The 115343-nt window shown below is 72.2% G+C and carries 99 protein-coding genes and 1 pseudogene (2 of these 100 only partly in view); 54 read left to right on the top strand and 46 right to left on the bottom strand.

The genetic code is table 11. The features are described from left to right. From D1350_RS01480 to D1350_RS01495, 4 genes are all read right to left on the bottom strand, one after another. Nucleotides 1-455, bottom strand: partial view of an ATP-binding protein gene (locus D1350_RS01480; protein ID WP_206074382.1) — the beginning only. The gene continues 1156 nt to the left of window position 1, outside the view; 455 of the gene's 1611 nt are visible here — the first part of the coding sequence; the start codon lies at nt 453-455; the stop codon falls past the left edge of the window. 1 nt (nt 456) lies between these two features. Further along, entirely contained in the window at nt 457-876 is a 420-nt protein-coding gene (locus D1350_RS01485; RefSeq protein WP_125773141.1) for a plasmid replication, integration and excision activator, read from the bottom strand. A gap of 134 nt (nt 877-1010) precedes the next feature. Next, nucleotides 1011-1745 carry a GntR family transcriptional regulator gene (locus D1350_RS01490; protein ID WP_164544989.1) on the bottom strand — a complete coding sequence of 245 codons (735 nt, stop codon included), beginning with the start codon at nt 1743-1745 and terminating at the stop codon, nt 1011-1013. Nucleotides 1746-2869: 1124 nt separating this feature from the next. Then, on the bottom strand, nt 2870-3316 hold the full coding sequence (locus D1350_RS01495; RefSeq protein WP_125773145.1) for a GNAT family N-acetyltransferase: 447 nt from the start codon (nt 3314-3316) through the stop codon (nt 2870-2872). Between the two features lie 67 nt (nt 3317-3383). On the opposite strand from D1350_RS01495, the pseudogene D1350_RS01500 reads away from it, so the two are divergent. Continuing rightward, nucleotides 3384-3719: pseudogene (locus D1350_RS01500) on the top strand (ribosomal maturation YjgA family protein); the annotation flags it as partial. 137 nt (nt 3720-3856) lie between these two features. Here D1350_RS01500 and D1350_RS01505 read toward each other — a convergent pair. Then, complete coding sequence (locus D1350_RS01505; protein ID WP_240643811.1) at nt 3857-4528, bottom strand: UdgX family uracil-DNA binding protein; 672 nt, start codon at nt 4526-4528, stop codon at nt 3857-3859. A gap of 84 nt (nt 4529-4612) precedes the next feature. Between D1350_RS01505 and def the strand changes: the two genes are divergently transcribed. Further along, nucleotides 4613-5293: a peptide deformylase gene (gene def, locus D1350_RS01510; RefSeq protein ID WP_125773149.1), complete on the top strand. Its 681-nt coding sequence runs from the start codon at nt 4613-4615 to the stop codon at nt 5291-5293. 26 nt (nt 5294-5319) lie between these two features. On the opposite strand, the gene D1350_RS01515 is transcribed toward def, so the two are convergent. The 4 genes from D1350_RS01515 to D1350_RS01530 all read right to left on the bottom strand — a co-directional run bounded on the left by D1350_RS01515 (nt 5320) and on the right by D1350_RS01530 (nt 8594). Continuing rightward, on the bottom strand, nt 5320-5910 hold the full coding sequence (locus tag D1350_RS01515) for an alpha/beta hydrolase family protein (protein WP_125773151.1): 591 nt from the start codon (nt 5908-5910) through the stop codon (nt 5320-5322). A 26-nt stretch (nt 5911-5936) separates the two neighbouring features. After that, nucleotides 5937-6743 carry a hypothetical protein gene (locus tag D1350_RS23535; RefSeq protein ID WP_164544990.1) on the bottom strand — a complete coding sequence of 269 codons (807 nt, stop codon included), beginning with the start codon at nt 6741-6743 and terminating at the stop codon, nt 5937-5939. 137 nt (nt 6744-6880) lie between these two features. Beyond that, nucleotides 6881-7846 carry a universal stress protein gene (locus D1350_RS01525; protein ID WP_125773940.1) on the bottom strand — a complete coding sequence of 322 codons (966 nt, stop codon included), beginning with the start codon at nt 7844-7846 and terminating at the stop codon, nt 6881-6883. Between the two features lie 121 nt (nt 7847-7967). Continuing rightward, nucleotides 7968-8594 (bottom strand): hypothetical protein, encoded by a 627-nt coding sequence (locus D1350_RS01530; protein ID WP_240643812.1) that lies wholly within the window; start codon nt 8592-8594, stop codon nt 7968-7970. A gap of 216 nt (nt 8595-8810) precedes the next feature. Between D1350_RS01530 and D1350_RS01535 the strand changes: the two genes are divergently transcribed. Further along, nucleotides 8811-11363, top strand: a complete 2553-nt coding sequence (locus tag D1350_RS01535) for an ATP-dependent Clp protease ATP-binding subunit (protein ID WP_125773155.1) — start codon at nt 8811-8813, stop codon at nt 11361-11363. Nucleotides 11364-11480: 117 nt separating this feature from the next. Next, nucleotides 11481-12479: an NAD-dependent epimerase/dehydratase family protein gene (locus D1350_RS01540; protein WP_125773157.1), complete on the top strand. Its 999-nt coding sequence runs from the start codon at nt 11481-11483 to the stop codon at nt 12477-12479. Nucleotides 12480-12498: 19 nt separating this feature from the next. On the opposite strand, the gene D1350_RS01545 is transcribed toward D1350_RS01540, so the two are convergent. Next, nucleotides 12499-13623 carry a LacI family DNA-binding transcriptional regulator gene (locus tag D1350_RS01545; protein WP_125773159.1) on the bottom strand — a complete coding sequence of 375 codons (1125 nt, stop codon included), beginning with the start codon at nt 13621-13623 and terminating at the stop codon, nt 12499-12501. 278 nt (nt 13624-13901) lie between these two features. Between D1350_RS01545 and D1350_RS01550 the strand changes: the two genes are divergently transcribed. From D1350_RS01550 to D1350_RS01570, 5 genes are all read left to right on the top strand, one after another. Then, a complete protein-coding gene (locus D1350_RS01550; RefSeq protein ID WP_125773161.1) occupies nt 13902-14921 on the top strand; it encodes an ABC transporter permease in 1020 nt (339 codons plus the stop codon). Continuing rightward, nucleotides 14915-15835, top strand: a complete 921-nt coding sequence (locus D1350_RS01555; RefSeq protein ID WP_125773163.1) for a carbohydrate ABC transporter permease — start codon at nt 14915-14917, stop codon at nt 15833-15835. Before D1350_RS01550 ends, D1350_RS01555 begins: the two co-directional genes overlap by 7 nt. 94 nt (nt 15836-15929) lie before the next feature. Next, a complete protein-coding gene (locus D1350_RS01560; RefSeq protein ID WP_125773165.1) occupies nt 15930-17585 on the top strand; it encodes an ABC transporter substrate-binding protein in 1656 nt (551 codons plus the stop codon). Nucleotides 17586-17669: 84 nt separating this feature from the next. Continuing rightward, a complete protein-coding gene (locus D1350_RS01565) occupies nt 17670-19214 on the top strand; it encodes a GH39 family glycosyl hydrolase (protein WP_125773168.1) in 1545 nt (514 codons plus the stop codon). Between the two features lie 17 nt (nt 19215-19231). Beyond that, nucleotides 19232-19909: a DUF624 domain-containing protein gene (locus tag D1350_RS01570; RefSeq protein WP_164544991.1), complete on the top strand. Its 678-nt coding sequence runs from the start codon at nt 19232-19234 to the stop codon at nt 19907-19909. A 15-nt stretch (nt 19910-19924) separates the two neighbouring features. On the opposite strand, the gene D1350_RS01575 is transcribed toward D1350_RS01570, so the two are convergent. The 5 genes from D1350_RS01575 to uxaC form a co-directional block, all read right to left on the bottom strand. Further along, nucleotides 19925-20332 (bottom strand): type II toxin-antitoxin system death-on-curing family toxin, encoded by a 408-nt coding sequence (locus D1350_RS01575; RefSeq protein WP_125773172.1) that lies wholly within the window; start codon nt 20330-20332, stop codon nt 19925-19927. Further along, nucleotides 20329-20520 carry a ribbon-helix-helix protein, CopG family gene (locus D1350_RS01580; protein ID WP_125773174.1) on the bottom strand — a complete coding sequence of 64 codons (192 nt, stop codon included), beginning with the start codon at nt 20518-20520 and terminating at the stop codon, nt 20329-20331. Before D1350_RS01580 ends, D1350_RS01575 begins: the two co-directional genes overlap by 4 nt. Nucleotides 20521-20599: 79 nt before the next feature. Continuing rightward, complete coding sequence (locus D1350_RS01585) at nt 20600-22657, bottom strand: alpha-glucuronidase (RefSeq protein WP_420807789.1); 2058 nt, start codon at nt 22655-22657, stop codon at nt 20600-20602. Beyond that, nucleotides 22654-23895, bottom strand: coding sequence for a D-mannonate dehydratase ManD (manD, locus tag D1350_RS01590; protein WP_125773176.1), 1242 nt, complete (start codon nt 23893-23895; stop codon nt 22654-22656). The genes D1350_RS01585 and manD overlap by 4 nt, the downstream gene beginning before the upstream one ends. 14 nt (nt 23896-23909) lie before the next feature. Next, nucleotides 23910-25322, bottom strand: coding sequence for a glucuronate isomerase (gene uxaC / locus D1350_RS01595; protein ID WP_125773178.1), 1413 nt, complete (start codon nt 25320-25322; stop codon nt 23910-23912). Between the two features lie 152 nt (nt 25323-25474). On the opposite strand from uxaC, the gene D1350_RS01600 reads away from it, so the two are divergent. The 11 genes from D1350_RS01600 to D1350_RS01650 all read left to right on the top strand — a co-directional run bounded on the left by D1350_RS01600 (nt 25475) and on the right by D1350_RS01650 (nt 39502). Beyond that, on the top strand, nt 25475-26470 hold the full coding sequence (locus D1350_RS01600) for a LacI family DNA-binding transcriptional regulator (protein ID WP_125773180.1): 996 nt from the start codon (nt 25475-25477) through the stop codon (nt 26468-26470). Nucleotides 26471-26582: 112 nt separating this feature from the next. Next, entirely contained in the window at nt 26583-27809 is a 1227-nt protein-coding gene (locus D1350_RS01605) for an extracellular solute-binding protein (protein WP_125773182.1), read from the top strand. 7 nt (nt 27810-27816) lie between these two features. Beyond that, nucleotides 27817-28959, top strand: a complete 1143-nt coding sequence (locus D1350_RS01610) for an ABC transporter ATP-binding protein (protein ID WP_125773184.1) — start codon at nt 27817-27819, stop codon at nt 28957-28959. Beyond that, entirely contained in the window at nt 28956-29873 is a 918-nt protein-coding gene (locus tag D1350_RS01615; protein ID WP_125773186.1) for an ABC transporter permease, read from the top strand. Before D1350_RS01610 ends, D1350_RS01615 begins: the two co-directional genes overlap by 4 nt. Further along, the gene (locus D1350_RS01620; protein WP_125773188.1) at nt 29873-30730 is read left to right on the top strand and encodes an ABC transporter permease; all 858 of its coding nucleotides are present in this window, start codon (nt 29873-29875) and stop codon (nt 30728-30730) included. Before D1350_RS01615 ends, D1350_RS01620 begins: the two co-directional genes overlap by 1 nt. After that, entirely contained in the window at nt 30723-32288 is a 1566-nt protein-coding gene (locus tag D1350_RS01625) for a mannitol dehydrogenase family protein (RefSeq protein ID WP_125773189.1), read from the top strand. Before D1350_RS01620 ends, D1350_RS01625 begins: the two co-directional genes overlap by 8 nt. 207 nt (nt 32289-32495) lie before the next feature. Next, the gene (locus D1350_RS01630) at nt 32496-33197 is read left to right on the top strand and encodes a YesL family protein (RefSeq protein ID WP_125773191.1); all 702 of its coding nucleotides are present in this window, start codon (nt 32496-32498) and stop codon (nt 33195-33197) included. Nucleotides 33198-33247: 50 nt separating this feature from the next. After that, nucleotides 33248-34831 carry an extracellular solute-binding protein gene (locus D1350_RS01635; RefSeq protein ID WP_206074383.1) on the top strand — a complete coding sequence of 528 codons (1584 nt, stop codon included), beginning with the start codon at nt 33248-33250 and terminating at the stop codon, nt 34829-34831. 105 nt (nt 34832-34936) lie between these two features. Further along, complete coding sequence (locus D1350_RS01640) at nt 34937-35902, top strand: ABC transporter permease (RefSeq protein ID WP_240643813.1); 966 nt, start codon at nt 34937-34939, stop codon at nt 35900-35902. 7 nt (nt 35903-35909) lie between these two features. Continuing rightward, the gene (locus D1350_RS01645) at nt 35910-36788 is read left to right on the top strand and encodes a carbohydrate ABC transporter permease (RefSeq protein ID WP_125773194.1); all 879 of its coding nucleotides are present in this window, start codon (nt 35910-35912) and stop codon (nt 36786-36788) included. Nucleotides 36789-36802: 14 nt separating this feature from the next. After that, complete coding sequence (locus D1350_RS01650) at nt 36803-39502, top strand: exo-rhamnogalacturonan lyase family protein (protein ID WP_125773196.1); 2700 nt, start codon at nt 36803-36805, stop codon at nt 39500-39502. Here the strand turns inward: D1350_RS01650 and D1350_RS01655 are convergent. Further along, nucleotides 39486-40154: a DUF1961 family protein gene (locus D1350_RS01655; RefSeq protein ID WP_125773198.1), complete on the bottom strand. Its 669-nt coding sequence runs from the start codon at nt 40152-40154 to the stop codon at nt 39486-39488. The genes D1350_RS01650 and D1350_RS01655 overlap by 17 nt on opposite strands. Before the next feature lie 173 nt (nt 40155-40327). Between D1350_RS01655 and D1350_RS01660 the strand changes: the two genes are divergently transcribed. The 7 genes from D1350_RS01660 (at nt 40328) to D1350_RS01690 (ending at nt 49011) form a co-directional block, all read left to right on the top strand. Next, complete coding sequence (locus tag D1350_RS01660; RefSeq protein WP_125773200.1) at nt 40328-41653, top strand: ABC transporter substrate-binding protein; 1326 nt, start codon at nt 40328-40330, stop codon at nt 41651-41653. Nucleotides 41654-41726: 73 nt separating this feature from the next. Continuing rightward, nucleotides 41727-42740, top strand: coding sequence for a carbohydrate ABC transporter permease (locus tag D1350_RS01665; protein ID WP_240643814.1), 1014 nt, complete (start codon nt 41727-41729; stop codon nt 42738-42740). After that, on the top strand, nt 42737-43651 hold the full coding sequence (locus D1350_RS01670; protein ID WP_125773202.1) for a carbohydrate ABC transporter permease: 915 nt from the start codon (nt 42737-42739) through the stop codon (nt 43649-43651). Before D1350_RS01665 ends, D1350_RS01670 begins: the two co-directional genes overlap by 4 nt. Nucleotides 43652-43653: 2 nt before the next feature. Beyond that, the gene (locus D1350_RS01675; RefSeq protein ID WP_125773204.1) at nt 43654-44352 is read left to right on the top strand and encodes a hypothetical protein; all 699 of its coding nucleotides are present in this window, start codon (nt 43654-43656) and stop codon (nt 44350-44352) included. 58 nt (nt 44353-44410) lie between these two features. After that, nucleotides 44411-46738, top strand: coding sequence for a rhamnogalacturonan lyase (locus D1350_RS01680; RefSeq protein WP_125773206.1), 2328 nt, complete (start codon nt 44411-44413; stop codon nt 46736-46738). A 222-nt stretch (nt 46739-46960) separates the two neighbouring features. Next, nucleotides 46961-48094 carry a Gfo/Idh/MocA family protein gene (locus D1350_RS01685; protein WP_125773208.1) on the top strand — a complete coding sequence of 378 codons (1134 nt, stop codon included), beginning with the start codon at nt 46961-46963 and terminating at the stop codon, nt 48092-48094. After that, a complete protein-coding gene (locus D1350_RS01690; RefSeq protein WP_125773210.1) occupies nt 48091-49011 on the top strand; it encodes a DUF6807 domain-containing protein in 921 nt (306 codons plus the stop codon). The genes D1350_RS01685 and D1350_RS01690 overlap by 4 nt, the downstream gene beginning before the upstream one ends. Nucleotides 49012-49137: 126 nt before the next feature. On the opposite strand, the gene D1350_RS01695 is transcribed toward D1350_RS01690, so the two are convergent. The 3 genes from D1350_RS01695 to D1350_RS01705 all read right to left on the bottom strand — a co-directional run bounded on the left by D1350_RS01695 (nt 49138) and on the right by D1350_RS01705 (nt 52756). After that, nucleotides 49138-51192 (bottom strand): beta-galactosidase, encoded by a 2055-nt coding sequence (locus D1350_RS01695; protein ID WP_125773212.1) that lies wholly within the window; start codon nt 51190-51192, stop codon nt 49138-49140. Between the two features lie 71 nt (nt 51193-51263). Beyond that, entirely contained in the window at nt 51264-51668 is a 405-nt protein-coding gene (locus tag D1350_RS01700; protein ID WP_125773214.1) for a hypothetical protein, read from the bottom strand. A gap of 65 nt (nt 51669-51733) precedes the next feature. Then, nucleotides 51734-52756 carry a LacI family DNA-binding transcriptional regulator gene (locus tag D1350_RS01705; RefSeq protein ID WP_125773216.1) on the bottom strand — a complete coding sequence of 341 codons (1023 nt, stop codon included), beginning with the start codon at nt 52754-52756 and terminating at the stop codon, nt 51734-51736. A 94-nt stretch (nt 52757-52850) separates the two neighbouring features. Here D1350_RS01705 and D1350_RS01710 point away from each other — a divergent pair, with 94 nt between their 5' ends. The 5 genes from D1350_RS01710 (at nt 52851) to D1350_RS01730 (ending at nt 60627) form a co-directional block, all read left to right on the top strand. Further along, complete coding sequence (locus D1350_RS01710) at nt 52851-53222, top strand: L-rhamnose mutarotase (protein ID WP_125773218.1); 372 nt, start codon at nt 52851-52853, stop codon at nt 53220-53222. 137 nt (nt 53223-53359) lie between these two features. Further along, nucleotides 53360-54538: an L-rhamnose isomerase gene (gene rhaI, locus D1350_RS01715; protein WP_125773220.1), complete on the top strand. Its 1179-nt coding sequence runs from the start codon at nt 53360-53362 to the stop codon at nt 54536-54538. Between the two features lie 2 nt (nt 54539-54540). Then, nucleotides 54541-56637, top strand: coding sequence for a bifunctional aldolase/short-chain dehydrogenase (locus D1350_RS01720; protein WP_125773953.1), 2097 nt, complete (start codon nt 54541-54543; stop codon nt 56635-56637). Beyond that, nucleotides 56634-58199 carry a rhamnulokinase gene (locus tag D1350_RS01725; RefSeq protein WP_240643815.1) on the top strand — a complete coding sequence of 522 codons (1566 nt, stop codon included), beginning with the start codon at nt 56634-56636 and terminating at the stop codon, nt 58197-58199. The genes D1350_RS01720 and D1350_RS01725 overlap by 4 nt, the downstream gene beginning before the upstream one ends. Nucleotides 58200-58437: 238 nt before the next feature. After that, complete coding sequence (locus tag D1350_RS01730) at nt 58438-60627, top strand: SpoIIE family protein phosphatase (RefSeq protein ID WP_125773222.1); 2190 nt, start codon at nt 58438-58440, stop codon at nt 60625-60627. A 42-nt stretch (nt 60628-60669) separates the two neighbouring features. On the opposite strand, the gene D1350_RS01735 is transcribed toward D1350_RS01730, so the two are convergent. From D1350_RS01735 to D1350_RS01785, 11 genes are all read right to left on the bottom strand, one after another. Continuing rightward, the gene (locus D1350_RS01735) at nt 60670-61125 is read right to left on the bottom strand and encodes an ATP-binding protein (RefSeq protein ID WP_206074385.1); all 456 of its coding nucleotides are present in this window, start codon (nt 61123-61125) and stop codon (nt 60670-60672) included. Continuing rightward, the gene (locus D1350_RS01740; RefSeq protein WP_240643816.1) at nt 61122-61439 is read right to left on the bottom strand and encodes an STAS domain-containing protein; all 318 of its coding nucleotides are present in this window, start codon (nt 61437-61439) and stop codon (nt 61122-61124) included. The genes D1350_RS01735 and D1350_RS01740 overlap by 4 nt, the downstream gene beginning before the upstream one ends. Before the next feature lie 227 nt (nt 61440-61666). Further along, the gene (locus D1350_RS01745; RefSeq protein WP_125773224.1) at nt 61667-62551 is read right to left on the bottom strand and encodes a sugar phosphate isomerase/epimerase family protein; all 885 of its coding nucleotides are present in this window, start codon (nt 62549-62551) and stop codon (nt 61667-61669) included. Further along, nucleotides 62548-63744, bottom strand: a complete 1197-nt coding sequence (locus D1350_RS01750; RefSeq protein ID WP_164545008.1) for a dihydrodipicolinate synthase family protein — start codon at nt 63742-63744, stop codon at nt 62548-62550. The genes D1350_RS01745 and D1350_RS01750 overlap by 4 nt, the downstream gene beginning before the upstream one ends. A gap of 50 nt (nt 63745-63794) precedes the next feature. Then, on the bottom strand, nt 63795-64958 hold the full coding sequence (locus D1350_RS01755) for a Gfo/Idh/MocA family protein (RefSeq protein ID WP_125773228.1): 1164 nt from the start codon (nt 64956-64958) through the stop codon (nt 63795-63797). A 117-nt stretch (nt 64959-65075) separates the two neighbouring features. Further along, complete coding sequence (locus D1350_RS01760) at nt 65076-66161, bottom strand: LacI family DNA-binding transcriptional regulator (RefSeq protein ID WP_206074386.1); 1086 nt, start codon at nt 66159-66161, stop codon at nt 65076-65078. Between the two features lie 43 nt (nt 66162-66204). Beyond that, complete coding sequence (locus D1350_RS01765) at nt 66205-67410, bottom strand: glycosyltransferase (RefSeq protein WP_240643817.1); 1206 nt, start codon at nt 67408-67410, stop codon at nt 66205-66207. Nucleotides 67411-67481: 71 nt separating this feature from the next. Continuing rightward, on the bottom strand, nt 67482-68141 hold the full coding sequence (locus tag D1350_RS01770) for a uridine kinase family protein (RefSeq protein ID WP_240643818.1): 660 nt from the start codon (nt 68139-68141) through the stop codon (nt 67482-67484). A 67-nt stretch (nt 68142-68208) separates the two neighbouring features. Beyond that, complete coding sequence (locus tag D1350_RS01775) at nt 68209-68874, bottom strand: LutC/YkgG family protein (RefSeq protein WP_125773235.1); 666 nt, start codon at nt 68872-68874, stop codon at nt 68209-68211. After that, nucleotides 68871-70487, bottom strand: coding sequence for a LutB/LldF family L-lactate oxidation iron-sulfur protein (locus tag D1350_RS01780; protein WP_125773237.1), 1617 nt, complete (start codon nt 70485-70487; stop codon nt 68871-68873). Before D1350_RS01780 ends, D1350_RS01775 begins: the two co-directional genes overlap by 4 nt. After that, nucleotides 70484-71332, bottom strand: coding sequence for a (Fe-S)-binding protein (locus D1350_RS01785; protein WP_125773239.1), 849 nt, complete (start codon nt 71330-71332; stop codon nt 70484-70486). The genes D1350_RS01780 and D1350_RS01785 overlap by 4 nt, the downstream gene beginning before the upstream one ends. Before the next feature lie 109 nt (nt 71333-71441). Between D1350_RS01785 and D1350_RS01790 the strand changes: the two genes are divergently transcribed. The 5 genes from D1350_RS01790 (at nt 71442) to D1350_RS01810 (ending at nt 76042) form a co-directional block, all read left to right on the top strand. Further along, nucleotides 71442-72176 (top strand): FadR/GntR family transcriptional regulator, encoded by a 735-nt coding sequence (locus D1350_RS01790; protein WP_125773241.1) that lies wholly within the window; start codon nt 71442-71444, stop codon nt 72174-72176. A gap of 69 nt (nt 72177-72245) precedes the next feature. Further along, on the top strand, nt 72246-72695 hold the full coding sequence (locus tag D1350_RS01795; protein WP_125773243.1) for an SRPBCC family protein: 450 nt from the start codon (nt 72246-72248) through the stop codon (nt 72693-72695). A gap of 200 nt (nt 72696-72895) precedes the next feature. Continuing rightward, nucleotides 72896-73510, top strand: a complete 615-nt coding sequence (locus D1350_RS01800; protein WP_170180904.1) for a SprT-like domain-containing protein — start codon at nt 72896-72898, stop codon at nt 73508-73510. A 28-nt stretch (nt 73511-73538) separates the two neighbouring features. Beyond that, on the top strand, nt 73539-74573 hold the full coding sequence (locus tag D1350_RS01805; RefSeq protein ID WP_125773245.1) for a beta-ketoacyl-ACP synthase III: 1035 nt from the start codon (nt 73539-73541) through the stop codon (nt 74571-74573). Nucleotides 74574-74689: 116 nt separating this feature from the next. Then, nucleotides 74690-76042, top strand: a complete 1353-nt coding sequence (locus tag D1350_RS01810; RefSeq protein WP_125773247.1) for a Gfo/Idh/MocA family protein — start codon at nt 74690-74692, stop codon at nt 76040-76042. A gap of 65 nt (nt 76043-76107) precedes the next feature. On the opposite strand, the gene D1350_RS01815 is transcribed toward D1350_RS01810, so the two are convergent. Genes D1350_RS01815 through D1350_RS01825 form a run of 3 tightly spaced genes read right to left on the bottom strand, consistent with a single transcriptional unit; the run spans nt 76108 to nt 80415 of the window. Continuing rightward, nucleotides 76108-77184: an AEC family transporter gene (locus tag D1350_RS01815; protein WP_125773249.1), complete on the bottom strand. Its 1077-nt coding sequence runs from the start codon at nt 77182-77184 to the stop codon at nt 76108-76110. A gap of 28 nt (nt 77185-77212) precedes the next feature. Then, entirely contained in the window at nt 77213-78346 is a 1134-nt protein-coding gene (locus D1350_RS01820) for a Gfo/Idh/MocA family protein (protein WP_125773251.1), read from the bottom strand. Next, on the bottom strand, nt 78343-80415 hold the full coding sequence (locus D1350_RS01825; RefSeq protein ID WP_240643819.1) for a DUF6807 family protein: 2073 nt from the start codon (nt 80413-80415) through the stop codon (nt 78343-78345). Before D1350_RS01825 ends, D1350_RS01820 begins: the two co-directional genes overlap by 4 nt. Nucleotides 80416-80561: 146 nt before the next feature. On the opposite strand from D1350_RS01825, the gene D1350_RS01830 reads away from it, so the two are divergent. From D1350_RS01830 to D1350_RS01850, 5 genes are all read left to right on the top strand, one after another. After that, on the top strand, nt 80562-81506 hold the full coding sequence (locus D1350_RS01830; protein ID WP_125773255.1) for a carbohydrate ABC transporter permease: 945 nt from the start codon (nt 80562-80564) through the stop codon (nt 81504-81506). Further along, a complete protein-coding gene (locus tag D1350_RS01835) occupies nt 81499-82443 on the top strand; it encodes a carbohydrate ABC transporter permease (RefSeq protein ID WP_125773257.1) in 945 nt (314 codons plus the stop codon). Before D1350_RS01830 ends, D1350_RS01835 begins: the two co-directional genes overlap by 8 nt. 83 nt (nt 82444-82526) lie before the next feature. Further along, on the top strand, nt 82527-83858 hold the full coding sequence (locus D1350_RS01840) for an ABC transporter substrate-binding protein (protein WP_125773259.1): 1332 nt from the start codon (nt 82527-82529) through the stop codon (nt 83856-83858). Between the two features lie 142 nt (nt 83859-84000). Then, nucleotides 84001-85533 (top strand): UxaA family hydrolase, encoded by a 1533-nt coding sequence (locus D1350_RS01845; RefSeq protein ID WP_240643820.1) that lies wholly within the window; start codon nt 84001-84003, stop codon nt 85531-85533. Between the two features lie 142 nt (nt 85534-85675). Continuing rightward, the gene (locus D1350_RS01850) at nt 85676-86749 is read left to right on the top strand and encodes a Fic family protein (protein ID WP_125773263.1); all 1074 of its coding nucleotides are present in this window, start codon (nt 85676-85678) and stop codon (nt 86747-86749) included. A gap of 74 nt (nt 86750-86823) precedes the next feature. On the opposite strand, the gene D1350_RS01855 is transcribed toward D1350_RS01850, so the two are convergent. Beyond that, entirely contained in the window at nt 86824-88182 is a 1359-nt protein-coding gene (locus D1350_RS01855; protein WP_164544992.1) for a DUF1996 domain-containing protein, read from the bottom strand. A gap of 26 nt (nt 88183-88208) precedes the next feature. Beyond that, nucleotides 88209-90470, bottom strand: coding sequence for a discoidin domain-containing protein (locus tag D1350_RS01860; RefSeq protein ID WP_125773265.1), 2262 nt, complete (start codon nt 90468-90470; stop codon nt 88209-88211). Nucleotides 90471-90797: 327 nt separating this feature from the next. On the opposite strand from D1350_RS01860, the gene D1350_RS01865 reads away from it, so the two are divergent. From D1350_RS01865 to D1350_RS01885, 5 genes are all read left to right on the top strand, one after another. Continuing rightward, the gene (locus D1350_RS01865) at nt 90798-91844 is read left to right on the top strand and encodes a LacI family DNA-binding transcriptional regulator (protein ID WP_125773267.1); all 1047 of its coding nucleotides are present in this window, start codon (nt 90798-90800) and stop codon (nt 91842-91844) included. 103 nt (nt 91845-91947) lie between these two features. Continuing rightward, nucleotides 91948-93210: an inorganic phosphate transporter gene (locus tag D1350_RS01870; RefSeq protein WP_125773269.1), complete on the top strand. Its 1263-nt coding sequence runs from the start codon at nt 91948-91950 to the stop codon at nt 93208-93210. Continuing rightward, entirely contained in the window at nt 93207-93452 is a 246-nt protein-coding gene (locus D1350_RS01875; protein WP_125773271.1) for a hypothetical protein, read from the top strand. The genes D1350_RS01870 and D1350_RS01875 overlap by 4 nt, the downstream gene beginning before the upstream one ends. Nucleotides 93453-93539: 87 nt before the next feature. Then, nucleotides 93540-94592: an aldo/keto reductase gene (locus D1350_RS01880; protein WP_125773274.1), complete on the top strand. Its 1053-nt coding sequence runs from the start codon at nt 93540-93542 to the stop codon at nt 94590-94592. Next, on the top strand, nt 94589-95314 hold the full coding sequence (locus tag D1350_RS01885) for a ThuA domain-containing protein (protein WP_125773276.1): 726 nt from the start codon (nt 94589-94591) through the stop codon (nt 95312-95314). Before D1350_RS01880 ends, D1350_RS01885 begins: the two co-directional genes overlap by 4 nt. A 501-nt stretch (nt 95315-95815) precedes the next feature. Here D1350_RS01885 and D1350_RS01890 read toward each other — a convergent pair. The 3 genes from D1350_RS01890 to D1350_RS01900 all read right to left on the bottom strand — a co-directional run bounded on the left by D1350_RS01890 (nt 95816) and on the right by D1350_RS01900 (nt 98954). Beyond that, a complete protein-coding gene (locus D1350_RS01890; protein ID WP_240643850.1) occupies nt 95816-96277 on the bottom strand; it encodes a tRNA (cytidine(34)-2'-O)-methyltransferase in 462 nt (153 codons plus the stop codon). Nucleotides 96278-96371: 94 nt separating this feature from the next. Then, on the bottom strand, nt 96372-96860 hold the full coding sequence (locus D1350_RS01895) for a DinB family protein (protein WP_125773280.1): 489 nt from the start codon (nt 96858-96860) through the stop codon (nt 96372-96374). A 174-nt stretch (nt 96861-97034) separates the two neighbouring features. Then, nucleotides 97035-98954 (bottom strand): phosphoenolpyruvate carboxykinase (GTP), encoded by a 1920-nt coding sequence (locus D1350_RS01900; protein ID WP_125773282.1) that lies wholly within the window; start codon nt 98952-98954, stop codon nt 97035-97037. Between the two features lie 163 nt (nt 98955-99117). On the opposite strand from D1350_RS01900, the gene D1350_RS01905 reads away from it, so the two are divergent. Genes D1350_RS01905 through D1350_RS01915 form a run of 3 tightly spaced genes read left to right on the top strand, consistent with a single transcriptional unit; the run spans nt 99118 to nt 102112 of the window. Beyond that, complete coding sequence (locus D1350_RS01905; protein ID WP_125773284.1) at nt 99118-100665, top strand: XRE family transcriptional regulator; 1548 nt, start codon at nt 99118-99120, stop codon at nt 100663-100665. A 42-nt stretch (nt 100666-100707) separates the two neighbouring features. Then, complete coding sequence (locus tag D1350_RS01910; RefSeq protein ID WP_125773286.1) at nt 100708-101460, top strand: hypothetical protein; 753 nt, start codon at nt 100708-100710, stop codon at nt 101458-101460. Between the two features lie 46 nt (nt 101461-101506). After that, entirely contained in the window at nt 101507-102112 is a 606-nt protein-coding gene (locus D1350_RS01915; RefSeq protein ID WP_125773288.1) for a GrpB family protein, read from the top strand. Nucleotides 102113-102149: 37 nt separating this feature from the next. Here the strand turns inward: D1350_RS01915 and D1350_RS01920 are convergent, their stop codons facing one another. The 4 genes from D1350_RS01920 to D1350_RS01935 all read right to left on the bottom strand — a co-directional run bounded on the left by D1350_RS01920 (nt 102150) and on the right by D1350_RS01935 (nt 107784). Then, nucleotides 102150-103466, bottom strand: coding sequence for an alpha/beta fold hydrolase (locus tag D1350_RS01920; protein WP_125773290.1), 1317 nt, complete (start codon nt 103464-103466; stop codon nt 102150-102152). 129 nt (nt 103467-103595) lie between these two features. Then, a complete protein-coding gene (gene glpK / locus D1350_RS01925) occupies nt 103596-105110 on the bottom strand; it encodes a glycerol kinase GlpK (protein ID WP_125773292.1) in 1515 nt (504 codons plus the stop codon). 72 nt (nt 105111-105182) lie between these two features. Then, the gene (locus D1350_RS01930) at nt 105183-105914 is read right to left on the bottom strand and encodes an MIP/aquaporin family protein (protein ID WP_125773294.1); all 732 of its coding nucleotides are present in this window, start codon (nt 105912-105914) and stop codon (nt 105183-105185) included. A 124-nt stretch (nt 105915-106038) separates the two neighbouring features. Then, nucleotides 106039-107784, bottom strand: a complete 1746-nt coding sequence (locus D1350_RS01935) for a glycerol-3-phosphate dehydrogenase/oxidase (protein ID WP_125773296.1) — start codon at nt 107782-107784, stop codon at nt 106039-106041. A 94-nt stretch (nt 107785-107878) separates the two neighbouring features. Here D1350_RS01935 and D1350_RS01940 point away from each other — a divergent pair, with 94 nt between their 5' ends. Continuing rightward, nucleotides 107879-108424: an amino-acid N-acetyltransferase gene (locus D1350_RS01940; protein ID WP_125773298.1), complete on the top strand. Its 546-nt coding sequence runs from the start codon at nt 107879-107881 to the stop codon at nt 108422-108424. Nucleotides 108425-108513: 89 nt separating this feature from the next. Here D1350_RS01940 and D1350_RS01945 read toward each other — a convergent pair whose 3' ends face one another. After that, nucleotides 108514-109413, bottom strand: coding sequence for an HhH-GPD family protein (locus D1350_RS01945; protein WP_420807790.1), 900 nt, complete (start codon nt 109411-109413; stop codon nt 108514-108516). A gap of 280 nt (nt 109414-109693) precedes the next feature. Between D1350_RS01945 and D1350_RS01950 the strand changes: the two genes are divergently transcribed. Continuing rightward, nucleotides 109694-110443 (top strand): hypothetical protein, encoded by a 750-nt coding sequence (locus tag D1350_RS01950; protein ID WP_125773300.1) that lies wholly within the window; start codon nt 109694-109696, stop codon nt 110441-110443. A 42-nt stretch (nt 110444-110485) separates the two neighbouring features. On the opposite strand, the gene disA is transcribed toward D1350_RS01950, so the two are convergent. After that, nucleotides 110486-111571 carry a DNA integrity scanning diadenylate cyclase DisA gene (disA, locus tag D1350_RS01955; protein ID WP_125773302.1) on the bottom strand — a complete coding sequence of 362 codons (1086 nt, stop codon included), beginning with the start codon at nt 111569-111571 and terminating at the stop codon, nt 110486-110488. Nucleotides 111572-111624: 53 nt separating this feature from the next. Beyond that, entirely contained in the window at nt 111625-113181 is a 1557-nt protein-coding gene (gene radA, locus D1350_RS01960) for a DNA repair protein RadA (RefSeq protein WP_125773304.1), read from the bottom strand. A 139-nt stretch (nt 113182-113320) separates the two neighbouring features. Here radA and D1350_RS01965 point away from each other — a divergent pair, with 139 nt between their 5' ends. Together D1350_RS01965 and proC are read left to right on the top strand one after the other, a co-directional pair. Further along, entirely contained in the window at nt 113321-114031 is a 711-nt protein-coding gene (locus D1350_RS01965) for a hypothetical protein (protein WP_125773306.1), read from the top strand. 85 nt (nt 114032-114116) lie between these two features. Beyond that, nucleotides 114117-114959, top strand: coding sequence for a pyrroline-5-carboxylate reductase (gene proC, locus D1350_RS01970; protein ID WP_276313696.1), 843 nt, complete (start codon nt 114117-114119; stop codon nt 114957-114959). A 12-nt stretch (nt 114960-114971) separates the two neighbouring features. On the opposite strand, the gene D1350_RS01975 is transcribed toward proC, so the two are convergent. Next, nucleotides 114972-115343, bottom strand: the 3' portion of a protein-coding gene (locus D1350_RS01975) for a LacI family DNA-binding transcriptional regulator (RefSeq protein ID WP_125773308.1). It continues 669 nt past the right edge of the window; only the last 372 of its 1041 coding nucleotides appear in the window; its start codon lies off the right edge, out of view — the gene reads right to left on this strand; it ends in the stop codon at nt 114972-114974.

Genomic DNA, 115343 nt, shown 5'->3' on the forward strand with positions numbered 1-115343 from the left:
GGCGGAGCCGTCACCACCGGACCAGCCGGACCGGTCACCGACCGGGAGATACCGCACTCAGCAGCGACCGAAGGCCACCGGGCAGAGACCCGCTGCGCGACGACGAACCCCGGACCCTGCGGGGCGACCTTCGGCCCCGTCCAGCCCGTCACCTGCCGCCACACCACCACGACCAGACCCGGCAGCACGCCCACGGCCACCGAGCCCCACGCCGCACGCAGCGCCGCCTCACGCATCGGGTCGGGCTGGATGCGGTACCCGATCCAGCAGAACCCGGCCACCACCAGGCACAGCGCCACCCACGCCCGAGCACGCCAGCACCACGCCAGCCACCGCCAGCACAGCCGGGCCACCAGGCCCAGCACCTTCCACGAGACCCGCGCCACGCGACGAGCCCTGACCCCCGGGGCGGCAGACACACCCACGCCTGCCGCCCCCGCCGTCGTCTCAGTCATCTCAGGCAGCCGCCTTGTCAGCCTTGGCCGACTCGCCCGGGGCGCACAGGCCCTCAGCGCGGAACGACCACGCCAGACGCGGCCGGTTGCCGTTGTCGTCCACGTACGGCAGCGCCGACAGCCCGATGAACTCCACCGGCGTCCACGGGAACGGCGTCTTGTTCTGCGGCGGCACCGGCTGGTGCGGCGCGGCGATCTTCACCGTCACCGCCGTGTCCTTCTTGCCCGCCTCCTCGTCCGCGTCCAGCACCACGACCTGCCACAGCAGCAGGCCCGTCTCCTTGTCCCGCTGCTGCGGACGCGAACCGTCCGCCTTCTTCTCCGCCTGGAAGTCGAGCACCGGCTCGACCTCACCCTTGAGGAACGCCCCCTTGGGGAACACGTCCTCGTGACCCACCACGAACCGCTTCTGCATCGCCATGTCTGCATCTCCCCTGTTCGTAGACACCGACTTGGTGTCCTAGGACACGAGCGTACGCGTACTAGGACACCTTGCCAAGGGGGAGAGCCGAAGTCGGGGGAACTCGTTCGTGACCTGCGTCGATACAGAAGCGGTCAGGCGGTGAACTCGTGAGTCAGCCAGTAGTCAGCCGGGTTGACGCCCTCGCCGTACTCCAAGATCTGACCGCTCTCTGCCAGGAACCAGGAACGAGTCAGCAGCACCGGCGACCCCTCGGGTACACCGAGCGCATCCGCGTGGGCGGCCGTGGCCGCGCTGGCGCTCAGCATCTCCCTGCCGGACGCGAGGCGAAGCCCGAGCGTCTGGGCCAGGTAGCCGAACGTGCCCTTGGGAATCCGCTCCGTAGATAGCAGCTGCGGGGCACCCTCGGCGTAGGCCCCCGGGATCCACGACACCGATGCCGACACGGGCACCTCGCCCGCGAAACTGACCCGCTCTCGCCGCACGACAGGCGAGCCGTCCGGCACGCCCAGCGCTTCCGCGACGTAGCCGGGAGCATCCACCATCTCGGAGGACATGACGCGGGCCCGCTTCTTGCCGCCGTAGATCTGCCCCTCGGCGGAGGCGGAACGCTTCAAGTAGGCGCGGCCGCTGCTCTCGACGGAGCGAGCCCGAACCACCGTACCGACACCGGGCACCGGCTCGACAAGGCCGAGGCTCCGAAGGTGTGCGTGGACCTTGGTGCCGGTGGCAATTGCTACGCCCCAGCGATCGCGAATCTCGCGCGCGGAAGGGATCTTGCTGCCGACGGGGAGCGCCCCCGACTCGATATCGGCGCGGATCTGCTGGGCGATCTGTAGGTATGGGTGCTCGGATCGTTCGATAGTCACAACTGTTCCTCGGGTTGGCGTCCTAGAACACCATACGCCGGTAGTACACCGCAGTTGAACCCTTTGCCCGCAGTCCGGACCGGCCGTGAGGAGTTTCCTTACTGGTTCAAGGCGCGGCTTCGCCGCGCGTACGGCCCGCCCGGGCGGGGCCCCGCGACAGGGCCCCGCGCTCCGGCGCAAGCGCCTCCGCGCACCCCGTCGCACCCCACCCGGCGAGCCGAACACGAGAACGACGAAGACGGCCCCGAGACCAGTACTCCAGTCTCGAAGCCGTCACACGATCTTCCGTTCTCACCGAACTACAGCCCGCCGGGGGTCAACCGGAACCGAAAAGAGACAGGGGATCGGTCCCCGTCTCCCTCCGGCCCTCGACCGACGCGGAGCCTCACACGGAACCCGCCGGCATGTCTACCCCTGGGCCGGACCAGGGCTTGCAGCTGCGGGCTCCGAGGTCGAGGCCCAGGGGTAGACATGACGGCAGAACCCGTGTGCGAGACGGCCCCGCGCCGAGGGCCGGAGGGAGACGGGGACCGAGGACCCCACCCATGGGCACAGCCCACAACCCGCTCGCGAACCGTGCACCCCCGGCGCACCCCCGGATCGAAAACCCGTGGTCGAGATGCACGCCATGCACGCGGAGTCATGCCGATGCGAACCGCCCGCCGGACCACTGGTCGCTCTCGTAATGAGAAGGTCGTGGGTTCGATTCCCACAGGCGGCTCAGAAAGGCCCGGAATCCTGCGGATTCCGGGCCTCGCTGTTTGTGTTACATGGTGCTGGCTCACCAGGAACTCACCACTATGACGCGGCGAACCGCTCCAGGATGCTCCGGTGGTCTCGACGGCGGTCCCGACCGTCTGTCGGAACGTATGGGGAGTGATCCTCCCGTCCCACTCGCGCTCCTCGCCCCCGTTCAGGCGATCGACGGCGCCCACGTCGGAGGCGAGCATCGACGACATCGAGGCGGACCTGCTCGGTGACGACTGATCTGCTGCCGATTGTCTTCCTCGACGCCAATGTCCTTGCCAAGCCAGTCGGCCGCCGACCAGGTAACTGTTCCCCGTCCCGGCCTCAAAGGGGGAACAACCACCTGGTCGGCGGTAGCGCGGGGTGCGCGCGGCCACCTAGATCTGCTTCGCCCCCACGACCTGGCCGAACAGCTTGCCCGTGATCGTGAACCCCATCCGCTCGTAGAAGTCCTGCGGGCCGCCCTCGCCGGGCACCCAGAGCACGGTGATCCGGGACTGCCCGCGCCGCCGGGCTTCGGTGGCGACAGCCTCGACGGCGAAGCGGCCGACGCCGCGGCCCTGCGCGTGGGCGGCGACGAGGAGCCGCCAGATGCCGCACTGGAGCTCCTCGATCTCGTGGTACGGCTCGAAGTTGGCCATCACGAAGCCGACCACCGCGTCGCCGTCGTACACCAGCCGGGGCCACGCCGACGGCGACACGTACGCGTGGGCCAGCGAGTCGGCGACGGACGCCACAAAGGTGTCCTGACCTGGCCCCACCTCCAGTCGCAACGCCTCGCCGATGTTGTCGGGGGTCAGCTCAGCGAGCCGGTAGGAGGCCATGTTCGCGATGCTAGCGAGCACCTCCGACACTTCCGAGGGCCGCCAGGCCGTCTGACAGGATGCGGCCATGGATCCCACCCGGCGACCCGTGCCACGCGCTGTCCGGACCCGAGCCGCGGTCGCCGCGGTCCTTACCGTCGCCGCAGGCCTCGGCGTCCGCGCGGCCCTCACCGGCGACCTCGCGAAGTTCGCCGGGGACGCCCTGTACACGGTGCTCCTCGTCTGGCTGGTCCTCGTGGTGGCCCCGCGGACGCGCCCGGTCGGGGCGGCCGTCGTCGCCCTCGCGATCAGTGTCGCCGTCGAGCTGTTCCAGCTCACGGGGGTGCCGGCGGCGCTCTCGGAGCACCTGCTGGCCCGGCTCGTGCTCGGTTCCACGTTCAACGCCCCGGACCTGCCCTGGTACGCGGTCGGTGCCCTGGCCGGGTGGGGCCTCGCGGTGCTGCTCGTCAGCCGAACGTCACCGTCGGTGGCCCTCGGACGGCGCGGACCTCCCGGCATGAGGCCCACGGCGCCGGCACTCGGCGCCGGGGCGTCGCGGTCTCACCGCCCCGCGGCCTCACCCGCCACGGCGAGGTCGGCGACCAGGGCAGTCATCGCTGCCTCGCGGTCGGCGCTCTCGCGGAGGCGCAGCAGGGCCGAGGGATGCGTCGTGAGCACCACGCCGGGCGCGTAGCCGTCGTCGGCTCCGGGGCCGGGCACCGTCTCGCCGTCGAGCACCCGGCCGCGCTCGGCCCCGATCCGGACGGTGCGCCCCAGCACGGCTCGCCCGGCGGTGGCGCCCAGCGCGACGACGACGCGCGGCCGAACCACCGCCAGCTCGGCCGCGAGCCAGGGCAGGCACGCACGGATGTGGGCCACGTCCGGCGTCTTGTGGAGGCGCCGCTTGCCGCGCTGCTCGAACCGGAAGTGCTTGACGGCGTTGGTCACGTACACGTCGTCGGGGGACAGGCCTGCCGCGCCGAGCGCCTCCCCCAGCACCCGCCCTGCCGGGCCCACGAACGGCTCGCCCTCGAGGTCCTCGCGGTCGCCGGGCTGCTCGCCGACCAGCGCGATCCGTGCGTCGGGCGGCCCGGCCGAGAACACCACCTGCGTGGCCCCGGCCCAGAGCTCGCAGCCACGGCAGGCGTGCGCCGCCTCGGTGAGCCGCTCCACGTCGGCGTCGGGCGGCACCCACTCCTGGGCGCCGGGCCTGCTGGTCCCGTCGGCCGGCACGCGCACCACCTCCTCGTCCCACCATGGCCCGGGCGGCCGTCACCGGCACACGGACGCCGCGGACGGCGGCTAATCTCGTGTCCCATGTGGAGCTTCGGCAAGCGCAAGCCTGTGACCTATCTGCTGGGCGAGCCCGTGGAGGACTACCCCGCGATCGCCCCGGAGGTGCTGCGCGGGCGACCGCTGCGCATCACCGAGATCGGCGAGCCCGTGCTCCATACCCCCACGCGCCGTGTCACCGAGTTCTCCACCCCTGAGCTCGCCCGGCTGATCGACGACATGTTCACCACCATGGAGGTGGCCGAGGGCGTGGGTCTGGCGGCGACCCAGGTGGGCTCCGACCTGCGCGTCTTCGTCTACGACCTCACGGACGAGAACGGCGACCGGCACGTGGGTCACGTGGTGAACCCGGAGCTCGAGGTCGACCTCGAGGCCGAGCCCGAGGTCGAGGAGGAGGGCTGCCTCTCCGTGCCGGGTGCCTTCGAGCCGCTCGAGCGGCCGGGCGGTGCCACGGTGCGCGGGGTGGACCAGCACGGCGGGCCGCTGCAGCTCACGGCCACGGGCTATCTCGCGAGGTGCTTCATCCACGAGACGCAGCACCTCGACGGGCTGCTCTACTGGGACCACCTGAGCCCCGAGCTGCAGCAGGACGCCCTGCGGCAGCGGGACGAGAACCGCGCGAACGTCCTCGCCGGCCGTCACGAGATCGCGATCGAGCTGGAGATGGCCCCGGCCGAGTACCCGGAGCAGCCCCCGGGCAAGTAAGTCTTCCGCCGGTTCGGCGGTTCCACTCACGTCAGCGCCGCGACCCACTTCGCGACGGCCTGCGCGACGTCGTCGTCCCGGCCGCGGAGGTCGTGGGCGCCGGGCAGGTGCACGGTGGTCACCGGGCCCGGGATCGCGGCGGTGTGCCGGGCCAGCTCCTCGGGCGTGCCGAACGGGTCCGTGGTGCCGGAGACGAGGAGCACCGGTACCTGAAGCTGGGGGAAGTGCTCGACGCGCAGCTTCTCCGGCCTGCCCGGCGGGTGCAGCGGGTAGCTGAGCAGGACGAGCCCCGCGGCGGGCAGCCCCTCCGCCACCGCGAGCGAGCACATGCGCCCGCCGTAGGACCTGCCGCCGAGGAGCAGCCGGCCCGGCTCGACGCCCAGCTCGGCGGCCCAGGCGCCCACCTGTTCCCCGAGGTGGGCCACCGCCACCGGTGCGCGGTCCGGCATCCGCTTCCCCGCGATCCGGTACGGGAAGTCGAGGCGGAGCGTCGGGACCGCCGGATCGAGGGCGGCCACCGCGTCCTCGACCGCGACGAGGGTGTGGTGGTCGCGCCCGGCCCCGGCGCCCGGCGTCAGCACCAGTCCTGCGGGGCGGGCTCGCTCGGGGCCGGTCATGCTCCCAGTCTTGCCGAGCCGCGCGGCTACTGCCCCCGGACCCGGGCGATCAGCAGCCAGCCGCCGGCGGACACGAGGAGCCCGCTGAAGAGGACGGCGATCCACCCGAGACCCGCGGCTATGGGGTCGTCGTCGGCAGGGACCGGAGGCGGCGGGTTCTTGTCGGCGTGCGCGCCCGCGAGCGGCGACTTCAGGCTGGGCGACGGGGAGGCCGACGGCGTGGCGCTGGGCGTAGGCGTGTCCGACGGGGTCGGGCTCGGGGTGTCCGACGGCGCGGGGCTGGGTGCCGGCGCGGGCTTGGGGGCGGCCTTGGTAGGGGCTGGTGCGGGAGCAGGCGGCTCAGGGGCCGGCGGCGCCGGCGGAGCGGGCGCAGGGGCGGGCGGGGCGGGCGTCGGGGTGGGCTGCGACTCTTCCTTCTCGGGCTTGAAGCACTTGGCGTGCTGGGCCCACCCCTGCCACGACCCGGCGTCCTCGACCCACACGTTCGTGACGCAGTATCCGTCGGGATAGTCGGACTTTGCCTCGTCGAAGGCGACGAACATCTCGTTGCGCCCGCTGCCGGGGACCGAGTCCCGGTAGTTCGCGAGCCAGTTGAAGTTGCTGTCGAACACCGTGTACGTGATGTCCACCCGCTGGTTGTCCGAGACGAACCGAACGCCGTCGGCGGTGACCTCAAGGATCCGGTCCTCGGCCGCCGCGGGCGCAGCCGGCAGGGCGACGGCGAGCACGCTCGCGAGCAGCGCGGCGCTCACGGTCGACCACCGGCGCAGACGGCCGACCGGTCGGGCGGACAGACGTGCGACCTGCGGCGACGGCGCGACGGATCGCTTCACGATTCCTCCGGTGGTGCGGCCGGCGGCCGGCCGGCGGGGTGGCTCGAGACGGGCGGCCCAGGGCCGGACCGCGGTGGCCAGATCCTACCGGCGGCCTGCCGCGACATGGTTCGCCCGAGCACCCTGCGGGATCGATATCACCCTTCGGAGCGCACGACGGTCACCGGGCAGTGCGCGTACTCGAGCGCCTGCCGGCTGGTGGACCCGAGCAGCAGACGGTCGAAGCCGCCGAGCCCGCGGTTGCCGACGACGAGCCGCTCCGCTCCACGCGACGCCTCCACGAGGCTGCCGGTGGCGGGGCCGTGGACCACACGGCGCAGGACGCGGTCCGCCGGGAGGTCGAGCCCGGCCTGGGCCACGGCTGCGTCGAGCGCGCCGGCCGCGAACCGCTCGTACTCGTCCAGCGGCGGCGCCCAGCCCCAGGACCCGGGGAGCGGCGCCAGCGTCGTGATCTGCCAGGCGAACACGGCGTCGAGGACGCCGCCGAGACGGCTCGCGACCTCCGCGCCGTGCCGCAGCGCCGCGATGCTCGGCTCCGACGTGTCGATGCCCACGACGACCCGCGGCGCGCCGGCCTCGGCCGCCGGGGAGTCCTCCGCGGTGCCCCCCGGCTCTGCGCTCCCCGACTCCAGGGCGACCCCCGCCCCGGGCGAGATCTCCCCCGAAGGCGAGCGACCGGCGTCGGGCACCTCGGTGCGGCGCACGACCGTGACCGGGCTGGTGGCGCTCTCCACGATCGCCGACGAGGTGGAACCGAGGACGAGGCGCCCGACGCGCCCGAGGCTGCGCCGTCCGAGGACCAGCATGTCTGCGCCCTCCTGGGCGGTCAGCAGGGTCTCGGTCGCGGGGCCCTCGACGAGCTGGATCTGCGCCGCGACGTCGACTCCCGTGCGCGCCAGCGCCAGGTCGAGCTGCGTCAGGCACTCGTCGTGCTTGCGCTCGGAGGCCTGCTCGAACTGGGCCGGCTCGGTGGCACGCGAGCCGGGCTTCCAGGCCATGACCGCGGTCAGGGGAACCCCCCGGGAAGCGGCCTCCCGAAGGGCCCAGTCCAGCGCCTGGTCCGACTCGGCCGAACCGTTCACACCGACGACGATGCCGTGCATGTGCTCCACCTGCCTTCTGCTCCGGGGCGAGCCCGCGACGCTCTGCGAGGGCCTCCTGCCGCATCGTAGGCGTGGTCAGGGTCGACGACGTGCGCCGCCCGGTCTCCCTGCCCCGCCGGGTTCAGAATCGCGGCCCGTCGTCGCCGTGCAGCAGGTTCCGGATGGGCCGCGTCACCACGTCCACCCGGTCCACGAGGTCGGCGGGCCCGGTCACGACGAGGGCCCGGTCGGCCGCCGAGGTGTAGAGGGCCGTGACGTCGCGGACGGTGACGCGCAGGCACTGCTGCGCCGCGCCGTCGACGACGAACTCCCGCGACTCGCACGGCACCTCGTCCACCTCGGCGACGATGGCGCGCATGGCGCTGCGGTAGTCCTGGTACGCCTCGGCGAAGTCGGCAGGGTCGGGTGTGTCCGTGTCCACGTCGGCGTGCAGGGGGGCGGCGAGCGCGCCGCTGCACGCGGCGCGCACGATGTCCTCGACCTGCGCCTCCGTGGCCGGGACGCGGAGCGTCTCGACCTCCAGCGCCTCGCCCGAGAACGTGCGATAGGCGCGCAGGAAACGCTCCTCGGTGGGGTCCTGGCCGTCGGAGACGCCCGTGACCGTCTCCTCCTCGAGGTCGAGGCCCCACGTGAGCGGGTCGTGGACCTCTCCGACGACTCCGGAGAAACGAGCGAAGCGCGCGACGATCTGCTCCCAGGACTCGGGGGACTCCTCCGGCATGCCACCTCCCCGGGTGCCGATGGGCACGGACGCTCCGTGCGAGCGCCCGTTCGGGTCTTGCACGAGCCTGCCTTGTGCAGCGCCTACGGTCAACGACCGGCGCGCGGATTGTCACGCCCCTGGCGAACAAGGGCATGACTCGGCCCATGGGCACGTTGGGAGCGCATAGAGTCGATGCGGTCAGGCCTGGTACGCCGGATACAGATGCCGGTGAAGGTAACGCCGCTCGTGAGGGAGCAGCACATGTTCGAGAGATTTACGGATCGAGCCCGTCGGGTCGTCGTCCTCGCCCAAGAAGAGGCGCGGATGCTCAACCACAACTACATCGGTACCGAGCACATCCTCCTCGGCCTCATCCACGAGGGCGAGGGCGTGGCCGCCAAGGCCCTGGAGTCGCTCGGCATCTCGCTGGACGGCGTGCGTACCCAGGTCACCGAGATCATCGGTGAGGGTCAGCAGGCGCCCAGCGGCCATATCCCGTTCACGCCGCGCGCCAAGAAGGTGCTGGAGCTGTCGCTCCGCGAGGCGCTGCAGCTGGGGCACAACTACATCGGTACCGAGCACATCCTGCTCGGCCTCATCCGCGAGGGTGAGGGCGTGGCCGCCCAGGTGCTCACCAAGATGGGCGCGGACCTGAACAAGGTGCGTCAGCAGGTCATCCAGCTCCTGTCCGGATACCAGGGCAAGGAGCCGGTCGCCACGGGCGGTCCCCAGGAGGGTCAGCCCGCGGGCTCGGCCGTGCTCGACCAGTTCGGCCGGAACCTCACCCAGGCCGCCCGCGAAGGCAAGCTCGACCCCGTCATCGGTCGCACGCAGGAGATCGAGCGGGTCATGCAGGTGCTGTCGCGCCGCACCAAGAACAACCCGGTGCTGATCGGCGAGCCCGGCGTCGGCAAGACGGCCGTGGTGGAGGGCCTGGCACAGGACATCGTGCGCGGGGATGTTCCCGAGACGCTCAAGGACAAGCAGCTCTACACGCTGGACCTCGGCGCCCTCGTGGCCGGCTCCCGCTACCGCGGTGACTTCGAGGAGCGCCTCAAGAAGGTGCTCAAGGAGATCCGCACCCGCGGCGACATCATCCTGTTCATCGACGAGATCCACACCCTCGTCGGGGCAGGCGCTGCCGAGGGCGCGATCGACGCGGCGTCGATCCTCAAGCCGATGCTGGCTCGTGGCGAGCTGCAGACCATCGGCGCCACCACGCTCGACGAGTACCGCAAGTACGTCGAGAAGGACCCGGCCCTGGAGCGTCGCTTCCAGCCGATCCAGGTGGCCGAGCCGTCGCTCGAGCACGCCATCGAGATCCTCAAGGGCCTGCGCGACCGCTACGAGGCGCACCACCGCGTGTCCATCACGGACACCGCGCTGGTCTCCGCGGCCACGCTCGCCGACCGGTACATCAACGACCGGTTCCTCCCGGACAAGGCGATCGACCTGATCGACGAGGCCGGTGCGCGCCTGCGGATCCGTCGTATGACGGCGCCGCCGGAGCTCAAGGTCCTGGACGAGCGCATCGCCGAGGCGCGGCGCGAGAAGGAGTCCGCGATCGACGAGCAGGACTTCGAGAAGGCCGCCGGCCTGCGTGACAAGGAGAAGCAGCTCACGCAGCTCCGGGCCGACAAGGAGAAGGCCTGGAAGTCGGGCGACCTCGACTCCGTCGCCGAGGTGGACGAGGAGCTCATCGCCGAGGTGCTGGCGATGTCCACGGGCATCCCGGTCATCAAGCTCACCGAGGAGGAGTCCTCGCGGCTGCTCCACATGGAGGACGAGCTGCACAAGCGCGTCGTCGGTCAGGAGACCGCCATCAAGGCGCTCTCGCAGGCCATCCGCCGTACGCGGGCCGGCCTCAAGGACCCGAAGCGCCCCGGTGGGTCGTTCATCTTCGCGGGCCCCACGGGTGTCGGCAAGACCGAGCTGGCCAAGGCGCTCGCCGAGTTCCTCTTCGGGGACGAGAACGCGCTGATCCAGCTCGACATGTCGGAGTTCTCGGAGAAGCACACGGTCTCGCGGCTGTTCGGCTCGCCTCCTGGCTACGTCGGCTACGACGAGGGCGGTCAGCTCACCGAGAAGGTGCGGCGCAAGCCGTTCTCCGTGGTCCTGTTCGACGAGGTGGAGAAGGCCCACGCGGACATCTTCAACTCGCTGCTCCAGGTCCTCGAGGACGGTCGCCTGACCGACTCGCAGGGCCGGGTGGTCGACTTCAAGAACACCGTCATCATCATGACCACGAACCTCGGCACCCGGGACATCGCCAAGGGCCTCCAGACCGGCTTCAACGCCGGCGGCGACCTGGTGACGTCGTACGAGCGCATGAAGGCGAAGGTCAACGACGAGCTCAAGCAGCACTTCCGGCCTGAGTTCCTCAACCGGGTCGACGACACGGTGGTCTTCCCGCAGCTGTCCCAGGACGAGATCATCCAGATCGTCGACCTGGAGATCGCGAAGCTGGACAAGCGTCTCCGCGACAAGGACATGGGCATCGAGCTCACGACCGCCGCGAAGAAGCTGCTCGCCGAGAAGGGCTACGACCCGGTCCTCGGTGCGCGCCCCCTCAAGCGGGCGATCCAGCGCGAGATCGAGGACGTGCTGAGCGAGAAGATCCTGTTCGGCGACCTGAAGCCGGGTCAGCTGGTCGTGATCGACGGCGAGGGCGAGGGCATCCTCGGCGAGTTCAAGATCAAGGGCGTGCCGAAGCCGGACTACGGCCACGCGGTCGAGCCGCAGTCGGTCCCGGCCGGCGCCGGTCTCGCGCCGCGCGACGCCCCGCCCACGGGCGAGATGGCCGCGGGCGCGTAGCCGGCAGCCGGGGCCCCCTGGGTGCCCGACGACGAAAGGGGTCACCTCCCGTACGGGAGGTGACCCCTTTCGTTCTCGGCACTCCCGAAACGATTCGGCGGGTGGCACCATGGCCGCATGGCTTCAGCGAAGAGCATCCTGTTCATCGGCGGCAGCGGCATCATCAGCGCGGCGAGCGTGGCCCGGGCGGTGCGGCTCGGGCACCGCGTGACGGTGTTGAACCGCGGCCGCTCCACGACCCGTCCGCTACCCGGCGAGGTGGAGACCCTCACCGCCGACGCGAGCGACGGCGACGCGGTGGCCGCGGCCCTGGGCGACCGCGAGTTCGACGTGGTGGCCCAGTTCCGGGCGTTCACCCCCGACCACGTGGCGCGCGACGTGGCGCAGTTCTCCGGGCGGACCGGCCAGTACGTGTTCATCTCGTCGGCGTCCGCGTACCAGACGCCGCCGGCGAGGCTGCCGGTGACTGAGTCGACGCCGCTGCACAACCCCTTCTGGCAGTATTCGCGCGACAAGATCGCCTGCGAGGACCTGCTGGTGCGGGAGCTGCGGGAGAACGGCTTCCCGGCCACGATCGTGCGGCCGTCGCACACGTACGACCGCACCCTGCTGCCCACCACGGGCGCGTGGACCGACGTGGCGCGGATGCGGGCGGGCAGGCCGGTCGTCGTGCACGGCGACGGCAGCTCGCTGTGGACGCTCACGCACACCGACGACTTCGCCGTCGGCTTCGTGGGGCTCCTGGGCAACCCCTTCGCGGTGGGCGACATGTTCCACGTCACGGGCACCCATGCGCCCACGTGGGACCAGATCTACCGGTGGCTCGGGGCGGCTGCGGGCGTGCCGGAGCCCGAGCTGGTGCACGTGGCGTCGGAGACGATCGCGCGCGTGCTGCCCGAGGTCGGCCCCGGCCTGCTGGGCGACAAGGCGCACTCCATGGTGTTCGACGCCGCCAAGGTGAAGGCGCTCGTGCCCGAGTTCGGGACCACCATCACGTACGACCAGGGTGCGGTGGAGCAGATCGAGTGGTTCGACGCGCACCCGGGGGCGCAGGTGGCCGACCCGGAGCTCGACGCGGCGTTCGACCGCCTGGTGGCCCACGCGCGAGCCCTCTGACGCCGCGACTCCCGCCGGCCTACCTCCGCACGGGGGCGGCCGGCGGGGCCGTCGACTCCCGGACCACCAGCTCGGTCGCGAGCGACAGCCGCCGCACCTGCGGCTCGCGGCCGCGCACGAGGTCGAGGAGGATCCGCGTGGCGGCGGACCCCATCTCGGACAAGGGCTGCCGCACGGTCGTGAGGGCGGGCCCCACCCAGCTCACCAGGGGAAGGTCGTCGTACCCCACGACGGAGACATCCTGAGGGACCCGCAGACCCAGCTCGCGGGCGGCGCGGAGCACCCCGAGGGCCTGCATGTCGGACCCGGCGAAGATCGCGGTGGGCCGGTCCGGCCCCGAGAGCAGGTCGTACCCGTGCTCGAACCCCGCCTCGACGTAGAAGTTGCCGCTCCGGACGAGCGACGGGTCGAAGGGGACGCGCGCCTCCTCGTGGGCGGAGCGTGCGCCGTCGACCCGTGCCCGGCTGCAGAGCATGTCCTCCGGGCCGGTGATGACGGCGATCCGCCGGTGCCCCAGCCCCAGCAGGTGGCGCACGGCGACGAGGCCGCCGTTCCAGTTGTCCGAGCCGACGGCGGCGACGTCCGCGGGCGGCTCCCCGTCGGTGTCGATGACGACATAGGGGATGGCACGACGGTCGAGCAGCTGGTGCTGCGCCGGCGTGAGGTTGGCGGCCACGAGCAGGACGCCGAGCGGCGGACGCGCGATCGTCGTGTCGAGCCACGTCTGCGGCGGGCGGTGCTTCCCCCCGAGCTCGGAGAGGATCACGCTGATCCGGGCCTCGGCCGCCGCGGCCTCCACGCCGCGGATGATCTCCATCGACCACGCGGAGCCGAGCCGGTGGAACACGAGGTCGACCAGGCCGGTGCCCTCGGGCACCACTCCTGACCGGCGCCGCCGGTACTGGTGGCGCTCGAGGGCCTCCTCGACGCGCTCCCGCGTGCGGGCCGCCACGTCGTTGCGCCCGTTGAGCACCTTCGAGACGGTGGGCACGGACACCCCGAGCTCGCGGGCGATCTCGGCGATGGTCGCGGAGCGGGTGACCGGCGAGGCCACGCCCGGCAGTGCCAGTCCCGCCGCACGCTGCGGCGTCACCTCCGTGCCCTGGTCAGGGACGGGATCTGCGGCAGCACTGGCCTCGGTCATGGTTGGTCACCCTTCGCAACTTTCGTCACAGCGTACGCCTCCGGCGGCGGCGCACAGGTACTGATCCTCGATCAAATTATGGGGCCAACCCGGACCGATATCGTTTTGTAACCCCCAACAAGCCGACCTCGTCTTGACGCTCCCGTACCCGGACCCTACTGTCCCGGTTAATAGATATCGGTTTCGAAGCCGATAGTTTCGAGATCTTCACGACGTCGTGGAGGCCGATCCCGCATCGCTGCGGGGGCCGCACGAGGTCGTGGCGGGAAGGACAATCGATGGCAAGGGGAACACCCTCGCCGCCCGAGGCGGAGGTTGCGCCGGGCGACGAGCCGGCTGCGCAGCCCGTGGTCGCCCAGCCGGTGACCGCCCGCGCAGGGCAGCGCCCTGACGGCCGGAGCACCTGGTCTCTCGCCCTGCGCCGGGACTGGCGGCTCTACACGTTCCTGCTGGTGCCGGTCCTGTGGCTGGTGATCTTCCGGTACGTACCGATGCTCGGCAACGTGATCGCGTTCCGCCGGTTCCGCCCGGGCGGTTCCGTCTTCGGTGACGAGTGGGTCGGCCTGCGGTACGTCCAGATGTTCCTGGAGGACCCCACCTTCTGGCGGGTGTTCACGAACACGGTCATCCTCGGCGGGCTCACCCTGCTGGTCGTCTTCCCGCTCCCGATCCTGCTCGCGCTCATGCTCAACGAGCTGCGGTCCCGCCGGTTCAAGAAGGCGGTGCAGACGATCACGTACCTGCCGCACTTCATGTCGGTCGTGATCGTGGTGGGCTTCGTCTTCCAGCTCACGTCCCTCAACGGCACCGTGAACCAGGTGCTGGAGTCGCTGGGCCTCGAGCCGGTCGCCTTCGTCCAGCGGGCGGAGTGGTTCCGCACCATCTACGTGTCGTCCGAGGTGTGGCAGACGGTCGGCTTCGGCACGATCCTCTACCTCGCGGCGCTCACCACGATCGACGACCAGCTCTACGAGGCGGCCCGTATCGACGGCGCCAACCGCTGGCAGCAGACCTGGCACATCACGCTGCCCGGCATGCGGCCCACGATCGTGGTGCTGCTCATCCTCAACATCGGCACGTTCCTGGCCGTCGGTTTCGAGAAGGTCCTGCTGATGTACAACCCGCTGACCTACTCGACGGCGGACGTCATCTCCACCTACCTGTACCGCGTCGGCCTCACGAGCGGCAGCTTCTCCTACGCGGCCGCGATCGGCCTGTTCGAGGCGCTCATCGGCCTCGTCCTCGTCCTGTCGGCCAACGCCGTCTCGAAGCGTCTGGTTGGAGCCTCGCTGTGGTGACCACGAACCCCGTCCCCGACATCAGTGCCGTCCGGGCCGTCACGACGACGATCAAGGACACGCCGGCGTACACGATCTTCCGGGTCGTCAACGCTGTGGTGCTCGTGACGATCTGCTTCGTCACGCTCTACCCGTTCGTCAACCTGGTCGCCAAGGCGTTCAGCTCGCAGGGCTACATCCTGGCCGGCGAGGTGAACCTCTGGCCGAGAGGGTTCAACCTGACGACGTTCGACTGGGTGTTCCACGACGAGCGGTTCTGGACCAACTACGGCAACACCGTGGTCTACACCGTCGTGGCGACCGCGATCTCCATGGTGATCACCACCACGTTCGCGTACGCCCTCTCGAAGCGGCACCTCAAGGGCCGGGCGTTCTTCGTCGGCATGCTCGTCGTGACGATGTTCTTCAACGGCGGCCTCATCCCGAACTACCTGCTCATCTCCGAGCTGGGGTGGAAGAACACCATCTGGGCCATCGTGGTCCCGAACGCGATCAGCGCCTTCAACCTCCTCGTCATGAAGTCCTTCTTCGAGAACTTCCCGGCCGAGCTGGAGGAGGCCGCGGCCATCGACGGTCTCACCACCTACGGGATCTTCCTGCGCGTCGTGCTGCCGCTGTCGAAGGCCGTCGTCGCCACGATGATCCTCTTCTACGCCGTGAGCTTCTGGAACTCCTGGTTCCCGGCCTTCCTGTACCTCAGCGACCCAGACCTGCAGCCAGTGACCCTCTACCTGCGCAACCTGCTCGCGGCGGCCTCGGGCGCCGGGCAGGAGTCCGGTATGGAGGCCGTCCAGATCGGGGCGAACCTGCAGGCGGTGGCGATGCTGCTCACCGTCATCCCGATCATCGCCATCTACCCCTTCGTCCAGAAGTACTTCGTGACGGGCGTGATGCTCGGCTCCGTCAAGGGCTGAGCGCCACGCCGCCCGGAGGCATCCGCCGCCGGGCACGACATCCCGTTCCACTGACGTCCAGAACGACGACGTTCACCACACCGGAGGAAGAACAATGAGGATCACCCGAACCAGGGCCGTCGCGGGCTTCGCGGCGACCGCCCTGATGCTCACGCTGACGGCGTGCAGCACAGGCGGCACCGAGGAAGAGACCGAGGCGGGCGCCATCGACCTGGCCTCGCAGGTGGGCTACATGGAGGACTACGCGGCCGGCGAGACCTTCGTCGCGAGCGAGCCGGTGCAGTTCAGCCTGCTGTACCGCGACCACCCGAACTACCCGTTCAAGGCCGACTGGTCGATCGTCAAGCACCTCGAGGAGGACAACAACGTCACCTTCGAGTTCGAGAACGTGCCGCTGGCGGACCTCGCCCAGAAGCGCGCGGTGCTGATCAACTCGGGCGACGCCCCGGAGATCATGCCCGTCACCTACCCCGGCGACGAGGTGCAGTTCATCGGTGGTGGCGCCCTGCTGCCGATCTCGGACTACCTCGAGTACATGCCGAACCTGCAGCAGAAGATCGAGGACTGGGACCTCCAGGAGGAGTTCGACGCCCAGAAGCAGGCCGACGGCAAGTTCTACATGATCCCGGGCATCCACGAGGCGGCCAAGCCCCAGTACTCGATCGCGATCCGCCAGGACCTCTGGGACAAGGCGGACCTCGACCACCCGAAGACCTACGAGGAGTTCGCGGAGCAGCTCGCGGTCATCAAGGAGCAGAACCCCGACCTCGCCTACCCGATGACCGACCGCTGGTCGATCAACGGCCCGATCGAGGCCACCCTCCAGACCGCAGGCCCGAACTTCGGCACCGTCGCCGGCTGGGGCTACGGCCTCGGCCTGCAGTGGAACGCCGACGAGGAGACCTACGTCTACGCCGGTGCGTCCGACGAGTACAAGTCGCTCGTCGAGTACTTCAACGGGCTGGTGACCGACGGCCTCCTCGACCCCGAGGCGGTCACGCAGGAGGACGAGCAGGCCACGGCCAAGATCGGCTCCGGCCAGGTCGCTGCCATCGCCACCAACGACCAGGTCATCAACGAGTACCGGGCCGCCCTCGAGGAGTCGGGTGTCGAGGGTGCCGTCCTCAAGCAGATCGTGGTCCCCGGCGGTCCCGCCGGCGACTTCATCTCCGGCGGCACGCGCCGCGAGTCCGGCCTGATGTTCTCGGCCGAGGTCGCCGAGTCGGACCACCTCCTGGCGATGCTGCAGTACGTCGACTGGATGTACTACTCGGACGAGGGCCTGGAGTTCGCCAAGTGGGGCGTCGAGGGCGAGACCTTCACGCGTGAGGGCGACAAGCGCGTCCTCCTCGACGACATCAAGTGGGGCAGCCTCGGCGACCCCGACGCGCCGAAGCTGCTCAACGCCGATTTCGGCTACTACAACGGCGTGTGGAGCATCGCCCACGGCTCGACCGCCGAGCTCGACAAGTCCATGCTGAGCGACGAGGTCGTGGAGTTCATCGACGGCATGAACGCCGTCAAGGAGGAGCTCCCGATCCCGCCGACGGTGGCCTACTCCGAGGTCGACCAGGAGATGGCGGGCCTGCAGCAGACGGCCCTCCAGGACATCGTGTCCCAGAACACGGCCAAGTTCATCCTGGGTGACCGCCCGATGTCCGAGTGGGACGCCTACGTGGCGGAGCTCGAGGGCGCCGGCATGCAGGAGTACGTGGACCGCGCCAACGCGGCAGCCGGCCTGGCCGGCTGACCCACCTCCGGGCGTGGGACAGGGTGCCCCCCTGTCCCACGCCCGGGCTGTCTCACCATCGTCTCGACCGAGGAGCCCCGCCCCGTGCGCACCGTCGTGCCCGCCCACCCCACCAGCACCTTGAGCGACGCCTGGCGTTCCTGTGTCGGCACGGGCCGTTTCAACCTCGCCCTGCGCAAGGACTACCAGGACTCCCTGGCGCTGGTGCAGCGCGAGATCGGGTTCCGCTACATCCGCGGCCACGGACTCCTCTCCGACGACGTGGGCGTGCACCGTCCGTACGACAAGGCCGGCCACCGCGGCACCCGCTACGCCTTCACCTACGTGGACCAGGTGGTGGACGCCTACCTGAGCCTCGGCATCAAGCCGTTCCTGGAGCTGGGGTTCATGCCGTCCGGCCTGGCCTCGGGCGACCAGACGGTCTTCTGGTGGAAGGGCAACGTGACTCCGCCGCGGGACCACACCGAGTGGGCGGACCTTGTCCGCGCCGTGCTCACCCACCTCGTCGACAGGTACGGCCTCGAGGAGGTCCGCACGTGGCCGGTCGAGGTGTGGAACGAGCCGAACCTCACCCACTTCTGGGCCGGTGCGGACCAGAAGGAGTACCTGCGCCTGTACGAGGCGTCGGCTCTGGCGGTCAAGGACGTGGACGCGTCGCTCCAGGTGGGCGGCCCTTCCCTGTCCCCCGGTGCGGACGACTGGTGGGAGCCGTTCGTCGAGTTCGTCACCGCCCGCGACCTCCCCGTCGACTTCGTCTCCTGTCATGCCTACACGTCCGGGCCCGCGGAGCACGTCCCGTTCGGCGTCTACCAGACGCTCATGCCGGCGCAGTCGCTCCTGGACCAGTTCGCCACGCCGCGGCGTCTGCTCGCGGGCACCCGGCTCGAAGGCGTGCCCGTGCACATCACGGAGTTCAACACGAGCTACCGGCCCGACAACCCCGTGCACGACACCGCCTACAACGCCGCCTACCTCGCGCCCGTCCTCGCGGGTGGTGGCGCCCACGTCGACTCGTTCTCCTACTGGACGTTCTGCGACGTCTTCGAGGAGGAGAACGTCCCCACGACGCTGTTCCACGGTGGTTTCGGCATGCTCACGCACCGCCAGGTGCGCAAGCCCACCTTCCACCTCTACGCCTTCATGGCGCGGATGGGCCCCGACGTGCTCGCCCGCGGCGACGACCACCTCGTCACCCGCGACCCGGCCTCCGGCCGCGTGACGATCCTGGCCTGGCAGCCCGTGGGCGGCACGGACGACCCGGCCGAGCCGGAGTCGCACACGCTCGCGCTGAGCGTCCCGGTGGCCTCGCCTGTGCCCGACGGCGTGGGCTCGCCCCGGGCCTTCGTCCTGCGTTCCGACGTGGACGAGACCGCGGGCAACTCCTGGGCCGCGTGGCGCGAGATGGGGCGGCCGGCGTCGCCGTCGTCCCGCCAGCTCGACACGCTGCACGAGGCGTCCGAGCCGGCGCGCCGGGCGTCGTCCCTGCCGGTCGTGGACGGGCGCATCGAGCTCGACCTGACCATCGGCCGCCACGGCGTGACGCTCCTCGAGATCGACCTCGTCCGTGACGAGACGCCCCCATGGACGGACGACAGCCGTATCGTGGGCCGCGGCCCGACCCGGCCCTAGATGCGAAGGAGCCGCGCATGAGCGCTCAGTCCCGGGAGTTCCTCGACGGCCCGCTCGGGCGCGTGACGAGCGCCGTCTACTGGTTCCTGGTGGTGGAGCTGCTGCTCGTCCTCGCGATGCTGCCCGGGCTCGTGCCGCTCGCGCTGCTCGACCGGTCCGTGTCCAACGCGCCGCTCGTGGTGCTGTGCCTCGCCCCGGTGGGACCCGCCCTGTCGGCGGCGTTGTTCGCCCTCCGCGACCGGCCGCGGGCCGAGTCCTTGTCGCCCGGTGCGTCGTTCTGGAAGGGCTACCGGCTCAACGTCCTCGACGTGCTGAAGCTGTGGGTGCCCGCGCTCGTGGTGCTCGGCGTGATCGCCGTGGGGCTGGTGTCCGTCGGCACGCCCGGCGTGCCCGTCTGGTACGGCGGCATCCTCATCGGGATCGGCGGGCTCGTCCTGATGTGGACCGTGAACGCGGTGGTGGTCGCGTCGTTCTTCGGGTTCCGGACCCGCGACGTGGCGCGCCTGGCCGGGTACTACCTGTTCCGGCTGCCCCTCGTGGCCCTCGGCGTGCTCTCGCTCCTGATCCTGGCGACGGGGATCATCGTGTTCACGTCGGACCTGCTGTTCGTGATCCTCATGGTCTTCTGGGCGGCGCTGGTGCTGCGTACGGTCCGCCCGCTGCTGCGCGACGTGGAGGAGCGCTTCACGGAGTGAGCCTTCCGGTCACGGTTACCGGAGGTGGTTGTCGTGCTCACCGACGGGTGTGCGCCAGCCTTCGAGCATCGCGGCGATCTTCCCGACGTCGCGCAGCGAGCCGTCGGCGACGGACATGACCAGCTCGTAGATGGCCTCGTGCGGCGGGTCGAAGTAGTGGTCGTTGAGTTCGTAAAACGTGGCGACGGCGACCAGACCGAGACGCTTGTTGCCGTCGAGGAGCGTGTGGTTGTTGACAACCGAGTCGAGCAGGGCGGCCGCCTTCAGATCGAGGCTTGGGTATGCCTCCACTCCCATCATCGACGCCGCGGGGCGCGATACCGCAGAGTCGAGCAGCCCAGGATCGCGAACCTCGACCGCTTGGTCGAGGAACTGCTCTGCGATCCAGAGGAGCTCGGGAGCGGTGAGGTGCCTGACGGTCACTTGAGCCGGTCGAGGACCGGGCCGAACCGGTCGACAGCTCGGTGGACGATGTCCTCGAAGCGGGCTCGCTCGTCGGTGAACTGCCGGATGGCCTGGCGGGCCACCTCCTGCTTGGAGATGCCGAGGCGCTGGGCCGTGGCGGTGAGCGCACGGTCCTCGTCGTCGGTGAGGCGAAGGGTCATGGCCATGATCATCGCTCCTAGAGGAATAGCCCGCATCCCGAATCTGGTATCGCCATGATACCGCGCCCCACCCCCCGGGGAAGGGCTAGTAGATCCGGCGGCCACCCGCGTCCGGCACTCCCGACTTCCGGAAGAAGTACGTGGTGACCTGGTCGCGCCACTCCTCGGCGGACCGCAGCTGCTCCGCGAGCCGCTCGGACACCCGCTCGGCCACGTCGGCCTCCACGAGCCCGGCGATCCCCTCCCACGCGGTCACCATGGCCTCGACCCGCTCGACGCCCTCGAAGTGCGTGTCGTAGATGTGCTGGATCACCGTCTTCCCCGAGTGCAGCACGTGCGAGTACGGCACGTGGTGGAAGAAGAGCAGCAGCTCGTCGGGGCAGGTCTCGAGCGACTCGTACACGTCGCACCACGGCGCCGGGTACTGGCCGGTGTAGCCCGTCCCGGTGGCACGGGTGCGGTCCACCCCGATCCCGTCGCGGTCGGCGAAGTGGTACGTGCCCCAGGGGGTGTACTCGTAGCCGTCCACGTCCGGCCCGTAGTGGTGGCCGGGCCGCACCATGAACCCCACGCCGAGCGGCGTCGTGTACATCTCGTAGGTCTCCCACGACCGGTCGAGGATCGCGTGCAGCGCCTCGCCGACCTCCACGGGCGACCCGGGGAAGGTCTGCGCGATCCACTCGTCCAGCACGGCGATCGGGTCGAGCGAGGGGTCCCACGTCAGGCGCCCGTACGCGTACAGGTTGGCCTGCGCGAACGGGTGCCCCGCCCAGAACGGGTCGTCGCCGGCGTTGGAGACGGCGGCGAAGCCGCCTGCTGTGGCCAGGTTGCTCACGACGCCGTCCCCCAGGCTGAACCGGAGGATCTCGCTCCACTGCGGGCCGAGGTACACCGCGTGCTTCTGCTGGCCCGTGTACTCCTGCGTGACCTGCAGCTCCAGCGCCACGCGCGTGCGCGGCAGCGCCGCGAGGACCGGCGAGACCGGCTCACGCACCTGGAAGTCGAGCGGCCCGTACTTGACCTGGACCACCACGTTGTCGTCGAACTGGCCGTCGAGGGGCGCGAAGTGGTCGTAGGCCGCGCGGGCGCGGTCCGTGGACCGGTCGCGCCAGTCCTGCCGGTGGTTGTAGACGAACGCGCGCCAGTGGATCAGGCCGCCGTAGGGGGCCACGGCACGGGCCAGCATGTTGGCGCCGTCGGCGTGCGTGCGGCCGTAGGCGAACGGGCCGGGCTGGCCCTCGGAGTCGGCCTTGACGACGAACCCGCCGAAGTCCGGGATGGCGCCCCAGACACGGGCAGCGGCCCGGACCCACCAGTGGGCGACCTGCGGGTCGAGCGGGTCCGACGTCGCGAGGCCGCCGAGCGTCACCGGCGCCGCGAACGACACCGACAGGTGCACCCGGATGCCCCACGGCCGGAAGACGGCGGCGATCCGCGCGACGTCCATGAGGTCGTCGGTCAGGAGGCGCGCCTCGCGGGCGTGCACGTTGACGTTGTTGATCGCGACGGAGTTGATCCCCACCGAGGCGAGCAGCCGCGCGTACTCGTCCACGCGCGTCAGGTCCTCCCGGACCCGGCCGTGCGCGTAGAACAGCGACCCGCCGGAGTAGCCGCGCTCGACCTGGCCCATCGTGTGGTGCTCGTCCACGTTGTCCCAGTGGTCGAGCACGCGCAGGGCCGCGGCGGGCGCGTGCTTCTCGTCCGCGTCGGGGCCGTCGAAGGCGGCCTCGCCCAGGCGCAGCACGTGGAACCACCCGTGCAGGAGCCCGGCGTCGGACGCCGCCTCGACCACGACCGAGCCCGCGTCCCGCATGAAGCGGAAGCTCTCGTCGCACTCGGCCTGGACGACGGCGTCCGGGGTCGCCGCGGGACCGTCGTCCGCCTCCGCGATCGTCAGGACCAGGTCCGCGTCCGCCACCCCGGCCCCTGCCTCGAGGCGCGTCCACGACCCGCCGTGGGAGGCGACGGCGGCCGCCACCTCCGCGGCGACGGTGCTGACGAGCGCTCCGTCGCCGGCGACCACCACGCGACGGCGGCCGACGGCGGCCGAGGCCGCCCCGGGGAGCCACGCGGGATGGACGGTGACGTGCTCGGTGGTGCTCCGCTGTGAGGTCACTGCGTGGGTCTCCTCGGTGGTGGTCACCAGTCGTGGACCGTTCCGTCCAGCGTCCGGTTGATCGGGAGGTACGCGGGCGTGTACTCGAACTGTGCCGCAGCCTCCTCGTCGAGGTCCACCCCCAGTCCGGGGTTGTCACCCGGGTGGAGCAGCCCGTCGGCGAACGAGTACGACGTCCGGAACACCTCGAGCGTGGTCGCGCTGTGCTGCATGTACTCCTGGATCCCGAAGTTGTGGATCGCCAGGTCGAGGTGGAGCGCTGCGGCCATGCCCACCGGCGAGATGTCCGTGGGTCCGTGGAACCCGGTGCGGATGCCGTACAGCCCGGCAAACTCCACGAGCCGCTTGAGGTGCGTGATGCCGCCGGTGTGCGTCACGGCGGACCGCACGTAGTCGATGAGCCGCTCGGTGATCAGCGTCTGGTAGTCGAACGCGGTGTTGAAGATCTCGCCGATCGCCAGCGGCGTCGTGGAGTGCTGCCGGATCAGCCGCAGCGCCGTCTGGTCCTCTGCGGGCGTCGCGTCCTCGAGCCAGAACAGGCGGTACGGCTCCAGGTCCTTGGCGAGCCGGGCGGCCTGGATCGGGGTCATACGGTGGTGGCCGTCGTGCAGCAGCGGCAGGTCGGGGCCGAACTCGCTGCGGACCGCCTCGAACACGCCGGGGATGTGCCGCAGGTAGGCCGCCGTGTCCCAGATCTCCTCCACGGGCAGGGGCCGGCCCGCCACGAGGTTCCGCTTCGCGGGCTCGTAGTCGTAGCGCTGGCCCGCCTTCTGGTCGGTGGCGACGCCGTAGATCTGGCCCAGGCCCGGCACGCCGGTCTGCACGCGGATCGCCTTGAAGCCCAGGTCGAGGTGGTTGCGGATCGAGTCGAACAGCGCCTCGGTGCTGGAGCCCGACGCGTGCCCGTAGGCGAGGGCGCCGCGCCGCGAGGCGCCACCGAGGAGCTGGTACAGCGGCAGGCCCGCGGCCTTGGCCTTGATGTCCCACAGCGCCACGTCGACGGCCGCGATCGCGGCCATCGTCACGGGACCGCGGCGCCAGTACGCCCCGCGGTACAGGTACTGCCAGGTGTCCTCGATGGCGCTCGCGTCGCGCCCGAGCAGCAGCGGCACCACGTGGTCCGTGAGGTAGCTGGCCACGGCCAGCTCGCGGCCGTTCACCGTGGCGTCACCGAGACCGACGATGCCGTCCGACGTCGTGAGCTTCAGGGTGACGAAGTTGCGGCCGGGGCTCGTGACGTTGACCTCGGCGGACTCGATCTTCATGGGGTGCTCCGGGTTCAGGCCGCCGCGTAGGCGGCGAGAGGCAGGTTGTAGGCAAGATCGGCGGCGGTCTCGACGGCCTCGTCGAGGTCGAGGCGGTGCTCCGCCACGAGCTTCGCGAGATAGCCCGCGTCGACGCGGCGGGCCAGGTCGTGCCGGGCCGGGATCGAGCAGTAGGCGCGCGTGTCGTCCACGAAGCCGCTGAGGTTCGAGAACCCGGCCGTCTCGGTGGCGGCCTCGCGGAACCGGCGCATCGCGTCCGGCGCGTCGAGGAACCACCACGGGGCGCCGAGGCGCAGCGCCGGGTACACGCCGGCGAGCGGGGCGAGCTCGCGGCTGTACACGTCCTCGTCCACCGTGAACACGATCATCCGGAAGCCCTCGTGGTGGCCGAACGCCTCCAGCACCGGCCGCAGCGCGTACGCGTACTCGGTCACCACGGGGATGTCGTAGCCCTTGTCCGGACCGAAGGCCGCAGCCACAGCCGGGTCGTGGTCGCGCAGCACGCCCGGGTGCAGCTGCATCACGAGACCGTCCTGGGCCGACATCGCCGCCGACTGGAACAGCATGTGCCCGCTGAACGCGGCCGCCTCCGCCGGGGTGACCGGACGACCGGCCAGCGCCTTGTCGACCAGGGCGCGCGCGGCGTCGTCGGGCAGCGGGGTGGTGTCCGCGCTCAGGTGGCCGTGGTCCGTGGCGCGGGCGCCCGCGGCCTTGAAGGCCAGGCGGCGCTCGCGGAGCGCGTCGAGGTACGTCGCGTAGCCGGTGATCTCGATGCCCGACGCCGCGGCCAGCTGCGCCACGTCGGAGCGCCAGGAGGCGCGGTCGAGGTGGAAGAGGGGATCCGGGCGGAAGGTCGGCAGCACCCGCCCGGGGAGCTCCTCGGCGAGCTTGTGGTGCTGGTCGAGCGGGCTCCAGGCCGGGTCGGTCGTCGCGATGACCTCGATGCGGAACTGGTCGAGGAGCGCGCGCGGGCGGAACGACGGGTCGGCGAGCCGCTCGGCGATCTGGTCGTAGATCGCGTCGGCGGTCTCGGCCGACGGGCGCTGCGTCACGCCGAAGATCTCGACGAGCTCGTGCTCGAGCCAGAACCGTGTGGGCGTGCCGCGGAAGTGCTTCCAGCCCGCGCAGAACCGCCGCCAGATCGCGCGGGGGTCGGTCTCGACCTCCGGACCCGTGCCGACGCCGAGGTCTGCGAGCCGCGCGCCCTGGCTCACCAGCATGCGGGTGAGGTAGTGGTCGGGGACCACGAGCAGCTGCGCGGGGTCGGGGAACGGGCTGTCGTCCGCGAACGTCGCGACGTCCACGTGACCGTGCATCGACACGATCGGCAGATCGCGCGTCGCCGTGTAGATCTCTCGGGCGACGTCGCGGGTGGTCGGGTCTGCGGGCAGCGCCCGGTCAGGGTGAAGGGTCCACGGTGCGGTCATGTCCGCTTCCTCCTCGAAGCAGGCCGGCTCGCCGCCGGCTGGCAACGATTGCGGCCATGCTGCACTGCCTATGTGACTTCACGCAAGCCCGTCTCTTGACGAAGCGTGCAATCGTTTGCAGACTAGCGGTCGAACCACGAGGAAGGGTCGGCATGGCAAACGCACGTGACGTGGCGAAGGCGGCAGGGGTCTCGGTGTCGACCGTGTCGCGTGCCCTCGTCGCGCCCGACCAGGTCTCCGACGCCACCCGACGGAGGGTGGTCGAGGCGGCCGAGCGGCTCGGCTACCGGCCCAACCCGGTGGCGCGCGGCCTGCGGCTGGGCCGCACGCACGCCGTCGGCCTGATCGTCCCGGACCTCGAGAACCCGTACTTCGCGTCCGTCACCAAGGGCGTGCAGGCGCGGGCCCGCGCCGAGGGCTACGCCGTCTTCGTGGCCGACACCGACGAGGACGCGTCCGTCGAGGCGGAGCTCGTGGCAGGGCTCGCCGCCCGGGTCGACGGCCTCATCCTCGCCTCCCCCCGGTCCGACGACGCGACCCTCCTCGCCGCCGTCGAGGGGTCCGTGGCGGTGCTCGCCAACCGCGAGCTGGACGGGCTCCCGTCGATCGCCCTCGACGACGCCGACGGCGCGGCCCAGGTGCTCGGCCACCTGCGCGCCCTGGGCCACCGCCGCGTGGCCGTGGCGCAGGGCCCGTCGAGCTCGTGGTCCGGCAACCGCCGGCTGGCCGGCCTGCGGGCCGCGGCCGAGCAGTTCGGCGACGTCGAGCTGGTGCACCTGGGGAGCTTCCGGCCCTACTTCTCCGGCGGCCACGTCGCCGCCGACCACGCCGCCGCGAGCGGCGCCACGGCCGTCGTCGCGTTCAACGACCTCATGGCCCTGGGCATCCTCGACCGCCTGCGCAGCCGCGGCGTCCGCGTCCCGCAGGACCTCTCGGTGGTGGGGTACGACGACGTCGCGGTCGCCACCCTGGTCTCGCCCGCCCTCACCACCGTGCACTCGCCCCTGAGCGGTCTGGGGCGCCGCGCGGTCGACCTCCTGGTCGGCCGCCTGCGCGGCGCGACCGGGACGTCCACCACGACCCACCTCCCCGTCGAGCTCGTGATCCGTGGCTCGACCGGGGTGCCCGCGCCGGTGACTACCGGCTGAGCACCACCGCACGACCGATCGATCCGTCTCACCGCACCAGCCCCGCGCCGACGACGACGCGGGGAACCGACCCCCGGGTGATGGAGCCCGGGGTGAGAGAGAGGACGAAACGATGCGCACCTACCGCAACGCGGCCCTCGCCGCCGTCGCAGGCCTGGGTCTCCTCCTGACCGCCTGCGCCCCGCCGGCCCCCGAGGGAGGCGAGCAGGCACCCCCGGCGACGGAGGCCGCGGAGGTGCCCGAGACGCCGTCGGCCCCCGTGACGCTGAACATCCTCGACGTGGCGGGCAACCAGAAGCTGACCAAGCCGATGGTCGACGCCTTCGTCGCCGAGAACCCCGACGTCATCTCCGCCGTGACCTGGGAGACGGGCGGCGCGCCCGACGTGACCGGCCTGGTCAAGCCGCAGGTGGACAGCGGGAACCTCTCGATCGACCTGGTGCTCACGGGGAACGACGGGCTCTCCGCCGGCATCGGGCAGGACCTGTGGATCCCCGTCGTGGACGACTTCGGCGACCGGCTGTCCAACCAGGAGAACTACCTCGAGCCGGCCGCCGCCATGCAGGAGCTGGCCGACGGCTACGGCGTGGTCGTCACCTACTACCCGTCCGGGCCGCTGCTCCAGTACGACCCGGCGGTGGTGAGCGAGCCGCCGTCGACCCCCGAGGAGCTCCTCGAGTGGGCCGAGGCCAACCCCGGGAAGTTCGGGTACGCCCGGCCCGCGAACTCCGGCCCCGGCCGCACGTTCCTCATGGGGCTGCCGTACCTCCTCGGCGACGAGGACCCGAAGGACCCCGAGAACGGCTGGGACAAGACCTGGGCCTACCTCAAGGACCTGGGCCAGCACATCGACAACTACCCGACCGGGACCGGCCAGGTGGTCACGAACGTCGGTGACGGCACCTGGAGCATGATCCCCACCACGACCGGCTGGGAGATCGAGCCGCGCACGGACGGTCGCTTGCCGAACACGCTGGAGGCCGCGGCGTTCGACGACTTCACCTGGGTCACGGACGCGCACTACGCCGCCATCCCGCGGGGCCAGAGCGCCGACAAGATCTCGGCGATCCTGCTGCTCCTGCAGGACGTCCTCACGCCCGAGCAGAACGCGAAGGCGTACGACAACGGCTACTTCTACCCCGGCCCGGCCGTCGAGGGCGCCACCCTCGACCTGGCTCCCGAGGAGTCGCAGAAGGTGCTCGAGGAGTTCGGCCGCGACTGGTACGACGACCTCATCGAGTCGGAGCCGTCCACGACGCCCCTCGCCCCCGACCAGATGGTGAAGGCCTTCGACATCTGGGACCGCGAGGTCGGCGCCGGCAAGTTCGAGGAGCAGTGATCGTCCGATGATCACGGCGGACCGTTTCGAGTCGCTGGAGCTGAGGAACGTCGGGCGTAGCTTCGGCGGCCAGGACGCGCTGTCCGGCCTCGACCTGACGGTCCGGGCGGGCGAGTTCATCGCCCTGCTCGGGCCGTCGGGCTGCGGCAAGTCGACGGCGCTCAACTGCCTGGCCGGGCTCCTGCCCCTCACCCACGGCGAGATCCTCATGGACGGGCGGCGGGTGGACACCCTGCCGAGCGAGAAGCGCGGCTTCGGCATGGTGTTCCAGAGCTACGCCCTGTTCCCGCACCTCACGGTGGAGCGCAACGTCGCGTTCGGGCTGCAGATGCGGCGCCTGCCGCGGGCGGAGGTCGCGCAGCGGGTGCGCGAGGCGATCGCCCTCGTGAAGCTCGAGGAGCACGCGAAGAAGCTGCCCGGCCAGCTCTCCGGAGGCCAGCAGCAGCGTGTGGCCATCGCCCGCGCGGTGGTGCTGCGCCCGTCCCTCGTGCTGATGGACGAGCCGCTCTCCAACCTCGACGCCAAGCTGCGGCTCGACATGCGCACCGAGATCCGGCGCCTGCACCAGTCGCTGGGGCTCACCACCGTCTACGTCACGCACGACCAGGAGGAGGCGCTCTCCCTCGCCGATCGCCTCGTGGTGCTGCGCGACGGCCGCGTGCAGCAGGTGGGCACGCCGGACGCGCTCTACGAGGCGCCGGCGAGCTGGTACGTGGCCGACTTCATGGGCTACCGCAACATCCTCCCCGCCGAGGTGGTGTCCGTGACCGCCGGCGAGGCCACCGTCGCCGTCGGCGGGGTGCGGCTCACCGGGCGGGTCGTCGGCACGGTCGCCGCGGGGGACCGTGCGCGGGTCGCCGTGCGGCCCGACGACCTCTCCGTGGTGGAGGCCGGCGACGTCGTCGACGGCAACTCCCTGACCGGCACCGTGTCCGTGGTCGAGTACCACGGGCGCGAGCTCGCGGTGAGCGTCCAGGCGCCCGACGGCACCCTCCTGCACCTCCGGGCGCCGAAGGCCCCGGCCGTCGGGGCCACCGTCACGCTCACGGCCCGGGCGCAGCGCGTCCTCGTGTTCCCCGAGTCGCCCGAGCCGGCGCTCGCCACCACCGGGGCGGGGACCGGGGCGAGCGAGCAGGCGGTGGCGATATGACCGCCGTCGGCTCCCGGAGCACCGCGAGCCTGCGCCACCGCCTCGCGGAGCGTGGCGTCGACGTCTCCCTGCTGTTCCTGCTGCCCGCCCTGCTGCTCATCGTCGGGCTGTTCGTCTACCCGTTCAGCTACGGGATCGGCCTCACGTTCCAGCCGTCCGCCCTGGTGCAGGAGCGCTGGGGCGGCGGGGTGCTCGCCAACTACGTGGCGTTCTTCAGCGACCCGTTCGTGTTCGACTCCGTCGGGATCACGATGCGGCTCGCCCTGCCCGCCGCGCTGTTCAACGTGCTCGCGTCGGTGCCCGTCGCCCTGGTGCTGCGCCGGAAGTTCCGGGGCAAGCGGCTCGTCACGTCGATCCTCGTGCTGCCCATCACCCTGGGCACGGTCCTCACCGCGCAGGGCCTGCTGATCTTCGCCGGGCGCCAGGGCTGGCTCAACCGGTTCCTGCTCGAGGCGGGGATCGTGGACGAGCCGCTGCGCCTCGTCAACAACTACACCGGCGTGATGTTCTCGCTGATCATCACCGGGTTCCCGTTCGCGTTCCTGCTGATCTCGTCGTACCTCTCCGGGATCGACCCGTCGCTCGACGCCGCCGCGCGCACCCTCGGCGCCGGCTGGTGGCAGCGGTTCCGGCGCGTGACCCTCCCGCTCCTCGCCCCCGGCCTCGCCACCACGTTCATCCTCACGTTCGTGCTCGCGTTCTCCGTGTTCCCGTCCGCCCGCCTGGTGGGCGACGCGATGGGCGAGACCCGGGTCATGTCGCTCATGGCGTTCCGCGCGTTCGGCGAGCAGAACGACTACCAGATGGCGTCCACGATCGCGCTGATGATGGGCGTGATCGAGCTCGGCGTCGTGGCGCTCGTCCTGTTGTGGCGCTCGCTCCTGTACAAGGGCTCGACCGGAGGGAAGGGCTGATGGCCGCCACCGCACCCGGCGAGAAGCCGCTCGCCGCGTCACCGTCCACCTGGCTGGTCTGGGCGGGGATGGCCGCCTTCCTGGTCTTCCTCCTCGGGCTCCTCGTCTCCGTGGTGGTGGACTCCTTCGGCCGCCAGTGGTTCGCCACCTGGCTCCCGCTCGAGGCCACGACGGACTGGTACGCGTCGTCCTGGGAGCGGTTCTCCCTGGGCCATGTCATCGGCGTGACCGTGGGCGTCGCCCTCGCGGTGGTCGTGATCTCCGTGCTGGTCGGCGTCCCCGCCGCCTACCTGCTCGCACGGCGCAACTTCCCGGGCAAGCGGTTCGTGAACCTGCTGTTCCTCCTGCCCATCCTCATGCCGCCCATCACCTACGGCATCCCGCTCGCCACCGTCATGTACGCCTTCGGGCTCGGCCGGTCCGTGGTGGCGGTGGTGCTCGTGAACCTCGTGCCGTCCATCCCGTTCGTGATCATGACGATGACCCCGTTCATCGAGCAGATCAACCCGTCCATCGAGCACGCGGCCCGGATGTGCGGCGCCTCCATGCGCCAGGTCTTCCTCCGGGTCCTCGGACCGCTGCTCGTGCCCGGCATCCTCGCCGCGTCGATCCTCGTGCTCGTCCGCACGGTCGGCATGTTCGAGCTGACGTTCCTCGTCTCGGGACCACAGTCCGACACGCTCGTGGTCGCGATCTACCGCGCCATGACCTCCGCCGGCGGCGGCGAGGCCCGTCAGCTCGTGTCGGCCATGGCCGTCATGTACACCACCACGATGCTCGTGATGCTCATCGTGGCGCTCCGGTTCGTCAATCCCACCCAGCTCGTCGCCCAGGTCAAGGAAGCAAGAGATGACTGATCGCCTCCACCGTTCCGCACCGCCCGCCGGACTGCCCCAGCCCGTGTCGCCCACCGACGTGGGCGTGGTCCACCTCGGCATCGGGGCGTTCCACCGCGCCCACCAGGCCGTCTTCACCGACCGGGCCATGGCGCTCAGCGGCGACCTCCGGTGGGGGATCCTCGGGGTCACCCAGCGGTCCGCGGGCGTGCGCGACCAGCTCCGGCCGCAGGACGGCGTGTACGCGGTGCTGACGGCAGGGGCGGCGGGCGGCGGGTCGTCGTCGGGCGACGGGTCGGCCGCGCTCGGCGACGGGCTGAGCCTCGAGCTCGTGGGCGCCGTCGTCGACGTGGCCTACCCCGCCGAGGAGACGCCGCGCGTGCTCGCGGCGCTCGCGGCGCCCACCACGCACGTGGTCACGCTCACCATCACGGAGAAGGGCTACGCCCGGCGGCCCGACGGCGGGCTCGACGTCGACCGGGTGCGCCCGGACCTCGAGGCGCTCCGGGCCGAGGAGCTGGCGGTCGGGAGCGACGAGAACAACCCTGAGCAGGCAACGGCCACGAGTTCCGAGCAGAAGGTTGTTCTCGGCGCGGCGGAGCCGGGGGCGGCGTCGTCGGCCATCGGGATTCTGGTGCGGGGGCTGGCGGTGCGGCGGCGGGTCTCGGGCGACCTGCCCCTGACCGTCCTGACCTGCGACAACATGGTCGACAACGGGCGGGTTCTGGAGCGCCTCGTGCGCGAGGCCGTCGACGCCGCGCTCCCCGGGGCGGAGGGCGCCGCGCTCCGGGCGTACCTGGACGCGGCGGTGACGTTCCCGTGCTCGATGGTGGACCGGATCGTCCCGGCGACCACTCCCGCGCAGCGTGACGCGGTCGAGGCCGCGCTGGGGGTGCGCGACGAGGGGCTCGTGGTGGGCGAGCCGTTCACCCAGTGGGTGATCGAGGACCGGTTCGCCGGGCCCCGGCCGCCGTGGGAGGCGGCGGGCGCGACGCTGACCGCGGACGTGGCGCCGTACGAGCAGGCCAAGCTGCGGCTGCTGAACGGGACGCACTCGCTGGTCGCGTACAGCGGCTGGCTGGCGGGGCACGCCACGATCGCGGAGGCGGTGGGCGACCCGGCGATCGCCGAGGCCGCGCGCGAGTACCTGTTCGACGACGCCCTGCCGACGCTCGACGCGCCGTTCGACCTGCGGTCCTACGGCGAGGAGATCCTCCACCGCTTCGCCAACCCGCACACCGGGCACACGACGATCCAGGTGGCCATGGACGGCACGCAGAAGATCCCGTTCCGCTGGGGCGGGGTGCTCGGCGACTCGCTCTCGGCGGGGCGCGTGCCCGGCGGGCTCGTGCTCGGGCTCGCGGCGTGGGCCGAGTTCGTGCGGCGCAGGGTCATGGCGGGCGAGGTGGTGGACGACCCGCGCGCGGCCGAGCTGGCCGAGGTGGTGCACGGGGCCGGCGGGGACCGGGAGGCGACGGTCCGTGGGCTGCTCGGGGTGCCGGGGCTGCTGCCCGACGTCGCCGTGGGGCACGAGGCGCTGCTGGGTGCCGTGGTGGACGCGCGCGTCCCGGTGAGCTGAGCACCGCCCACTCCCGAGTTGTCAGAAACTCCCCGGTCAAGAGACCGGGGAGCTTCTGGCAACTCCGGGGGGTGTGTGCCCTCCATCGTGAGAAAACTGGTCGGGTGAAACTCTGGACATCGTCATGTCTTGTCCCTTATAACGTTTCAATGCGATGAGTCGAACTTGTCGCCCCGCAGACACCGACGTCCAGGGAAGGCAGCGACGATGCTCCGAACCGGCACCCGCCTGCTGTACGACGCAGCGGACGTGCTCGTGTGGTGCGTCGTCCTCACGCTCGTCTGGGTGACGTTCACCCTGGCCGGCGCGGTGGTGCTCGGAGCGGCACCCGCCTCCGTCGCCGTGGTCGGCCTCGTCCGCCGGCGCGAGCGCGGCGACGTCGTGCACCCGTGGCGTGACGCGGCCCGCACCTGGCGTGCCGAGCTGTGGCGCTCCCAGCCGGCGGTGCTCCCCGCCCTCGCCGTCCCGGCGGTGCTGTGGGGCAACTACGCGACCCTGTCGGCGCTCGGCCCGGACGCGTCAGCCGCCCGGCTCGCCACCCTCGCGGCCTTCGTGGCCGCCGCCGGGATCGGCGCCTGGGCCCCCGCGCTCTACCTCCACTACGACCTGCCGCTCCGCCGGTTCCTGCCCATGGCCTCCCGCCTGGCCCTCGCGCGGCCCGGCTCCACGGTGGTGCTGCTCTTCACCGGGCTGGTCCTCGCCGTGGCGTGCGCCGTGGTCCCGGTGCTGGCGCTCGTCGGTCTGGGCGCCTGGTGGCACGCGAGCACCTGGCTGTGCCTCCGCTTCTTCGCGGAGAACGAGGACCGGCTCGCCGCCATCCGCGCGGACGCCGAGGCCCCCGCCGACCGGTCCGGCCCGCCGGACCGCGGCGCCCCCACCCTGCCCGCCGAGCCCTTGCGCATCCGGTAGGCCCCACCGACCGCGCCGTCCCGAGGCGTGGTGAACTGAAAGGACGACGAATGACGACGAAGTCATCCGCCCGCACCGGCAGGGCGCTCGCTGCAGCCGCCGCGGCCGGCGCGGTGCTGCTCACCGCCGCCTGCGGCCCCGACGAGCCGGAGGCCGCGTCGCTCACCACCCTCACGGTCATGGCGCCGCTGCTGGAGACGCAGGCGCCGGACCCGGAGGGGGAGCTGCAGACCGCAGTCGAGGAGCTGATCGGCAAGGACCTCGACATCACCTGGGTCCCCAACGCCGAGTACGGCGACAAGACCACCGTCACGCTCGCGTCCGACCAGCTGCCGCACGTCATGGTGGTCCAGGGCAAGACGCCGGCGTTCGTGCAGTCCGCCGAGGCGGGCGCGTTCTGGGACCTCACCGACAAGCTGGGCGACTACCCGAACCTGACGGCGAACCCCGCGGCCGACCAGCGCTCGGGTGTGCCGATCGACACCGAGACGATCCAGCTCAACGCGTCGGTGAACGGCACCGTCTACGGCGTCTTCCGCCTCCGCGACGCGATGCGCACCGCGGTGGTGCTCCGCAAGGACTGGCTGGACGCGCTCGGCCTCGACGCGCCCACCACCACCGACGAGCTCTACGAGGTGGCGAAGGCGTTCAGCGAGCAGGACCCCGACGGCAACGGCCAGGACGACACGTACGGCATCGTCGTGCCGAAGTGGCCGGGTTCGTACGGCACCTCCGCCCCGTACGACGTGATCGAGACGTGGTTCGGCGCGCCGAACGCCTGGGGAGAGGTCGACGGCGAGCTGGTGCCGGGCTTCGCCACCGAGGAGTTCTTCGAGGCGAACGCCTACGTCAAGAAGATGGTGGACGAGGGCATCGTCAACCCCGACTACGCGACCCTCGACTCGGGCACCTGGAACGACCCGTTCGTCCAGGGCAAGGGCGGCATCATCATCGACGTGTCGTCCCGCGCGGGCGTCCTGATGGGGCTCTTCAAGGAGCAGGACCCCGAGGGCTACGGCGACTACGTGACGATGGAGGGCAACCTCGTCGGCCCCGACGGCGACCGGCACTCCTACCCGACGCCCGGCTTCAACGGGTTCCTCGCGATCCCGAAGTCGTCGGTCCCGACGGAGGAGATGCTCGCCGAGGTCCTCACCGTCCTCGACACGATGTCGAGCGAGGAGGGGCAGATCCTCCTCAACAACGGCATCGAGGGCCGCAACTTCGAGGTGGTCGACGGCTTCGCCCGCGGCCTCGACGAGGAGGACCCGGAGATCGAGCTCCTCAACGCCGACATCCGCGCGTTCGCGCAGCTCGGCACCAACACGAACGGCTACCAGGCGTACACGGCCCTGCCCGCCGGCGACCCGGAGCTCGAGCTGTGGAACCACCGCCAGGAGATCCACACCCGCGACTCGGAGACGGTGGTCGCCAACCCGACCCTGCCCCTGGTCTCGCCGACGCAGGTCGAGCGCGGCGCCACGCTCGACCAGATCGTCGCCGACGCCCGCATCAAGTACTACGCGGGCCAGCTTGACGAGGCGGGCTTCCGGGCCGAGGTCCAGCGCTGGTTCGACGAGGGCGGCGACGAGATCGTCACCGAGATGAACGAGCTCTACGCCGGCCTCGGCTGACCTCCCGCCCGCGCTGCCCGACGACGTCCGGCCCCGCCTTCCGTACGGAGGGCGCGGCCGGGCGCCGTCGGGCAGCGCGAGCACCCGGAACCGTTGGAGACACCCGTGACCACCACCACCGCCGTCCCGCAGGCCGTCCCGCAGGCGGCCCCGCCGCCGAGCCGCCGCGTCCCGCTGCTCACCCGGCTCGCCCGCCACCGCTGGCTCTTCCTGCTGCTCGTCCCCGGCATCGCCTACTTCGCGCTGTTCAAGTACTGGCCCATGTACGGGGTCACCATCGCGTTCCAGGACTACCTGCCGGTCCTCGGCTTCGCGGACAGCCCGTGGGTGGGCCTCAAGCACTTCGACCGGCTGTTCACGAGCCCCGAGTTCCCGCGGATCCTGGGCAACACGCTCGTGCTGGCGCTGCTCAACGTCGTGTTCGTGTTCCCCGCGCCCATCGCCGTCGCGCTGCTCCTCAACGAGCTGCGCGTCGGGCTGCTCAAAAAGTTCGTGCAGACGGCCATCTACATCCCGCACTTCCTGTCCTGGACCATCGTCGCGTCGCTCACCTACCTGCTCTTCGCCCTGGGCGACGGCGCCGTGACGCAGCTCGCGACGAGCGCCTTCGGGCAGGACCCGCAGTTCCTCACGGCACCCGAGTGGTTCCGGCCGGTGATCATCCTGCAGACCCTGTGGAAGTCCACCGGGTGGGGCACGATCATCTACCTCGCCGCGCTGGCCGGCGTGGACCAGCACCTCTACGAGGCCGCCCGCATCGACGGCGCGAACCGGTGGCAGCAGCTCTGGCACATCACGCTCCCGGCGATCCGCAGCACCATCGTCGTGATGGCGATCCTCCTGAGCGGCAACCTGCTCGACACCGGTTTCGAGCAGATCTACCTCATGACCAACTCGCTCAACCGCGAGGTCGCCGACGTGTTCGACACCTACGTCTACTTCACCGGCATCACGCAGGGGGCGTACTCGTACTCCACGGCCATCGGCCTCTTCAAGGCCCTCGTCGGCATCGTCCTCATCTTCGGCTCGAACTGGCTCGCCAAGCGCTTCAGCCAGAACGGTCTGTTCTAGGAGCGTCATGGCAGTCAAGAACAACACCCCGGCCGGACGGGTCTTCGACGCCGTCAACGTCGCCGTGCTCGTGGCGCTCGCGGCGATCACCCTGCTGCCGTTCGTCTACGTGGTGGCGGGCTCCCTGGCGGGCGAGGCGGAGATCGCCACGCGGTCCTTCTTCCTCTGGCCGCGCGAGGTCGTGGCCGGCGCGTACGACTACATCTTCTCGACGGACACGTTCGTGCGGTCGCTCGTCGTCACCGTCTGCGTCACCCTGGTGGGCGTCCTTGTGCAGGTCATGGCCACGTTCACCATGGCGTACCCGCTGTCGCGGCGGAGCCTGCCGGGCCGCGTCCTGATCCTCAACCTGGTGGTCTTCACCATGGTGTTCGGCGGCGGGATGATCCCCACGTTCCTGGTGGTGCGGGAGCTCGGCCTGCTCGACTCGTACTGGGCGCTGATCCTGCCGCTCGCGATCAACCCCTTCTACCTGATCATCGTGAAGAACTTCTTCCAGGAGCTTCCCGAGGAGCTGCAGGAGGCGGCACGGATCGACGGCTGCAGCGAGATCGGCGTCTTCTTCCGGATCGTGCTGCCCCTGTCCAAGCCGATCCTCGCGACGTTCGCCCTGTTCTACGCGGTCGCGATCTGGAACGACTTCATGTCGCCCCTGCTCTACCTCAGCGACCCCGACAAGTGGACCCTCCAGATGTTCGTGCGCCAGGTCACCGTCTCGTCCGACCTGGCGAACACCCTCGGCCAGCTCGACCCCAACTACATCCCGCCGGAGCAGGGGCTGAAGTTCGCCACGATCGTGGTGGCCACCATCCCGATCCTGATCGTGTACCCGTTCCTGCAGAAGCACTTCGCCAAGGGCATCCTCATCGGCTCGGTGAAGGGATGACGAGAGGACCCGGAATGACCGTCCCGCTGCACTGGCTCACCCGGCACCGCGACCAGGGCGTCACCTGGGGCATGCCCTGGCCTCGCGGCCAGGTGCCCGACGTCGCCGCGCTCGCCCTGGCTGGTGCGCCCGGGGCCGTCCTGCAGTCGTGGGCGCTGGCCCGATGGCCCGACGGCAGCGTCAAGTGGTCGGGGCACGCGGTACCCGCCCTGCCACCGGACGCCGCCCCCGCGATGGTGGTGCGCCCCGTACCCACAGCGGAGGCGGGCGTGGCGGAGGCGGAGATGGACGGGCCCGAGGTGAGCGTCGTGGAGCGGGCCGACGGCGTGCTCGTCGACACCGGCGCCGCGACCTGGCTGGTGCCCCGCTCCGGCGACCTGCTCGTCGCGCGAGGCACCGTGCGCGTGGACGGTGCCGAGCGGGTGGTGCTCGACGGCGCCCGGCTGGTGTCCCTCCACCAGGACGGCCCCGACACCGACGACTCCCGCCCCGCTCGTGCTCGCCGCACCGGCGTCGTGGAGGAGGTGGTGGTGGAGCAGCGCGGGCCGGTCCGCGCGGTGGTGCGGGTGTCGGGGCGGCACCGGGCCGGGTCAGCCGCCTGGCTCCCCTTCACCGTCCGGCTCGTCGCCTACGCGGGGTCCACCGACCTGAGGGTCCAGCACGCCGTCGTGTGGGACGGGGACATGTCCCAGGACTTCCTCGCGGGCCTGGGCCTCGAGGCCCGCGTGCCGCTCCCCGACGAGCCGCACGACCGGCACGTGCGGATCGCCGGGCCGCAGCAGCCGGACGGCTTCTCGGGCTTCCTCACGGAGGCGGTCCGCGGGCTGACCGGCCTGCGCCGCGACCCCGGCGAGCGGTTCCGGGCGGCGCAGGTCGACGGCCGACCGGCCGGTCCCGTCGAGGAGTGGGCGCCAGCGGTCCGCGACCGGGCGCACTGGGTCCCGTGCTGGAACGACTGGACCCTCGACCAGCTCTCGCCCGACGGGTTCACCCTCCGCAAGCGGACCGCGCCGGGGCAGTCGTGGGTGACGATCCCCGGAGCCGACCGGTCGGCGGGGTACGCCTACCTCGGCGGCGCCGGCGGGGGAGTCGGCCTCGGGCTGCGCGACTTCTGGCAGCAGCACCCGGTCCGGCTCGACGTGCGCGACGCGGCGTCGGGCACCGGGACCGTCACCTGCTGGCTGTGGTCGCCGACCGCTCCCGCCATGGACCTGCGCCCCTACCACGACGGGCTCGGCCAGCACACCTACGCCGACCAGCTCGACGCGCTCGAGATCACCTACGAGGACCACGAGGACGGCTTCGCCGAGCCCCACGGGATCGCCCGCACGCACGAGCTGGTGCTGCGCGCGTACGGTGCGACGCCGTCGGGCAGCGTGCTGAGCGAGCACGTCGCCGCCCTGCACGACCCCGCCCTGCTCCAGGCCGCGCCCGAGCACCTGCACGCCGCCGGCGTGCTCGGCAGCTGGTCGCTCCCCGACCGGTCCGTGCCTGAGGCGGCCGAGGTCGAGGACCGGCTCGACTTCCTCGCCGCCTACTTCGCCGGGCAGCGCGAGCAGCGCCGGTGGTACGGCTTCTGGGACTACGGCGACGTCATGCACGCCTACGACGCCGACCGGCACCAGTGGCGGTACGACGTCGGTGGGTACGCCTGGGACAACTCCGAGCTCTCGCCCGACCTCTGGCTCTGGTACGCCTACCTCCGCAGCGGCAGGGCCGACCTGTTCCGCCTCGCCGAGGCGATGACCCGCCACACCGGAGAGGTCGACGTCTACCACCAGGGCCCCTGGGCCGGGCTCGGCAGCCGCCACAACGTGCAGCACTGGGGCTGCTCCGCCAAGCAGCTCCGCATCTCCAACGCCGCCTACCGGCGCTTCCTCCACTACCTGACCGCCGACGAGCGTGCGGGCGAGCTCCTCGACGAGCTCGCCACGTGCGAGCAGGCCCTCCTGCAGGTGGACGCCACGCGGAAGGTCCGGACCGACGTCTACGCCCCCGACCCGTCCGCCCTGGCCGTGGGCCTCGGCACCGACTGGGGGGCGCTCGCCGCCGCCTGGCTCACCCGCTGGGAACGGCACGGCGACACGGTCGCCCGCGACAAGCTCCTCGCCACGATGCGCGGCATCGCCGCCCTCCCCCAGGGCTTCCTCACCGGCGAGGCGCTGATGGACCTCGCCACCGGGGAGCTCGACACCACGCGCGACCGGGTGATGGTGTCGCACCTGTCGGCCGTGTTCGGGCTCGTCGAGATCTGCGACGAGCTGATCACCCTCACCGAAGGCTCGCCGCACGAGGTGCCCGGCTTCGCCGACGCCTGGCTGCGGTACTGCCTCCTCTACGGGGCCACGCCGGACGAGCAGGCCGCCGCCGTCGGGGCACCCCTGCGCGGCATCTCCCTGGTGCAGGCGCACAGCCGCCTCACCGCCTGGGCCGCCGCCCGCGTCCGGGGGACCGACCCGGCGCTCGCGGACCGGCTCGCGGACCGGGCGTGGCGGGCGTTCCGGCAGGACGAGGGGGACCAGCTCAACGTGAACGCGCTGCAGCGCGAGGCCGAGTGGCGGGTGACGCGGGTCGACGGGCCCACGGTGCTGGCCCCGGTGGACGAGGCGGCGTACGTGTCGACCAACGACGCCGCCCAGTACGGCCTGGCGGCGATCCAGCTGCTGGAGCTGCTGGGCGCGCCGCCGTCGGCCGGGGTCACCGGGGGAGCCTGACCTCGAGGTCCGCGTACTCGCCGATCATCGGCGCCATCTGGCGAAGACCGAGCTTGCCGCCGCGGAGGGGCGGGCCGCCCACCGAGCCGTCGTCGTGCCAGGTCAGGCACTGGAGGCCGTCCACCGCGAAGGTCACCGTGCCGGCCAGGACGCGCAGCGTCAGACGGTAGGGGCCGCGGGCGTCGAGCACCGGGGGGATCGGGTCGGCACCCTGGGCGACCAGGTGGAAGCCGTGCGACTTGCGCAGGTTGCAGGTGTGGAACCGGCGCTCGCTCTCCCACCTGCGGCGGAAGTACGAGAGGTGGTAGGTGTCGAGGTCGCCGTGGTGGTACTGGTCGTACGGGCCGGTGCGTGGGGCGAGCGCCGGATCGAGCACGTCGCGGCCCCCGTGGCCGCGGGCATGGAAGAAGAGGATGCACAGCCCGGGCTCGTGCACGGGCCAGAAGCTCCAGGAGATCTCGACGTCCGCGGGGAGGTCCTCGGGGCACCACAGGACGATGTTCGCCGCCTGCTCGTCGGACGGCGGCCGGGTACTCTCCAGCCGGAGCCTGCCGCGGGGGAACGTGAGCGCACCATCACCCTCCAGGACGAATCCCTGCAGGTCCGCGAGGGTAGCGAGGGGATTGCGGTACAGGATGGGCTCGGAGGTCATCGTCGTTCTCCGTCGTCGCGATTGAATCGTTACATAGGCTACCGGCCCTTGCCTCTTTACAAGACTCCCTCTTGGCGTATTGTATCGTTTCAGTCGCCCGGCAAGCCGCCGGAGACGCGAGAAAACCGCAGCAGCGGCGTCGAAGCAGACGCCGGCCGAGCAAGGAGGCTCACATGAGGATCGCGCGCAGAACGATCGGTGGAGTGGGCGTGGCCGCAGTTGCCGCGCTCGCGCTCGCCGCGTGCTCTGGCGGTACCGCCACGGACGGCGGCGGCGACGCCGCTGTCGAGCCGGTGCCCACGGACCGGGACATCACGCTGTCCCTGGCCTGGTGGGGCAATGACGACCGCGCCGCCAAGTACGAGGAGGCCGTGGACCTGTTCGAGGAGAAGTACCCGAACATCACGGTCCAGACCCAGTTCCAGGCGTTCCCCGACTACTGGACGGCCCGCAACACCGAGGCCGCCGGCGGTGCCCTCCCGGACGTCATCCAGATGGACCTGTCGTACCTGCGGCAGTACGCCAACAACGGCCAGCTCCTCGACCTGACCGAGCAGGTCGGCACCAACCTCAACACCGACGGCTACGACGAGTCGCTGCTGAGCGCCGGTGCGATCGAGGGTGCCCAGTTCGGCATCCCCACGAGCACCAACACGCTCGCCCTCTTCTACAACGGTGACGTCCTCGACGGCCTCGGCGTCGAGCCGCCGGCCGAGGGCTACACGTGGGAGGACTACGCGGAGTGGGCCGCCGAGGTGCACGAGGCGGGCAAGGGCAAGGACCCGGCCATCTACGGCACCGGCGACTACACCGGCACGTTCTGGTTCTTCCTCCAGAACCTGATCCAGCAGGGCAAGGAGCCGTTCACCGCTGACGGCCAGCTCGGCTTCGACGAGGCCGACCTGAAGGAGTGGCTGGAGAGCGGCTCCGAGCTGCGCGAGGCCGGCGCCTTCTTCCCGACGGAGCGCGCGGTCCAGCTCGCACCCCTGGGCGGCTTCACGGTCAACGAGTCCGCGTCCGAGATCAGCTGGGACAACTTCCTGGCCGGCTACGTCGCCGACTCGGGCACCGACAACATCCAGATGCTCCCGGTCCCCGCGGGCCCGGACGGCTCGAAGCAGTTCTGGAAGCCGTCGATGCTGCTGTCGGCGTCGGCCAACACCAAGGAGGCTGCTGCCTCCGCCGCGCTCATCGACTTCCTGGTCAACGAGCCCGAGGTGGGTCGCATCTTCGGCACCTCCAAGGGTGTCCCGGCCGTCGCCGCCCAGCGTGACGCGATGGACGTCGAGGCCGGCTCCATCGACGAGCGCGTCCTCGCGTACGAGGAGTCCGTCGCGGAGCTCGTGACCGAGCCCGCCCCGCTGCCCGTCGAGGGCTTCGGCGCGATCGAGGGCGAGTACCTGCGACTTTCCGAGGAGCTCGGCTACGGCAACATCACCGTCGACGAGTTCGCCGAGCAGTGGTTCGCCAACGCGGCGGAGACCATCCCGCAGCCGTGACGCTCTCGTCCTGACGTACCGACGGCGGCCCCGCGCCACGCGCGGGGCCGCCGCCCCCCGGAGGTCCCAACTCATGCCCATGACCGGTGCGGTGCCCGCTGGCCCGCCTCCCACAACGCCCTTTCAGCACGTCCTCGGGCCGGACGGCGACGGCGAGGGTCCCGCCATCCAGGTGCCCGCCCCGCGGCGCCGGAAGGCGCGGTACAGCCCCGCGGACGTCCGGGCAGGCTTCGCGTTCGTCTCGCCCTGGCTCATCGGCTTCGTGCTCCTGACGGCGTTCCCCATGCTCGCCTCGCTCTACCTGGCGTTCACGGACTACAACCTCTTCCGCGACCCGCAGTGGGTCGGGATGGAGAACTTCGTCAAGCTCTTCCAGGACCCGCGGTTCCTGCAGTCGGCCCAGGTGACGGCGATCTACGTCTTCATCGGCACGCCGATCAAGCTGGCCGCGTCCCTGGGCGCCGCGCTCCTGCTCAACATGAAGCACCGTGGGCAGGGCAGCTACCGCTCGATCTTCTACGTGCCCTCGCTGATCGGCGCGAGCGTCTCGATCGCCATCGTCTGGAAGGCGATGTTCATCGACGACGGCATCGTCGACAAGATCCAGACGGGTCTCGGCTTCCCCGCCGGCGGCTGGGTGGGCGACCCCGGCATGACCATGCCGATGATGATCCTGCTCGCGGTGTGGACGTTCGGCGCCCCGACGGTCATCTTCCTGGCGGGCCTCAAGCAGATCCCGGCCGAGCTGTACGAGGCCGCGGACTGCGACGGCGCCGGCCGGCTCCGCAAGTTCTGGAACATCACCGTGCCGATGCTCTCGCCGGTGGTCTTCTTCAACCTGCTGATGGAGACGATCAACGCCTTCCAGGTGTTCAGCTCCGCGTTCATCATCTCCGGCGGCACCGGTGGCCCGGCAGGGTCCACCCTCTTCTACACGCTGTACCTGTACATCCGCGGCTTCCAGGACTTCCGGATGGGCTACGCCTCGGCGATGGCCTGGGTCCTGGTGGTGGTGGTCGGCCTGCTCACGGCGGTGCTGTTCCGCACGTCCCGGAGCTGGGTCCACTACACGGGAGACGAGAAATGAGCACAGTCGCCGAGGCCGTCGCCTCCACCCGTCCCGACGTCGGCGGCGCCGGCCGTCGCCGAGCACAGGCGCAGACGCGGCGCAGCGTGAAGTCGGTGATCTTCCACCTCGCGGCCGTGGCCGCGTCCATCGTGGTGCTGTACCCGGCCGCGTGGATGGTCATGTCGTCGCTCAAGCCGTCCAACGACATCGTCGGCAACACCAGCCTGCTCCCCGAGACCTGGACGCTGGAGAACTACGTCAAGGCGTTCGGCGGCATCGGCGGCGTGGAGTTCTCGACGTTCTTCGGGAACTCGGTGCTGCTCGCGGTCCTGTCGGTGGTGGGCACCGTCGTCTCCACGACGGTGGTCTCCTACGCCTTCGCCCGCATCCCGTTCCCCGGCCGGAACGCCATGTTCGCGATCATGATCGGCACGCTCCTGCTGCCGTTCCACGTCGTGATCATCCCGCAGTACATCCTGTTCAACCAGCTCGGGATGGTGAACACCTACCTGCCGCTGCTGGTCGGGAAGTTCCTGGCCACGGAGGCGTTCTTCATCTTCCTCATGGTCCAGTTCATCCGTGGCATCCCACGCGAGCTGGACGAGGCGGCCCGGATCGACGGCTGCGGCCACGGCCGGACGTTCGTGTCGATCATGCTGCCGCTCATGCGGCCGGCCATCATCACCACGTCGATCTTCACCTTCATCGGGTCGTGGAACGACTTCATGGGCCCGCTGCTGTACCTCAAGCGGCCCGACCTCTACCCGCTGCCGATCGCGCTGCGCCAGTACGTGGACCAGACCACCACGTCGGACTACGGCGCGCAGATGGCCATGGCGGTGCTCTCGCTGCTGCCGGTGCTGATCTTCTTCGTGATCTTCCAGCGGTACATCATCGCCGGCGTCGCGACGCAGGGCCTGAAGGGCTGAGCGTGGCACGCGCCCCGAGGGGGACCGGCGGCGCGCCGGGCGACGGGGACCGCCCGGCCGCCCGGCGCACCCGGGCACGCGCCGGTGGGTTCCACCGGGCGTTCGAGCTGTTCGGCGAGACGCTGCTGGTCGGCGTCCTTGTCGCACTCGGGAGCGTGCTCGTGATCACCGCGGTGCCGTCTGTCGCTGTGGGTGTGGCCCACCTCCGCCGCCATGTCGCGGGCGGGGACACCACGTTCGGACGGCTCGGGCACGAGTGGGTGGCCGCCGTGCGGGACCTGTGGCTGCCCGGGCTCACGCTCGTCGGCGCGGGCCTCGTCGTGGCCGCCAACGCCGAGCTCACCGCGACGGGCGCCCTCCCCGGCGCCGACGCCGTCCGCTGGGTGACGTGGGTGGCGGGGGCGGCCGCCGTCGTCGTCCACCTGCGGGCGGCCGGGGCCTGGACCCGGGCCGACGGCGAACCGGGCGAGCCCGGCGGACCGGGCGGGCCCGGCAGGCCGCGCGGCACGCGAGCCCTCGCGGCCGGCTGGGCCGCGACCCGCGACGACCTGACCGGGTCGGCGCTGCTCGTGACCGCCCTCGGGCTGGTCGCGGTGCTCGTATGGATGTACGGGCTGTTCACGATCATCGTGGGCGGCCTGCTCTGTCTCGCGGTGGTGGGCGTGGAAGCCCGCCGCCGCGAGCCCCCCTCGTCGAGGTAGTGCCCTCGTCCGACGAAGGCACTGTCCCGGCGTTCGCATCGAGAATGGGAGTACAACGATGTCATCCCTCCGAACCAAGCTCCGGGCGGGGGCCGCGACAGCGGTCGTCACCTGTCTGGGCCTCACCGGGGCGACGCTGACCGCCCAGGCCGACGACGCGTCGTCGGCCACCGCCCTGGGCGCCACGCCGCACGGCGACGTGCAGCTCGAGAAGCTGGACCGGGGGCTCGTGGCTGCGACCACGGCCGACGGCGTGTTCCTCAGCTGGCGCCTTCTCGCGAACGAGGTCACCGGGGCCACCGAGGGCGGCCAGACCGGCCTCAACTTCCACGTGTACCGCGGCCACCAGAAGATCGCCACGGTCACCGACTCCACCAACTACCTCGACGCGGGCGCTGACGGGTCCGCCATCTACACCGTCAAGCCCGTGGGGCGCGACGGCGGCACGGGCCGCGCGGCGACGGCGACCCCCTGGGCGTCCGGCCACACGGACCTGCCCCTGACCAAGCCCGCCGACGGCGTCACGCCGATGGGCGAGGCCTACACGTACAGCGCCAACGACATGAGCGTGGGCGACCTGGACGGCGACGGCGCCCTCGAGTACGTCGTGAAGTGGGACCCGTCCAACTCCAAGGACGTGTCGCAGGTGGGCTACACCGGCACGGTGTACCTCGACGCGTACGAGGCCGACGGGACGCTCCTCTACCGCTTCGACCTGGGCCCCAACATCCGGGCCGGCGCGCACTACACGCAGTTCCTCGTCTACGACTTCGACGGCGACGGCGCGGCCGAGATCATGTTCAAGACGGCGCCGGGGACCAGCACGGTGCGGTTCGCGCCGGACGGGTCCGTGGCGTCCGAGGACTTCATCACGATGCTGCCCGAGGACCTCGCCGCCGGGTACTCCGACACCGACGACTACCGGCTCTCGGCGGCGCAGTACGCCGAGCGGCTCGCGGGCGTGTTCCAGGGCTGGACCACGCACCCCGAGGTGGTGTCCGGGCAGTGGCCCGCCACGCTCGAGGAGGCGTGGGGGATCGCACCGCGGTGGGAGTACCCGCTGTCGGCGGCCTCCGCGACCGAGGCGGTCAACCACTTCGTTGACGTGTACGCCCCCGCGCGGTCCACGCGCAACGTGCTGCGGAACTTCAACGGCTTCGTCCTCGACGGGCCTGAGTACCTCACGGTCTTCGAGGGCGCCACGGGCGCCGAGCTCGAGACGGTGCGCTACGAGCCGGGCCGCGGCGACGACGGCCTGATGTGGGGCGACTACGCGATGTCGCGGATCGAGCCGGGCAACCGGGTGGACCGCTTCCTGGCGGGCGTCGGCTACCTGGACGGGTCCACGCCGTCGGCGATCTTCGCCCGCGGCTACTACACGCGGACCACCCTCGCCGCCTACGACTGGGACGGCGAGCACCTTTCCCAGCGCTGGTTCGTGGACTCCGGCCACGCGCCGATGACCAACCCGTTCAACGACGGCCCGCACGGCCGCGACGGCACCTCGCCCGAGTGGGGCACCATCACGACGCAGGGCGACCACTCGCTCTCCGTCGCGGACGTCGACGCCGACGGGCGCCACGAGGTCGTCTACGGCTCGGCCACGCTGGACGACGACGGCTCGCTGCTGTACTCGTCGTTCGACGACATGCCGCCGCAGTCCGCCGCGCCGGGCACCGTGGCGCGCCTCGGCCACGGCGACGCCATGCACGTGACCGACATCGACCCGAACCGCCCGGGCCTGGAGATCTGGACCGCGCACGAGGGTGGTGTCTGGGCGCCATACGGCTCTGCGATGCGCGACGCCGCGACCGGTGAGGTGCTGTTCGGCACCTACTCCGGCCGCGACACGGGCCGGGCCATGATCGGCGACGTCCGCGCCGACGTCCCGGGCCTCGAGGTGTGGGCCTCCATGCCGAACGGGACCGAAGGGTCGGGCACGCTCTCGGCCGCCGGCTCCATCGTGGCGCCGACGACGCTCGGCACCAACCAGTCCGCGCGCTGGTTCGCCGACGGCACCACCGCCGTGGTGGACGGCTCCGGGGCGGCCACGCCGACCCTGCGGACGTTCGGCGGCGTGGCGCTCACCATGGCCGGCACGCTGACCAACAACGGCACCAAGGGCAACCCGTCGCTCGTGGCCGACGTGCTCGGCGACTGGCGCGAGGAGGTGCTCGTCCGGACGGCCGACTCGTCGGCGATCCGGATGTTCACCTCCACCGAGGTGACGGACACCAAGCTGTACACGCTGCTCCACGACCCGCAGTACCGGGCCGAGGTGGCGCGCCAGCAGACCACCTACAACCAGCCGTCGTACCCCGGGTTCTACCTGGCGTCCGACACGGACTACCGGAACGTCCCGGTGCCGGACGTGCGGCTGCCGTAACGGCTGCGGTCCTGAGGGGCTGCGGTCCCGCGCGCACATGACTTCGGCAGTTCGTCGTCGGTTCGGTACTTCGAAGTACCGAACCGACGACGAACTGCCGAAGTCATGGGGCGCCCAGCGGGTGGAAAGGGCTTACCTCCGCCCGGGCAGGGTGGGTAGGGTCGCACGGGAAGAATCGATTCGACGCCACGCCGGATCGACGTCGACGAGGACGGAGAAGCAATGAGGGTGACAATCCTGGGCGCAGGCGCTATCGCCAACGCCCACGCGGAGGCGATCGCGGGCTTCGCGGGGCGCGACGACGTCCCCGAGGCGCGGGTGACGCACGTGATCGACATCGACGCGGGGCGCGCCGAGGCGTTCGCCGAGAAGCACGGGATCCCGCACCACGGGACGTCCTTCGAGGCGGTGCTCGAGGCCGGCGAGGTCGACGCGGTCCACATCTGCACGCCCCCGGCGTTCCACGCGCCCGCCGCCCAGGCGGCGCTGCGCGCCGGTGTGCACGTGGTCGTGGAGAAGCCCGCCGTGCTGTCGCTGGCGGAGGTCGACGCGATCGGCGCCGCCGAGGCCGAGGCCCCGGGCGGGGCGCGGTTCACGCAGATCGTGCAGCACCGGTTCGGCCACGGCGCGCAGCTGCTGCGCCGCCTGCTGGACTCCGGCGAGCTCGGCAAGGCGTACGTCGCCACCTGCGACACGCTCTGGTTCCGCGGTCCGGGGTACTTCGAGGTGCCGTGGCGCGGGCGCTGGGACACCGAGGGCGGCGGGCCCACGATGGGCCACGGCATCCACCAGTTCGACCTGCTCCTGGCGATCCTCGGCCGGTGGAGCGAGGTCACGGCGCTGGCGGGCCGCCTCGCCCGGCACGTCGACACCGAGGACGTGTCGATGGCGCTGGTCCGGTTCGACGACGGCGCCATGGCGTCGGTGACGAACTCCCTCCTGTCCCCGCGCGAGACCTCCGACCTGCGCTTCGACACCGAGGCGGGCACCGTGGAGGTGTCGCACCTGTACGGCTACACGGACGACGACTGGACCTTCACCCCGGCCCCCGGGCGCGAGGACGCCGCGGCTCTCTGGGGCCCGGACCCCTCGGCGCCGCCGTCGGGCCACCTCGCCCAGCTCCTGCCGACGTATCGCGCGTTCGCCGCGGGCGAGGCCCCGCCCGTCACGCTCGCCGACGTGCGCGGCACCATCGAGCTCGCCGCCGCCATCTACAAGTCGGCGTTCACCGGCGCCGTCGTGCGGTCCGGGGAGATCGGCCCCGGCGACCCGTTCTACACGACGATGCGAGGCACGGGCCCGGCCTGGGCGCCTGTCAAGGACACCATCGCCCCGGTCGAGGAGGCCACCCGATGACCACCACCCTGCACGACGACGGAGCCCGTCTGACCTTCGGCCTCGCCGACACGGGGGCCGGGCTGTTCGACTACGTCTACCGCCCCACGGACGCCCAGTACGAGAGCCCGCGCCCCTACCTGCACCCCATGCGGACGCTCGCGGGCGACCTCGTGACGGTGTTCCGGCCCTGGGACCACATCTGGCACAAGGGGCTCACGCTCTCGCTGCCGAACGTGGGGCCGTGGAACTTCTGGGGCGGGCCCACCTACGTGCGCGACGAGGGCTACCGGGACCTCGGCAACGACGGGTCCATGGACCACGAGGGGTTCCGCTCCTCGGGTGACGGCGGGTTCGTCGAGGAGCTGGCCTGGCGCACGCCGCCCGCCTCGGACGCGACCCAGGGCGAGGTGGTCGTCCGCGAGGTCCGCACCCTGGCCGTCACGGTGGCCGACGACGCCTGGGTGCTCACCTGGAGCTCCGAGCTCACCAACGTGTCGGACGGCGCGCTCGACCTCGGCAGCCCCACCACGAACGGCCGCGAGAACGCGGGCTACGGGGGGCTGTTCTGGCGCGGGCCGCGGTCGTTCACCGGGGGGACCGTGATCGCCCCCGGCTTCTCCGGCGACGCCGAGGACGTGCGGGGCGAGCGGTTCGGCTGGATGGGGTTCGTGGGCAGGCACGACGGGTACACCGCGGGCCCGGGCACGTCGACGGTCGTGATGGTCGACGGCGGCGCCAACCCCGGCGGGACTCCGCAGTGGTTCGTGCGGTCGGCCCCGTTCGCGGTGCTGTGCCCCGCTCCCGCGTTCAGCGAGGAGGTGCCGTTCGGCCCGGGCGAGACGCTGACGTTCTCGTACGCCATGGTGATCGCTGACGGCGAGTCGGACGAGGTGCGCGGCGAGAAGCTGGCGGCGCTGGGAGCCTCGGCCCTGTAACCGCCGCTCGCGCCGAGGTAGTGCCTCCGTCCGACGGAGGCACTACCTCGGCGTTTCAGGTCTGCCGAGGTAGTCAGGTCGTCCGACGGAGGCACTACCTCGGCGGGGGCGGGGGCGGGAGAGACCTCAGGCTTCGCGGACCACCCGGACGCCGCCCGCCGGCACCTTCAGCGCGTCCACCGTGGTGGCTGTCAGCAGCTCGAAGCCGGCGGCCTCGACGTGCGCGGGCTCGTCGGTGTGGTTGATCGCGAACAGCCAGGAGCGCGTGCCGTCGTCGGACCGGCGGCGGACCAGCTCGACGCCCGGCCGGGCCGACAGCCCCGGCAGCACGCCGGCCTCCGTGGCAGCCGCGCGGGCCACCGCCTCCACGCCCTCCGGGGCGAGCCGGGTCGCCACGTACCAGGCCGACCCGCCCCCGGGCACGGCCCGGCGGGTGAGCGCGGGGCCGCCGGGCAGGGGGCCGTCGTCGTACACCGCGAGGACCTCGACGCCCGGGGCGACCGACGACTTCTCCGTCCACAGGTCGGCGGCGAAGCCGCCGAGCGCGCCGGACACGTGCACCTGCTCGTCGGCGAGGAGGGGGAAGAACTCCTCCGTGCGGACACCGAGCAGGTCGCGGAAGGCGCCGGGGTAACCGCCGAGACGGACGTGGTCGTGCTCGTCGACGATGCCCGAGAAGTACGTGATCACCACGGTGGCGCCGCGCTCGGCGGCAGCGGCTACGTTCGCGGCACCCTCGTCGGTGACGAGGTACAGGGTGGGCACCACGACGAGGTCGTACGCGTCGAGCGCGGCCGTCGGCGGGACGACGTCGGCCGTGACCCCGAGCCGCCACAGCTCGCGGTACCAGGCGCGGACCTGGTCCATGTAGCGCAGCTCCTGCGTGGGGTGGGAGTCCAGTTCGGCGCCCCACCACGCGGGCCAGTCCACGACCAGCGCCGCCCGGGAGCGCACGCGCGAGCCCCGGACCTCGCCGAGGGCGCGGAGCGCCTGACCCAGGCCGACGACGTCGCGCCACAGCTGGGAGTCCGTGCCGGCGTGCGGCACCATCCCGGAGTGGAACTTCTCCGCGCCCGCCTGGGAGGCGCGCCACTGGAAGAACATCACGGCGTCGGCGCCCCGGGCGACGTGGGACAGGGAGTTGCGCAGGAGCTCGCCCGGCTGCTTGGTCCGGTTGCGCGGCTGCCAGTTCACGGCGGCCGTGGAGTGCTCCATGAGGACCCACGGCGCGCCGCCCGCGATGCCGCGCGTGAGGTCGGCGGAGAAGGAGAGCTCCACGTGGCGCTCGGGGTCGGCGGCGTTGGTGTAGTGGTCGTTGGCGACGACGTCGAGCTCCGGCGCCCACGAGAAGTAGTCCATGCCCTTGGTGCTGGTCGACGCCATGAGGTTGGTCGTGGTGGGCACGTGAGGCGTGATGGCGCGGAGGGTGTCGCGCAGGTCCCGGTAGTAGTCCAGGAGCGCGTCCGACGAGAACCGGTCGAAGTCGAGCTGCTGCGTCGGGTTCGCGAAGGTCGGGGCGGACAGGGGCGGCAGGACGTCGTCGAACGAGCCGTAGCGCTGCGACCAGAAGGCGGTACCCCAGGCCGCGTTGAGCGCGTCCACCGTCGTGTACCGGACGGCGAGCCACTCGCGGAAGGCCGCCGCGGCGGCGTCCGAGTAGTCGCGCGGGACGTGGCAGCCGATCTCGTTGTCCACGTGCCACAGCGCCAGCGCCGGGTGGTCCTGGTACCGCTCGGCGACGCGCGCCGCCATCGTGAGGGCGTAGTCCCGGTGGAGCGGATGGGTCACCGCGTACGCCTGGCGGCCGCCCTGGTGCAGCACCGTCCCGTCGGCGAGCCGGGGCAGGATCTCCGGGTGCTTGCGGGTGAGCCACGGGGGCGGGCTCGCCGTCGCGGTGGCGAGGGCGACGCGGATCCCGGCGCCATGGAGGCGGTCCAGGGTGGCGTCGAGCCAGGTCCAGTCGAGCTCACCCTCGCGGGGCTCGATCGTGGCCCACGAGAAGATCGCCACGCTGAGCAGGTTCACGCCGGCCTCGCGCATGAGCTCGATGTCCTCGAGCTGCACGTCCAGAGGCCACTGTTCCGGGTTGTAGTCCCCGCCGTAGGCGAGGCCCTCGATCCCGTCGTTCCAGGGGCTGACCTGGGTGGCGTCGAAGGCGGGGTCGGTGGTGCGTCGTCGCATGGGCGTCAGTCTGGCACGGTTCGGGGGTGCGTGTGAATCGGTTCAATCGGCGTGCCCCGCCGCGGTGGCCGTCAGTCGCAGCCGAACCCCGGCACGATCCTGGGCCACGCGTCGACCGACTCGGTCGTGCCGACGAACGCGACGGTCTCGTCGGCGGCGTACCAGATCCTCTCGTCGCCCGAGGTGAGGCCGCTGTCGACGGCACCGCCCGGGAGGTCCACGTCCTGCGCGTACTCGGCCTCACGCCAGTCCGCAGGAACGAGCCCCTCGGGATCGGCGGCGTACTTTCCGCGCGGCAGGTCGATGAAGGTGATGCTGCTCCAGTCGCAATGGCGGCTGCCGGACACGGCCTCCACCGTCTCGCCGCCCTCGGAGCCCGTCCACCGTGATCGGACGGTGCTGTCCGAGCAGGCGGCGAGCAGGCCGGACAGGGCAAGTACCACCAGGACCACCCGGGCCCGGTTCCTCGTCGGCATACGCGTCCGGCTCCTCCGTCGTCGCAGGGCTCTCCGTGGTCGTCAGTGTGGCAGGGTCGACGGCCCTATCCCGGCGACAACGACGACGCCCGCACCACCAGCTCCGGCTGGAACACCACCTGCTCGGCGGGCACGTCCCGGCCGCGCAGCAGGATGTCGGCGGCCGTCTCGCCGAGCTGGTGCGTGGGCTGCCGCACCGACGTCAGCGGGGTGGCCAGCTCGGCGGCGAACGTGACGTCGTCGTATCCCACGAGCGCGACCTCGTCGGGCACCACGATGCCCTCGCGGCGCAAGGTCCGCAGGGCGCCCAGCGCGGTGAGGTCGTTCACGCAGAAGACGGCGGTGGGCCGGTCTCCGCGGGCGAGGAGCGTGCGGATGCCGGCCTCGCCGCCGTCGGCGTTGAGCGACGGCACGGTGACCTCGACGAGCGCCTCCGCCGGGTCCAGGCCCGCTTCCTCCAGGGCGCGGACGACGCCGACGTGCCGGTCCGCGCACTGGCGGATGGCGTGCGGGCCGTTGAGGAAGGCGATCCGCGTGTGGCCCTGCTCCAGCAGGTGACGGGCGGCGAGCTCGCCGCCGTGCACGTCGTCGACGGCCACGGACGACAGGTCCGCCACCGGCGAGGGCCGGTCGAGCAGCACCACGCCGACCCCGCGCTCACGCAGCGACAGGAGGTGCGAGATGTCGTCGGTGGCGGGCACCACCATGACGCCCTGCACGCCGTGCTCCTCGAAGAGGCGCAGGTAGCGGTGCTCGCGCACCGGGTCGTCGTCGGAGCTCGCGACCATCACCGTGTAGTCGTCCCGCTCGAGGCGGGCCTCGATGCCGCGCGCCACGTCCGTGAAGAACGGGTTGGCGATGTCGAGCACGATGGCGCCGACGGTCGTGATCGTGCCCGCACGCAGCTGCCGTGCGGAGCCGTTGCGCACGAACGCGAGCTCCTCGATGGCGGCCTCGACCCGCTCGCGGGTGGCCGGGAGCACGCGCTCCGGTCGGTTGAGCACGTTCGACACGGTGCCCACGGAGACGCCGGCGACGCGCGCCACGTCGGCGATCGACGCCCGACGCCGGGCGGCCGAGATGGTCATGGAGTCCTCCTTCGCCCCGGGGAGCCCCAGGCACAGCTACATTATGAACCGTTTCATCACGGCGGTGCCGTGCGACGACGAGAAGGGGTCGACGATGACCGGAACCTCCCCCCGACGCGGGCGGGTCTGCTTCACCTCGCAGGTGCGTGCGGACCGCCTGGACGAGTATCGCGCGGCGCACGCCGCCGTGTGGCCAGAGATGCTCGAGGCGCTGCGCGACACGGGCTGGCGCGACTACCACCTGTACCTCCGGGGAGACGGCCTGCTCGTCGGCGTCCTCGAGACCGACGACTACGAGGCCGCCCAGGCGGGCATGGCCGCCACCGAGGTGAACGCCCGCTGGCAGGCCGAGATGAGCGGGTTCTTCGTGGACGACGGCAACCCCGACGAGGGCTTCGTCATCCTCGACGAGGTGTTCCACCTGGAGGGCCAGCTGGAGGCTGCGGGTCTGCCGACGCGGCGGTGACCTCACCCGGTGTCCGAATTAGTTCTCTCGCTTGACCCAACCCGGACCCGCGCCATACAGTCCTCTTGAATCGTTTCACGGGCACGCTCACGGGTGCGCGTGCAAGCGCGCGACGACGCGCGGAGAGGAAGGACGCCATGACGGCATCCACACAGAGGATCGAGGCGGCGAAGGCTGCCCTGCGGCTGCAGACGATCGAGCTGCCGTCCTGGGCGTTCGGCAACTCGGGCACTCGCTTCAAGGTCTTCGCCCAGCAGGGCGTCCCCCGCGACCCGTACGAGAAGATCGCCGACGCGGCCCAGGTGCACCAGTACACCGGCGTAGCGCCGCGGGTGAGCCTCCACATCCCGTGGGACCTCGTCGACGACTTCTCCGACCTGGCCCGGCACTCCGCCGACCTGGGTGTGAGCATCGGCATGATCAACTCGAACGTCTTCCAGGACGACGACTTCATGCTCGGTTCCCTCACGCACCCGGACGCCCGGGTGCGGCGCAAGGCGATCGACCACCACAAGCAGTGCATCGACGTCATGCGCGCCACGGGGTCCAAGGACCTCAAGGTCTGGCTCGCCGACGGCCTGAACTACCCCGGCCAGGACTCGATCCGCGGCCGCCAGGACCGCCTGGCGGACAGCCTCCAGGAGGTCTACGGGGCGCTCGACGAGGACCAGCACATGGTGCTCGAGTACAAGTTCTTCGAGCCGGCGTTCTACATCACGGACGTGCCCGACTGGGGCACCTCGCTGCTCCACTGTCTCGCCCTCGGCGACCGGGCCTCCGTGGTCCTCGACACCGGTCACCACGCCCCCGGCACCAACATCGAGTTCATCGTGGCCCAGCTGCTGCGCCAGGGCCGCCTCGGCGCCTTCGACTTCAACAGCCGGTTCTACGCCGACGACGACCTCATGGTCGGCGCCGCGGACCCGTTCCAACTGTTCCGGATCATGCACGAGATCGTGCAGGCCGGGGCCCTGGCGCCGGACTCCGGGGTCAACTTCATGCTCGACCAGTGCCACAACATCGAGCCCAAGATCCCCGGCCAGATCCGGTCGGTCATGAACGTGCAGGAGGCCACGGCCAAGGCCCTCCTCGTCGACGCCGAGGCGCTCCTCGCCGCTCAGCAGGCAGGCGACGTGCTCGGCGCGCACGGTGTCCTCATGGACGCCTACAACACGGACGTGCGGCCCTTCCTCGCGGAGCTCCGCTCCGAGATGGGCCTCGAGCAGGACCCCATGGCCGCGTTCGCGGCCTCGGGCTACGCGGAGAAGGTCGCCGCCGAGCGGGTCGGCGGGGCACAGGCTGGATGGGGAGCATGAGCATGGTGACGACGGGGCAGCGCGCCGACGGAAACGACACAGCCGAGCAGGCTGCGGCCTCGCAGGTGGTCGCCGCCCTCGTGGGCCGGTCCAACCGCCTCGGGTCCGACCCCCGGGTGACGAACTACGCGGGCGGCAACACGTCCGCGAAGGGGCTCGCGGCCGACCCGGTGACCGGTAGCGCCGTCGAGCTGCTCTGGGTCAAGGGGTCCGGCGGCGACCTCGGCACGCTGACCGACAAGAACCTCGCCGTGCTGCGCCTCGACCGGCTGCGTTCCCTCGTGGACGTGTACCCGGGCGAGGACCGCGAGGACGAGATGGTCGCCGCGTTCGACTACTGCCTGCACGGCAAGGGCGGCGCCGCGCCGTCGATCGACACCGCCATGCACGGGCTCGTGGACGCGCCGCACGTGGACCACCTGCACCCGGACGCGGGCATCGCGCTGGCGACCGCCGCCGACGGCGAGGCGCTCACCCGCGAGATCTACGGCGACGACGTGGTGTGGGTGCCCTGGCGCCGGCCGGGCTTCCAGCTGGGCCTCGACATCGCCGCCGTGAAGGCGGCCAACCCGCAGGCCGTGGGCTGCATCCTCGGCGGCCACGGCATCACGGCGTGGGGCGACACCTCCGAGGAGGTCGAGGCCCGCTCGCTCGACATCATCCGCCGGGCCGAGGAGTTCGTCGCGGCCCGCACGGCGGAGCGCGGCGAGCACCCGTTCGGCGCGGTCCGCGCCGGGTACGAGGCTCTCACGCCCGAGGAGCGGCGCGCCAAGGCCGCCGCTCTCGCCCCGGTCGTCCGCGGCCTGGCGTCGGCCGACGTTCCCCAGGTGGGCCACTTCACCGACGCCGACGTGGTCCTCGACCTCCTCTCCCGCGAGAAGCTCGGCCCGTTGGCCGAGCTGGGCACGTCGTGCCCCGACCACTTCCTGCGCACCAAGGTGAAGCCGCTCGTCGTGGACGTGCCCGCGAGCACCTCGGTGGAGGACACGGTGGCCGCCCTCCGGGCCGCGCACGAGGCGTACCGCGCCGACTACGCCGCCTACTACGAGCGGAACGCCGCCCCCGGCGACCCCGCGATGCGCGGCGCGGACCCGGCGATCGTGCTGGTCCCGGGCGTGGGCATGTTCTCCTTCGGCCGGAACAAGCAGACGGCGCGCGTGGCGGGCGAGTTCTACGTCAACGCCATCAACGTGATGCGCGGCGCGGAGGCGATCTCCACCTACGCCCCGATCGCGGAGTCCGAGAAGTACCGCATCGAGTACTGGGCGCTGGAGGAGGCCAAGCTCCAGCGCATGCCGCAGCCGAAGGCCCTCGCCACGCGGGTCGCGCTCGTCACGGGCGCGGCGTCCGGCATCGGCAAGGCGATCGCCGAGCGGCTCGCCGCCGAGGGCGCGTGCGTGGTCATCGCGGACCTCGACCTCGACGCCGCCCAGGCGGTGGCCGACGCGCTCGGCGGCCCCGACGTCGCCGTCGCCGTCCGCGCGGACGTGACGTCGGCGGACGAGGTGAGCGCCGCCGTCGCGCAGGCGAGCCTCGCCTTCGGCGGGGTGGACCTCGTGGTCAACAACGCGGGTCTGTCCATCTCCAAGCCGCTGCTGGAGACCACGGAGCGTGACTGGGACCTCCAGCACGACGTCATGGCCAAGGGCTCGTTCCTCGTCGCCCGCGAGTCGGCGCGTGTCATGATCGACCAGGACCTGGGCGGCGACATCGTCTACATCGCGTCCAAGAACTCCCTGTTCGCCGGCCCCAACAACGTGGCCTACTCGGCCGCCAAGGCCGACCAGGCGCACCAGGTGCGGCTCCTGGCCGCCGAGCTCGGCGAGCACGGCATCCGCGTGAACGGCATCAACCCGGACGGGGTGGTGCGCGGGTCGGGCATCTTCGCGGGCGGCTGGGGGGCCAAGCGCGCCGCGGTCTACGGCGTGCCCGAGTCCGAGCTGGGCGCCTACTACGCCCAGCGCACGCTCCTCAAGCGCGAGGTGCTCCCGGAGCACGTCGCGTCGGCCGTCTTCGCGCTCGTCGGGCCCGACCTGGCCCTGACGACGGGGCTGCACGTGCCCGTCGACTCGGGCGTGGCCGCGGCATTCCTGCGGTGAGCACGGACGGCGAGGCCGGGGTGCCGGACGGCGCCCCGGCCGCCCCGGGCGGTCGGCCCGCCTTCGTCGCGATCGACCTGGGCGCGACGAGCGGCCGGGTCGTCCTCGCGGCGCTCCACCCCGCGGCCGACGGCGGTGCCGGTGCCCGCGTCGAGATCGTCGAGTGCGGGAGGTTCCCGAACGGCCCGGTCCTCCTTCCCTCCGGCGAGGGGTCCGGGGAGGTGCGCGGCGGGCTCCACTGGGACGTCGTGGGCCTGTGGCGGGGGATCGTCGACGGGCTGCGGGTGGCGGGCCGCGAGGCGCAGCGCCTCGGCCTGGAGATCCGTGGCATCGGCGTCGACTCGTGGGCCGTGGACTACGGCCTGCTCGACGACGACGGACGGCTCGTCGGTACGCCCTGGAGCTACCGCGACGAGCGGACCACGGGCGTGCCCGAGGACGTCTACGCGCGCGTCCCCGCGGCCGACCACTATTCGGTGAACGGCCTGCAGCACCTCCCGTTCACCACGGAGTTCCAGCTCGTCGCGGGACGGGACGAGGCCGCCTGGGCGAGCGCACGGCACCTCCTGCTCGTGCCCGACCTGGTGACGTACTGGCTCACCGGGCGGCGGGTGGCGGAGGTGACGAACGCGTCCACCACGGGCCTGCTCGACGCCCGCACCCGCACCTGGTCCGACGACCTGCTCGCACGCCTCGGCTCGGCGTACCCGGAGCTCGACGGTCTGCGCCCGCGGCTGGCGGACCTCGTGGAGCCGGGCGCCGTCGTCGGCCCGCTGAGCGATCCTGTGCGGGAGGCGACCGGGCTGGGCGACGTGCCGGTGATCGCCGTGGCGTCGCACGACACGGCGTCCGCCGTGGCGGCGACGCCTCTCGCCGCCGCGACGAGCGCCTACATCTCCTCCGGCACCTGGTCTCTCGTGGGCCTGGAGCTCGAGGGGCCGGTCCTGACCGAGGCGTCCAGGGCGGCGAACTTCACCAACGAGCTGGGGCTCGACGGGACGGTCCGCTACCTCCGCAACGTGATGGGCCTGTGGGTGCTCGACGAGTGCGTGCGGGAGTGGTCGGCCGACGGCGACCCGGTCGACCTGGGCGAGCTGCTCGCCGCCGCGGCGGCCGAGCCGCGCTCGGAGGTCCTCGTCGACGTGGACGGTGACGCCTTCCTCGCGCCCGGCGACATGCCGCGCCGCGTCACGGGGGCCGTCCAGGCGGCGGGCGGCGTCCCGCCGACCACCCGCCCCGCGCTGGCCCGCGTGGTGCTGGACAGCCTCGCGGCCGCGTACGCCCGGGCCGTGGAGCGGGCCGGCGCCCTCGCCGGCGTCGAGGTCGCCGCGGTGCACGTCGTGGGTGGCGGGTCGCGGAACGAGCTGCTGTGCCGGCTCACCGCGGAGGCCACCGGGCTGCCCGTCCTGGCCGGACCGGTCGAGGCGACGGCGCTCGGCAACGTGCTGGTCCAGGCCCGCGCGACCGGTGCCCTGGGCGACCCGGACGGGGTCACCCTGGCCGACCTGCGCCGCGTCGTCGCGGCGAGCACGGAGCTCCGGACCTACCTTCCGGGGCGGTAGGCCGAGTGGGCGGGGCGTCGACCGGTCCCGGTCGACGCTCTGTCCCAACTCGTCCACCAGTAAGTGGCCTTCACCACCTGTCGCTCCGGGATACTGGTTTCTTCAAGGGTTCACGTATTCTGTGGCCTTCGATCGACCCCCGGAGAGAGGGGCACCCGTGACGGAGTCCGCAGCGGCATCGGCCGCGCCGGCGGTGCGGACGAGCGACCCCGCAGACGGTCGCACCCTGTCCCTCCGCATGCCTCCCCTTGTCCAGAAGCGCGGCGCCCTTGTCGCGGTCCGGCCCGACGACGGCATCGTGCTGCACGCCTCGACGAGCGTCGAGGAGCACCTGGGCCTGCCGGTCGACGACGTCCTCGGGGCACCTCTCGCAGTGGCCCTCGGCGAGGAGGCGGCCGGCCGCCTGCTGGACCGGATCGCCGCCACGACCGACCTGGAGGCGATCAACCCGCTGCCCGTCAGCGTGCCCGGCTCCTCGGGTGCCCGGTTCTTCGACGCGGTGCTGCACCGGATCTCCGCCGAGCACGGCGGGCTCGTCGTCGTGGAGCTGGAGCCCTCGGCGGGCGAGCCTGGCGCGGGGGAGCCCGCAGGGACCGCCTCCTCGACCTACGGCGTGGTCCGGACGACGCTCGGCGACCTCGCTCGTGCCACGTCGCTCGACGAGATGTTCCGGGTGACGGTCCGGGCGGTCCATGCGCTGACCGGCTTCGACCGGGTCGCCGTCTACCGCCTCGATGCCAGCGGCAACGCCGAGGTGGTCGCTGACGCGTACCAGCCCCACATCGGCTCGGCCGTCGGTGTGCACTTCCCGGCCTCCGACCTGCCGCCCGCCGCCGGCCGGATGTACCGGCGCCGGGGCGTGCACTACGTCGCGGACCTCGCGGTGCCGCCCTCAGAGGTCCGTTCCGCCGTGCTGCCCGCGGCGGCGGTGCCGCTCGACCTCGCCACGGCGACGCTGGGCGTCCCGGACGCCCACCAGGAGGAGATCTACCGCTCGCGCGGGCTCCGTTCGGTCCTCAGCGTCGGGCTGTTCCACGGTGGCCGGCTCTGGGGCCTGGTGAAGTGCCACGGGTACGACCACCCGGTCGAGGTGTCGTACGACGTGCGGGCCGCGGTCGAGCTGCTGTGCGCCACGCTCTCCGCGCTGAGCTCCGCGCAGCTCGGCCGGGACCGCGACGTCGAGTCCGGCCGGCAGGAGCGGGTGCTCGCGCACCTCGCGGCAGACTCGCGCGACGAGAGCGTGCCGCTCGGCGTCGCCATCACCCGGTCGGGCTGGACGCGGCGCCTGGTGAGCGCCGACGGCGCCATCGTGCGCGCCGAGGGACGCGTCACGACGGTCGGCACGGTCCCCGAAGGGGCGGCGCAGGCGGCGCTCCTCGACTGGGTCTGCGACACGGGCGACGAGGTCTTCACCACCGACTGCCTGCGGGAGACCGCGCCCGACGTGGCTGCCGTCGTGCCCGACGTGGCGGGCGTCATGGGCATCGCGCTGCCCGAGGGGCAGGTGCTCGTCTGGCTGCGCAACGAGGTCCAGCGGCGTGTCGACTGGGGCGGCGACCCGAGCGAGAGCCGTCCCGTCCGGGCCGACGACCCCATCCGCACCATGCTGCGGGGTTCCGACGAGCGCTGGCGCGAGGTGGTGGACGGGCACAGCCTGCCGTGGACCGACGACCAGGTCGAGAGCGCCGCGGCGCTGCGTGGCCACCTCGTCGAGGCTCTCTACCTGCGCGGCCGCAAGGACGTGCGGGCCACCGAGGAGCTGCAGCGCAGCCTCCTGCCCGAGGCCCTGCCCGGCGTGGACGGCTGGACCGTCGAGGCGCGGTACGACGCCGCAGGCTCCGGGCTCGTGGGCGGCGACTGGTACGACGCCCTGCACCTCCCTTCCGGCAGGCTGGCCCTGGTGGTGGGCGACGTGACCGGCCACGGCCTCCAGGCCGCCGCCACCATGGGCCAGCTCCGCACGTCGCTGCGCGCCTCCCTGGTCATCACGGGCTCGGCACGCGAGTCGGTGCGCCGGCTGGTCGAGGTGGCGCGGTGGACCCTCCCGGGCGAGGTGGCGACGCTCACGGTCGCGGTGCTCGACCCGGCCACCGGGGTCGTGGAGAACGTGGTGCTCGGCCATCCGCCGCTGCTGGTCGTGCACCCGGACGGGACGCCTGAGTGGGCGGCCAAGGCCGACGCGCCGCCGCTCGGCATCACGCAGGAGGTGCCGGCTGCCCGCCGCCTCGTGGTGCCGCCCGGCGGCGCACTGGTGCTCTACAGCGATGGTCTGATCGAGCGCCGGGACGAGACGATCAAGGCCGGCCTGGCGCGCCTGGAGGAGTCGTTCTCCGGCGGGCCGTCGTCGGACATCGACGAGGTGGTGCGTCACACACGCGACGAGCGGTCGGCCGACGACGCGACGCTGCTGGTGGTGCGGCGGGACTGAGGCCCGCTGGGGGCCGGGCCTCAGGCGGCCACAGGCTCCGGGTCAGGCGAAGCGCGCCCAGACGTGCTTCTCGCCGTTCCCGGCGCGGAACCATCCGATGTCGCGCGCGGCGCGACGGGCGAGCTGGAGGCCGAACCCCCCCGCGCCCGGTCGGCGCCCCGCCGCGAGGACGGGAGGAGTCTCCGGCCGGTGGTCGACGACGTCCACCGTCGCGGCCCGGCCGTCGGACAGGAGGCGGACCCGCACCGGCGGGCTCCCGTGGCGGAGCGCGTTGGTGGCGAGCTCGCTGGCGACGAGGACGACGCGGTGGGCGTCGACCCCGTGCTCCGCGTCCTCGTCCGGGACCCGGGCCAGCCAGGTCTCGAGCCCGTTCCGCATCTGGGTGAGGTCGTCCACGGAGCCGAGGGTCCAGGAGTGGACCTCGGCCATGGTCGTGGGCGGGGCGGCCTCCATGAGAGTCATGGTGCTGCTGTCCGTCACGTCGCTGGCGTCCGTCACGTTGCCGGTTCCGCGAGATCGATCGCGAACAGCCCGGCGACGCCCGACAGCTCCAGCAGGTCCACGATGCGGTCGGTGACCCCGCGCAGCAGCGGGGGCTCGGAGCTCTGCTCGGCGGCGTGGTAGAGCAGGCGCAGGCCACCGGAGTCCATGAACGTCACCGCCGAGAGGTCGATGACCAGGCGGCGGTCGGCTCTGGCCGCGGCGTCGACGAGCAGCTCCTCGTACCTGGCCTGGACGGCGGCGTCGATCTCGCCCGCCATCACCCAGAGGCTGTCCTCGTCCTCGACTCGGACGTCGCCGTGCTGGCCCACCGTGTGCTCCTCCCCGGGTCCTGTCTGGACGGGGCCGGTCGGCACCGGCCCCGGGTCACAGCCCCCGACTTTACCCTGGGACCCCGATTTCCGCCGCTGAACGAGCGGCCGCGTGGCGATTGTCACCCGGTCGTGACGGTGCCTTCGGACGAAGGCACCGTCTCGGCGGACGCGGGGCGGCGCGGGCGGGGGCGGAGCGGGCGCGGGGCGGAGCGGGCGCGGTGCGCCTACAGGTGCGGCGCCACGTGCTCCTCGTACCGGGCGAGCACCGTCGCCGCGGTGTCGGCCGCGGGCGCGGCCCAGATCTCCTCGTTGAAGATCTCCGTCTCGATGTCGCCCGTGTACCCGGCCGCGGCCACCCAGCGGGTGATCGTGGCGAAGTCGACGTAGCCGTCGCCCACGTGGCCGCGGGAGAGCAGCGGGTCCGCGGCGAGCGGCAGGATCCAGTCGCACACCTGGTACGAGGCGATCCGGCCCTCGGCGCCCGCCCGCTGGATCGACGACTCCAGCGCCGGGTCCCACCACACGTGGTAGGTGTCGACGACGACGCCCACCGCCGCCGCCGGGAACGGCGCCGCCAGGTCGAGCGCCTGCCCGAGCGTGGAGATCACGGCCCGGTCGGCGGCGAAGATGGGGTGCAGCGCCTCGAGGACGATGCGCACCCCGTGCTCCTGGGCGAACGGCACCAGGTCGGCGATGCGGTCGGCGACGCGGGCGCGCGTGGCCACGAGGTCGCGGTCGGCTGCGGTGGCGTCCGCCCGCGGACCTGCCCCGGGCGCCGACATCGCGGGCAGCCCGCCCACCACGAACACGAGCTCGCTCGCCCCGATGGCGGCGGTCTCCTCGATGGCCCGGCGGTTGTCGTCGAGCGCCGCGGCGACCCCGGCCGGGTCCGCCGCGGTCAGGAAGCCACCGCGGCACAGCGACGACGCCCGCAGGCCCGCCTCCGCGATGATCCGCCCGGCCTTGGCGGCACCGACCTCCTGGACGCGGTCGCGCCAGGCGCCCACGGCCCCGAAGCCCGCGGTGGCGGCCGCCTCGACGGCCTCGTCCAGCGTGGCGTGCTTGACGGTCGCGGTGTTGAGCGACGCGCGGTTCGATCGTCCAGTCACAGGGTCACCTCCGCGTCGAAGCCGTTGACCGCGAGGAAGGCCGCGAGGCGACGCGCCGCGAGCTCGGGGTCGAGCAGCATCCCGCAGCCGTCCGCGAGCCGGAACAGCTCGACCAGGTGCGGCACCGACCGGCCCGCCTGCAGACCGCCCACCATCGAGAAGGCGGGCTGGAAGCCGTTGAGCCAGGACAGGAACGCGACGCCTGTCTTGTAGTAGTACGTGGGCGCGGCGAAGATGTGCCGGCCCAGCGCCTCGGTGGACGCGAGGATCGCGTGGCCCCGCCCGGCGTCGCCGGCGTCGAAGGCCTGCAGCGCCGTGGAGGCCGCCGGGTAGATCGCCGCGAAGATGCCGAGCAGCGCGTCCGAGTGGCCCTGCTCGTCGCCCGCGATGAGCTCCGGGTAGTTGAAGTCGTCGCCGGTGTACAGGCGCACGGGCGAGCCGGGCAGCGCGGCGAGCGAGCGGCGCAGGCCGATCTCGTGCGACGCGTCGAGCAGCGACACCTTGACGCCGTCGACCCGGTCCTGGTGGGCCGTGATGAGGTCGAGGAACACACCGGTGGCCGTGTCCACGGACGCCGAGCCCCAGTAGCCCTCGAGCGCCGGGTCGAACATGGTCCCCAGCCAGTGCAGGACCACGGGCTGGTCGGCCTCGGCGAGCACCGCGTCGTACACGCGGGCGTAGTCCTCGGGACCACGGGCCACCTTGGCCAGCGCCCGGGAGGCCATGACGATGACCTGTGCGCCCGACTCCTGGACAACGTTTACTTGCTCGCGGTACGCGTCCGTGACGGCCTGCAGCCCGGCCTCGCCCGGCTCCAGGGCGGCGGGGTCGAGCTGGTCCGTGCCGGCGCCGCACGCGATGCGCGCGCCCACCGTGGCGGCCTCGGCCGCCGACCGGCGCACCAGCTCCTGCGTGGCCGACCAGTCGAGGCCCATGCCCCGCTGCGCGGTGTCCATGGCGTCGGCGACGCCCAGACCGTACGACCAGATCCGGTGCCGGTACGCGAGCGTCGCGTCCCAGTCCACGTCCGCGGGCGCGCCCGGTACGTTCTCGGCACCGGCCCGCGGCACCACGTGCGCCGCGGCGAAGGCGACGCGGGAGACCAGCGGGCCCTCCGGCGTCGTCCACGGGCCGGGAGCGCGCAGGGCCAGGGTGCCCGACGTCGTCTCAGCGCCGAAGGCGGGGAGCGTCACCGACACGCCGCTCGCCTCGAGCACGGGGGCGTCGCCCGTGGTCGCCGCGCTCACAGCGCGATCTCCGGGACGTCGAGGCGGCGGCCCTCGGCCGACGACTGGAGGCCGAGCTCCGCGAGCTGCACGCCGCGGGCGGCGGAGAGGAGGTCGAAGCGGTGGGGGCGACCGGCGACGACGTCGCGCAGGAACTCCTCCCACTGCAGCTTGAACCCGTTGTCGAGGTCGGCGTTCGCGGGGACCTCGAGCCACTGGTCGCGGAACGGCTCGGTGACGGGGAGGTCCGGGTTCCACACGGGCTTGGGGGTGTGGGCGCGCTGCTGGGCCACGCACTTGCGCAGGCCGGCCACAGCGGAGCCGTGGGTGCCGTCGATCTGGAACTCGACCAGCTCGTCGCGGTAGACGCGCACGGCCCACGAGGAGTTGATCTGGGCCACGACGGGGTCGCCGCCCGGGGTCTCGACGTCGAAGATGCCGTAGGCGGCGTCGTCGGCGGTGGCGTCGTACTCCTTGCCCGACTCGTCCCAGCGGGTGGGGATGTGCGTGATCGTGCGGGCCGTGACCGTGCGGACCGGGCCGAGGATCCCCTCGAGGACGTAGTTCCAGTGGCAGAACATGTCGGTGGTCATGCCACCGCCGTCCTCCTTGCGGTAGTTCCAGGAGGGGCGCTGGGCGGCCTGGGTCTCGCCCTCGAACACCCAGTAGCCGAACTCGCCGCGCAGCGACAGGATGCGGCCGAAGAAGCCCTCGTCCACGAGGCGGCGGAGCTTCACGAGGCCGGGGAGGTAGAGCTTGTCGTGCACGACGCCCGCGGTCACGCCGGTCTCCTCACGGAGGCGGGCGAGGGCGATGGCCTCGTCGAGCGTCTCCGCGGTCGGCTTCTCGGTGTAGACGTGCTTCCCGGCCTTCATGGCCTTGGAGAGGGTGGCGGCGCGCAGCGACGTCATGGAGGCGTCGAAGACGATGTCGATGCTGTCGTCGGCGATGGCGGCGTCGAGGTCCGTGGTCCAGTGCTCGACGTCGTGCTTCGCCGCGAGCTCGCGGATCTTCTCCTCGTTACGGCCGATCAGGACGGGCTCGACCTGGATCCTGGTGCCGTCGGCCAGGGTGACGCCGCCCTGCTCGCGGATGGGCAGGATCGAGCGCACCAGGTGCTGGCGGTAGCCCATGCGGCCGGTGACGCCGTTCATGGCGATGCGCAGGGTGCGTGTGGTCATCGGGGGACTCCCTTGTGGTCGCTGCGCGGGAATGCGCTTTCCAAGCGTAGGTGACGGGTGGCGCCCGGGTCAACGTCTGCGTCTCTGCCGAGGTAGTGGCTTCGTCCGACGAGGTGACTACCTGGGCGGGGTGCTCTCCCGGACCACGACCTCGCCGCGGACCGGTACGTGGCTCGCGTCCTCGTCCAGGCCGAGCGCGAGGCGGGTCGCCAGCTCTCCGACCTGCTCGAGCGGGATCCGCACGGTCGTCAGCGCGGGCGTCACGTCCCGCAGCGTGTGGATGTCGTCGAAGCCGGCGACCGCGACGTCGTCGGGCACGCTCAAGCCGGCGTCCCGGACCGCGGCCATCGCGCCCACCGCCATGACGTCCGCGACCGCGAACACCAGCTCCAGGCGGGGGCCGGTCCGTGCCAGCAGTGCGGACATCGCCGAGTACCCGCCGTCACGGCTGAACGCGCAGCCCACCAGGTTTTCGGCGGGGACCTCGCAGCCCAGCTCCGCCAGCGCCTCCACGAATCCGCCCGCCCGGTCCAGGGCGGTGCGGTGCGTGGGCGGGCCGGTCAGCACGGCGAACTGCCGGTAACCGAGCCCGTGCAGCGTGCGGGCGAGCTCGGCCGCGCCGTCGGCGTTGGCGATCTCGACGACCGGCAGGTCCGCGACCGGCTGGCCTACTACCGCGACGCCGCCCCCGGACCGGCGGAAGGTCTCGAGGGCGCGCGCCAGGGCGTCGGCGGTAGGGGCGGCCGGGGCGGCCTCGCCCTCGGCGCCTTCCTCGCCCAGGGTGACCGGGGCGTCGTCGGAGAGGAAGCGTCCTCCCGCGAGGATGACCGCCCGGGATCGCTGGCGGTGCACGAGCTCGACGAAGGCGAGCTCGCGCTCCGGCTGGAGGCCGGTCGAGGCGAGGGTGACGATGAGGCCTTCGCGCTCGGCGGCTGCGGCGACGCCGGCGGCGATGGTGGAGAAGTAGGGGTCGGCGATGTCGTGGACCACGAGGCCGAGGGACGCCGTGCGGCCGCGGGCCATGGCCTGGGCGCTGGGGTCGGGGGAGTAGTCGAGTCGGCGGGCCGCCTCGAGGACGCGGTCGCGCAGGTCGGAGCGGACGGTGCGGGTGGCGCTGCCGTTGATCGCGCGCGAGGCGGTGGCGAGAGACACGCCCGCCTCGCGCGCGACCTGGCTGAGTGTGACGGGGCCGTCGGTGGACATGGGCATATCCTGCCTCCCCGCGGCCCCCTCGTGTGGGAGGGAGTCAGACGCGGGCCATCCGGATGCCCGTGTCCCGGTACGCGCGCTCGATCACGCTCGCGTAGCCGGCCAGCATCCGGACGTGGCTGAACCGTGGCCGGGCGGCCGTCCGGGCCGACTCGAGCTCGGTCCGCCGCGCCGCCGCCTCGATCCACGTCGCGGCGATCTCGTGCGGTTCGTAGCCCGTGACGAAGCCGATGCGGTCCACGATCGACGCGGAGTCGCCCACCGGCGTCGTCACGGGAACCGCGCCGCACATGGCGCCCTCGATGAGGCAGAGGGGCGCCGCCTCCCCGAACGCCGACGTCAGCGCCACCACGTCGGAGACGGCGTACACCAGCTCCATGTCGTGCCTTACGCCCAGCGGGTGCAGCCGGTCGAGCAGGTCGGGCCGGTCGCCGAAGATGGTGTCGAGCGCGGTCACGAGATCGGGGTTCGACGTGCTCATGCCCGCCCCGCACATCAGCGCCCGCCCCGCGGGCTCCAGCTCGAGGAACACCCGCGCCGACCGGAGGAACAGCTCGGGGTTCTTCATCGCGTCGAACCGCGCGGCGTAGGCGACGACGGTGGCGTCGGCCGGCAGGTCCATCGCACCCCGCAGGGCGAGGCGCCGCGCGCCCGACGCCGGCCGGAACCGCGCCAGGTTGATCCCGTTGGGCACCACGCGCAGGAGGTGCGCGGGCACCCCGGCGGCGCGGTAGGCGTCCCGTGTGGACTCCGCGCAGGCGACCACGGCGGTCAGGCGCCCGGCGTCGGCGGCGGTGAGCAGGTCACCGAGCGCCTGTCCCTGGTGCTCGGGGTCGGACCGGTGCAGGCACGCGACCACCGGCCGCTCGGGGAAGCCGGGCTGGTTCACGAGCCGCAGGGGCTGTTCCTTGAGCGACAGGATGACGTGCGCGCTCAGCGCGTTCCGCGAGGCCGCCGCCAGCTCCGCGTCGGTGAACTCGCGCGGGTCCAGGCCCGCCTCGGTGCTGCGCCCCAGCGAGGTGACGCGCACGCCGGCGGCGCGCAGGGCGCGGTACCTGGGGTCGTCCGCCATGCGCTGGAGGGTGGCCTCGCGTCGCATCTCGGTGTGGATGCTCAGCACCGAGTGCTGCTGGCGGCCGGCCTGGTGCAGCCCTGCGACCACCGTCGTGTGCAGCGCACGGGCGCCACCACTGAAAAAGCCCTCGTACAGAGAGAGCACACGCAATCCGTTGCGCTGGATCACAGCAACCACCTCCAGTTCCACATGGTTCTTCCTGCTCATGTGGAGTACATGGCATTTCGGTTACGTGCAGATTACGTGCTGGAGGAGATTTTGCCCATCAGTTCGGCAATATCTCTCTGTGCCTGGGCGGGAGAGGTTGTGCGGCACCCCAAGGAGACCCAGCGTTCGATGAGACGGGGTTCCGCGCGGAGCAGACCCAGACCACGCCGGAGAAGCGTACCCAACGGTTTGCGTGCTTCGGCAACGTCCCGGAGGAACCGGTACCAGAAGCTGACCAGCCGGGGCTGCTGCAGGCAGATCGCGTCCGCGAGGATCCCCTCCTCGCGGCAGACGGCCACCAGCTCGGCGGCGAAGATGCCCTCGGCGATCACGACCGGGCACCCCTGCGTCTCGACCACCGTGGTGCCGGTGCGGCGCGAGGTCGGGATGTCGTAGACGGGCACCTCGGACCGCCCCGTCGTGACGACCGAGCGCAGCGCCTCCATGGCCGCGACCGAGTCCCAGGTTGCCGGGCTGTCCCAGTCGACGCTGCCGTACCGCTGCGGGAGCCCGGGGTGGTCGATGTCGAAGTAGAAGTCGTCGAGCTGCACCACGGGCGCGCCGACCCGCCGTCCCAGCGACGTCTTCCCCGAGCCCGAGGGGCCCGTCAGCAGGACGATCCGCGCCAGCGGGCGGCGGGCGCCCGGCGGGACGTCGAAGAGAGGCTCGGGCTCGGGGGCGGCAAGGGTCACGGGGACCAATTGTCGGGCCGGATCGCGGGGAGGGCGAACCCGCGGAGGGTGACGTCGGTCGCGTCGGTCAGGTTGCCAGGACCACGTGCAGCGTCCGCGGGCCGTGGACGCCCTCGACCCGGTCGAGCTCGATGTCGCTCGTGGCGCTCGGGCCGGAGATCCACGTCTGCGGTCGCTCCGGGTGGGCGCCGAGCAGGCGGACGGCCTCCGGGACGGTCTGCACCACCTGCTCGGCGCGGACCACGCAGACGTGCACGTCCGGGACCAGTGAGATCGCCCGGCGGCCCTGGTCCGGCCCGGCGTCGAGCACGATCGTGCCCGTCTCGGCGATCACGACCCGGGCCGCCGTGACGACGGCGCCCAGCAGGTCGAGCTCGGCGGCTGTGAGCGGGGCCTCCGGAGAGTCCGTGCGCACGTCCACGCCGTCGAGCCCGGCCAGCCAGGCCGGGTCGAGCCCCGGCGGGACCACGATCGAGCTGACGTGGTCACCCAGCGCCGCCGCGACCGCCGCGGCGATCCCGTCGGCGGGGACCTGCACCACGTGCGCCTTGTAGTCGACGAGCCGGTCGACGAGGATCTCGAGTGCCTCGGCCGACCCGGGCGCGTGCTCCCCGGCGGCGCGGTACCCCCGCGACACCTCCTTGGCGGCCGCCACGTGATCGGTGGCCTCAGGGTCCGGACGGCCCAGCGCCGCCCGGACCCGGGACAGCACCTCGCTGCGTGCGTCGCTCACTTCTCCTCCTCCTCCTGGGCAACCGGGGCAGCCGGGGCGTCCCGCTCCGCCCACCACTGACGGAACGTCTGCTTCGGCGGCACGGGCAGGTCGCGCGAGTCCGTCCACGCCGACGCGGGGTAGGGCAGCCGCCCGATGACCCCGTCCCGCGCGAGCACCCGCCCGGCGCGCAGCGGCTTCTCGGCGAGCGCGAACCGCTTCCCGTCGGCCATCGCGAACGACGCCGCCTTCATGGCCGCGCCCCACAGGGTGACCCGGGACCGGTCGGCGTCGACCTCCCGCGTCCGCAGGTCGACGAGGATCGACGGGATGTCGATCTTCACCGGGCACACGTCGTAGCACGCCCCGCACAGCGTCGAGGCGTAGGGCAGTGCAGAGTTCGGGTCGCCATGTCCGTTCAGCTGCCCGGAGACCCCGCCCGACGACGCCGTCAGCTGCGGCGTGAGGATCGCCCCGATCGGCCCGGGGTACACGGACCCGTAGGCGTGCCCGCCCACCCGCTCGTACACGGGGCACACGTTGAGGCACGCGGAGCAGCGGATGCAGTGGAGCGCGGCGCGCCCCACCTCGTCGGCCAGCACGGACGTACGCCCGTTGTCGAGGAGCACGAGGTGGAACTCCTGCGGCCCGTCGCCCGGCGTCACGCCCGTCCACAGGGAGGTGTACGGGTTCATCCGCTCCCCCGTGGACGACCGCGGCAGCAGCTGCAGGAAGACCTCGAGGTCCTCGTACGACGGCACGAGCTTCTCGATGCCCATCACCGTCACGAGCGTCTCGGGCAGCGTGAGGCACATCCGCCCGTTGCCCTCGGACTCCACCACGGCGAGCGTCCCGGTGGACGCCACCGCGAAGTTCGCCCCGGAGACGGCCACCTTCGCCGAGAGAAACTTGCGCCGCAGGTGCGCCCGGGCCGCCATAGCGAGCTCGCGCGGCACGTCGGACAGGTCCGCGGGCGCGTCGCCCATCCGGGCGAGGAAGATGTCGCGGATCTCGGAGCGGTTGCGGTGGATCGCGGGCACGAGGATGTGTGACGGCATGTCGTCCGCGAGCTGCACGATCAGCTCCGCCAGGTCCGTCTCGACCGCCGCGATGCCCTCCTCGGCCAGCGCCTCGTTGAGCCCGATCTCCTGCGTGGCCATGGACTTGACCTTGACCACCTCGTCGGCGCCCTTGGCCTTGACGATGCCGGCGACGATCCGGTTCGCCTCGGCCGCGTCGCGCGCCCAGTGCACCACGCCGCCGCGCGTGGTGACGTTGCGCTCCAGCTCTTCGAGCAGCTCGGGCAGGTCGTCCATGACCCGCTCCTTGAGCGCGGAGCCGGCGTCGCGCAGCGCCTCCCAGTCGGTCACCTCGTCCACGACGCGGGCCCGCTTGGCCCGGATCGTCGACGTCGCGTGCGCGAGGTTGCGGCGCATCTGCGCGTTCTTCAGGGTCTCCTTGGCGGCGTCCGGGAACGACGGCCCCCAGCGCAGCGGCTCGGCCGGGTGCGGCACGGGTCCGAACGGCTCGTCGTGGGGCGGTGCCCCCGCTGTGCCGCCGGGCGCAGCGTGCCGCCCGGGCGCGTGGTCGCCCGGGCGGCGCAGGCCGGGGATGCCGAGGAACGTGCGGCTCATCGTGCGTCCTCCGGTGCGGCGTGACGCCCCGGGCGGGCCGGGTCTGAGGTGACGCGGCCGCCCGAGGCGGCCCCGACGACGTCGGGCAACGCGACCGGCGCCTCCCGCGTGGAGGCGAGGATCTCCGCGAGGTGCATCGGGCGTATGCCCGTGCCCTGGCGGGAGAGGCCGCCGCCGATGTGCATGAGGCAGGACCAGTCGCCCGCGGTGACCACCTCGGCCTGGGTGGCGCGGATGCTGGCGACCTTGTCGTCGAGCATCGCGGCGGAGGTGGGCGCGTTCTTCACGGCGAACGTGCCGCCGAACCCGCAGCAGCCCTCGGCGCCACCGAGCTCGGCGAGGTCCAGGTCGGCGACGGCGCGCAGCAGGCGCATCGGCCGGTCGCCCACGCGCAGCATCCGCAGCGAGTGGCAGGTGGGGTGGTAGGTCACGCGGTGGGGGAACCAGGCGCCCACGTCGGTGACCCCGAGGACGTCGACCAGCAGCTCGGACAGCTCGTAGGTGTGCTCGGCGACGGCGGCCGCGGTCCCGGCCAGCTCGTCGAACCCGGCCCGGCGGCAGACGGACGCCTGCTGGTGCCGGATGGAGCCGGTGCACGAACCGGACGGCACGACGATCGCGTCCCACTCCCCGTCGAGCACGGGGGCGAACGTCTCGACGTGGTTCCGGATGACCGGGACGGCCTCGCGGGCATAGCCGGTGTTGACGTGCATCTGCCCGCAGCACGCCTGGCCGGCGGGGAACACGACCTCGTGCCCCAGCCGTTCGAGCAGAGTGACGGTCGCGGCGGGTGCCTGCGGGAACATCGCGTCGGCGATGCAGGTCGCGGCGAGGGCGATCCGCATGGGGTCTCCTTCCTCGGGGACGGGCGCGAGCGACGCACGACTCTGTGTGGCCGGACCACGCACGCGCCAACTGTAGCCCATGTGGACCGACCACAGGTAGGATCGGCGGGTGCGTACTCACGAGCGCGTCCTCGCGCAGATCGAGGCTGACCTCCGGTCCGGCAAGTGGGGCCTTGGCGAGCGGCTGCCCGGCGAGCGGGCGCTGGCCGAGCAGCTCGGCGTCTCGCGGCCGTCGGTCCGCGAGGCCATCCGGATCCTCGAGGCGATGGGCATCGTCCGCACGGCCGTCGGCTCCGGCCCCACCTCGGGCGCCACGGTGATCGACCGCCCCGCGGCGGGCCTCGGTGCGGCCGTCCGCCTGCACGTCGCCTCGGGCACGCTCGCGGTGTCCGACGTCGTCGCGACGCGCACCCTCCTCGAGTCATGGGCGGCGCGCGAGGCGGCCACGCGGATAGGCGCCCCCGACGCGACGGAGCCGCCCGTTCCCGCCGCCGAGCACCAGTACCTCGACGAGGCGTGGCGGCTGCTGGGCGCGATGGACGACCCGGGCCTGTCGGTCGCGGAGTTCATCGAGCGCGACCAGGACTTCCACCTGCAGCTCGCCCGCATGGCCGGGAACCAGCTTGTCGAGGCGATCATGACGGGGATGCGGTCGGCGGTCGGGTCGTACGTCACCGCGGGCGCGGAGCGCCTTCCCACCTGGGGCACGACGGCGGCGCGCCTGTCCGCCGAGCACCGCACCATCCTCGACGCGATCGGGTCCGGCGACGCCGACACCGCGGAGAAGCTGGTCCGCGAGCACATCCAGGGCTTCTACCGCGAGACGGGCCTCGACGGGACGTGACGGGCTGCGAGTGCGCCGGGGTCGGGAGACGGTGAGGTGGACCGACCGGACGCACGAGAGGAGCAGGTCATGGCGAGCGTCACCAAGTCCATCGACGTCGACGTCCCCGTCCGCACCGCGTACAACCAGTGGACGCAGTTCGAGGAGTTCCCCCGCTTCATGGAGGGGGTCGAGGAGGTGCACCAGCTCGGCCCGACGAACCTCCACTGGAAGACGAAGATCGGGGGTGTCGAGCGGGAGTTCGACGCCGAGATCACCGAGCAGCACCCGGACGAGCGGGTCGCCTGGCGGAGCCTCACCGGACCGACGCAGGCCGGCGTCGTGACGTTCCACAAGCTGTCCGACGCCGAGTCGCGCGTCACCGTGCAGCTGGAGTGGGAGCCCGAGGGCTTCGTCGAGAAGGCCGGGAGCGCGCTCAACGTCGACGACCGTCGCGTCGCCGGCGACCTCGACCGGTTCAAGGAGTTCATCGAGTCCCGCGGCACCGAGACCGGCGCCTGGCGGGGTGACGTCGACTGATCCCCTCCCTCTGCGGGCGGGGAGACGCGTGCCGAGACAGTGCGTTCGTCCGGTCCCGCGCAGGGTGACCTGCGCAGGGGGCGGACGAACGCACTGTCTCGGCACTGTTGATGCACAGGCCTGTGGATGACCGCGCACGCTTGTCGGCGGCGGTCTGTAGGTTGCTGGGAGTACAGACGGCACCACCACAGGGGGCACTCATGGACCTGGCGCGGGTCTCGCGGACGGCGCGAGAACTGATGGACCAGCACGGGCTGAAGGGCTGGACCTTCGGGTTCGACGACGCGATGCGCCGTGCCGGGCTCTGCGACCACGGCCGGCGGCGGATCAGCCTCTCGGCTCCGCTCGCCCGGCTGTACGACGAGGCGGACGTGCGGGAGACCGTGCTGCACGAGATCGCGCACGCGCTCGTGGGCCCGCGGCACGGGCACGACGGCACGTGGCGGGCGGCCGCGCGCCGGATCGGGTCGTCGGGACGGCGGTGCGTGGACGCGAAGGCGCCGGCTATCGACGGCCCGTGGGCCGGGGTGTGCACGGCGGGGCACCGGGTCACCCGGTTCCGGCGGCCGATGCGCCCCCTGTCGTGCTCGCTGTGCTCGCGACGGTTCGCGGCGGCGCACCTGCTCTCCTGGACGTATCAGGGGCAGGTGGTGCCGCTGGGGACGCGCTACGAGTCGGAGCTGCGGGAGATCCTGGCGGAGGCGGCCGTACGGGCCCCGGCGAACGGGACGCTCGTGGTGGGACCCGTGGACCCCGGCCGGCTCGGAGCGGAGGCGGGGGCGGAGTCGCCAGAGGGGGCGACAGCTCTGGGGTAGGCCCACCGTTATCGCGTACTTTGGGCCCATGGCCACCGCACTCTCGCTCCCCGCCGGTGCCGCCGGCTCCCGCATCATCGGGCTGGGGCACCACCAGCCGGAGAAGGTCCTCACCAACGACGACATCGCCGGGCTGGTGGAGACCAACGACGAGTGGATCCGGTCGCGGACCGGCATCATCACCCGCCATGTCGCGGCCGACGACGTCACGGTCGCCGACCTGGCGACGGCCGCGGCCCGGCACGCGCTGGACGACGCGGGGGTGACGGCCGACGACGTCGACCTCGTCATCGTGGCGACAGCCACGAACGCGGACCGCTCGCCCAACACCGCGGGCCGTGTGGCCTACGCGCTGCGCACCGGGTACCAGCCGGGCGAGTCGACGCCGGAGGAGGCGGTCCCGCTCGACCTGCGCGACGTCGTCGGCCCGGCGGCGCTCGACCTGAACGTGGCGTGCTCCGGGTTCGCGCACGCGATGGGGCTCGCAGACCAGGCGATCCGCACCGGCACCTCGCGGACGGCGCTGGTGATCGGCGCGGAGAAGCTCACCGCGTTCACCGACTGGACCGACCGTTCCACGTGCATCCTCACGGCGGACGGCGCCGGGGCGGCGGTGCTGAGGGCGTCGGACGTGCCTGCGGTGGGGCCGGTGGTGTGGGGGACCGAGCCGGAGCTGACGCCCGCCGTCCGGATCGAGGAGCCGCTGATGACGTTCCAGCAGGACGGCCGGTCGGTCTTCAAGTGGGCCATCACCCGGGCGGCGGAGCGGGCGCGCTCCGTGGTGGCGGCGTCGGGGCTCACGCTCGACGACGTGGAGGTGCTGGTCGCGCACCAGGCGAACCTGCGGATCATCGAGCCGCTGGCCAAGTCGCTGGGGATGGACGACCGCATCGTGGTGACGGACATCGTGGAGTCGGGGAACACGTCGGCAGCCAGTATCCCGATGGGGCTGTCGAAGTGGTGGCACGCCGGCAAGATCCCCGCAGGCGTGCCCGCCCTGCTGTTCGGGTTCGGCGGCGGCTTCGCATGGGCCGGCCAGGTGGTCCTGACGCCGGAGCGCTGAAAGCGGTTTCCCGGCTGAGCCGGGAAGCGCTTCCCGAGGACCGGTCCGCGTGTGTAAGGTCGTGGCGCGGCCGCTCTGCGTCCGCCGGGTCGACGACGACGAAGGAGTACCGGGACATGACCGACGCTGCGACCACCACGGGACGCCGCCGCTACGCCGTGATCGGCACGGGGCACCGTGCCGGGATGTACGTGGGCGCCCTGCTCGACGCCCACGCAGCCGACGGCGAGATCGTCGCGTGGGTCGAGCCCAACCCCGTCCGCGCGGCGGTGCACGAGGCGCGCGTCGCGGCCGCCGTGGGCGGGACCCGCCCGGTGTACGGCCCCGACGACCTCGAGAAGGCGATCGAGAACGAGCGCGTCGACCGCGTCATCGTCACCTCGCCCGACCGCACCCACGCCGACCTGGTCTGCCGCGCCCTGCGCGCCGGCGCCGACGTCGTGGTGGAGAAGCCCATCGCCGCCACCGCCGAGCAGGCCCGGCTCATCGTGGACGCCGTCCAGGAGACCGGCAAGGACGTCACCATGACGTTCAACTACCGGTACTCCCCGCGGAACGCCGCGCTGCGCGAGGTGATCCGCAGCGGTGAGATCGGCGACGTCGTCGCCGTCCACTTCGACTGGGCGCTCGACACCGTGCACGGCGCCGACTACTTCCGCCGCTGGCACCGCGAGAAGGACGTGAGCGGTGGCCTCCTGGTGCACAAGTCGAGCCACCACTTCGACCTCGTGAACTGGTGGACGGGCCTGGCACCGCGCCGCGTCTTCGCGGCGGGCGGACGCCGGTTCTACGGCGACGACGCCGCCCACGCCACGTACGAGCCCAACGAGACGGAGCAGGCGCTGCAGGCTCAGGGCGTCGACCCGTGGGCGCTCGACCTCGACAAGAACCCCTACCTCAGCGAGCTCTACGGGCCGGAGGCCCAGGCAGTCGACGGCTATCGCCGCGACCGCTCCGTCTTCGACCCGGACATCGAGCTCGAGGACACCCTGTCGCTGGTCGTGGAGTACGAGAAGGGCGCAGTGCTCACGTACTCCCTCGTGGCCCACGCGCCGTTCGAGGGCTACCGCGTGGTGGTGACCGGGACGCGCGGCCGCGCCGAGCTGGAGGTCGTGGAGCGCGGTTCCGTCGCCTTCGGCGAGTCCGGCACCGCGGTGATCGACCCGAGCGCCACTCCCGAGGCCTGGGAGAACGACCCGCGGCCGTTCGGCGAGCGGCTGGTCGTGCAGCGCCACTGGGAGCGGGCGCGCGAGTGGCCCATCGCGGAGGGCATCGGCGGGCACGGTGGCGGCGACGCCTTCCTGCTGCGCGACGTCTTCACAGGCGCGCCCGACGACGACCCCCTCGGCCGGGCGGCCGGCTACCTCGACGGCGTGCGGGCGTCGGCGGTGGGCTACGCGGGCAACCGCTCGCTCGCGACGGGCGACCCGGTCGCGCTCGACGACCTGGGTCTCGGGGTCTCTCTCTGAGGTCCGGGTCCGGTACCCGAGGTCGCCGAGACCTCGGGCACCGGACCCTCGGCCGTCCGGGCTCCTCAGGCGGGGAGGAGGGCGCCGATGATCACGAGCACCGGGACGCAGACCGCCGTCGTGGCGAGGCAGGCGCGGCTCACCGGGCCCTCGAAGCAGCGGTACCGCGTCGCGTAGACGACGACGTTCTGCGCCGTCGGCAGAGCCGCCATCGTGACGACCACCGCCAGCGCTCCCCCGTCGAGCCCGACCGCGCGGCCCACCACCCACGCCAGCAGCGGGTGCAGCACGTTCCGGGCCAGCACCACGAGCAGCACCACCCAGCGTTCGCGGGTGGCTGGGACCCCGTCGGCGTCGAGCGCGGCAGCGGCCAGAACCCCCGCGCCCGACGACGAAGCCCCCGCGGCGTCAGTCCCCGGCCGGGGCAGGGCGAGCGTCATGCCGAACGTCAGCAGGGCGAGGGGCGGTGCCGCGGCCCCGAGCAGGTCGAACGGCGCGAGGACCGCCTCGGGGAGACGGTGGCCCACGGCCCACCCGAGCAGGGACGCGACCACCCCGGCGAGCGTGCCGAGCGTCACCGGGTTCCGCAGGGCGACGAGGAGCACTCCGCCGCGCGGGCGGCGCGGGCGGCCGGGGCCGGTCGCGGGACCCGCCGCTGACTCAGGAGTCGGGCCCGCCGCCGGGTCGAGCGCCGCCTGCCCCGCCGCCCGGTCGAGGGCCGCGAAGGCGACCGGCGCGAGCACGAGGAGCTGGAACAGCAGCGTCGGCACCACGGCGAGGGCGTCGCCGAACAGGTACACCGCGAGCGGGATGCCGATGTTGCCGGCGTTGACGTACGACCCGGCGAGCGTGGTCATGATCGCGGGCCGCCACGGGAGCCGCACCGCCGCCCGGGCGAGGACCGCGACGACCAGGGCGAGCGCCGCCGTCGTGCCCCAGGTCACCAGGGCGGGGCGGGAGACCACCGTCGCGAGGTCGGTCCGGGCCAGTGTGACGAACAGGAGGCACGGCGCCGCGAGCGTGAACGACACCGCCGCGAGGACCTCGCGCGCCTGGGCGGGGAGCAACCGCCGGGCCTGGGTGAACCAGCCGAGGGCGACCACCGCCCCCATCGACCCGAGGGCGAGGAGGACGGCGCTCACGGGATCACTGTCCCCCGCGTCGGTCGGGTCAGCTCGTCCAGGGTGCGCCCAGCTCCGTGAACGTGCGCTGCTCCCGCGCGACGCGCTCGCACCAGGCGGCCACGTCCCGCACCACAGGCCTGCGGTCGTCGCCCTCGCCGAACCACTCCACGCAGGACGGATCGATCGCCGTCGGCTCCGACGCCGTCCGTACCGCGTCGAGGACGCGCATGAAGGCGCCGGTCTCGCCCACGTCGCACAGCAGCCGGCGCGCCGGGTCCTGCCGTGCGGCGAGGAGGTCGTCGAGGAGCGGCGTGCGTACGTACGACTTCTCGGCCGTGACCCGTGGGGTGCGGAGCCGGACGATGTCGTGCTCGTACTCGAGCTCCAGCTCGCCGTCCGTGCCGAGCACCAGGATCTTCGCGGGGGTCCGCTCGGAGGCGCACAGGGTGAGGCCGAACCCGTACCGCGTGCCGTCCGTGCCCACCACCCGCACCGCCGAGGTGTCGTCGGCCTCGATCGGGTTGGCGCGCCAGAGGTCCACGTCCACGTAGGACACGTCCTCGGCGGTCCGGGCGCCGCCGATGCGGAGGGCGGTCGCCACGGCGTGGGCGAGCGGGTTGGTCACCACGCCGTCCACGACGGCGCGGCCGTCGAGCCGACGCCGGCCCGCCCAGGGCGCCCGACCCCAGTAGCCGGCGGTCCGCACCCAGGTGCCGACCGCGCCCACGCCGAGGACGTCGCCGATCTCGCCCCGCGCGACCAGGTCGGCGGCAGCGGCGACGGCGTGCGAGCCGAACGTCTGGAAGCCGACCTGGCACCGCCTGCCGGTCCGCTCCGCGACGGCGACCAGCTCGGCGTGCTCGACGAGCGACGCGGCCGTGGGCTTCTCGAGCAGCACGTCCACGCCGGCCTCCATCGCGACGCGCGCGAGCGGGAGGTGCGTGTGGATGGGGGTGGCGAGCACGACGACGTCGGGCCGCACGCTCTCGTCCGGGCTGGACAGCAGGTCGCCCAGCGTGGGGAACCAGGGGGCGTCCGACTCGTCGGGCGCGGGCTCCCGCGGGTCGACGACGGCGCTCAGCCGGGCCGTGCCCTTCGCGTCGAGCTCGGCGACGGCCCGCACGTGAGAGGCGCCGTGGCCGTGGATACCCACCACGGCCACCTTGGCCGGAAGGCTCATCGGAGGGCCTCCGCGACGGAGGCGGCCTCGTCGAGGGTGAGCTCGGCGTCGACCAGGGCGGCGACCAGGCTGACCTGCACGCTGCCGCCGTCCGGGACCACCAGCGGGCTGTCCCAGGCGAGCGCCGGGCAGGCGCCGGGGTACTCCGCGGAGCGGAGGAACCACGGGCGGGCCGTGCCCGGCTGGACCAGGACGAGCGTGGACGGGCCCGCCGAGTGCTGCTGCGTGAACGCCACCCACGGCGACGAGCTCCCGTGCGCGGCCGACTCGCCCTCGCCCCCGGCGCTCAGCACGCGGGTGCGCTCGGCGGCGGGCAGCCGCCAGAACAGGCCGCCGTAGCCGGCGCCCGGGCGGCCGTTCGTCGCGGGGGAGCGGAACTCGAGCGGGCCGTGCGAGGCGTGCAAGGTGCTGTGCCAGCCGAGGACCCACACGTCGGACGGGAGCACGCCCACCAGGCGCGACCCGCTCAGGCGCCGCTCCTCGGTGAGCTGCGGAGCGCCGTGCTCGTCGCTCCAGAGCACGTCCTCGAGGAGGGTCCCGGCGTCGTCGGGCGCGACGCGCAGGCCGGTCGCCACCTGGGTGCCGTGGTTCTCCAGCAGGGTGGGGCCCACATCCCGGACGAACGTGCGGCCGCCCCAGTAGCTGGTGCCGTTCACGTCGGGGACGGCGATGCCCACGCCGTAGTGGTGCCGGTGGTCCACCGGGCCCGCGTCCGTGAGCGGCACGCCGGCCAGCGTGTGGACCGGGTGCAGGTAAGGACGAGGGGCGTGGATGCGGGTTACCCGGTCGCCGGGCTCGCGGCGGGCCAGCGGAGCGCCGTCGGGCCCGGCCCGGAGCACCATCGTGTCGCCGTCCGCGCTCCAGACGGGGTTCTCCCGGACGTCGGTGCGCGCCCGCGCCCGCCCGTCGCTCGGTGCTGTCTCCTGCGGTACCGATCCCGCCGGAGCGGCGACACTGTCGTCCACGGGCCCTCCTGTCGCTGTGGTGTGGGTTGGGGTCGTGTCGGCGTCCCGGCCGTCGTCGGCCAGGTGCACCCTCTCCGGGCGCCGCGGGAGCGGGCCCGTGCTGGCGCGGACCTCGAGCCGTGCGGCGAACCGTGCGGTGACCGCGGGGTTCGCGCCGTCGGTGATGACCGCGTGCAGCTCGCGCCAGGCGTGCCGCCCCAGGTCCGACTGCGGCACCGCTGCCGTGGTCAGTGCCGGTGTGGCGTAGCGCGCCAGGTCGATGTCGTCGAAGCCGGCCACGGAGATGTCCCCCGGCACGGCGACGCCCGCCTCGTTGAGCCCGGCGAGCAGGCCGAACGCGACGAGGTCGTTGTAGGCGACGGCGGCCGTGAAGCGGCCCGCGAGCACCGCCGCGGTCACGGCGTGGCCGGCCGCGATGTTGGGTCCGGCGGGGAGCACCTCGAGGGACAGGTCCGGGTGCAGCTCCTGCGCCTGGGCGAGCCCGGTGCGCCGCTGCCCGTCGGAGGCGCTCGCGCGCGGCCCGGCGAGATACGCGACACGACGGTGGCCCAGCGACACGAGGTGCGAGACCACCTGGACCGTCGCGTCCGCGTAGTCCACGACGAGGCTCGGGGCGACGGCGCCGCCGCCGGCCTTCCCGAGCTCGCGGTTCACGAGGACCAACGGCTCCGCGTCGCTGATCAGCGCCCTGAGCTCCTCGTCGGGCATGCGCGGGGAGACCAGCACGATGGCGTCGCAGCGCAGCCGCGCCTCGAGCGCGATGGCCGCCTCCTGGCTCTCGTCCTCGACGGTCTCGGCGACGAGGACGCGGTAGCCGTCCTCGGCCGCCGCGGACGCCACGCCCCGAAGGATCTGCTGGAACACCGGGTTGCCGAGGTCGGGGACCACGACGGCGACCGTCGTGGTGCGCCCGAGGGCGAGGTTACGGGCCACATTGCTGGGCCGATAACTGAGGCCTGCGGCCGCTTCGCGGACGCGGGCAGAGATCTCTGGATCGACCGTGCTGCGGCCGTTCATGACTCGCGACACCGTGGCGCGCGAGACTCCAGCCGCCGCGGCGACATCCGCGATCGTGGCGACAGGGCGCCGTGCACCGGGCTTCACATTGCTGACCGTACACCATAGGAAACCGGTTCCTCGTGTGATACGTTCCTGCGCAGGAACCGGTTTCTCAGTCGTGCGGACCTATGAAAACACCGTGCGACGGAGGACGAGAACCGGGGATCGACGACGATCCGAGAGGGCGGTACATGAGCACCACCGACATCCCCAGGCGGGCGGACGCACCAGCGCGCCGCACGCGGGGGCGAACCGGCGCCACGCGCCGGGGAGACGGCCGCGCGGCCATCATTTTCCTGGCCCCATGGTTCGCCGGACTGGTGCTGATCACCGCCGGACCCATGGCCGCCTCGCTCTACCTGTCATTCACCGACTACGACCTGCTGACGCCACCCACGTGGATCGGTCCGGAGAACTACACCCGGATGTTCGAGGACCCACGGTTCCTCAACGCACTGCAGGTCACGTTCACCTACGTCCTGGTCTCGGTGCCGATCCAGCTGGCGCTGTCCCTGGCGCTGGCGCTGATCCTGGACAAGGGCCTGCGTGCCCTGTCGTTCTACCGGTCGATCTACTACCTGCCGTCGCTGCTCGGCGGCAGCGTGGCGGTCGCGATCCTGTGGCGCCAGGTCTTCGGCGCGGACGGGCTGCTGAACCAGTTCCTCGCGCTGTTCGGCATCCAGGGCGAGGGCTGGGTCTCGCACCCGGACTACGCCCTCGGCACGCTGATCGTCCTGAACGTCTGGACGTTCGGGTCACCGATGGTGATCTTCCTGGCCGGCCTCCGGCAGATCCCGCAGATGTACTACGAGGCCGCGTCGATCGACGGCGCCAGCAAGGTGCGGCAGTTCATCACCATCACGGTGCCGCTGCTCTCGCCGATCGTCTTCTTCAACCTGGTGCTCCAGGTCATCGGCAGCTTCCAGTCGTTCACGCAGGCGTACGTCGTCAGCGGCGGCACCGGCGGCCCGGCGGACTCGACCATGTTCTACACCCTCTACCTCTACCTCAAGGGCTTCGGTTCGCTCGACATGGGTTACGCGTCGGCCATGGCCTGGTTCCTGCTCCTGATCATCGGCGGGATGACCGCCGTCAACTTCGTCGCCTCCAAGTACTGGGTCTTCTACGATGACTGAGCTCACCGCCCCCACGCTGCCCGACGAAGGAACCCGCCTCGGCGCGCGGATCTCCCACGCGGCCGGCCAGCTTCCCCCGCCGTCCGCCCGGCAGCTCCGCGCCCGGCGCCGCGCCGCCCTCATGGGTCTGCTCCGGCACGCCCTGCTCATCGGCTTCGGCCTGATCATGCTGTACCCGCTGCTGTGGATGCTGGCGAGCTCGATCAAGCCGTCGGCGCTCATCTTCCGCGAGCCCGGCCTGATCCCGACCGAGATCGACATGAGCAACTACACGGACGGGTGGACCGCGCTGCTGCACCCGTTCAGCACCTACCTGCTGAACTCCGGTCTCGTGGTCCTCGGCTCCGTGATCGGCAACCTCGTGGCCTGCTCGATGGCCGCGTACGCGTTCGCCCGCCTGGAGTTCCGGGGCCGCAACCTGTGGTTCGCCATCATGCTGATGTCGATCATGCTGCCGATCCACGTGGTGATCGTGCCGCAGTACGTGCTGTTCTCCTCGTTGCAGTGGATCAACACGTTCCTGCCGCTGATCGTGCCGAAGCTGCTCGCCACGGACGCGTTCTTCATCTTCCTCATGGTCCAGTTCTTCCGGGGCATCCCCAAGGAGCTGGACGAGGCGGCGCGCCTCGACGGCTGCGGACACGTCCGCATCTACTGGCGGATCATGCTGCCGCTGGCGCTGCCGGCCCTGGCCACGACGGCGATCTTCACGTTCATCTGGACGTGGAACGACTTCTTCAGCCAGCTCATCTTCCTCACGCGTCCCGACATGTACACCGTCCCTGTCGCGCTCGCCGCGTTCAAGGACAGCACCGGAGAGACGTCGTGGGGATCGCTGTTCGCCATGTCGATCGTGTCCCTGATACCCGTCTTCCTCGTCTTCCTGTTCGGGCAGAAGTACCTCGTCAAGGGCATCGCCACGACCGGGATCAAGTAGCACGACCACCCGCACCACCCGCACCCCGCACCTCATCCGCACGACCGGACGACGACGTTTCGTCACGCACCTGAAGGAGCATCATGCGATTCACCACCACCCGCGCACGCCGCGCAGCCGCCACGGCGGGCGCGACCGTCGCGGTCCTCGCCCTGGCAGCCTGCGCCGGGGGCGACTCCGGGCTCAGCCCCGCCGGCGAGGACACGGCGGCGCCCCCCGCCGAGGAGTGCCCCTGCGAGATCCGCTTCTCGTGGTGGGGTTCCGACTCCCGCCACGCGGCGACGCAGGAGATCATCGACGCCTTCGAGGCGGAGAACCCCGACATCACCGTGGTCCCGGACTTCACCGACTGGAGCGGCTACTGGGACAAGCTCGCCACCTCGGTGGCCGCGAGCGACGCCCCGGACGTGATGACGCAGGAGGAGCGCTACATCTCCGACTACGCCTCACGCGGCGTGCTCGCCGACCTGAGCGCGCTGGAGATCGACACGTCGAAGGTCGACGCGGCGATCCTCGCGGGCGGCCAGACCGCCGACGGCCAGTTCGGCATCCCCACCGGTGTCAACGCGTACGCCGTCGTCATCGACCCGGAGATCTTCGCCGCTGCCGGCGTCGAGGTCCCCGACGACGAGACCTGGACCTGGGACGACTACGTCGAGATCGCGAACGAGATCTCGGCCAAGGCGCCCGAGGGCGTGTACGGCGCGCAGGACTACGGCTTCAACGAGGCCGGCATCAACGTCATGGCGCGTCAGCGCGGCGAGTCCCTCTACACGGCGGACGGCAAGGTCGGCGTCTCGAAGGAGACCGTCACCGACTTCTTCCAGGTCTCGCTCGACCTGCAGGCCGGCGGCGGCGAGCCCGACGCGGCCCGCACCATGGAGATCCAGGACGCCGGTCCCGAGGGCTCGCTCCTCGGCACCAACACGGGCGCCATGGGCGTCTGGTGGAGCAACCAGCTCGGCGCGCTGAGCAAGGCGTCGGGTCGCGAGCTGCAGCTGCTCCGTCTCCCGGGTGAGTCGGAGGGCGAGCGCACCGGCATGTACCTCAAGCCGGCCATGTTCTACTCGATCTCCAGCAAGAGCGAGTACCCCCAGGCCTCGGCGAAGTTCGTCGACTTCCTCCTGAACAGCCCCGCGGCGGCCGAGATCATGCTCACCGACCGTGGCCTGCCGGCGAACACGGAGGTCCGTGAGGGCATCCTCGACAAGCTGGACGCCCCGAACGCCCTGGTCGCGGACTTCATGGCCGAGATCGCGCCGACGATCGTCGACTCGCCTCCCGTGCCGCCGAACGGCTCGGGCGACGTCGCCGACATCACGGAGCGTCTCAACGCCGAGGTGCTGTTCGGGCGTCTGACGCCTGAGAAGGCGGCGGAGCAGTTCCTCTCCGAGCTGGAAGCAGCCATCGGCTGACCTCCCCTCGAGCAGCACAGGCGCTGTGGGTACACGAATGGCCGGGCAGGACGGACAACCGGTGACCATTCGTGTACCCACAGCGCTGGGCGGGTGGGAGTACGATCGAATGAAACGGTTCAACGAGCACGGGAGGCCCACGGTGGCCGCAGCAGAGCTGCTTCTCCTGCGAGGTGACGACGACGTCGCCGTCGCCACGCACGACCTGAGTTCGGGAGAGGAGGCCGGTGCACCCGGGCGTGACCCCGTCGTCGTGCGCGATGCGGTGCCCCGCGGGCACAAGGTGGCCCTCCGGGCCCTGCCCGCGGGAACCGAGGTCCGCAAGTACGGCCAGGTCATCGGAGTCGCGACCCAGGATGTCGCTCCGGGCGAGCACGTCCACAGCCACAACCTCGGTTTCGAGGAGGGGCACCGCGAGTCGGAGCTGGCCACGGTCCACGTCGAGCTGCCCGTGCCGCCGGAGCCGCGTCCCACCTTCCAGGGCTACCGCCGGTCGAACGGCAAGGTCGGCACACGCAACTACGTCGCGATCCTCACCTCGGTGAACTGCTCGGCGTCGACGGCGAAGATGATCGCCGACCAGTTCCGCGGCTTCGCGACGGACCAGTACGACGACGTCGACGGTGTTGTCGCCCTCACCCACCAGAGCGGGTGCGGCCTCGTCCCGACGTCGGAGGGCGGGCAGGTGCTGCTCCGGACCCTGCGCGGGTACGCGGAGCACGCCAACGTGGCGGGTCTGCTCGTGCTCGGGCTCGGCTGCGAGATGATCCAGCTCGACACGATCCTCAGCGGCGCCGCGGTGAGCCCCGACACGGTGGTGAAGACCCTGACGATCCAGGACACCGGCGGGATCCGGGCGACGGTCAAGGCCGGTGTCGCGGCGATCCGCGAGATGCTGCCGGAGATCGAGGAGCGCTGGGAGCGCGAGGAGTGCGACGTCGCCGAGCTGGTGCTCGGCCTCAACTGCGGCGGCTCCGACGGCTACTCCGGTATCACCGCCAACCCGGCGCTCGGCTGGGCCTCGGACCTGCTCGTCTCCTACGGGGGCACGTCCGTGCTCGCCGAGACGCCCGAGGTGTTCGGTGCCGAGCACCTGCTGACCCGCCGCGCGGTCACGCCCGAGGTGGGCAAGCGGCTGCTGGACCGGATCGAGTGGTGGAAGTCGTACGCCGCGGCCGGCGGTGGGTCCCTCGACAACAACCCCTCGCCCGGCAACAAGGCGGGCGGCCTCACGACGATCCTCGAGAAGTCGCTCGGCGCCGTCGCCAAGGGCGGCCAGGCCGACCTCGCCGCGGTCTACGAGTACGCGGAGCCCATCACCGAGCGGGGCTTCGTCTTCATGGACACGCCGGGCTACGACCCGGTGTCCGTGACCGGCATCGTGGCGGGCGGGGCCAACGTGGTCTGCTTCACCACGGGGCGCGGCTCGGTGTTCGGGTGCAAGCCCACGCCGTCGATCAAGCTCGGCACCAACAGCGAGCTGTTCGAGAAGATGGGCGACGACATCGACATCGACTGCGGCCGCATCGTCACCGGGACCGCCACGGTGGAGCAGGTGGGCCGCGAGATCTTCGACCGGATCCTCGCCGTGGCGTCAGGGGAGCTCACCTCGAGCGAGGACCTCGACATCGGGGGCGAGGAGTTCGTCCCGTGGCAGCTCGGGACGGTGACGTAGGCCCGGGGCCCGACGAAGGCTGTGGGCACCTTCCGTGCGGAAGGTGCCCACAGCCGTATCCAGAAGTGCTCTCCGACTTAACATGTCGTCCGAACATGTTAAAGATCGCGCGGGAACTTAACACGTCCCGTAACCTGTCTAGGTGACATGGAGCCCGGACGTCCCATATAACGAGCTGCCTCTGCTTCCTCCATCGGTTGAGCTCGAGACGCATCGCGTCCTCAAGGCCACGATCGGCGCGAGGGAAGCACTCGCTCGACTCGACGCGCGCGCGAGCGCGCTTCCGAACCCAGCTGTGCTGATCAACGCGATCCCGCTCCTGGAAGCTCAGGCGAGCAACGAGATCGAGAACATCGTCACCACGACAGACGAGCTCTTCGAGGCCGCCGCGTACGACCTGGATGCTTCGCCCGCCGCGCGGGAGGCGCTTCGGTACCGGACCGCGCTCCGGTTGGGCTTTGACGAGCTGTCGAGCGGACGCCCGATCACTGCGCACACAGCGGCGCGGCTCTGTTCGGAGATCCGAGGCCATGAGGTCGCGTTCCGACGGGGCGAGGTCTTCATCGGCGATCCCATACAGCGGCGCCGCGTCTACACGCCGCCTGCGGAGCCGATCGCTCTGGACGCGCTCCTGGGCAACTGGTCCTTCTTCGTCAATGAGCCCTCGGAGCTGGACCCGCTGGTCCGGATGGCCGTCGCCCACTATCAGTTCGAGGCCATCCACCCCTTCCACGACGGCAACGGACGGACGGGCCGCATTGTCAACGTGCTCATGCTGTGTGGTGCCGGTCTGCTGCAGTTGCCGCTGCTCTATCTGTCCAGGTTCATCATCGAGAACAAGGACGAGTACTACCGGCTGCTCAATGCGGTGACCTCCTCTGAGGCATGGGAGGAGTGGGTCATCTACATGATCGAGGGCGTGCGCTCGACCTCGCAGCACACGCTCCTGCTCGTCGACCAGATCGAGGAGGTGCAGGGCGTCGTCGCTACCGCGGTCCGATCGGTGCTGCGCAGTGCCGACGCCGACCTCGTCGCAGCCGTGATGGAGCAGCCGTACTGCCGCATCCGTGACGTTGTGGAGCGCTGCGGCGTGACGCGCCAGACGGCCGTCCGCTGGCTGCGCGCGCTCGAAGAGACCGGAGTGCTGACCGAAGTCCGGGTCGGTCGCGAGGTGCTCTTCATCAATGCGGCGCTCATGGATGTGCTGCGGCGATGATCGCTGCCCGACGACGGCCTGTGGGCACCTTCCGTGCGGAAGGTGCCCACAGGCCGTCGTCGGGCAGCGACGCGTTACGGGACCAGCTGGTAGTCCGCGTCCAGGACCCGGCCGCGGTGCGGCTTGTACTGGTCGTAGCCGCGCGGGTCGCACTGGAGGCCGCCGTTGATGCAGTGCTCCACGAGGCGCTCGAGCACCACGGGCTCCCAGGCGTTGATGAAGTCGTAGTGCCAGGACTGGTCGGACCCGCTGACCAGCCGGACGTCCGACATGTCACCGCTCACGGGCCATGCGATCTTGAACTCCAGCATCGGGACGGCCACCGGGTGCGTCAGCGGGCACTGGCCCGCCACCGGGTACGCCAGGTGCGTGCCATGGCCCATGTGCGACGCCTCGGTGGGCGTCAGGTGCACGCCGTCCCAGCAGCTCGGCGCCTGGTAACGGATGTTGAGCTGCGTGCCCGGCGCGCAGTAGGCGGGGATCTCCCAGCTCCGGGAGATGTCGCCGCACTCCCAGCCCTCGACCGCGCCGGGCGCGGTGCGGAACTGGTCCACCGTGGCCATCATGTTGCCGGCCACGAACTGCAGCCCCGCCGGGAACGGCACCACCTCGGTGTAGTCGTCGATCCCCGACTTGTAATAGATCGTCATCGGGATGTTCGGCTGGACCGGCACGCCGCCCTTCTCGAGCGCCGGGAACCAGTACGACGAGTGGTCCTGCGGCACGGTGCAGGTGGACTCCGGGCTCGCGTACAGGTCGTTCGCGGTGGTGAACGCGTTCGTCACGCGGTTGCCCACGAACGTGTGCAGGTGCGACGCGCCCGGCTGCCCCGGGAAGACGATGGGGTCGTCGGGCCGGAAGTGCGAGAACGTGCAGTTGGCCTGGAACTCGTGGTGCGTGACCTCGTCACCGGGCCACTCCGGCGGCTCGTCCGGGTCCGCCGCGGTTCCCTCGCCGAAGACCTGGAGCTCCCAGAGGGAGTACCCGTACTGGGTGCCGCGGTCGGAGCCCACGAGCTGCACGTACCGGCCCGAGGCGTCCACCGAGAACGACTGGACGCCGCCCGTGCCGCCGGTCACGGAGCGGACGGTGGTCCACGCCGCGCCGTCGGCCGAGACCTGGAGCGTGAACGCCGAACCGTACGCGGCCTCCCACTCCAGGACGATGCGGTCGAGGTCGTGGACCGCGCCGAGGTCGACGCGGATCCACTCGGCGTCCGTCTGGGCGCTGGCCCAGCGGGTCGTGCGGTCGCCGTCGACCGCGAACCGTGGCCCGAGCCCGGCCGACTCCGAGCTCGAGGCCGCTGTGAGCCTGCCCTGGGAGAGCAACGTGTCGGGTGCGGCCGCGGCGCCGACGATGCCGGCCGTCGCGGTCAGGGACGAAGCGAGCAGTGCCGTGGCGAGCATGCCCGCCAGTACTCGGGGAGTGCGCATGGGTCCTCCTCCATTCACTGGTTGTCTCACTGGTAGACGCCGAGCTCGTACAGGGAGTAGCCCCACTCCGTCCCGCGCTCGGTGAGGTTGAGCCGCACGTAGCGGCCGGTGCCGGAGACGTCGAGGCTGTCGACGCCGCCGTCGCCGCCGGTGACGGTCCGGACGGTGGTCCACGTGGTGCCGTCGTTCGACGTCTGGACCTGGTAGGAGCGCCCGTAGGCCGTCTCCCACACGAGCTGGACGTGGTGGAAGGACTTCACGGAGCCGAGGTCCACCTGGTACCAGGCGGTGGCGCCCCACTCGCTGGCCCAGCGGGTCGCCGGGTCGCCGTCGACGGCCCGGGCCGGCGTCCAGTCGCCGTTCCACGGGTCGAAGCTCGACGCCGTCGCAGGCCTGCCGAGCGCCACGTTCGTGCCGCCCACGGGCGGCGCGACCACGCGGAACGACTTCGTCTCGACGCCCACGTTGCCCTGGCCGTCCTCGGCGAACCCGTAGACCTTCCACACGCCGAGCATCTGCGGAGCCGTCACCCGGAACGTGCCGGGCGCGGTCTGCGTGAACGTGGCCTGGGCGATCCCGCCCGCGCCGTTGATGTACTTGCTGTTGAGCATGACGTTCGGCGTGACCGTGTCGCCGTCCGGGTCGGCGACGTCCACGGTGACGGTGAGCTGCTGTCCCGCGGCGACGGCAGCGGCCTCCGCGACCGCCATCGACGTGATGCGCGGCGGGGTGTTCATGGTGGACGTGTCCACGCCCCACGCCCGCGCGATCGAGTAGTACCCGAGCCGCTTGTTGTCGCCCGGGATGATGTTGAACCACACGCCGCCGAAGTCGCCCTCGATGCCGTAGTGGAAGAACGTCGCGCCCAGGGCCACGCCCTCGTGCTCGCGCAGGCAGCGCCAGGAGTCCACGTACGCGGCCCCCTTCTCGAGGTCGGAGGGCTCGTCGGGGACGCCGTTGGCGTCGTCCGGGACCTCCCACTCGCCGGCCGCGCCGCCCTCCGTCAGGACGTACGGGCGGTCGTAGCCGCCGGCCGTCCACGCCTCCTCGAGGTTGCACACGTCGCCGTACGCGTTGATCGACAGCAGGTCCAGGTCGGGGTCGCTCGCCTCCAGGTAGGGCCAGGCGCCGGCCCAGGCGTCCGTGTTGGTGGTCGGGTGGTTCGGGTCGACCTGGTGCACCGCGACGCTCACCTCGTTCACGAAGGCGGCGTACGCATGCCGGACCTGCTCCAGGTCCGTGCCCGAGTAGCAGTTCTGCAGGCCCAGGATCGCCTCGTTGCCGATGTTCCACATGAGGACGCCGGGGTGGTTCTTGTACGTCTGGACCCAGTTCACGATGTCGGCCTTGGTGCTGGTCTTGTAGGCCGTGTCGGTGCGGTAGTCGATGCAGCCGCCGGACCCCGGGCCGCCGCCGGGCAGGAGCCAGAAGCCCATGATGACCCGGACGTCGTGCGCGGCGGCGGAGTCGAGGAGCTGGGCGGTGTCCGGCCCGGTGCCCCAGGTCCGGACCGTGTTGGCTCCCATCCGCACGAGCGGCGGCATGTAGTGGTTCGCCGCGCTGAACGACGGCCCCCACGTGAAGCCGCGGACCGTGTACGGGCGCCCGTCCACCTGGAGGTCCCAGGCACCGTTGCCGCCCACCACCCGCACGACGCTCGGGCCCGAGTCCCGCACGGGCACGGCCGGGTGGCCGGGACTCACGTAGCTCGGGTCGGTCGGGTTCGTCGGGTCGGGCGTGGGGTCCGGCGTCGGGTCCACGCCGCCTGACTCCCCGAACACGCGCAGCTCCCACAGCGAGTTGCCGTAGCCGCCGGAGCGGGCCGTCGACAGCAGGCGCACGTAGCGGCCGTCGCCGTCGACGTCGAACACGTCCGTGCCGCCGTCGCCCGCGCTCGTCGAGTAGAGCGTGGACCAGGTGGAGCCGTCGTCGGACACCTGGAACTGGTACGTCGTGGAGTACGCCGCCTCCCAGACCAGCTCGACGTGGTCGAGGTCCGCCGTCTCGCCGAGGTCGACGCGGATCCACTGCGGGTCGCTGAACGCGCTGGACCAGCGCGTCCCGAGGTTGCCGTCCACGGCGGCGCTCGCGGGCGTGTAGTCGGGGTTCTCCACGGAGGACGCCGTGGTCGGCTTGCCCTGGGAGAGCAGGACGGGCTCGGCCTGGGCTGTGGTGGCGGGCACGAGGAGCGCCGTGGCGGCCAGGAGGCCGGTCGTCAGGGCGGCTGCACCAGCGCGGAGCCCGCGCCGGGACCGGCGCGTCGGCGCGCCGGACGGTCTGGTGATCATGGGTTGTTCCTCTCCGATCGCCGCTCGGCCGCAGGGCGGCCGGGGGGCGTGGGTTCGTCGTCGAGCCTGGTCCCGCGATGCTCCGGTGCGCCGCGAGAGGAAACTGGGAGAGCGCTCTTACTACGGCCAGTCTTTACCCGACTGCGGGAGAGCGTCAAGAGCGCTCTCACGATGAGTTGGGCCGACTGCGGGCCTTGTTGTGGCGCTTGGATATCGCTTGACACCCGAAGGTACGACGACGGCGCCGCCGCCTCAGGAGGGCCGCTCCCGGGACGGGCCGTCCCTGTCGTTCGTGGGAAAGCGCTCTTACCCTGCTATCGTCGCCCTGTGAGCGACGATCTGCGGCGGACGGCGCCGACCCTGGAGGACGTGGCGAAGGTCGCCGGCGTCTCCCGCGCCACCGTCTCCCGCGTGGTCAACGGCAAGCGGAAGGTCGCCCCGGCGGTCCAGGAGGTGGTCCTCGAGGCGGTCGCCGCGACCGGCTACGTGCCCAACCGGGCAGCACGGTCGCTGGTCACGCGCCGGACGGGCACGGTCGCCGTCGTTGTCTCGGGTGCGGATCCCGACCCCGGGGAGGAGCTCGACCTCGCGCGGGTCTTCGCGGACCCGTTCTTCGGCCGGGTGGTCGGGTCGTTCGTGCGCGCGCTGCGGCCGCACGACGTGCACCCCGTCCTGATGTTCGCCGACAACGACGAGACGCGGGACCAGGTGGTCTCCTACGTGCGGTTCGGGAACGCCGACGGCGCGCTGCTGGTCTCCACGCACGCCGACGACCCGCTCCCGGAGCGGCTGCTCGGTACCGGCCGGCCCACCGTGCTCTTCGCCCGGCCCGGCCAGGCGGTACCGGTCAGCTATGTGGACGTCGCGAACGCCGACGGCGCGCGCCTCGCCGCGAACCACCTGCTCGACCGCGGCTGCCGGTCGCTCGGAGTCATCTCCGGCCCGGTCGACGTGCCCGCCGCCCGTGACCGCCTCGAGGGCTTCCGGGACGCCGCCGCGCGCCGCGGCCACGCCTTCGTCCCGAGCGTCGAGGGCAACTTCACGTTCGAGAGCGGGGAGACTGCGATGGCACAGCTGCTTGCCGCGGCCCCCGGCCTCGACGGCGTCTTCGTCTCGAACGACCTCATGGCGCAGGGAGCGGTCCATGTGCTGCAGGCGGCGGGCCGCCGGGTGCCCGACGACGTCGCGGTGGTCGGGTTCGACGACAGCCCTGTGGCTGCGCAGTCGCGGCCCAGGCTCACCACGGTGCGGCAGCCCGTCGAGGAGATGGCCGCCGAGATGGCGCGGATGCTGCTGGAGCAGGTCGACGACGGAGAGCCGGCCGTGCGCTCCGTGATCTTCGAGCCCACCCTGGTGGTCCGGGACTCGGGCTGAGATCGAGCCCTGAAGATGAACATCAGATGAACAATTCCCAAACTGTTCACCTATCGGACACTTCCTGGTCAACTGTGATCCATGCACACCGCACCATGGAGCAGTGACTGAGACGCTCCTCCTCGCCGTCGTGGTACTGACGGCGCTGGCCTTCGACTTCACGAACGGCTTTCACGACACAGGAAACGCCATGGCGACGTCGATCGCCACGCGGGCACTCAAGCCGCGCACCGCGGTGCTGCTCTCGGCGATCCTGAACCTCGTGGGCGCGTTCCTCTCCCTGTCCGTCGCGGCCACGATCGCGAAGGGCCTCGTCGATGCTGAAGTCATCACGCTCGAGATCGTCTTCGCGGGCCTGGTGGGCGGCATCGTCTGGAACCTGCTGACCTGGTTGCTCGGCCTGCCGTCGAGCTCCTCGCACGCCCTCGTCGGCGGCGTCGTCGGCTCGGTCCTGGCCGCCGTCGGCGCCTCCGGGGTGCTCTGGACCGGCGTCCTGTCCAAGGTGCTGGTACCGGCGCTGCTCGCCCCGCTCGTGGCCATCGGTGTCGCGGCGACGGGCACGTGGCTCGTCGCGCGCCTGACCCGCGGCCTGCCGCAGGACACCACCTCGCGCGGCTTCCGGTGGGGCCAGGTGGGGTCGGCCTCCCTCGTCTCCCTGGCGCACGGCACCAACGACGCCCAGAAGTCGATGGGCATCATCCTGCTGGCCCTGATCACCGCGGGTGCCGTTCCCGCCGACTCCGGCGTGCCGTTCTGGGTGATCTTCTCCTGCGCTGCCGCCATGGCCGTCGGCACGTACCTCGGCGGCTGGCGCATCATCCGCACCCTCGGCAAGGGTCTCGTCGAGATCGACACCCGCCAGGGGATGGCGGCCGAGACGTCGTCGGCGGCCGTCATCATGCTGTCCAGCTACTTCGGCTTCTCGCTGTCCACCACCCACGTCGCCACCGGATCCATCCTGGGCTCCGGCGTCGGGATGCCGGGCGCGACGGTCCGGTGGCGCGTCGCGGGCCGCATGCTCGGGGCCTGGATGCTCACCCTCCCCGCCGCGGGCCTGGTCGGCGCCGCGTGCTTCTGGGTGCAGCACGGCGTGGGCGGGGCGCTCGGCAGCGTGCTCGTCCTCGTGATCCTCCTGGGCTCGTCGTTCGCCATCTGGCTGGCGTCGCGACGCCGCCCGGTGGACCACACGAACGTGAACGAGGCCTGGGACGAGGAGAAGGGGGCACCGCTCCGGCCGGTCGCCGCCACCACGGGCATGGCCGGGCCGCTGCACGTGGCGCCGGTCGAGACGGGGGCGGCCTCGCCGGCCGCCCAGGCGATCGACGCTGTCGAGGTCGTCGGCAGCGCGAAGGGGACGGACGCATGAGCGGCATCATCGAGTGGGAGGCCCTCGGCCTCGTCGTCGGCGTAGGGCTCCTGGTCGGCGGCGGCCTGCCGGCGCTGTTCGCGCTGGGGCTTCGCTTCCTGACCGCCCGTCCGGCTCTCGCCGACGACGGCACACCTGAGGCGCCCGGTGCCGCGCGCCGCGTCGCCGGGTACCTGTGCCTGGCGGTGTGCGTCGCCGCGGTCTTCATGGGCCTCTTCTTCCTGGTCTCCGGAGGTCACTGAGCCCGCCCGACGCCGGACCGGTCCCTCCGCGCGGAGGCGACCGGTCCGGCGTCGTGCTGGGGCGGGTGACCGGGGCAAGATGGGAACATGCCTCTCGCATCCCGCTACCTGGCCGACGACGCCCGGTACGACTCCATGACCTACCGTCGCTGCGGCCGCAGCGGGCTCGACCTGCCCGCCCTCTCCCTCGGCCTGTGGCACAACTTCGGCGACACCAACCCGTTCGAGACGCAGCGCGCGATCCTCCGCCGTGCGTTCGACCTGGGAGTGACGCACTTCGACCTGGCGAACAACTACGGGCCGTCGTACGGCGCGGCGGAGGCGAACTTCGGGCGCCACCTCGCCGCCGACCTCGCGCCGTACCGCGACGAGCTGATCGTCTCCACCAAGGCGGGCTACGACATGTGGCCGGGCCCCTACGGTGACCACGGGTCGCGCAAGTACCTGCTGTCGAGCCTGGACCAGTCGCTCGCACGCATGGGCCTCGACTACGTCGACATCTTCTACCACCACCGCCCGGACCCCTCGACGCCGCTCGAGGAGACCATGGGCGCGCTCGCGAGCGCGGTGCAGCAGGGCAAGGCCCTGTACGTCGGCGTCTCCAACTACTCGCCGGCCCGGACGCGCGACGCGGCGCGGATCCTCGGTGACCTGGGCGTGCCGCTGCTGATCCACCAGCCCTCGTACTCCATGTTCAACCGGCACATCGAGAACCCCGAGCACGTGGACGGGTACGACGGCGAGCAGACCGAGTCGCTGCTCGACGTCGTCGGCGACCTCGGCGTCGGCACCATCGTGTTCTCGCCCCTCCAGCAGGGGCTGCTCACGGACCGGTACCTCGCGGGCTCCGCGCCCTCCGGCTCGCGCGCGGCGCGCCCGGACTCGCCGTTCCTCTCGTCGGGCAACCTCACCGAGGACTACCTGTCGCGCGCCCGGACCCTCGACGAGATCGCGTCGGGCCGCGGCCAGACGCTCGCCCAGCTCGCCCTCACCTGGGTGCTCCGGGACTCGCGCGTCACGTCGGCGCTCATCGGCGCGTCGTCGGTGAAGCAGCTCGAGGACAACGTCGCGGCGCTCGAGGCCGCGCCGCTGACCGCGGACGAGACCGACGCCATCGAGCCGCTGGCGCGTGCGCTGTGACGGGGCCGCGCCGCATCGTCGTCCTCGCCGGCCGCGGCCGCTACGAGGACCCCTGGCACGACCACGCCGCCACCTCCCACGCCCTCGCCACGCTCCTCGGCGAGGTCACGGTGGCAGGCGGCAAGCCCCACGTCGAGGTCCGCTCGGTCTTCCGCCACGTGCTCGAGGACCTCGACACCGTCGACCTCCTCGTCGTCAACAGCGGGCGGGGCCGCATCGACCCGGAGTTCGACGGCGCCGACGACGACTGGCGCGCGTTCCACGCCCGCGTCGAGGAGTGGGCACGGGCGGGCGGCCGGATCCTGGGGATCCACCAGGCGGCGAACACGTTCCTCGACGCGCCAGGCTGGGAGGAGGTCGTGGGCGGGCGATGGATCGAGGGCACCTCGATGCATCCGGAGATCAGCGAGGCGACCTTCCGTCTCGAGCCCGGCCACGTCATCACCGACGGGCTCCCGGCCGTCGAGGCCTTCGACGAGCGCTACTGCTTCCTCCGGGTCGCGCCCGGCGCGCAGGTCCTGGGCTCGGTGGAGGGCCCGGCCGCGGTGCCGGACGACGACGGTTCGGCCGCCTCGGGCACCACCTCCCACCCCGTGCTCTGGGTCCAGGAGGCGCACGGCGGGCGCACGGTCTACAGCGCGCTGGGGCACGACCTGCGGTCGTACGCGTCGCCGACCCACCAGGAGCTCCTGCGCCGGGCGGTGGCCTGGCTGCTGGGCTGAGCCTGGCCGCGCCGCCGCCGCTCGGCCAGCGAGAACAACACTGTGCAGGCAACCGGGTGCTGTTGCCTGCACAGAGTTGTTCTCGACAGACGGGCACGGGCTTGCCTGTGGATGACCGTCGGCACCGGACAGCGGAATCTGGTGCCATCGACGCATGCCCCGACCCCGACCCGTATCGCAGGCTCTCGCGATCATTGCGCGTCGGCAGGCGGGGCTCCTCTCGGTTGAGCAGTGCGAGGCTCACGGCGTGACGCGGAGCCAGCGAGAGCGGCTCGTCGGGTGCGGGCTCTGGCGGCGTGCCGCACGCGGCGTCCTCGACACCGGCGAGGTGGATCACCGCTTGCATCCGTATGACGTGGCCCGACGACGCTCCGCTTGGCTCGGTCGGGGCGGCGGGGTTGATCGACTGCGTCGAGAACAACGCTGTGCAGGCAACCGGCGTTGGCTGCCTGCACAGAGTTGTTCTCGAGTGTCCCGGGACTGCGCCGGGAGGCGGCGCGGTCAGGCGCCCGCGAAGCCGCCCTGGCGCCAGACCTCGTAGACCGCGATCGAGGCCGCGTTCGTCAGGTTGAGCGACCGGCGGCCGGGCAGCATCGGGATCTTCACCTGGTCGGTGATGCGCGGGTGCGCCAGCACGTCGTCCGGCAGGCCGGTGGGCTCGGGGCCGAAGAGCAGCACGTCGTCGGGCCGGTACTCCACCTCGGTGTAGCCGACCGTCGCGCGGGTCGTGAACGCGAAGACGCGGGAACCCGGCAGCACGTCCAGGACCGCGTCGAGCGACGGGTGCACGTCCATCACCGCGAGGTCGTGGTAGTCGAGGCCCGCGCGCTTCAGCTTGGCCTCCGACAGGTCGAAGCCGAGCGGCTCGACCAGGTGCAGCCGCGCTCCGGACACCGCCGCGAGCCGGATCGCGGAGCCGGTGTTCCCCGGGATGCGCGGCTCGAAGTAGACGACGTGGACCAGCGGGACGGCGGGCTGGGCGGCGGGGTCGGGAAGCACGTGCCCCATTCTCCCAGCCGACGGCGGCCGAGCCGCCGCATCGGAGCCGCCGCGGCGATCAGCGGTTCTCGTGCAGCCCGACGAGCTGCCCGATCTCCGCGACGTTCTTCATGAGCTCCAGGTTGAGCCAGCCGGCGAGGCGGGCGAACGTGGCGTCGTCGGACCACGGGCCGGAGACCGGCGCCTCCAGGTCGGCGCTGTCGAGCCGCGCGACCCACGCCGCGTGCAGCGCTCGGACCTGTGCCACCGCGGCCTCGGCGGAGCCGGCCCAGGGGTGCTCGTCCCAGGGGACCGGCGTCTTGCCGTCGGCCCAGCGGTGGGCGTTGGTCCACCACCAGGTGATGTGCCACAGGAGCCACGCCACGGTGGGGGTGGCGATCGGGGTGGCGGTCTCGTCGGGCATCTGCACCGTGCCCTCCGGCAGCACCGTGCACGCGTTCCGCGAGGGTGCCCAGAAGGCGTTCTCCTCGGTCACGGCCGGCAGGTGGTACCGGTCCGCGAGCGACCACGCGAGGTCGAGCTGCTGGCGAAGGGTAGGGCGGAGCACGGCTCCACCCTACGGTCGCCGTGACGACGGACGAGCTGACTGTCTCGGCGATCCCACACCGCCGAGACAGTCAGCTCGTCGGACAGGCTCACTACCCCGGCGATCCCACACCGGCGAGGTAGTCGCTCCGTCGAGCCCCGGCCAGGTGCCTCTACCTCACCGGGGAGCTGGGGGTCAGTGCTTCAGGCGGTCCCGGAGGCGCGCGAGCTGCACCCAGAGCTGGTCGGGCACGCGGTCGCCGAACTGGTCGAAGAAGTCGCGCGTGAGGTCGGCCTCGGCGAACCACGGCTCGGTCGGCACGTCGAAGAGCGCCTCGAGGTCCCGCTCGGTCAGGTCCAGGCCGTCGAGGTTCAGCGCGCCCGGCCGGGGCAGGCGGCCCACCGGCGACCCGTAGGAGGCGTCGGGGCGCAGGCCGCGCTCCGCCTCCACCTGGCCGACGATCCACTCGACCACGCGCGAGTTCTCGCCGAACCCGGGCCAGAGGAACGAGCCGTCCTCGCCGCGGCGGAACCAGTTGACCTGGAAGATGTGGGGGCGGCGGCCGTCGCGCAGCACCTCGCCCATGTGCAGCCAGTGCGCCCAGTGGTCGGCCATGTTGTAGCCGCAGAACGGGAGCATCGCGAACGGGTCGCGGCGCAGCTCGCCGAGCGCGCCCTCGGCGGCGGCGGTGCGCTCCGACGAGATCGTGGCGCCCATGAACACGCCGTGCTCCCAGTCGTACGACTGGGCCACGAGCGGCACGTTCGTGGCGCGGCGCCCGCCGAAGATGATCGCGTCGACGGGCACGCCCTCCGGGGCCTCCCACGTGTCCGCGATGGTGGGGCACTGCGCCGCGGCGACCGTGAACCGCGAGTTCGGGTGCGCCGCGGGGCGGCCGGCCTCGCCGTCCGCGGGCGTCCAGTCGTCGCCCTGCCAGTCCACGAGGTGCGCCGGGGGCTCGGGGGTGAGGCCCTCCCACCAGACGTCGCCGTCGTCGGTCAGGGCGACGTTGGTGAAGATCGTGTCGTGGGAGAACGTCGCGACGGCCGTCGGGTTGGTGTCGACGCCGGTGCCGGGGGCCACGCCGAAGAAGCCGGCCTCCGGGTTGATGGCCCGCAGCGACCCGTCGGGGCCGGGGCGCATCCACACGATGTCGTCGCCGAGCGTCTCGACCTTCCAGCCCGGGATGGTGGGCTGCAGCATGGCGAGGTTCGTCTTGCCGCAGGCGCTGGGGAAGGCCGCGGCCAGGTGGTACTGGCGTCCCACGGGCGACGTGGCCCGGATGAGGAGCATGTGCTCGGCGAGCCAGCCCTCGTCGCGCGCCATGGCGGAGGCGATCCGGAGCGCGAAGCACTTCTTGCCGAGCAGCGCGTTGCCGCCGTAGCCGGAGCCGTACGACCAGATCTCGCGGCTCTCCGGGAACTGGACGATGTACTTGGTGTCGCTGCAGGGCCAGGCCACGTCGGCCTCGCCCTCGGCGAGCGGCGCGCCGACCGTGTGCACGGCCGGGACCCACTGCTGCCCGCCGTCGATCAGCTCGAGCACACGGGGCGACACCCGCGTCATCACGTGCATGGAGACCACCACGTAGGGAGAGTCGGTGATCTCGACGCCGACCTGCGAGATCGGCCCGCCGACCGGACCCATCGAGAACGGCACCACGTACATGGTGCGGCCCTCCATGGAGCCCTCGAAGACGCCCTGGAGCTCGGTCCGCATGGCGGCCGGCTCGCGCCAGTTGTTGGTGGGGCCCGCGTCGTCCTCGCGCTCCGAGCAGATGAACGTGCGCGACTCGACGCGCGCCACGTCGCTCGGGTTGGACCGGGCCAGGTAGGAGCCGGGGCGCAGCTCGGGGTTCAGCGGGACGAGCGTGCCGGCCTCGACCATCTGGGCGATCAGGCGCTGCTTCTCGTCGGCGGAGCCGTCGCACCATACGATCTCGCTCGGCCGGGTCAGCGCGGCCACGCTCTCCACCCAGGCTCGCACGTCCCTCTGCCCGACGGCGGAGCGGGTCGCCTCGCGCGGTGCGGCTCCGGTCTCGTAGGTGGTGGCTTCGGGCGACTCGACGAGCTCGGCCACGAGTCGGGTCCGGCGGGGGTTGGCGAGCATGGACATGGTGTGCTCCGATCTGCTGATGCGGTCCGGGTTTCCACGATGTCTGCTTTTGCGCCGGGATTTCTAGCGAGTTGGCTGTCAAGATTCGCCGATCTTCACGTATGGTGAAGGAGTGAGGTCCTGCTGCCCGGTTTCGGGCAGTCCGGCGGACGGGAGAGGCGACATGGTGCAGGCGGGCGAGGCCCCGGCGCCCCGACCCCACGGCGTTGCTGGCTTCGCGGCGGAACGCCGCGGGGGCCCCGGGGAGCCTCCGGCGTCGGGCCCGGGCACCGACCTGATCACGCTCGGGCGGCGCGTGCGGCACGCGCGCACCGCGCGCGGGCTCACGCTGGACGCGCTGGGCGAGCGCGTGAACGCCGCTCCGAGCCTGCTGTCGCTCGTCGAGAACGGGCGGCGTGAGCCGCGGCTCTCCCTGCTGCGCGCCATCGCGGAGGCGGTGGGCGTGCCGCTCAACGACCTGCTGTCGGGCGAGCCGCCGTCGCGCCGGGCGGCGCTGGAGATCTCGCTCGACCGGGCGCAGCGCGGCCCGCTGTTCGCGGGCCTGGGCCTGCCGACCGTCAAGCCCAGCCAGAAGCTGCCCACCCCCGTGCTGGAGCAGCTCGTGGGGCTCCACGAGGAGCTGTCGCGGCGCGAGGAGGAGGCGATCGCCACCCCCGAGGAGGCGCGTCGCGCCAACACCGAGCTGCGCCTGGAGCGCCAGGCGCGCGACAACTACTACCCGCAGTTCGAGGCGATCGCCGAGGACCTGGTGCGCCGCGCGGGCTACACCGGGGGCGCGCTCACGCACCGGACCGTGGCCCGGCTGGCCGAGGACCTCGGCTTCACGCTGCTGCACGTCGACGACCTGCCACGCTCCGCGCGGACCGTGACCGACCTGCGCAACGGCCGCATCTACCTGCCGCCCGCCTCGACCCCGGGCGGGCACGGGCTGCGCTCCCTCGCACTGCAGGCGATCGCGCACCGGGTCCTGGACCACGCGCGGCCACGGTCGTACGCGGAGTTCCTGCGCCAGCGCGTCGAGATCACGTACTTCGCGGCGGCGTGCCTGGTCCCGCAGTCGTACGCCGTGTCGTTCCTCGAGACGCGCAAGCGGGAGAAGGACCTGGCGGTCGAGGACTTCCGCGACGCGTTCGGCGTCACGCACGAGGCCGCCGCGATGCGGCTCACCAACCTCGCGACGGTGCACCTGGGCATCCCGCTGCACTTCCTCCGCGTGGGCGACGACGGCGCCCTGTTCCGCGGGTACGCCAACGACGGCCTGCCCTTCCCGCAGGACGTCACCGGGGCGATCGAGGGGCAGCTGATCTGCCGGCGCTGGTCGGCGCGGGAGTCGTTCACGCGGCGCGACCGGGCCACGGAGTTCTACCAGTACACGGACACACCCGCGGGGACGTTCTGGTGCTCCACGCAGACCGGGTCGCTCGGCCCCGCCGGCGCGGGGGCGTTCTCGATCACCGTCGGGGTGCCGTACGCGCACGCCAAGTGGTTCCGCGGCCGGGACACCACCGTGCGGCGCGCCTCCACCTGCCCCGACCCGTCCTGCTGCCAGCGGCCCGCACCCGACCTCGCCGCCCGCTGGTCCGGTGCCGCGTGGCCGTCCGCGCGCATGCACCAGCAGGTTCTGGCCGCCCTGCCGCGCGGCGCGTTTCCCGGCGTGGACGACACCGAGGTCTACGCCTTCCTCGAGAAGCACGCCCCCGAGGCGGGGTGACGACTTCCGGCTGAGCGCTGACCAGGCTTAACGTGTGACCTCATGGCCACCAACCTTGCGTGCGTAGGACTGGACGTGCGGAACCGCAGCGGGTTCCGCGACCTGGTGCAGGCGGCGATCCCCGAGTCGACCGTGATCGCCCGGGAGCGCGACGTGACCCTCCAGGTCTGGACCGACCCGTCCGGGGCTCGCCTCGTGATCACTACCGAGGGCGGCCTCGTCCGGGCGGTGACCATCTCGTTCGCCGGCCCGCTCGGCGCCCGGATGGCCGACGTCCAGGCGGCCGACGGCGGCCTCGTCATCGCCGAGGTGCTCGACGAGACGGAGGAGGTGGTGGCCGCGTTCGCCTGCGAGCTGGAGGAGATCGCGCTGCTCGGGGCCGCCGCGCAGCCGGTCATGGGGCCCGCGTGCATCGTGGGGCTCGGCCGCACCCTCGACGTGTTCCCCGACGAGGACGCGTTCTACGCCTCCGACGCGTCCCTCATGACGTTCGCCGACCAGCCGGACGACGACGAGCTGGAGCCGATGCGCTTCGAGCCCGAGTCGTTCAGCCCGGACGGGGCGTTCACCGAGCAGGTCGACGCCGTCGGCCGGCTCAACGGGACGGTGCTGGAGGTGTCGCGGCGTGGTGTGGCCCGGACGGGCCAGTCGTTCGACGCGGCGCGGGTGCGGACCGGCGGCTTCGAGGTGAACCTCTGCGTGCCGGCGATGGAGGTGCCGATGCGGCCCGGCGACATCGTGGCGTCGAGCGTGTACCTGGTCGCGTCCGTGCCGCACCTCGTGCCGCGGCGCTGAGCGCGCCGGGCCTGGCTGAGCCCAGGGGCCTCGCTAGCCTGGGCTGATGCCGACGCCCGCCGAGATCACGGCCTTCGACCCCTTCGAGCCCCCGGAGGGGGCGAACCCCTGGGTGGTCCGCCCGTCGCCGGCCGAGACGATCGACGTGGTCGAGCCCGACCCCGCCTGGTCCGCCGCGTACGAGCGGCTCGCCGCGACGATCCGGACCGCGCTGGGCGACGCCGTCCTCGACCTCGACCACGTCGGGTCCACCTCCGTGCCGGGCCTGCCCGCCAAGCCGCTGATCGACGTCGACCTGATCGTCGCGGACTCGGCCGACGAGCCGGCGTGGCTGCCCGCACTCGAGGCGGCCGGCTTCGTGCTCACCGTGCGCGAACCCTGGTGGTACGAGCACCGCTGCCTCAAGTTCCCGGAGCCGCGGTGCAACCTCCACGTGTTCGGCCCGGGTGCGGCGGAACCCGTGCGGCACCGGATGTTCCGGGACTGGCTGCGGGCGAACCCGCAGGACCGGGACCTCTACCGCGACGCCAAGCTCGCGGCCGCCGCGGCGTCGAACGCGGCCGGCGAGCACGTGATGGAGTACAACGCGCGCAAGGAGCAGGTGATCCGTGAGATCTACGGGCGGGCGTTCGCGGCGGCGGGCCTGCTCTAGCCTTCAACAAGCGACCTGGTTGTTGAAGGCTATGGCGTCAGCGGCGGGGGCCGCCCCGCGCGTCCAGGCGGGCCAGGAGCCGGTCCAGCACGTCGCCCAGGCGCAGGCCGTCGTGCTCGAACTCGTTCGTCACCCACGCCTCGGCGTTGCCCACGTGGGCCGCCGTCTCCAGGGAGAGGCCCGCGTCGACGAACATGTCGTCGAAGTAGACGGCGGCCTCGACCGGCACCTCGTTGGCCGCCAGCACGTCCAGGTCGTACAGGTCGCCCCAGCGGTCCCACGCCGCAAGCTCCTCGGCTGCCCCCTCGAACGGCCGCAGCGCCGCCGTCTCGCGGAACATCCATGGATAGATCATCTCGCCCGTGAGCAGCAGCGGGCGGGCGCCCTCCGCGAACGCCGGGTCGTCGTCGCGCACGGCCTGCGCCGACCACGCCGTCGGGCCCGTGTGCGACTGGGCGTAGATGCTCTCGTGCAGCACCGCGTACAGGGGGTTCGTGGCGAACGACGTCTCCGTCGCCACGGAGGCGAGGAACGTGTCGGTGAGGTCCTCGCCCGAGTCCGCTGAGCCGTCGTCGGGCGCCGTGTCGAAGGCCTCGTCCACGATCCAGTGGATCCGCTCCGGGCCCGGCTTCATGCCCAGGTCCATGCCCAGCGACTGGAAGCGGCGGACGGGGAGGGCGTCGCCATCGGGGAGCCGGACGTCCCCGGCGGCGAGCCGGTCCGCGATGCGGGCCAGGCGGCCGGCGACGTGCGGGTAGCGGGTCCGGAGGCGCGCGTTCTTCGTGACCACCCGCGGCTGCGTGCGCTCGTAGACCTCGCGGGCGCTCGCGGACAGGCCCGGGAGGCCGCCCGTCACGAGGCACGCGTCGAGGGCCTCCGGGGCGCGCGACAGGTACGTCATCGTGATGAACCCGCCGTACGACTGGCCGAGGGTGGTCCAGCGGCGCCCGTCGAACAGGGTGCGGCGCACGTGCTCGGCGTCGGCCACGACCGAGTCGGCGCGGAAGTGCGTGAGGTATTCGGCCTGCTCCTTCGCGGTGCCGAGGGCCGCCAGGGTGCGGCCCCGGACCGCCGTCGAGCGTCCGGTGCCGCGCTGGTCCAGGAGGATCACGCGGTACCGGCGCAGCGCCGCGCCCAGCCAGCCGTCCGGGCTCGTGGGCCGCGGGCCCTTGCCGCCGGGGCCGCCCTGGAGGAAGACGAGGAGCGGCAGGTCGTCGTGCCGGCGGGCGGGGTCCACGACCTCGCGGGCGAGGACGCTGAGGTGGCGCGGGTCGGCGTCGTCCCACCAGTCGAGGGGCACCTCGAGGTGGTGGTCGGTGACGTGGACGCCGGGGAGGGTGTAGCTGAGGGGCACGGACCAACGTTAACGGGGCTGACGCGGAGAAGTCCGGTTCGAGAACGCCATCAGGTACCGCCTCCGCGGGGGAGGCGATACCTGATGGCGTTCTCGAACCGGACTCCGGGCTGAACCGGCCCGCCCCGCCTACTGCGTGTCGGCGTCGACCCAGTCGAAGGTCTTCGTCACGGCCTTCTTCCAGTTCCGGTAGAGGCGGTCCCGCTCGTCGGCGTCCATGTTCGGCGTCCACCGCTTGTCCTCGGCCCAGTTCGCGGTGACGTCCTGCTCGCCCGCCCAGAAGCCCACGGCGATGCCGGCGGCGTAGGCAGCCCCCAGCGCCGTGGTCTCGGCGACCTGGGGCCGCACCACGTCGACGCCGAGCTGGTCGGCCTGGAATTGCATGAGCAGCTCGTTCGCGACCATGCCGCCGTCGACCTTGAGCTCGGTGAGCGTGACCCCCGAGTCGAGCGACATCGCCTCCACGACCTCGCGGGTCTGGTAGGCGACCGCCTCGAGCGCGGCCCGCGCGATGTGGTTGCGGTCCACGAAGCGGGTAAGGCCCACCAGGGCGCCGCGCGCGTCGGGCCGCCAGTACGGCGCGAACAGGCCGGAGAACGCCGGGACGAAGTACGCCCCGCCGTTGTCCTCGACCTTCCGCGCGAGGTACTCCACGTCCGGTGAGTCGGTGAACATGCCCAGGTTGTCGCGGAGCCACTGGACCAGCGACCCGGTCACCGCGATGGAGCCCTCGAGGGCGTAGATCGCGGGGGCGTCGCCGATCTTGTAGCAGACCGTCGTGAGGAGCCCGTTCTCCGACGGCACCTTCTCCGTGCCCGTGTTGAGCAGCATGAAGTTGCCGGTGCCGTACGTGTTCTTCGCGGTGCCGACCTCGAAGCAGGCCTGCCCGAACGTGGCCGCCTGCTGGTCGCCGAGGATGCCGGCGATGGGTACGCCCGGCACCATGCCGCGCTCGCGCCCGTTGCCGTACACCTCGGACGACGACGCGATGCGGGGCAGCATCGACATCGGGATGCCCATGTCGGCCGCGATGTCCTCGCGCCACGACAGGGTGTCGAGGTCCATGAGCATGGTCCGCGAGGCGTTCGTGACGTCCGTGACGTGCACGCCGCCGTCGACCCCGCCGGTCATGTTCCACAGCACCCAGGCGTCCGTGTTGCCGAACAGGAGGTCGCCCCGCTCCGCCTTCTCGCGCGCACCCTCGACGTTGTCGAGGATCCACTTGACCTTGGGCCCGGAGAAGTACGTCGCCAGCGGGAGCCCGACGATGGCCTTGTACTTGTCGCCGCCCTCCGACCCGCCGAGCTCTTCGACGATGGCCTGCGTGCGGGTGTCCTGCCAGACGATCGCGTTGTAGACGGGCTGGCCCGTGGTGCGGTCCCACACCACCGCCGTCTCGCGCTGGTTCGTGATGCCCACGGCGGCGATGTCCGTGTGGTTGAGGTTGGCTCGCGTCAGGGCGATGCCGACCGCCTCTCGCACGTTGTCCCAGATCTCCACCGGGTTGTGCTCCACCCAGCCGGCCTTGGGGAAGATCTGGGCGTGCTCCAGCTGGCCGGTCGAGACGATCGTCCCGCCGTGGTCGAACACGATCGCTCGCGAGCTCGTGGTGCCCTGGTCGATCGCGAGTACGTAGTCAGGCATCGGTTCTCTCCTTGATCAAGACTTCGTTGTCCGTGCAGCCGTCGTCCGGCACTGTCTGGGTGTCCGGGACGGCTAGAAGGCCGCGCTCGCGACGAGCCCGCCGAGGGCCCCGCCCACCAGCGGGCCCAGCACGGGGACCCACGAGTACGCCCAGTCGCTGCTTCCCTTGCCGCGGATCGGGAGCAGGAGGTGGGCGATGCGCGGCCCGAGGTCGCGGGCCGGGTTGATGGCGTACCCCGTGGGCCCGCCGAGGCTCGCGCCGATCCCGGTCACGAGGAGGGCGGCGGCGAGCGGCCCCATGTCGCCCGGCCAGTTCGCGAACGCGAGGATGACGAACACGAGCATGAAGGTGCCGATCACCTCGGTCACGAAGTTCCACGTGTACGACCGGAGCGCCGGGCCGGTCGAGAACACGCCGAGCTTGATGTCGGCCGGGGCCTCCTGGTCGAAGTGCGGCTTGTACGCCAGGAAGGCGAGGACCGCACCGGTGAACGCGCCGGCGAGCTGCGCCACCATGTAGGCGAGCACGTTCACGAAGCTCACGGGGATCTCCGGACCCAGCTCCTCGGCTCCCGACGCCACGATGCCGAGGGTCACCGCCGGGTTGATGTGTGCGCCGGAGGCGAACGCCACGAAGACGCCGGCGAACACCGCCAGGCCCCATCCGAAGTTGATGAGGAGCCAGCCGCCCCCGTAGCCCTTGGTGCCGGGCAGGATGACGTTCGCCACCACGCCCGCACCGCCCAGGAGCAGGATCATGGTGCCGAGAAACTCCGGCACCATGATGTCGGTCAACACGTTCATCTCGGTCTCGCTCTCTGCCGACGGCCTTGTCGGCGTCCGTGCCGCACCCCCGGCCCTGGTCCAGGCCCGTGAGAGTGCGCGAGGTGTTCTGTTGTGTCGTGCGTGTTGCGACGTTCCCCGAAGGTCACGCCCGCAGCGGCTGCATGGCCGCAACGTCCTGTGCGCGCAGGCGCAGCTTCTCGGCGGCGCCGTCGTCGGGCGCCTGCTCCGCGGCGAGCTCTGCCTCGATGCGGGACCGCCACGCGTCCGTCTCCGTCCGGACCGTCGCCTCGTCCCAGCCGAGCAGCGGAGCCACCACCTCGGCGACCTCGTCCGCGGCGGCCGCACCGCGGTCGCGCACCTCGTAGACGAGGCGCGTGCGGTGGGCCAGCAGGTCCTCGAGGTGCAGCGCGCCCTCGTGCGTGACCCCGTAGTGGACCTCGGCCCGCAGGTACGCGGGCGCGTTCTTCAGCGGTCGGGCGAGCGTCGGGTCGACCTCGCAGAGCTCGACGATCTCGGTCAGGTTGGCGCCGTACCGGTGCAGCAGGTGGTCCACCATGGGCGGCGCCCACCCGTACCGCTTGGCCCAGGTACGTGCCTGACGCTGGACCGCGCGGAGGCCGACGGCGCCCGTGAGCGGGATCTGGTGCGTGATGCTGGGCAGGGCGGCGGACCGCTGGCCGATCGCGAAGTCCACGGCGTCCTTGGCCATGATCCGGTACGTGGTGAGCTTGCCGCCGGCGATCACCGTGAGCCCCGGCGTGGGGCTGGCGACGGTGTGCTCGCGCGACACCTTGGCGCTGCTGGTCCCGGCCTTGGTGCCGGGCTGCAGCAACGGCCGCAGGCCGGCGTACGTGCCGAGCACGTCCTCGCGGGTGAGCGGGTGCGCGAGCACGGCGTTGGCGTGGTCCAGCACGTAGTCGATGTCGGCCGACGTCGCCACGGGGTGGGTCGGGTCCAGGTCCCACGGGGTGTCGGTGGTGCCGATGATCCAGTACCTGCTCCACGGGATGACGAACAGCACGCTCTTCTCGGTCTGCAGGATCAGGCCCACGTGCCCGCGGATGCGCTCGCGGGGCACCACGAGGTGCACCCCCTTGGACGCGAGCACGTGCAGCCCGCCCTCGCTCCCGGCGAGGGCCTCCGTCTCCTCGGTCCAGACGCCGGTGGCGTTGAGCACCGCGCGGGCGCGCACCGTGATCTCGCGGCCCGTCTCCAGGTCGACGAGGACGGCGCCGTTCACCGCTCCCGTGGGCCCCTGCGTCAGGGACACCACCTGGGTGCGGCTCGCGGCCTGCGCGCCGTAGCTCGCGGCCGTGCGGACCAGGGTGGTGACCAGGCGCGAGTCGTCCACGGAGGCGTCCCAGTACTGCACGGCGCCCACCGCCGCGTCGTGCGCCAGGTCGGGGAACTTGACCTCCATCTGGCGCTTGCTCAGGTGGCGGTGGAACGGCATCGGCCGACGGCCGGGGGTCAGCGTGGCGAGCACGTCGTACATCGCGATGCCCGCGCCCACGTAGGCCCGCTCCCAGACGCGGTGCTCCAGCGGGTAGAGGAACGGCACCGGCTTCACGAGGTGGGGTGCGAGGTCCCGGAGGAGCAGGTCACGCTCGGTGAGCGCCTCGTGGACCAGGTTGAAGTCGAGCATCTGCAGGTAGCGGAGGCCGCCATGGACGAGCTTGCTGCTGCGGCTCGACGTGCCCTGCGACCAGTCCTGGGCCTCGACGATCGCCGTGGAGAGGCCGCGGGTCACGGCATCGAGCGCGATTCCGGCCCCCGTCGCACCCCCGCCGACCACCAGTACGTCGAGCTCCGCCGACGGGCTGACGCTCGCCTCGAGCGCCGCCAGGGCCTGAGCCCTGGACTCTGCGGTGAGCCGGGTGGTTGCCATGGGTTCACGTCACCACGCATTCGTGCTTATGGCAAGAGTTGGGACGCGTGTCGCAAAGCGCAGTCGGCGGCTACCTCCGGCGTAGGGTGACGCCGTGGCTCCCGACCCGACCGCGCCCGTCGTCCGCCCTGCCCTGCCGGCGGACGTGCGCGCCATCAGATCCCTGGTCGACCCCTACGCCGAGCGCCGCATCCTCCTCGCGAAGGAGATGGTGGGCTACTACGAGGCGGTCCAGGAGTTCCTGGTGGCCGACGCCGGGACCGGGCCCGACGCCGGGACCGGGCCCGACGCCACCCGGGTGGTCGGGTGCGGCGCCCTCCACGTCATGTGGGACGACCTCGCCGAGATCCGCACCCTCGCCGTGCACCCGGACTGGCGCGGCCGACGCGTGGGGCACGCTCTGGTGGACGGGCTGATCGCCCGTGCCCGGGCGCTCGGCCTGCGCAGGCTCTTCTGCCTGACGTTCGAGGTCGACTTCTTCGCCCAGCACGGGTTCGAGGAGATCGAGGGGACGCCCGTCTCCCCGGAGGTCTACGCCGAGCTGCTGCGGTCCCACGACGACGGCGTGGCCGAGTTCCTCGACCTCGCCCGGGTCAAGCCCAACACCCTCGGCAACTCGCGGATGCTGCTGACCCTCTGACCCTGCGCCGAGGTAGTGCCTTCGTCGGACGAGGTGACTATCTCGGCGCTCCCGTCGCGCCGAGGTAGTGCCTTCGTCGGACGAACGCACTATCTCGGCAGGTGGTAGCGGCCCGCCTCGTCCTGCTCGGCGAGGCCGTCCTCGATCAGGCCCGCGACCGCCCGGCCGAGCTGGGCGGGGTCCGGCCAGACGTCGTCGAGCAGCGCCCGGTCCACGGGGTGGTCGGCCCTCCGGAGGACCGCCATGACCCGGCCCCGCGCCTGGCGGTCGGTGCCCGCCCAGGCCTGGGTCCGGCGTCGGGCGGCGTGGGTGTCCGGCGGGGACCCGGCCGCACGCCAGGCGCACTGGTTCACGACGGGGCAGGCGTCGCAGCGCGGCGCCCGGGCGGTGCACACGAGCGCGCCGAGCTCCATCGAGGCGGCGGCCCAGCGGGCGGCGTCGTCGTCCGCGGCGGGTGCCAGGGTGGTGGCGAGCGCCCGCTCGGCAGCGGTGTACGACGGCGCGGGCAGCGCCGTCCCGCCGAACACGCGCGCCACGACGCGGCGCACGTTGGTGTCCACCACGACCGACCGGCGCCCGAACGCGAACGCCCGCACCGCAGCCGCCGTGTACTCGCCGACGCCGGGCAGGGCCAGGAGGTCGGCCTCGTCCTCGGGGACCACGCCGCCGTGCCGCTCCACGACAGCCCGTGCGCACTCCTGCAGGCGCAGCGCGCGCCGGGGGTAGCCGAGCCGGTCCCACGCGCGCAGCACGTCGGCGGTGGGGGCCTCGGCAAGGTCGGCCGGGGTGGGCCAGCGCTCGAGCCAGGCCTTCCAGGCGGGCTCGACCCGGACGACGGGCGTCTGCTGCAGCATCACCTCGCTGACCAGGACGCCCCAGGGGGTGCGGTCGGCGGCCCGCCAGGGCAGGTCCCGCGCGGCACGGGCAAACCACCGCACGACGGCGGAGCGCACCTCCTGCTGCGTAGCCTCGGCGTGGGTCGCGGTCACGAAGACCTATCTTCCCCGGTCCGGTGCCGAGCCGGGTCCACTCTCTCGGCGGGCGCCCGTCTCGGCGGACGGCGGCGCGGCACACCGAGGTGCGACGTCGGCCGACGTACCGTGGGTCCTTGCGGCGTCGCCGCACGTCAGCAGAGGTCGCACGGGCAGGGAGAGGCAGAGCAAGGTGGTCGTTGCACCGGACCGGACGCCTGATCGGAGGCACCCGGCGGATCCAGGACACCACGGGGTCCCGGCGGGTGGTACGCGGCGGCGGAGGCTCGCCCGCACGGTGGTGGTCCTCGTCGCCCTCGTCGGTGTCCCGGTCGTCGCGTGGGCGGCCTGGCCGGAGCCCGAGCCGCCGATCGTCTCGGACAAGGTGCACCCGCCGGAGCCGCTGAACCTCACCGGTCCCGCCGAGCGGTGCGTCGCGAGCGACCTCGACGTCAGCCTCGCCGCAGACCGGACGGCGTTCGGCCCGGGCAGGCCCGTGACCTTCACCGTGACGCTCGAGAACACCGGTCGCGTGCCCTGCCTCGTGGACGGGGCGGACGTCAGCAGCGCTGTCACCGTCTACGCCGCGCCGGGGCCGGAGGGCGGGGAGCGTGTCTGGTCGTCCGCCGACTGTGCCCCCGCGGACGAGCGGCTCCTGCTCCTCGGCCCGGGTGACGCGGACCCGCCCCGGACGGTGCGCTGGTCGGACGTGCGGACCGTCCCCGGGTGCGCGGGCGGCCAGCCCGAGCTCGTCGCCGGCGACTACGTGGCGCAGCTGACCTTTGCCGACGTGCCGGGAGCGGTGAGCGAGCCGGTCACCGTGACGTACGAGGTCCCGGAGCCGACGCCGGAGCCGACGCCGACGGGCCCGGCCGCTGATCCGGCGGCTACCGGGACGCCGCCGACGGACCCCGCCGCCCCTGGGGCGAAGGCCCCGACCGACCCGGGCACGCAGGCTCCGGGGGACCCGGGCACGCAGGCTCCCGTGGACCCCGGTGCGAGGGTGCCGACGGAGCCGGGCACGAAGGTACCGGCACCCACGCCGTGACGCGGCAGCCGCTGCCGGTCTGACGGGTCGGACGCTGACGGCTCAGACGTAGCGCTCGAGGATGCTCGACTCCGCGAGCCGGGACAGGCCCTCGCGGATCGTGCGGGCGCGCTGCTCGCCCACGCCGTCGACGGACATCAGGTCGTCCACGCTCGCGGCGAGCAGCTTCTGCAGCCCGCCGAAGTGCGAGACGAGCCGCTCCACGATGGACGCGGGGAGGCGCGGAACCTTCGACAGGAGCCGGAAGCCGTGCGGCGCCACGGCCGCGTCGAGCGCGTCCCCGCCCCCGGGGAGATCCAGAACGCGGCCGATCTGACTGAGGTCGAGGAGCTGCTGCGAGGTGAGGGCGGCGAGGTCCCGCTGCACGTCGGCGAGGGTGCGGTCCTTGCGGCCCAGCACCACGTAGTCGCGGATCACGAACTCACGGTCGGCGCCCACGTCGCCGATCAGCTCGTCGAGCTGGAGGGCGAGCAGGCGGCCGTCGACGCCGAGCTCGATCACGTAGCCGGCGATCTCGTCGGAGATCCGGCCCACCATCTCGAGGCGCTGCACCACGGAGCAGACGTCACGCACCGTGACGAGGTCCTCGATCTCCAGCGCGGACAGCGTGCCCGACACCTCGTCGAGGCGCGCGCGGTACCGCTCGAGGGTGGCGAGGGCCTGGTTGGCGCGCCCGAGGATCGTGTCGGAGTCCTCGAGCACGTGCCGCAGGCCCCCCACGTACAGGGCGACGATCCGCATGGACTGGCTCACCGAGATGACGGGGAAGCCGCTCTGCTTGGCGACGCGCTCGGCCGTGCGGTGTCGCGTCCCCGACTCGGTGGTCTCGATGGTGGGGTCGGGGAGCAGCTGGACGGCGGCCCGGCGGATGCGCGTGGCGTCGCGGTCCAGGACCACGGCCCCGTCCATCTTGGACAGCTCGCGCAGACGCGTGGCGGAGAACCCGACGTCCAGCACGAAGCCGCCGGAGCACATCTGCTCGACGGTCTTGTCGAGGCCGAGCACGATGAGGGCACCGGTACGGCCTCGGAGGATGCGTTCGAGACCGTCGCGGAGCTCGGTACCAGGCGCGACGGCGGCCAGGGTCTCCCGGAGCAGCTCGTCAGGGGGCGAGAGGGATTCGGCCACGACGAAATCTTACGCTGTGCTTCAGTTCACAAGCCCTTCGTTTCACGTGTTGTTCACGGTACGGGCCGGAGCCCACCTCGTCCGGGCCCCTGGGGCCGGTCTCGGACCGGGTTCGGCTCGCTCTCCGGCGAGGTCCGCGGGGCCTTGCCCTCGGCCTTGCCCGCTCCGCCGCCGGAGCTGCCGGGACCGCGCGAGAGCTCCACGGCCTCGGCGATGTGGCGGGCCTCGAGCAGCTGCAGGCCGGCGGGCGCGCGCACCCCGGCACCCGCCGGGACCACGGCCCGCGCGAAGCCGAGCCGCGCCGCCTCGGACAGCCGGCGCTCCAGCCCGGTGACCGGCCGGAGATCACCCGACAGCCCCACCTCGCCGATCGCCACGGTGCCCGTGGGCAGCGCCTCGCCGGTGCGGGCGGACACCAGGGCGAGCGCCGTCGCAAGGTCGGCCGACGGTTCCGTCACGCGCGCCCCGCCGATCGTGGACACGTAGACGTCCTGGTCGGCGAGCCGCAGGCCGGCGTGCCGGTGCATCACGGCGAGGATCATCGCGAGCCGGCTGGAGTCCACGCCGCTCGTCGCCCGGCGCGGGTTCGCGAGCGGGCTCGGCGCCACGAGCGACTGGATCTCCAGCGCGAGCGGGCGGCGGCCCTCGAGCGTCACGGTGACGCACGAGCCGGGCACACCCGCGCCGGAGTGCGAGAGGAACAGCCCGCTCGGGTCGGACAGCCCGACGATGCCGTGCTCCGAGAGGTCGAAGCAGCCCACCTCGTCCGTGGGCCCGTAGCGGTTCTTGACCGCCCGAACCATGCGGAGCCGTGAGTGACGGTCGCCCTCGAACTGGCACACCACGTCGACGAGGTGCTCGAGCGTGCGTGGCCCGGCGACCGTGCCGTCCTTGGTCACGTGCCCCACGAGCAGCACCGGGACCTGGCGCTCCTTGGCCACGGCGATGAGCGCCGCCGCCACCTCACGCACCTGGCTGACGCCGCCCGGGGCGCCGTCGACCTGCGCGGACGCGATGGTCTGCACCGAGTCGACGATGAGCAGGTCCGCGTCGGACGCCTCGACGTGACCGAGCACCGTCGCCAGGTCGGTCTCGGCCGCGAGCAGGAGCGTGGGGGCGAGCGCGCCGATCCGCTCGGCCCGCAGCCGGACCTGCCCGGCGGACTCCTCGCCGGTGACGTACAGGACGGTGCGCGGCGTGCCGGCCGTGGCCACGCGGGTGCCGGTGCTCGCCGAGGTGGGCGCCGTGACCCCGAGGGCGAAGTTGCTGGCGACGGCGAGCAGCAGGGTGGACTTTCCGACGCCCGGCTCGCCGGCGAGCAGCACGACGGCGCCCGGGACCAGCCCGCCGCCGAGGACGCGGTCCAGCTCGCCCACGCCGGTGGGCGTGGCCCGGGCGGCCTCGACGTCGATCTCGCCGATGGGCAGCGCGGGCGAACGGGTGGGCGTCACCGCGGTGGTGCGCGGGCCCGCCGCCGCGGGCCCCTCCTCGGAGACCGTGCCCCAGGCCTGGCACTCCCCGCAGCGCCCTACCCACTTGACGGTGGTCCAGCCGCACTCGGTGCACCGGTAGGCGGGGCGCGAGGAGCGCTTGGAGGTGGTGGTGGTCACGCGGGGGACGGTACCCGCCGCCACCGACACGGTCGCGTCGGCGCGGGGAGGGCGCGCCTGCACGGTGCGTCCCCCGGCTCGGCATAGAGTTCGTGGCGACCGTCGGCGACCGCCGGCGGCGGACGAGCGGGAGAGGACGATGACCGACCAGCGTGTCCCGCTGCAGTCAGGCAGCACGCCGCCGGACGGGCCGGACAGCTCCAGGCCCAGCTACCTCGGCGACGACTACCGCACCCCGGTCGACCGTGTCCACAGCCGCGTGTCCCCGGCCGTGTACCGACGCCGTCGACTCGTCGTGGGGGTCCTCGCCCTCCTGCTCGCCGTGGCGCTCGTCCTGGTCGCGGGCCTCGTCTGGCCCGGCTTCTGGCGGGCGGAGGCCGAGCCTGAGCCGCTCCCGACGGTGACCGCCACGGCCCCTGCGCCCACGCCCACCGTGCAGCCGATGGCGCGCGCCGCCGAGGAGACCGCCTTCCAGAAGGCGCTCCCCTCCGCCGTGCTCGCGTACGCGCTCCTCTCGCAAGCGGCCTCCGAGCCCACGCTCGACGCAGGCGCCGTCGAGGCCTGGACGGCCGTGTACGGCGACGGCGCACAGGAGATCACCGTCGTCGCCGGGCAGTGGGCCTCGCCCGAGGACGCCACCGCCGCCGCGGACGCCTTCCGGGCAGCGGCAGGCGAGGCGAGCGCCGAGGGCGACGTCCTCGTCGGCGAGGAGGTGGTGGGCACCTACGGCATCACCCCGGGCCCGACGCCGGACACCTCCGTCGTGACGTGGCGCAACGGCACCGCGGTGCTCCAGGCGACCGGCCTGGCCGACGCCATGGAGGCGTTCTACGCGGCGTTCCCCCTCTGACCGCTCCCGCCGACCGTTCCCTCGCAGGGCGGACGACGGCGGGCACGCACCACCCGCTCGGGCCCGGACAGGGCACCATGGTGTCGTGAGCAGCCAGAGCAGCAGTGGAACGACCGGACGACTTGCCGTGCTGGGCGCCGGCAACATGGGTGAGGCGGTGCTCGCCGGGGCGCTCGCGGCGGGCTGGGCGCCCGGCGACGTGGTCGCGACGGTCACGCCGTCGGAGACGGAGCGCGCCGCCGCGCTGGAGGAGCGCTACGGCGTGACCGTCGAGACGGACAACGCCGCGGCCGCCGGCCGCGCCGGCCTGGTCGTCGTGGCGGTCAAGCCGAACGACGTCGCGAAGGTCCTGGCCGACGTCGGCCCCGCGCTGCCCGACGGCGCCGTGGTCGCCAGCGTGGCCGCCGGCCTGAGCGTCGACTACTTCGAGCGCCGGCTGCCCGCCGGGACGCCCGTGGTGCGCTGCATGCCGAACACGCCCGCGCTGGTGGGCGCCGGGATGACGGCCGTGGCGCCGGGCGCGGCGGCGTCGGAGGAGCACCTGGCCCTGGTGGAGCGGATGCTCACCGGGTCCGGCGTGGTGGTGCGCGTGGCGGAGAAGGACATGGACGCAGTGACGGCCCTGTCGGGCTCCGGGCCCGCGTACGTCTTCTACGTGCTCGACGCGATGGCCGAGGCCGGCGTCCTGCTGGGACTGACGCGCGACGTCGCGCGCACGCTCGCGCTGCAGACGGTGCTCGGGTCCGCCCGGCTGGCCGCCGAGACGGGCGACCACCCGGTGCTCCTGCGCGAGCGCGTGACGTCCCCGGGCGGCACCACCGCCGCCGGGCTGCAGGTGCTCGACGACCACGGCGTCCGGGCGGCGTTCCTCGCAGCGGCCGAGGCGGCGCGCGACCGCTCGCGAGAGCTGGGCCAGGCCACGAAGTAGCGAGGGCCCGGGTCAGGCGGCCGGCGGCGCCGTGCTCGCCCGGACCACCAGCCGCACCGGCACGAGCGTGTGCACGTCCGCGAGCGAGGTCCCCTCCCGCACCTGACGCAGCAGCAGGTCGACCAGCGCGCGGCCGATCTCGGCGAAGTCCTGCGACACGGTGGTGAGCGGCGGCCAGAGGTGCGCCGCGAGCACGATGTCGTCGAAGCCCACCACGGAGACGTCGCCCGGCACGTCGCGCCCCGCCTCGTGGAGCGCACGCATGAGCCCGGCCGCCATCTCGTCGTTCGCGCAGAACACGGCCGTGACGTCCGGGTCGCGGGCGACCTCGCGGCCGAGGGCGTAGCCGGAGTCGGCGGTCCAGTCGCCGCGGAGCAGATCGGG

It is taken from the genome of Antribacter gilvus, from assembly GCF_003946865.1.
GTDB classification, from domain to species: Bacteria; Actinomycetota; Actinomycetes; order Actinomycetales; family Cellulomonadaceae; genus Antribacter; species Antribacter gilvus.

Excerpts from the sequence above, each read along its gene's own strand:
- D1350_RS01795 (WP_125773243.1), top strand. The coding sequence starts at position 72,246 with ATGGCGAGCGTCACCAAGTCCATCGACGTCGACGTCCCCGTCCGCACC.
- D1350_RS01820 (WP_125773251.1), bottom strand. The coding sequence starts at position 78,346 with ATGAGCCTTCCGGCCAAGGTGGCCGTGGTGGGTATCCACGGCCACGGC.
- D1350_RS01785 (WP_125773239.1), bottom strand. The coding sequence starts at position 71,332 with ATGCGGATCGCCCTCGCCGCGACCTGCATCGCCGACGCGATGTTCCCG.
- D1350_RS01910 (WP_125773286.1), top strand. The coding sequence starts at position 100,708 with ATGGCCACCAACCTTGCGTGCGTAGGACTGGACGTGCGGAACCGCAGC.
- D1350_RS01935 (WP_125773296.1), bottom strand. The coding sequence starts at position 107,784 with ATGGCAACCACCCGGCTCACCGCAGAGTCCAGGGCTCAGGCCCTGGCG.
- D1350_RS01535 (WP_125773155.1), top strand. The coding sequence starts at position 8,811 with ATGTTCGAGAGATTTACGGATCGAGCCCGTCGGGTCGTCGTCCTCGCC.
- D1350_RS01755 (WP_125773228.1), bottom strand. The coding sequence starts at position 64,958 with ATGACCACACGCACCCTGCGCATCGCCATGAACGGCGTCACCGGCCGC.
- D1350_RS01495 (WP_125773145.1), bottom strand. The coding sequence starts at position 3,316 with ATGGCCTCCTACCGGCTCGCTGAGCTGACCCCCGACAACATCGGCGAG.
- D1350_RS01695 (WP_125773212.1), bottom strand. The coding sequence starts at position 51,192 with ATGCGACGACGCACCACCGACCCCGCCTTCGACGCCACCCAGGTCAGC.
- D1350_RS01550 (WP_125773161.1), top strand. The coding sequence starts at position 13,902 with ATGGCAAGGGGAACACCCTCGCCGCCCGAGGCGGAGGTTGCGCCGGGC.
- D1350_RS01525 (WP_125773940.1), bottom strand. The coding sequence starts at position 7,846 with ATGCACGGCATCGTCGTCGGTGTGAACGGTTCGGCCGAGTCGGACCAG.
- D1350_RS01710 (WP_125773218.1), top strand. The coding sequence starts at position 52,851 with ATGACCGGAACCTCCCCCCGACGCGGGCGGGTCTGCTTCACCTCGCAG.
- D1350_RS01835 (WP_125773257.1), top strand. The coding sequence starts at position 81,499 with ATGACTGAGCTCACCGCCCCCACGCTGCCCGACGAAGGAACCCGCCTC.
- D1350_RS01780 (WP_125773237.1), bottom strand. The coding sequence starts at position 70,487 with ATGAGCCGCACGTTCCTCGGCATCCCCGGCCTGCGCCGCCCGGGCGAC.
- D1350_RS01620 (WP_125773188.1), top strand. The coding sequence starts at position 29,873 with ATGGCCGCCACCGCACCCGGCGAGAAGCCGCTCGCCGCGTCACCGTCC.
- D1350_RS01930 (WP_125773294.1), bottom strand. The coding sequence starts at position 105,914 with ATGAACGTGTTGACCGACATCATGGTGCCGGAGTTTCTCGGCACCATG.
- D1350_RS01915 (WP_125773288.1), top strand. The coding sequence starts at position 101,507 with ATGCCGACGCCCGCCGAGATCACGGCCTTCGACCCCTTCGAGCCCCCG.
- D1350_RS01630 (WP_125773191.1), top strand. The coding sequence starts at position 32,496 with ATGCTCCGAACCGGCACCCGCCTGCTGTACGACGCAGCGGACGTGCTC.
- D1350_RS01560 (WP_125773165.1), top strand. The coding sequence starts at position 15,930 with ATGAGGATCACCCGAACCAGGGCCGTCGCGGGCTTCGCGGCGACCGCC.
- D1350_RS01615 (WP_125773186.1), top strand. The coding sequence starts at position 28,956 with ATGACCGCCGTCGGCTCCCGGAGCACCGCGAGCCTGCGCCACCGCCTC.
- D1350_RS01580 (WP_125773174.1), bottom strand. The coding sequence starts at position 20,520 with ATGGCCATGACCCTTCGCCTCACCGACGACGAGGACCGTGCGCTCACC.
- D1350_RS01860 (WP_125773265.1), bottom strand. The coding sequence starts at position 90,470 with ATGATCACCAGACCGTCCGGCGCGCCGACGCGCCGGTCCCGGCGCGGG.
- glpK (WP_125773292.1), bottom strand. The coding sequence starts at position 105,110 with ATGCCTGACTACGTACTCGCGATCGACCAGGGCACCACGAGCTCGCGA.
- D1350_RS01610 (WP_125773184.1), top strand. The coding sequence starts at position 27,817 with ATGATCACGGCGGACCGTTTCGAGTCGCTGGAGCTGAGGAACGTCGGG.
- D1350_RS01485 (WP_125773141.1), bottom strand. The coding sequence starts at position 876 with ATGGCGATGCAGAAGCGGTTCGTGGTGGGTCACGAGGACGTGTTCCCC.
- D1350_RS01515 (WP_125773151.1), bottom strand. The coding sequence starts at position 5,910 with ATGACCGGCCCCGAGCGAGCCCGCCCCGCAGGACTGGTGCTGACGCCG.
- D1350_RS01800 (WP_170180904.1), top strand. The coding sequence starts at position 72,896 with ATGGACCTGGCGCGGGTCTCGCGGACGGCGCGAGAACTGATGGACCAG.
- D1350_RS01625 (WP_125773189.1), top strand. The coding sequence starts at position 30,723 with ATGACTGATCGCCTCCACCGTTCCGCACCGCCCGCCGGACTGCCCCAG.
- D1350_RS01810 (WP_125773247.1), top strand. The coding sequence starts at position 74,690 with ATGACCGACGCTGCGACCACCACGGGACGCCGCCGCTACGCCGTGATC.
- D1350_RS01855 (WP_164544992.1), bottom strand. The coding sequence starts at position 88,182 with ATGCGCACTCCCCGAGTACTGGCGGGCATGCTCGCCACGGCACTGCTC.
- D1350_RS01880 (WP_125773274.1), top strand. The coding sequence starts at position 93,540 with ATGCCTCTCGCATCCCGCTACCTGGCCGACGACGCCCGGTACGACTCC.
- manD (WP_125773176.1), bottom strand. The coding sequence starts at position 23,895 with ATGAAGATCGAGTCCGCCGAGGTCAACGTCACGAGCCCCGGCCGCAAC.
- D1350_RS01720 (WP_125773953.1), top strand. The coding sequence starts at position 54,541 with ATGGTGACGACGGGGCAGCGCGCCGACGGAAACGACACAGCCGAGCAG.
- uxaC (WP_125773178.1), bottom strand. The coding sequence starts at position 25,322 with ATGACCGCACCGTGGACCCTTCACCCTGACCGGGCGCTGCCCGCAGAC.
- D1350_RS01730 (WP_125773222.1), top strand. The coding sequence starts at position 58,438 with ATGCCTCCCCTTGTCCAGAAGCGCGGCGCCCTTGTCGCGGTCCGGCCC.
- D1350_RS01655 (WP_125773198.1), bottom strand. The coding sequence starts at position 40,154 with ATGACCTCCGAGCCCATCCTGTACCGCAATCCCCTCGCTACCCTCGCG.
- D1350_RS01685 (WP_125773208.1), top strand. The coding sequence starts at position 46,961 with ATGAGGGTGACAATCCTGGGCGCAGGCGCTATCGCCAACGCCCACGCG.
- D1350_RS01650 (WP_125773196.1), top strand. The coding sequence starts at position 36,803 with ATGACCGTCCCGCTGCACTGGCTCACCCGGCACCGCGACCAGGGCGTC.
- def (WP_125773149.1), top strand. The coding sequence starts at position 4,613 with ATGTGGAGCTTCGGCAAGCGCAAGCCTGTGACCTATCTGCTGGGCGAG.
- D1350_RS01875 (WP_125773271.1), top strand. The coding sequence starts at position 93,207 with ATGAGCGGCATCATCGAGTGGGAGGCCCTCGGCCTCGTCGTCGGCGTA.
- D1350_RS01540 (WP_125773157.1), top strand. The coding sequence starts at position 11,481 with ATGGCTTCAGCGAAGAGCATCCTGTTCATCGGCGGCAGCGGCATCATC.
- D1350_RS01605 (WP_125773182.1), top strand. The coding sequence starts at position 26,583 with ATGCGCACCTACCGCAACGCGGCCCTCGCCGCCGTCGCAGGCCTGGGT.
- D1350_RS01700 (WP_125773214.1), bottom strand. The coding sequence starts at position 51,668 with ATGCCGACGAGGAACCGGGCCCGGGTGGTCCTGGTGGTACTTGCCCTG.
- D1350_RS01665 (WP_240643814.1), top strand. The coding sequence starts at position 41,727 with ATGCCCATGACCGGTGCGGTGCCCGCTGGCCCGCCTCCCACAACGCCC.
- D1350_RS01660 (WP_125773200.1), top strand. The coding sequence starts at position 40,328 with ATGAGGATCGCGCGCAGAACGATCGGTGGAGTGGGCGTGGCCGCAGTT.
- D1350_RS01670 (WP_125773202.1), top strand. The coding sequence starts at position 42,737 with ATGAGCACAGTCGCCGAGGCCGTCGCCTCCACCCGTCCCGACGTCGGC.
- D1350_RS01905 (WP_125773284.1), top strand. The coding sequence starts at position 99,118 with ATGGTGCAGGCGGGCGAGGCCCCGGCGCCCCGACCCCACGGCGTTGCT.
- D1350_RS01545 (WP_125773159.1), bottom strand. The coding sequence starts at position 13,623 with ATGACCGAGGCCAGTGCTGCCGCAGATCCCGTCCCTGACCAGGGCACG.
- D1350_RS01570 (WP_164544991.1), top strand. The coding sequence starts at position 19,232 with ATGAGCGCTCAGTCCCGGGAGTTCCTCGACGGCCCGCTCGGGCGCGTG.
- D1350_RS01635 (WP_206074383.1), top strand. The coding sequence starts at position 33,248 with ATGACGACGAAGTCATCCGCCCGCACCGGCAGGGCGCTCGCTGCAGCC.
- D1350_RS01965 (WP_125773306.1), top strand. The coding sequence starts at position 113,321 with ATGACCGACCAGCGTGTCCCGCTGCAGTCAGGCAGCACGCCGCCGGAC.
- D1350_RS01900 (WP_125773282.1), bottom strand. The coding sequence starts at position 98,954 with ATGTCCATGCTCGCCAACCCCCGCCGGACCCGACTCGTGGCCGAGCTC.
- D1350_RS01645 (WP_125773194.1), top strand. The coding sequence starts at position 35,910 with ATGGCAGTCAAGAACAACACCCCGGCCGGACGGGTCTTCGACGCCGTC.
- D1350_RS01690 (WP_125773210.1), top strand. The coding sequence starts at position 48,091 with ATGACCACCACCCTGCACGACGACGGAGCCCGTCTGACCTTCGGCCTC.
- D1350_RS01680 (WP_125773206.1), top strand. The coding sequence starts at position 44,411 with ATGTCATCCCTCCGAACCAAGCTCCGGGCGGGGGCCGCGACAGCGGTC.
- D1350_RS01830 (WP_125773255.1), top strand. The coding sequence starts at position 80,562 with ATGAGCACCACCGACATCCCCAGGCGGGCGGACGCACCAGCGCGCCGC.
- D1350_RS01760 (WP_206074386.1), bottom strand. The coding sequence starts at position 66,161 with ATGTCCACCGACGGCCCCGTCACACTCAGCCAGGTCGCGCGCGAGGCG.
- D1350_RS01705 (WP_125773216.1), bottom strand. The coding sequence starts at position 52,756 with ATGACCATCTCGGCCGCCCGGCGTCGGGCGTCGATCGCCGACGTGGCG.
- D1350_RS01840 (WP_125773259.1), top strand. The coding sequence starts at position 82,527 with ATGCGATTCACCACCACCCGCGCACGCCGCGCAGCCGCCACGGCGGGC.
- D1350_RS01600 (WP_125773180.1), top strand. The coding sequence starts at position 25,475 with ATGGCAAACGCACGTGACGTGGCGAAGGCGGCAGGGGTCTCGGTGTCG.
- D1350_RS01805 (WP_125773245.1), top strand. The coding sequence starts at position 73,539 with ATGGCCACCGCACTCTCGCTCCCCGCCGGTGCCGCCGGCTCCCGCATC.
- rhaI (WP_125773220.1), top strand. The coding sequence starts at position 53,360 with ATGACGGCATCCACACAGAGGATCGAGGCGGCGAAGGCTGCCCTGCGG.